Source organism: Rhodococcus sp. SMB37, assembly GCF_004345605.1.
In the GTDB taxonomy this organism is placed as follows: domain Bacteria; phylum Actinomycetota; class Actinomycetes; order Mycobacteriales; family Mycobacteriaceae; genus Rhodococcus.
Window position 1 is genome coordinate 1 of sequence record NZ_SLVY01000009.1, and the last position, 115343, is coordinate 115343.

Annotated in this window: 107 protein-coding genes, 2 pseudogenes and 2 riboswitches (1 of these 111 running past the window's edge); of the genes and pseudogenes, 39 read left to right on the forward strand and 70 right to left on the reverse strand. The window is 65.9% G+C overall.

What is annotated here, in order from left to right; translation table 11 throughout:
- Nucleotides 1-382 precede the first annotated feature (382 nt).
- Nucleotides 383-1144: a DUF3658 domain-containing protein gene (locus EV641_RS15450; RefSeq protein ID WP_158289176.1), complete on the reverse strand. Its 762-nt coding sequence runs from the start codon at nt 1142-1144 to the stop codon at nt 383-385.
- Between the two features lie 444 nt (nt 1145-1588).
- Nucleotides 1589-1897, reverse strand: a pseudogene (locus EV641_RS15455) (helix-turn-helix domain-containing protein); the annotation flags it as partial.
- A gap of 97 nt (nt 1898-1994) precedes the next feature.
- On the opposite strand from EV641_RS15455, the gene EV641_RS15460 reads away from it, so the two are divergent.
- From EV641_RS15460 to EV641_RS15475, 4 genes are read left to right on the forward strand one after another with little or no spacing between them, the layout of a single operon-like run.
- The gene (locus EV641_RS15460) at nt 1995-2336 is read left to right on the forward strand and encodes a PadR family transcriptional regulator (RefSeq protein WP_132472847.1); all 342 of its coding nucleotides are present in this window, start codon (nt 1995-1997) and stop codon (nt 2334-2336) included.
- Nucleotides 2336-2992, forward strand: a complete 657-nt coding sequence (locus EV641_RS15465) for a hypothetical protein (RefSeq protein WP_132472849.1) — start codon at nt 2336-2338, stop codon at nt 2990-2992. The genes EV641_RS15460 and EV641_RS15465 overlap by 1 nt, the downstream gene beginning before the upstream one ends.
- A gap of 53 nt (nt 2993-3045) precedes the next feature.
- A complete protein-coding gene (locus EV641_RS15470; RefSeq protein ID WP_054720217.1) occupies nt 3046-3297 on the forward strand; it encodes a hypothetical protein in 252 nt (83 codons plus the stop codon).
- A 52-nt stretch (nt 3298-3349) separates the two neighbouring features.
- Entirely contained in the window at nt 3350-4138 is a 789-nt protein-coding gene (locus tag EV641_RS15475) for a hypothetical protein (RefSeq protein WP_132472851.1), read from the forward strand.
- Here EV641_RS15475 and EV641_RS15480 read toward each other — a convergent pair.
- From EV641_RS15480 to EV641_RS15495, 4 genes are all read right to left on the reverse strand, one after another.
- Entirely contained in the window at nt 4118-4387 is a 270-nt protein-coding gene (locus tag EV641_RS15480) for a hypothetical protein (RefSeq protein WP_054720210.1), read from the reverse strand. The genes EV641_RS15475 and EV641_RS15480 overlap by 21 nt on opposite strands.
- 52 nt (nt 4388-4439) lie before the next feature.
- Entirely contained in the window at nt 4440-4769 is a 330-nt protein-coding gene (locus tag EV641_RS15485; RefSeq protein ID WP_132472853.1) for a hypothetical protein, read from the reverse strand.
- A gap of 22 nt (nt 4770-4791) precedes the next feature.
- Complete coding sequence (locus EV641_RS15490) at nt 4792-5058, reverse strand: hypothetical protein (RefSeq protein WP_132472855.1); 267 nt, start codon at nt 5056-5058, stop codon at nt 4792-4794.
- 161 nt (nt 5059-5219) lie between these two features.
- Nucleotides 5220-5432 (reverse strand): hypothetical protein, encoded by a 213-nt coding sequence (locus tag EV641_RS15495; RefSeq protein WP_054717044.1) that lies wholly within the window; start codon nt 5430-5432, stop codon nt 5220-5222.
- Nucleotides 5433-5622: 190 nt separating this feature from the next.
- Here EV641_RS15495 and EV641_RS15500 point away from each other — a divergent pair, with 190 nt between their 5' ends.
- Complete coding sequence (locus tag EV641_RS15500) at nt 5623-6474, forward strand: PHP domain-containing protein (protein ID WP_054717047.1); 852 nt, start codon at nt 5623-5625, stop codon at nt 6472-6474.
- A 41-nt stretch (nt 6475-6515) separates the two neighbouring features.
- Here EV641_RS15500 and EV641_RS15505 read toward each other — a convergent pair whose 3' ends face one another.
- Nucleotides 6516-6974 carry a GNAT family N-acetyltransferase gene (locus EV641_RS15505; RefSeq protein WP_158289177.1) on the reverse strand — a complete coding sequence of 153 codons (459 nt, stop codon included), beginning with the start codon at nt 6972-6974 and terminating at the stop codon, nt 6516-6518.
- Nucleotides 6975-7093: 119 nt separating this feature from the next.
- A riboswitch (ZMP/ZTP riboswitch) is annotated at nt 7094-7173 on the forward strand.
- A 22-nt stretch (nt 7174-7195) separates the two neighbouring features.
- Between EV641_RS15505 and EV641_RS15510 the strand changes: the two genes are divergently transcribed.
- The 4 genes from EV641_RS15510 to EV641_RS15525 all read left to right on the forward strand — a co-directional run bounded on the left by EV641_RS15510 (nt 7196) and on the right by EV641_RS15525 (nt 9607).
- The gene (locus EV641_RS15510; RefSeq protein WP_132472859.1) at nt 7196-8041 is read left to right on the forward strand and encodes a bifunctional 5,10-methylenetetrahydrofolate dehydrogenase/5,10-methenyltetrahydrofolate cyclohydrolase; all 846 of its coding nucleotides are present in this window, start codon (nt 7196-7198) and stop codon (nt 8039-8041) included.
- 79 nt (nt 8042-8120) lie between these two features.
- Complete coding sequence (locus EV641_RS15515) at nt 8121-8441, forward strand: hypothetical protein (protein WP_054717050.1); 321 nt, start codon at nt 8121-8123, stop codon at nt 8439-8441.
- Between the two features lie 108 nt (nt 8442-8549).
- Nucleotides 8550-9107, forward strand: coding sequence for an NUDIX domain-containing protein (locus tag EV641_RS15520; RefSeq protein WP_199233272.1), 558 nt, complete (start codon nt 8550-8552; stop codon nt 9105-9107).
- A 134-nt stretch (nt 9108-9241) separates the two neighbouring features.
- The gene (locus EV641_RS15525; protein ID WP_241997261.1) at nt 9242-9607 is read left to right on the forward strand and encodes a pyridoxamine 5'-phosphate oxidase family protein; all 366 of its coding nucleotides are present in this window, start codon (nt 9242-9244) and stop codon (nt 9605-9607) included.
- 217 nt (nt 9608-9824) lie between these two features.
- Here the strand turns inward: EV641_RS15525 and EV641_RS15530 are convergent.
- Nucleotides 9825-11055, reverse strand: a pseudogene (locus EV641_RS15530) (IS256 family transposase).
- Between the two features lie 379 nt (nt 11056-11434).
- Here EV641_RS15530 and EV641_RS15535 point away from each other — a divergent pair.
- The 3 genes from EV641_RS15535 to EV641_RS29490 all read left to right on the forward strand — a co-directional run bounded on the left by EV641_RS15535 (nt 11435) and on the right by EV641_RS29490 (nt 12780).
- Nucleotides 11435-11719, forward strand: coding sequence for a hypothetical protein (locus EV641_RS15535; RefSeq protein WP_132472863.1), 285 nt, complete (start codon nt 11435-11437; stop codon nt 11717-11719).
- Nucleotides 11720-11992: 273 nt separating this feature from the next.
- A complete protein-coding gene (locus tag EV641_RS15540) occupies nt 11993-12184 on the forward strand; it encodes a hypothetical protein (protein WP_132472865.1) in 192 nt (63 codons plus the stop codon).
- Nucleotides 12185-12405: 221 nt separating this feature from the next.
- Nucleotides 12406-12780, forward strand: a complete 375-nt coding sequence (locus EV641_RS29490) for a hypothetical protein (protein ID WP_199233284.1) — start codon at nt 12406-12408, stop codon at nt 12778-12780.
- On the opposite strand, the gene EV641_RS15545 is transcribed toward EV641_RS29490, so the two are convergent.
- From EV641_RS15545 to lspA, 6 genes are all read right to left on the reverse strand, one after another.
- Complete coding sequence (locus EV641_RS15545) at nt 12747-13352, reverse strand: hypothetical protein (protein ID WP_054717335.1); 606 nt, start codon at nt 13350-13352, stop codon at nt 12747-12749. The genes EV641_RS29490 and EV641_RS15545 overlap by 34 nt on opposite strands.
- 602 nt (nt 13353-13954) lie before the next feature.
- Nucleotides 13955-17494 (reverse strand): DNA polymerase III subunit alpha, encoded by a 3540-nt coding sequence (gene dnaE / locus EV641_RS15550; protein ID WP_132472867.1) that lies wholly within the window; start codon nt 17492-17494, stop codon nt 13955-13957.
- A 104-nt stretch (nt 17495-17598) separates the two neighbouring features.
- Nucleotides 17599-18519 (reverse strand): EamA family transporter RarD, encoded by a 921-nt coding sequence (gene rarD, locus EV641_RS15555; protein WP_054717341.1) that lies wholly within the window; start codon nt 18517-18519, stop codon nt 17599-17601.
- A 10-nt stretch (nt 18520-18529) separates the two neighbouring features.
- The gene (locus EV641_RS15560; protein WP_132472869.1) at nt 18530-19168 is read right to left on the reverse strand and encodes a hypothetical protein; all 639 of its coding nucleotides are present in this window, start codon (nt 19166-19168) and stop codon (nt 18530-18532) included.
- Nucleotides 19169-19171: 3 nt separating this feature from the next.
- Nucleotides 19172-20080, reverse strand: coding sequence for an RluA family pseudouridine synthase (locus EV641_RS15565; RefSeq protein ID WP_199233280.1), 909 nt, complete (start codon nt 20078-20080; stop codon nt 19172-19174).
- Nucleotides 20081-20094: 14 nt separating this feature from the next.
- On the reverse strand, nt 20095-20676 hold the full coding sequence (gene lspA / locus EV641_RS15570) for a signal peptidase II (RefSeq protein ID WP_241997285.1): 582 nt from the start codon (nt 20674-20676) through the stop codon (nt 20095-20097).
- 141 nt (nt 20677-20817) lie between these two features.
- Between lspA and EV641_RS15575 the strand changes: the two genes are divergently transcribed.
- A complete protein-coding gene (locus EV641_RS15575) occupies nt 20818-21774 on the forward strand; it encodes a hypothetical protein (RefSeq protein WP_241997262.1) in 957 nt (318 codons plus the stop codon).
- Between the two features lie 99 nt (nt 21775-21873).
- On the opposite strand, the gene EV641_RS15580 is transcribed toward EV641_RS15575, so the two are convergent.
- Nucleotides 21874-22371: a hypothetical protein gene (locus tag EV641_RS15580; protein WP_132472873.1), complete on the reverse strand. Its 498-nt coding sequence runs from the start codon at nt 22369-22371 to the stop codon at nt 21874-21876.
- Nucleotides 22372-22513: 142 nt separating this feature from the next.
- The gene (locus EV641_RS15585; protein WP_132472875.1) at nt 22514-23851 is read right to left on the reverse strand and encodes a DNA polymerase IV; all 1338 of its coding nucleotides are present in this window, start codon (nt 23849-23851) and stop codon (nt 22514-22516) included.
- A 142-nt stretch (nt 23852-23993) separates the two neighbouring features.
- Between EV641_RS15585 and EV641_RS15590 the strand changes: the two genes are divergently transcribed.
- Nucleotides 23994-24980: an ATP-binding cassette domain-containing protein gene (locus tag EV641_RS15590; protein ID WP_054718603.1), complete on the forward strand. Its 987-nt coding sequence runs from the start codon at nt 23994-23996 to the stop codon at nt 24978-24980.
- Nucleotides 24977-25807, forward strand: a complete 831-nt coding sequence (locus EV641_RS15595; protein ID WP_054718606.1) for an ABC transporter permease — start codon at nt 24977-24979, stop codon at nt 25805-25807. Before EV641_RS15590 ends, EV641_RS15595 begins: the two co-directional genes overlap by 4 nt.
- A 47-nt stretch (nt 25808-25854) precedes the next feature.
- Here EV641_RS15595 and EV641_RS15600 read toward each other — a convergent pair whose 3' ends face one another.
- The 23 genes from EV641_RS15600 to EV641_RS15710 form a co-directional block, all read right to left on the reverse strand.
- Complete coding sequence (locus EV641_RS15600) at nt 25855-29166, reverse strand: BTAD domain-containing putative transcriptional regulator (protein ID WP_132472877.1); 3312 nt, start codon at nt 29164-29166, stop codon at nt 25855-25857.
- Between the two features lie 84 nt (nt 29167-29250).
- The gene (ileS, locus tag EV641_RS15605) at nt 29251-32397 is read right to left on the reverse strand and encodes an isoleucine--tRNA ligase (RefSeq protein ID WP_132472879.1); all 3147 of its coding nucleotides are present in this window, start codon (nt 32395-32397) and stop codon (nt 29251-29253) included.
- Between the two features lie 315 nt (nt 32398-32712).
- A complete protein-coding gene (locus EV641_RS29845) occupies nt 32713-32955 on the reverse strand; it encodes a hypothetical protein (RefSeq protein WP_054718663.1) in 243 nt (80 codons plus the stop codon).
- 44 nt (nt 32956-32999) lie between these two features.
- A complete protein-coding gene (locus tag EV641_RS15615) occupies nt 33000-33851 on the reverse strand; it encodes a DivIVA domain-containing protein (RefSeq protein WP_132472881.1) in 852 nt (283 codons plus the stop codon).
- Between the two features lie 153 nt (nt 33852-34004).
- Nucleotides 34005-34295 (reverse strand): YggT family protein, encoded by a 291-nt coding sequence (locus EV641_RS15620; RefSeq protein ID WP_132472883.1) that lies wholly within the window; start codon nt 34293-34295, stop codon nt 34005-34007.
- A 134-nt stretch (nt 34296-34429) separates the two neighbouring features.
- Entirely contained in the window at nt 34430-35086 is a 657-nt protein-coding gene (gene sepF / locus EV641_RS15625) for a cell division protein SepF (protein ID WP_132472885.1), read from the reverse strand.
- A 32-nt stretch (nt 35087-35118) separates the two neighbouring features.
- Nucleotides 35119-35856 (reverse strand): YggS family pyridoxal phosphate-dependent enzyme, encoded by a 738-nt coding sequence (locus EV641_RS15630; RefSeq protein ID WP_241997263.1) that lies wholly within the window; start codon nt 35854-35856, stop codon nt 35119-35121.
- The gene (pgeF, locus tag EV641_RS15635) at nt 35853-36587 is read right to left on the reverse strand and encodes a peptidoglycan editing factor PgeF (RefSeq protein ID WP_132472889.1); all 735 of its coding nucleotides are present in this window, start codon (nt 36585-36587) and stop codon (nt 35853-35855) included. Before pgeF ends, EV641_RS15630 begins: the two co-directional genes overlap by 4 nt.
- Nucleotides 36584-37807 (reverse strand): cell division protein FtsZ, encoded by a 1224-nt coding sequence (ftsZ, locus tag EV641_RS15640; protein WP_132472891.1) that lies wholly within the window; start codon nt 37805-37807, stop codon nt 36584-36586. Before ftsZ ends, pgeF begins: the two co-directional genes overlap by 4 nt.
- 187 nt (nt 37808-37994) lie before the next feature.
- Complete coding sequence (locus EV641_RS15645; RefSeq protein ID WP_054720506.1) at nt 37995-38657, reverse strand: FtsQ-type POTRA domain-containing protein; 663 nt, start codon at nt 38655-38657, stop codon at nt 37995-37997.
- Between the two features lie 152 nt (nt 38658-38809).
- A complete protein-coding gene (gene murC / locus EV641_RS15650; RefSeq protein ID WP_132472893.1) occupies nt 38810-40339 on the reverse strand; it encodes a UDP-N-acetylmuramate--L-alanine ligase in 1530 nt (509 codons plus the stop codon).
- A complete protein-coding gene (gene murG, locus EV641_RS15655; protein WP_132472895.1) occupies nt 40336-41490 on the reverse strand; it encodes an undecaprenyldiphospho-muramoylpentapeptide beta-N-acetylglucosaminyltransferase in 1155 nt (384 codons plus the stop codon). Before murG ends, murC begins: the two co-directional genes overlap by 4 nt.
- Nucleotides 41487-42947 carry a putative lipid II flippase FtsW gene (ftsW, locus tag EV641_RS15660; protein ID WP_132473150.1) on the reverse strand — a complete coding sequence of 487 codons (1461 nt, stop codon included), beginning with the start codon at nt 42945-42947 and terminating at the stop codon, nt 41487-41489. Before ftsW ends, murG begins: the two co-directional genes overlap by 4 nt.
- Before the next feature lie 56 nt (nt 42948-43003).
- Nucleotides 43004-44560, reverse strand: coding sequence for a UDP-N-acetylmuramoyl-L-alanine--D-glutamate ligase (gene murD, locus EV641_RS15665; RefSeq protein ID WP_132472897.1), 1557 nt, complete (start codon nt 44558-44560; stop codon nt 43004-43006).
- 4 nt (nt 44561-44564) lie between these two features.
- A complete protein-coding gene (gene mraY / locus EV641_RS15670) occupies nt 44565-45644 on the reverse strand; it encodes a phospho-N-acetylmuramoyl-pentapeptide-transferase (RefSeq protein WP_054720282.1) in 1080 nt (359 codons plus the stop codon).
- Nucleotides 45641-47167 (reverse strand): UDP-N-acetylmuramoyl-tripeptide--D-alanyl-D-alanine ligase, encoded by a 1527-nt coding sequence (gene murF / locus EV641_RS15675; protein WP_132472899.1) that lies wholly within the window; start codon nt 47165-47167, stop codon nt 45641-45643. Before murF ends, mraY begins: the two co-directional genes overlap by 4 nt.
- Nucleotides 47164-48741 carry a UDP-N-acetylmuramoyl-L-alanyl-D-glutamate--2,6-diaminopimelate ligase gene (locus tag EV641_RS15680; protein WP_132472901.1) on the reverse strand — a complete coding sequence of 526 codons (1578 nt, stop codon included), beginning with the start codon at nt 48739-48741 and terminating at the stop codon, nt 47164-47166. Before EV641_RS15680 ends, murF begins: the two co-directional genes overlap by 4 nt.
- A gap of 225 nt (nt 48742-48966) precedes the next feature.
- Nucleotides 48967-50877: a penicillin-binding protein 2 gene (locus EV641_RS15685; protein WP_132472903.1), complete on the reverse strand. Its 1911-nt coding sequence runs from the start codon at nt 50875-50877 to the stop codon at nt 48967-48969.
- Nucleotides 50874-51749 carry a hypothetical protein gene (locus EV641_RS29850; protein WP_241997264.1) on the reverse strand — a complete coding sequence of 292 codons (876 nt, stop codon included), beginning with the start codon at nt 51747-51749 and terminating at the stop codon, nt 50874-50876. The genes EV641_RS15685 and EV641_RS29850 overlap by 4 nt, the downstream gene beginning before the upstream one ends.
- A 3-nt stretch (nt 51750-51752) precedes the next feature.
- Nucleotides 51753-52763, reverse strand: coding sequence for a 16S rRNA (cytosine(1402)-N(4))-methyltransferase RsmH (gene rsmH, locus EV641_RS15695; RefSeq protein WP_054718195.1), 1011 nt, complete (start codon nt 52761-52763; stop codon nt 51753-51755).
- 240 nt (nt 52764-53003) lie between these two features.
- Nucleotides 53004-53435, reverse strand: coding sequence for a division/cell wall cluster transcriptional repressor MraZ (mraZ, locus tag EV641_RS15700; protein ID WP_132472905.1), 432 nt, complete (start codon nt 53433-53435; stop codon nt 53004-53006).
- A 477-nt stretch (nt 53436-53912) separates the two neighbouring features.
- Nucleotides 53913-54332, reverse strand: coding sequence for a DUF3040 domain-containing protein (locus tag EV641_RS15705; RefSeq protein ID WP_054718191.1), 420 nt, complete (start codon nt 54330-54332; stop codon nt 53913-53915).
- Nucleotides 54333-54508: 176 nt separating this feature from the next.
- Nucleotides 54509-54922, reverse strand: coding sequence for an SAV_6107 family HEPN domain-containing protein (locus tag EV641_RS15710; RefSeq protein WP_132472907.1), 414 nt, complete (start codon nt 54920-54922; stop codon nt 54509-54511).
- Nucleotides 54923-55161: 239 nt separating this feature from the next.
- On the opposite strand from EV641_RS15710, the gene EV641_RS15715 reads away from it, so the two are divergent.
- The 3 genes from EV641_RS15715 (at nt 55162) to EV641_RS15725 (ending at nt 58174) form a co-directional block, all read left to right on the forward strand.
- The gene (locus EV641_RS15715) at nt 55162-55779 is read left to right on the forward strand and encodes a GNAT family N-acetyltransferase (RefSeq protein WP_132472909.1); all 618 of its coding nucleotides are present in this window, start codon (nt 55162-55164) and stop codon (nt 55777-55779) included.
- The gene (locus tag EV641_RS15720) at nt 55776-57383 is read left to right on the forward strand and encodes an NAD(P)/FAD-dependent oxidoreductase (RefSeq protein ID WP_132472911.1); all 1608 of its coding nucleotides are present in this window, start codon (nt 55776-55778) and stop codon (nt 57381-57383) included. The genes EV641_RS15715 and EV641_RS15720 overlap by 4 nt, the downstream gene beginning before the upstream one ends.
- A gap of 77 nt (nt 57384-57460) precedes the next feature.
- Nucleotides 57461-58174 (forward strand): DUF3153 domain-containing protein, encoded by a 714-nt coding sequence (locus EV641_RS15725; RefSeq protein ID WP_132472913.1) that lies wholly within the window; start codon nt 57461-57463, stop codon nt 58172-58174.
- Nucleotides 58175-58201: 27 nt separating this feature from the next.
- Here the strand turns inward: EV641_RS15725 and EV641_RS15730 are convergent, their stop codons facing one another.
- The gene (locus tag EV641_RS15730) at nt 58202-59122 is read right to left on the reverse strand and encodes a methylenetetrahydrofolate reductase (RefSeq protein ID WP_132473152.1); all 921 of its coding nucleotides are present in this window, start codon (nt 59120-59122) and stop codon (nt 58202-58204) included.
- A gap of 242 nt (nt 59123-59364) precedes the next feature.
- Between EV641_RS15730 and EV641_RS15735 the strand changes: the two genes are divergently transcribed.
- The 4 genes from EV641_RS15735 to EV641_RS15750 all read left to right on the forward strand — a co-directional run bounded on the left by EV641_RS15735 (nt 59365) and on the right by EV641_RS15750 (nt 64680).
- Nucleotides 59365-60438 carry a polyprenyl synthetase family protein gene (locus EV641_RS15735; RefSeq protein ID WP_132472915.1) on the forward strand — a complete coding sequence of 358 codons (1074 nt, stop codon included), beginning with the start codon at nt 59365-59367 and terminating at the stop codon, nt 60436-60438.
- Nucleotides 60438-61982, forward strand: a complete 1545-nt coding sequence (gene crtI, locus EV641_RS15740; protein ID WP_199233273.1) for a phytoene desaturase family protein — start codon at nt 60438-60440, stop codon at nt 61980-61982. Before EV641_RS15735 ends, crtI begins: the two co-directional genes overlap by 1 nt.
- 116 nt (nt 61983-62098) lie before the next feature.
- Nucleotides 62099-63664 carry an alpha-(1->6)-mannopyranosyltransferase A gene (locus EV641_RS15745; RefSeq protein ID WP_054720204.1) on the forward strand — a complete coding sequence of 522 codons (1566 nt, stop codon included), beginning with the start codon at nt 62099-62101 and terminating at the stop codon, nt 63662-63664.
- Between the two features lie 23 nt (nt 63665-63687).
- Entirely contained in the window at nt 63688-64680 is a 993-nt protein-coding gene (locus EV641_RS15750; protein ID WP_132473155.1) for a phytoene/squalene synthase family protein, read from the forward strand.
- Here EV641_RS15750 and EV641_RS15755 read toward each other — a convergent pair.
- A complete protein-coding gene (locus EV641_RS15755; RefSeq protein ID WP_054720451.1) occupies nt 64677-65048 on the reverse strand; it encodes an Rv2175c family DNA-binding protein in 372 nt (123 codons plus the stop codon). The two genes, EV641_RS15750 and EV641_RS15755, sit on opposite strands and share 4 nt — an antisense overlap.
- A gap of 111 nt (nt 65049-65159) precedes the next feature.
- Here EV641_RS15755 and pknB point away from each other — a divergent pair, with 111 nt between their 5' ends.
- Nucleotides 65160-67196, forward strand: a complete 2037-nt coding sequence (gene pknB / locus EV641_RS15760; RefSeq protein ID WP_132472917.1) for a Stk1 family PASTA domain-containing Ser/Thr kinase — start codon at nt 65160-65162, stop codon at nt 67194-67196.
- A 62-nt stretch (nt 67197-67258) separates the two neighbouring features.
- Here the strand turns inward: pknB and EV641_RS15765 are convergent, their stop codons facing one another.
- The 12 genes from EV641_RS15765 to EV641_RS15820 all read right to left on the reverse strand — a co-directional run bounded on the left by EV641_RS15765 (nt 67259) and on the right by EV641_RS15820 (nt 78166).
- Nucleotides 67259-68644, reverse strand: coding sequence for a 3-deoxy-7-phosphoheptulonate synthase class II (locus EV641_RS15765; RefSeq protein ID WP_132472919.1), 1386 nt, complete (start codon nt 68642-68644; stop codon nt 67259-67261).
- Between the two features lie 45 nt (nt 68645-68689).
- Nucleotides 68690-69181 carry a polyadenylate-specific 3'-exoribonuclease AS gene (locus EV641_RS15770; RefSeq protein WP_054719467.1) on the reverse strand — a complete coding sequence of 164 codons (492 nt, stop codon included), beginning with the start codon at nt 69179-69181 and terminating at the stop codon, nt 68690-68692.
- Between the two features lie 30 nt (nt 69182-69211).
- Nucleotides 69212-69961, reverse strand: a complete 750-nt coding sequence (locus EV641_RS15775) for a lysophospholipid acyltransferase family protein (RefSeq protein WP_132472921.1) — start codon at nt 69959-69961, stop codon at nt 69212-69214.
- A gap of 130 nt (nt 69962-70091) precedes the next feature.
- The gene (locus EV641_RS15780) at nt 70092-71072 is read right to left on the reverse strand and encodes an ROK family protein (RefSeq protein ID WP_132472923.1); all 981 of its coding nucleotides are present in this window, start codon (nt 71070-71072) and stop codon (nt 70092-70094) included.
- Nucleotides 71073-71089: 17 nt separating this feature from the next.
- The gene (locus tag EV641_RS15785) at nt 71090-71500 is read right to left on the reverse strand and encodes a hypothetical protein (protein WP_347238236.1); all 411 of its coding nucleotides are present in this window, start codon (nt 71498-71500) and stop codon (nt 71090-71092) included.
- A complete protein-coding gene (locus EV641_RS15790; RefSeq protein WP_054719158.1) occupies nt 71497-72738 on the reverse strand; it encodes an ArsA family ATPase in 1242 nt (413 codons plus the stop codon). The genes EV641_RS15785 and EV641_RS15790 overlap by 4 nt, the downstream gene beginning before the upstream one ends.
- Nucleotides 72735-73172 carry an SRPBCC family protein gene (locus EV641_RS15795; protein WP_054719161.1) on the reverse strand — a complete coding sequence of 146 codons (438 nt, stop codon included), beginning with the start codon at nt 73170-73172 and terminating at the stop codon, nt 72735-72737. The genes EV641_RS15790 and EV641_RS15795 overlap by 4 nt, the downstream gene beginning before the upstream one ends.
- A 124-nt stretch (nt 73173-73296) precedes the next feature.
- The gene (locus tag EV641_RS15800; RefSeq protein WP_132472927.1) at nt 73297-73692 is read right to left on the reverse strand and encodes a polyketide cyclase / dehydrase and lipid transport; all 396 of its coding nucleotides are present in this window, start codon (nt 73690-73692) and stop codon (nt 73297-73299) included.
- Nucleotides 73693-73729: 37 nt separating this feature from the next.
- Complete coding sequence (locus EV641_RS15805) at nt 73730-74899, reverse strand: glycosyltransferase family 4 protein (protein ID WP_132472929.1); 1170 nt, start codon at nt 74897-74899, stop codon at nt 73730-73732.
- Between the two features lie 63 nt (nt 74900-74962).
- Entirely contained in the window at nt 74963-76294 is a 1332-nt protein-coding gene (locus EV641_RS15810) for a DUF1570 domain-containing protein (RefSeq protein WP_132472931.1), read from the reverse strand.
- 66 nt (nt 76295-76360) lie between these two features.
- Nucleotides 76361-77407 carry a C40 family peptidase gene (locus tag EV641_RS15815; protein ID WP_132472933.1) on the reverse strand — a complete coding sequence of 349 codons (1047 nt, stop codon included), beginning with the start codon at nt 77405-77407 and terminating at the stop codon, nt 76361-76363.
- Between the two features lie 186 nt (nt 77408-77593).
- On the reverse strand, nt 77594-78166 hold the full coding sequence (locus tag EV641_RS15820; RefSeq protein ID WP_132472935.1) for a C40 family peptidase: 573 nt from the start codon (nt 78164-78166) through the stop codon (nt 77594-77596).
- A 15-nt stretch (nt 78167-78181) separates the two neighbouring features.
- Nucleotides 78182-78345, reverse strand: a riboswitch (cyclic di-AMP (ydaO/yuaA leader).
- A gap of 450 nt (nt 78346-78795) precedes the next feature.
- On the opposite strand from EV641_RS15820, the gene EV641_RS15825 reads away from it, so the two are divergent.
- Together EV641_RS15825 and EV641_RS15830 are read left to right on the forward strand one after the other, a co-directional pair.
- The gene (locus EV641_RS15825; RefSeq protein ID WP_132472937.1) at nt 78796-80553 is read left to right on the forward strand and encodes a DEDD exonuclease domain-containing protein; all 1758 of its coding nucleotides are present in this window, start codon (nt 78796-78798) and stop codon (nt 80551-80553) included.
- A gap of 50 nt (nt 80554-80603) precedes the next feature.
- On the forward strand, nt 80604-80879 hold the full coding sequence (locus EV641_RS15830) for an Lrp/AsnC ligand binding domain-containing protein (RefSeq protein ID WP_054720882.1): 276 nt from the start codon (nt 80604-80606) through the stop codon (nt 80877-80879).
- Nucleotides 80880-80954: 75 nt separating this feature from the next.
- Here EV641_RS15830 and trpD read toward each other — a convergent pair whose 3' ends face one another.
- Together trpD and EV641_RS15840 are read right to left on the reverse strand one after the other, a co-directional pair.
- On the reverse strand, nt 80955-82031 hold the full coding sequence (gene trpD / locus EV641_RS15835) for an anthranilate phosphoribosyltransferase (RefSeq protein WP_132472939.1): 1077 nt from the start codon (nt 82029-82031) through the stop codon (nt 80955-80957).
- 98 nt (nt 82032-82129) lie between these two features.
- On the reverse strand, nt 82130-82588 hold the full coding sequence (locus EV641_RS15840) for a hypothetical protein (protein ID WP_132472941.1): 459 nt from the start codon (nt 82586-82588) through the stop codon (nt 82130-82132).
- 139 nt (nt 82589-82727) lie between these two features.
- Here EV641_RS15840 and EV641_RS15845 point away from each other — a divergent pair, with 139 nt between their 5' ends.
- The 4 genes from EV641_RS15845 to EV641_RS15860 all read left to right on the forward strand — a co-directional run bounded on the left by EV641_RS15845 (nt 82728) and on the right by EV641_RS15860 (nt 87082).
- The gene (locus EV641_RS15845) at nt 82728-83342 is read left to right on the forward strand and encodes a heme-copper oxidase subunit III (RefSeq protein WP_132472943.1); all 615 of its coding nucleotides are present in this window, start codon (nt 82728-82730) and stop codon (nt 83340-83342) included.
- Between the two features lie 103 nt (nt 83343-83445).
- Nucleotides 83446-84282, forward strand: a complete 837-nt coding sequence (locus EV641_RS15850) for a cytochrome c (RefSeq protein ID WP_132473157.1) — start codon at nt 83446-83448, stop codon at nt 84280-84282.
- Nucleotides 84279-85406, forward strand: a complete 1128-nt coding sequence (locus EV641_RS15855) for a ubiquinol-cytochrome c reductase iron-sulfur subunit (RefSeq protein ID WP_054717508.1) — start codon at nt 84279-84281, stop codon at nt 85404-85406. The genes EV641_RS15850 and EV641_RS15855 overlap by 4 nt, the downstream gene beginning before the upstream one ends.
- Nucleotides 85403-87082 (forward strand): cytochrome bc complex cytochrome b subunit, encoded by a 1680-nt coding sequence (locus tag EV641_RS15860; protein ID WP_132472945.1) that lies wholly within the window; start codon nt 85403-85405, stop codon nt 87080-87082. The genes EV641_RS15855 and EV641_RS15860 overlap by 4 nt, the downstream gene beginning before the upstream one ends.
- Before the next feature lie 240 nt (nt 87083-87322).
- Here the strand turns inward: EV641_RS15860 and EV641_RS15865 are convergent, their stop codons facing one another.
- The 4 genes from EV641_RS15865 to EV641_RS15875 all read right to left on the reverse strand — a co-directional run bounded on the left by EV641_RS15865 (nt 87323) and on the right by EV641_RS15875 (nt 89908).
- Nucleotides 87323-87928 carry a hypothetical protein gene (locus EV641_RS15865; protein ID WP_132472947.1) on the reverse strand — a complete coding sequence of 202 codons (606 nt, stop codon included), beginning with the start codon at nt 87926-87928 and terminating at the stop codon, nt 87323-87325.
- Between the two features lie 102 nt (nt 87929-88030).
- Nucleotides 88031-88153, reverse strand: coding sequence for a hypothetical protein (locus tag EV641_RS30175; protein WP_277874507.1), 123 nt, complete (start codon nt 88151-88153; stop codon nt 88031-88033).
- Between the two features lie 252 nt (nt 88154-88405).
- Nucleotides 88406-88822, reverse strand: coding sequence for a cytochrome c oxidase subunit 4 (locus EV641_RS15870; protein ID WP_054716393.1), 417 nt, complete (start codon nt 88820-88822; stop codon nt 88406-88408).
- 30 nt (nt 88823-88852) lie between these two features.
- Nucleotides 88853-89908 (reverse strand): cytochrome c oxidase subunit II, encoded by a 1056-nt coding sequence (locus tag EV641_RS15875; RefSeq protein WP_132472949.1) that lies wholly within the window; start codon nt 89906-89908, stop codon nt 88853-88855.
- 309 nt (nt 89909-90217) lie between these two features.
- Here EV641_RS15875 and asnB point away from each other — a divergent pair, with 309 nt between their 5' ends.
- Entirely contained in the window at nt 90218-92143 is a 1926-nt protein-coding gene (gene asnB, locus EV641_RS15880; RefSeq protein WP_132472951.1) for an asparagine synthase (glutamine-hydrolyzing), read from the forward strand.
- 79 nt (nt 92144-92222) lie between these two features.
- Here asnB and EV641_RS15885 read toward each other — a convergent pair whose 3' ends face one another.
- Together EV641_RS15885 and EV641_RS15890 are read right to left on the reverse strand one after the other, a co-directional pair.
- Nucleotides 92223-93191, reverse strand: coding sequence for a carbohydrate kinase family protein (locus EV641_RS15885; protein ID WP_054716399.1), 969 nt, complete (start codon nt 93189-93191; stop codon nt 92223-92225).
- A gap of 146 nt (nt 93192-93337) precedes the next feature.
- Nucleotides 93338-93688 carry an iron-sulfur cluster assembly accessory protein gene (locus EV641_RS15890; RefSeq protein WP_054716384.1) on the reverse strand — a complete coding sequence of 117 codons (351 nt, stop codon included), beginning with the start codon at nt 93686-93688 and terminating at the stop codon, nt 93338-93340.
- 154 nt (nt 93689-93842) lie between these two features.
- On the opposite strand from EV641_RS15890, the gene EV641_RS15895 reads away from it, so the two are divergent.
- Nucleotides 93843-94520: a DUF3043 domain-containing protein gene (locus EV641_RS15895; protein WP_132472953.1), complete on the forward strand. Its 678-nt coding sequence runs from the start codon at nt 93843-93845 to the stop codon at nt 94518-94520.
- Nucleotides 94521-94539: 19 nt separating this feature from the next.
- Here EV641_RS15895 and EV641_RS15900 read toward each other — a convergent pair whose 3' ends face one another.
- A complete protein-coding gene (locus EV641_RS15900) occupies nt 94540-94773 on the reverse strand; it encodes a hypothetical protein (protein ID WP_132472955.1) in 234 nt (77 codons plus the stop codon).
- A gap of 226 nt (nt 94774-94999) precedes the next feature.
- Between EV641_RS15900 and cobT the strand changes: the two genes are divergently transcribed.
- Together cobT and EV641_RS15910 are read left to right on the forward strand one after the other, a co-directional pair.
- On the forward strand, nt 95000-96055 hold the full coding sequence (gene cobT, locus EV641_RS15905; protein WP_054716396.1) for a nicotinate-nucleotide--dimethylbenzimidazole phosphoribosyltransferase: 1056 nt from the start codon (nt 95000-95002) through the stop codon (nt 96053-96055).
- Complete coding sequence (locus EV641_RS15910; RefSeq protein WP_132472957.1) at nt 96055-96816, forward strand: adenosylcobinamide-GDP ribazoletransferase; 762 nt, start codon at nt 96055-96057, stop codon at nt 96814-96816. Before cobT ends, EV641_RS15910 begins: the two co-directional genes overlap by 1 nt.
- Before the next feature lie 60 nt (nt 96817-96876).
- Here EV641_RS15910 and EV641_RS15915 read toward each other — a convergent pair whose 3' ends face one another.
- The gene (locus EV641_RS15915) at nt 96877-97983 is read right to left on the reverse strand and encodes a branched-chain amino acid aminotransferase (RefSeq protein ID WP_054720577.1); all 1107 of its coding nucleotides are present in this window, start codon (nt 97981-97983) and stop codon (nt 96877-96879) included.
- A gap of 32 nt (nt 97984-98015) precedes the next feature.
- Entirely contained in the window at nt 98016-99116 is a 1101-nt protein-coding gene (gene gcvT, locus EV641_RS15920; protein WP_132472959.1) for a glycine cleavage system aminomethyltransferase GcvT, read from the reverse strand.
- A gap of 131 nt (nt 99117-99247) precedes the next feature.
- Here gcvT and EV641_RS15925 point away from each other — a divergent pair, with 131 nt between their 5' ends.
- The 5 genes from EV641_RS15925 (at nt 99248) to EV641_RS15945 (ending at nt 105885) form a co-directional block, all read left to right on the forward strand.
- The gene (locus tag EV641_RS15925; protein ID WP_132472961.1) at nt 99248-100759 is read left to right on the forward strand and encodes a leucyl aminopeptidase; all 1512 of its coding nucleotides are present in this window, start codon (nt 99248-99250) and stop codon (nt 100757-100759) included.
- A 309-nt stretch (nt 100760-101068) separates the two neighbouring features.
- Nucleotides 101069-103129, forward strand: coding sequence for a 2-oxoglutarate dehydrogenase, E2 component, dihydrolipoamide succinyltransferase (sucB, locus tag EV641_RS15930; RefSeq protein ID WP_132472963.1), 2061 nt, complete (start codon nt 101069-101071; stop codon nt 103127-103129).
- A gap of 111 nt (nt 103130-103240) precedes the next feature.
- Complete coding sequence (gene lipB / locus EV641_RS15935) at nt 103241-104020, forward strand: lipoyl(octanoyl) transferase LipB (protein WP_054715801.1); 780 nt, start codon at nt 103241-103243, stop codon at nt 104018-104020.
- 54 nt (nt 104021-104074) lie between these two features.
- On the forward strand, nt 104075-105085 hold the full coding sequence (lipA, locus tag EV641_RS15940) for a lipoyl synthase (protein WP_054715798.1): 1011 nt from the start codon (nt 104075-104077) through the stop codon (nt 105083-105085).
- Between the two features lie 59 nt (nt 105086-105144).
- Nucleotides 105145-105885, forward strand: a complete 741-nt coding sequence (locus tag EV641_RS15945; RefSeq protein ID WP_054715795.1) for a DUF4191 domain-containing protein — start codon at nt 105145-105147, stop codon at nt 105883-105885.
- Between the two features lie 71 nt (nt 105886-105956).
- On the opposite strand, the gene EV641_RS15950 is transcribed toward EV641_RS15945, so the two are convergent.
- On the reverse strand, nt 105957-106433 hold the full coding sequence (locus tag EV641_RS15950; protein ID WP_054715792.1) for an RDD family protein: 477 nt from the start codon (nt 106431-106433) through the stop codon (nt 105957-105959).
- A 213-nt stretch (nt 106434-106646) separates the two neighbouring features.
- Between EV641_RS15950 and glnA the strand changes: the two genes are divergently transcribed.
- Nucleotides 106647-108083, forward strand: a complete 1437-nt coding sequence (gene glnA, locus EV641_RS15955; protein ID WP_054715788.1) for a type I glutamate--ammonia ligase — start codon at nt 106647-106649, stop codon at nt 108081-108083.
- Nucleotides 108084-108227: 144 nt separating this feature from the next.
- On the opposite strand, the gene EV641_RS15960 is transcribed toward glnA, so the two are convergent.
- The 5 genes from EV641_RS15960 to EV641_RS15980 all read right to left on the reverse strand — a co-directional run.
- The gene (locus EV641_RS15960) at nt 108228-110555 is read right to left on the reverse strand and encodes an FdhF/YdeP family oxidoreductase (protein WP_054715784.1); all 2328 of its coding nucleotides are present in this window, start codon (nt 110553-110555) and stop codon (nt 108228-108230) included.
- Nucleotides 110556-110654: 99 nt separating this feature from the next.
- Nucleotides 110655-112346 (reverse strand): thiol reductant ABC exporter subunit CydC, encoded by a 1692-nt coding sequence (gene cydC, locus EV641_RS15965; RefSeq protein ID WP_132472965.1) that lies wholly within the window; start codon nt 112344-112346, stop codon nt 110655-110657.
- The gene (cydD, locus tag EV641_RS15970) at nt 112343-114082 is read right to left on the reverse strand and encodes a thiol reductant ABC exporter subunit CydD (RefSeq protein ID WP_132472967.1); all 1740 of its coding nucleotides are present in this window, start codon (nt 114080-114082) and stop codon (nt 112343-112345) included. Before cydD ends, cydC begins: the two co-directional genes overlap by 4 nt.
- A gap of 19 nt (nt 114083-114101) precedes the next feature.
- Nucleotides 114102-115127, reverse strand: a complete 1026-nt coding sequence (cydB, locus tag EV641_RS15975; RefSeq protein ID WP_132472969.1) for a cytochrome d ubiquinol oxidase subunit II — start codon at nt 115125-115127, stop codon at nt 114102-114104.
- A 10-nt stretch (nt 115128-115137) separates the two neighbouring features.
- Nucleotides 115138-115343, reverse strand: the end of a protein-coding gene (locus EV641_RS15980; protein ID WP_132472971.1) for a cytochrome ubiquinol oxidase subunit I. 1291 nt of this gene lie beyond the right edge of the window; the window shows 206 of its 1497 coding nt (coding positions 1292-1497); its start codon lies off the right edge, out of view; its stop codon occupies nt 115138-115140.

The following is a 115343-nucleotide window of genomic DNA, read 5'->3' on the forward strand; positions in this document are numbered from 1 at the left end:
AATATCGCTGCGGCCTGCCGACGGTATCAACTCTGCATTCAGGATGCGATAGAACTGGTTCTCACCAGCGGAAAGACGACTTTGACGTGACCCTGGGCCGTGGCCACTCAGCGAATCCACGGTTTCCACAGCAATCCGAAACCGCTCAGGTCGGCACGCGGGCCGCACGAAAGATCCAGGTTAGCGGTTCCCGGGGCTCAGATTTTCGAGATTCGCGACGATGGGAGCATCGTCGACACTTCCTACAGTGATGCGTCACCCGTTCGCCTGACCAGGGACTTTCTCTCCGATCCTGAGCGGTACCTACGTCACCTGATCTAGCATGTAGACCACTCAGGGAGCAGCGGATTCCGGAAAACGGCGCACACGTCGCGGGGTTGGGTCATGCACCTACGCGGTGTATGAGGCACGATTCCATGGTGCTGGGGTTGCCCTCTGCTGCGATGGTCCCCTCGGATATCAACGCGATCAATCGTCCCCTCAATACATAATCAGATACTGGTCCTGACTGTGCCCCGCCCATAGTTTCAGCAATCACTCGACTCATCGGTGTCGGTAGAGTCGGCGTATTTTCAAGCAACAACCTATCGAAGTAATCTTCCGGCACCGATGTCAGAGTGGAACCGGTCAGCACCCGAAACGGCGCGTTTTCGTGTTGAAGAATTCGCCAACGTTCGGCCAGCTCGCGGGACTGCGTGTCGTCCATTGGTACTTGGGTATCGACGAGCAACTCTAGCTCTGATGGGCTCGTGGAGGAGACGCTCTTATATTCGTTACTTTCGGTGACGTCGATGAAGGACCACGGTCGGCCCGTGGCAGCGCTCGCGAAATACAGCATGCTGCACATTTCTTCAGCAGATCTCCTACCGAACCAGAGCACCGTAGGGGTATCCACGTCGATGAATTGTGGATCCCACCGCCCGTAAGCAGGTAGCCACGCGATATGACGAGAGTGTTCTTCGCGCGCGGTGACATGGCTGAACAGCCAGCCAGATGCGTGACGGCGCATCGACCGCGCATCGATCGGCCCCTGGCTGAGATCGTCGATGTTGGCCAGAATCGTGCACTCGGCACCTGCAGCGGACAGCGCCTTGTGCAGTGCAACCCCTGCGGTGAAGCTGGGCGCAATATGGTTCGTCGTCACAACCTCCGTCATATCCGACTGCATCGAAGATGTCGACCCGATGTCGGGTCAAGGCGAAATCGACAATCCCCCCATTGGCAGAGACTGCGACCGTACCCGGCCAGTTCCGACATCTGTTCGACACGGCCGCAGCCGAAATGCGGCAGCGGTGTCGGTATCGATCCGGGGCCCCGGAGCTTGGAGCGCCGCCGCTGATACTGCATTCCGTCGACCGACTCGAGGACGAACCGGCCCTCGTCGTCGACGTCGACAATCGTAAACACCGACGCGCCCGCCGGACGAATACGGACGCGATCACCCACCTTCAAAAGCGAGCGGGTTCGCCGATTCTTGACGGTCTTGTCACCGGAACCGGAACCCGTTCGACGATCGACACCTCGACATGAGCCGGTTCCCGCTGGCGAGTGAAAGTTCGAGTCGCCTCACCGTGCGAAAGGTGCCGCAGTTCTGTGTGAGATCGAGAATCCTCTCGATCGTCTCCTGCGGGATCGAAGCCTTGCGGCCGCGTCCTTTGCGGACTTCACCCAACCGCGCCACTCCGTCCTCGGTGAACCGTGCCCGCCAGTTCGATACCGACCCTGGCGAGACGGACAAGGCTCGCGCGATCGAGGTGTTGGCCAGGCCGTCGGCCGCCATCAACAAGGCTTTCGCGCGCACCACTTCTCGGTGCGCGCCGGACTGCGACCGCGCCAACGATTCGAGCACCTCACGTTGCCCCGGGGTCATTTCCAGGGCAGGTACCGGCTTTCTCATGCGGGAATCCTACCGGACTAACAATCATTTATTTGAGAGACACACCACTAGCGGCTTGGTCCACAGTGGCAGAGTAAGCAGTGCTACCATGTTATGCATGGTAGCTGAACGGCGCAGCCTGATCCTTCGTGGAGTGCTCGACATCTGCCTGCTCGCACTCCTCGACGACGAGCAGTCGGTCTACGGGTATGAACTCACCGAACGGCTCGGCGCCCGTGACCTTCTCGTCGCCGGAGGATCGTCCTATCCGCTGCTGGCGCGTCTGGAGAAGTCGGGCCTGGTGCGCTCCGAACAACGCCCGTCGCCCTCCGGTCCGCCTCGTAAGTACTACTCGCTCACTGAGCAAGGACGCGAGGCTCTCGACAGCGGCAGGGCTGAATGGAACGCCGTCGCAGCGTCGGTCACCGCACTACTGAACACTCCTGGGGAGAGCACCTGATGAACACCTCGAAGACCGCATCGGGCTTCACTATCGACCCGTCGATCCTGCGCCAAGCGAAGATCACCTGGCGGCGAGCGGCGGTACGGCGCACCGATCGCCGCGAAATGGGGGATGAGTTGTCCAACGAACTCACCGCAGCCGCCGAAGCAGGCTTGCCTCCCTCAGCTGTGACCGGCGACGACGTCGCCGCCACGATGCGTGCATGGGCCGACGAGCGGGGCATGACCGGGTGCGCCGGACGGTACGCGGCGATTGTGCCGGCCACCTTGGTCGGCGTTGCCGTAGGCATGGGTCTTCTGTTCGCGGTTCTCTACGTCGGTTTCGACAGCGGCATCGTGATCGAGCCGTACCTACTGGTCTTCGGTATCTATCTTGTCAGTGGCGCCCTGGCGTATCTGATGGCTCTCGCCGGGGCGTGGAGTGCGTTGACGGTTCTCGGGGATCCCCGACGATCGGAAACGGTGACGTCGTTGGCGTTCCTGCTTCCGGTCGCGGCGCTGGCTGCGATTGCCATCGGCGTGGCGATCGCATGGTCGATGGGATTCACCACCTCGATACCCACCTATGTCGCAGTGATCGCGGGTGTGTGCGCGGTGCTGGCCGCCGCAATTGCGTTCGCCCGGTTCCGGATTCTCGCCTGTCGCGGTGAGTGAACACACCCGCAATGCTCGCCTACCGCATCCCTCTTCCCCGAAGGAAAATACCCATGGCAATCAAGAACGCGACGGTCACTGTAACGAAGTGCGGCGAAGTCGTACTTCAGCGGCAGATGCCCACCAGCTACGGCGACGAGCCTTTGTTCACCGCGTACCAGGCGGTCGGCGACCAGGAGGTCATCGATGAATTGCAGCGTCAGATTCATCTCGCCTACGAAAATCCGGTGGGATATTTGACCTTGCGCACCGGCGATCGCTGGGAAGCCGCGGCGGGCGACTACAGGATCGTCATCGTCAAGTGATCCACGGGTGCACCACGAGACCTCGGGGATAGCGATGCGAAAGAAAGGCACTATGAAGGTTTCTCTGGTCCCGTGGGCTCTGCGACCACGGTCGAGCCGCTATGCGATTCGTGTCCACGTCGCAGCGACGGTCGCCCAGCTCCGCAGCGAACTTCTCACAGTGCACGCCGTCGGCAAGAACTTCGAGGACCCCGCGTGGGAATCCGCACGTGACACCGCTCGGGCCACCACCGCGCAGCTGTTCACCGCCATCCGCAGGCCGCCGCTCATCGAACGCCGCCTGGTCGACCGGTGGTACTTCGCGACCGGACACACGTTCTGGTACATGAGCGGGGATCGCGGATACGCACCGCTGGAAGCGCGGGCGGCAGAGCTGATCGCCACCTTGCCCGACGGACTCGATACCTCCGCGGCGGTGGAAGTCGCCGATGAGATCGACCACCGCGTCGAGATCTCGGTCCGGAAGCCCTCCAAGGCGCCGAAACGCTGGGCGAACCGGTCGCCGGTCGCCGGTCAAGCGGAGGTGGCGTGGCGGATGAAGTGTGATCGCACCACGATCCTCGCGTCGCAGCTCGTCGGTTCGCGGGCGACGAGTGTGGCGATTCGCAACTACATTCCGTGGCTCGATGAGGCGCTCGAGACCATGTCCACTCCGATGAGTACTCCGGATGTGGCTCGTCTCGCGGAGCAGTGGCGGGAACGCCGCCGCCCTTATACGAGTGATCCGAAGTGGGCCGATCTGATCATCACGGACCCGATCCCTCGTCGGCCGGCGTCCCTGTGGTGGCGCTTGACCCGCGGCGACCAGCCCACCCCGCAGTCAGAACCCGCCGAAGAGTGAACGCGGTGCAGGTCCGGCGGCGTCGAGGATCGTCCCCGGAAATCGCGTCCACTGCGTACCTGTGAGATCGCCGGTCCAGCCGGTCGGCATGAGGACGATTTCGCCGTGGGGGCCGGTCCCGACGGGCATGCCGTTGAACGTGGTCATGGGTTTTCCGTGAGCATCGGTCGAGGCCAGGATCGTTCCGTCGGGAAGCATGTAGACGGGTATCTCCTGGTCGGCGGGCGGATCGGCGTCGGTCGGTGGCATGGGGCTCCTCTCGTTGGTGTTCGAGTGTCGACATGTGCCCGGTGCGGGCAGCTCATCGCTGTGCGGTCTGATGCTCCTGCACATACAGCGTGATGGCCTCGCGCATGACCTCGGCGGCGCGGCGGCCCTGGGCGGCGGCGATGGTGTCGACCTGCTCGCTGACCGCCTGCGGTAGGCGGACCTGCCGCTTCGGTGACTCGGTGCCGGGCTCGGCCTGCGGATCGAGACTCGGTCGGCCGGCGTGTGCGCGGGCGAGCAAAGCCCGGCCTGCCGCAGCGGCGTCCTCCCCGCGACGGGCGGTGGTCGAGTTGCGGGGAAGAACCATGTCTTCCTCGGCCCATCGGGCGGCGTCGTCGTAATCCTTGTTCTTCTTGCTGCTCATGGCTTCTTTCCTCCTGCTGTGCTCAGTCGTTCATCCGGTCGAGGTGTTTTTTCCGGGCCTCCATGACGTGGAAGATCGTCACGTCACGTCGGCCGATCTCGACCATGACTTCGAGCAGTGGTGCTCCGAGTCGACGTTGCGGACCGAGGAACAGGGTGGGCCGGATGGTCGACGGAGGGCGGGGTTCGTCGAAGTCCTGTTCCATGTAGTGCGCGTGCGCGATGGCATGTTTCGCGTCCTCGATGTCGATGCCGTGCTTGAGTGCACTGTCGGTCCATGTGATCGCCATAGTAATACTGTAGTCCAAAATTGGCTATTTGTGTAGTACAAAATAGCGGTTTTCGGAACACCTGCACGGTCGGTCAGAGCTACGGCAGGCACGGGCTGCCCAGCACTCCCGCCAGCCCCAGCGTCTTTGAATACCCGCGGAGTGCGCCCGACGTCTGCGTACTACTCCGGGATCAGGTCTTCTTCCCGCATCGGGAACCGGTAACCTTCGGGGATTCCGTCGACCGATTCGAGGACGAACCGGCCCTCGTCATCTACGTCGACAATCGTGAACACCGACGTACCGGCCGGCCGTATCCGGACGCGTTGACCCAACTTCAAAAGCGAGCGGGTTCGCCGATTCTTGACGGTCTTGTCACCGGAACCGGAGCCCATTCGACGATTAGCACCTCGACATGAGCCGGTTCCCCGCTGGCGATTGAAAGTTCATGTCGCCTCACCGGGCACGAAAGGTGCCGCGGTAAGAGTGCACCGCGCATGGCGACATCCAGATCGACCATCGCCAAACAGCACACCCGAACCCGGAGGATCGGAGAACGAGTTCAGACCATGCGAACATCAAGCAGTGCCCCTGCCTGCCGACAGTCACGTCCACAGCGAATGGTCCTGGGATACCGGCGGCCCGAATTCATTCGCTGCCGGCCGTATGGAACTGATGTGTGAACGCGCCGTTGCGATCGGTCTCCCGGCAGTGGTCTTCACGGAACACTTCGACTTCGACGATGCATGGCGCACCACGCCCGCGGACCTGATGTCCCACCAACAAGGCATGCTCGACCCCGACGGCTATCTGCGGCCACCGCCGCTGGAGGTGGCCGGCTACCGCGAGAGCATCGATCGATGCCGTCATCGGTTTCCTGACCTGACGATCCTCGCCGGAGTCGAGTTCGGCCAACCCCACCTGTTCGGGCGTCAGGCATCGATGCTGGTCGACTTGTCCACCCTCGATCGGGTCAACGGGTCTCTTCACACCCTGAAGGTCGGTGACGATCGCTACGAACCCAACACCCTGTTCCGCATGTGGCCTGCCGACGAGGTGATCTGGGCATACCTCGAGGAGATTCCCCGGATGGTCTCCGGATCCGATGAATTCGAGGTGTTCTGTCACATCGACTACGCGGTCCGTGCGTGGCCGAGTGTCACAGAAGGTCCGTTCGATCCCCGACGCTTCGAGGAGGGATTTCGAGCGGCGATGCTGTCACTTGCCGGCAGTGGGCGTGCCTTGGAGATGAATACTCGCAGGTTGTGGCCGTGGATTCCGCAATGGTGGACCGAGGAAGGCGGTCGGGCCATCACGTTCGGTAGCGATGCACACGTGCCCGAGGCTCTTGCCGACAACTTCCCCGAAGCTGTGGCGATGGCGGAGTTCTTCGGGTTTCGGCCCGGCCGGCGCCCGGAAGATTTCTGGACCCGTTAGAGAGCTGTCCAGATTCTCCACGATTCACAAGCAAGAGGTCCTCAACGGACCGGATGGTCCTCCGAAGCGGAGCGGGACGTCGAGACCGCACGGAACCGTTCGACACCGGGATACAACTCACCGAGCGATTCGATACCGAATCCGATCGACCGATAGAAGCCCACGGCATCGCAATCTGTCTGGGCTTCGATCACCTCGCCGGGATACTGGGCTTCAACCCAGCGGACCATGGCAGCACCGATACCTTGGCGCTGCCAGTGGCGATCGGTGGCGATATGAAGCAGCTCGACTGTGCGAGGCGTACCCGCGTGACAGAGGTAACCGACGACGCCGATAGGAGAATCCTCTGTGAACACTGCCGCCAAGCTGGCTGTTCCAACACGGTAGCGCGCACAGGCGCGGTCGAGTCGCTCCGGATCGGTCCCTCCAACGGCAAGATCCAGAAGATCGACGACTCCTTCGAATTCGACGGTCGTTGGTACAACTACGAATGCCGGCATGGCAGCGACGCTAACAGCGAAAGGGTCTTTCTCTGTGATCGTCGAACAGGACCACCCCAAGGCTCCAATCGGGATAGTTGCCTCCTGGTCGTAGTCATCGGTGAGCCACGCCGCTACGCTGAGTACCGCACGACTGGCGCAGGTGGGCAACCACCGGGGAGTGCGAGCAGAGCAGACATCGACCGCCTGGGTGTCCCTCGATTTCATCGAGAGGACCGACCGTGACTGCACAGATCATCGATGGCCACGCTGTAGCGGCAAAGCTTCTGGAAGACATTGCCCATGATATTGAGCAATTCACCCTCACACACGGGCGTCGGCCCTGCCTGGCTACCGTGCTGGTCGGCGACGACCCCTCCTCCCACACCTATGTTCGTATGAAGCGCAACCGGTGCGCCGAGGTGGGTATGGAGTCGCGATACGTCGAACTCCCGACTGACACCACCACAGCCGACCTCGTCGCAGAGGTCCAATCCTTGTCAGCGGACGCGGCTGTTGACGGGATTCTGCTGCAACATCCGGTCCCTGCCCATATCGACGAACGCGCCGCATTCGAGGCAATCACTCCTGGCAAGGATGTCGATGGCGTCACGATGCACAGCTTCGCCGCAATGGCCTTCAGCGAAAAAGGATTCCACTCCTGCACCCCCGGCGGGATCCTTCGCCTCCTCGACGCCTACGACGTACCACTCGCCGGGCAACGCGCGGTCGTCGTCGGCCGCAGCCCGATCCTCGGAAAGCCTGTCGGCATGCTGCTGCTCGCGCGAGATGCGACCGTCACCTACTGCCACTCTCACACCTGGGAACTGGCTGATCAGGTCCGAGGCGCCGACATCGTCATCGCTGCCGTCGGTCGCCCCGAACTGATCCACGGCGAGTGGATCAAGGATGGTGCAGTCGTCATCGACGCTGGCTACAACCCGGGCAACGTCGGCGACGTCGACTACACCGGCGCGGCCGAGCGAGCAAGGCTCATCACACCTGTGCCCGGTGGGGTCGGCCCGATGACGATCGCAGTTCTTCTCGAACAGACTCTCGCAGCGGCTAATTCAGTCCACTTCGGCTGACAACACGTTCAGAGGGAAATCTCGCCTTGCTCGAGCATCGTCACACACGAATTCTCCAAGAACTGATTGACTGGAGCGCGTGACTGACAGCGAAGGCACGACGTCCGCGCTCCGAACCATTGTAATTCTCGGTGTGGTGGGCCTGGTGTGCGGGTTGGCTGCCGCTGGAATCCACCTGTGGTGGTCCTCCCGACCCAAGGCCGACATCATCTACGACGGTGTGTACGAGCCTTTGCGGGATGTGCCGATGTCCTCCGGGTACACCTCTTTGCCCCTTGAGACACCCGAGGCCGGACCGTGGCTGTATGTCGCCCTCGTCGTAGTTCCCGCATTGCTCGGGGTGCTGGCCGGTCTTATTGCTCGGTGGTCCGGGTGGGGATTGGCTCGCCGTAAGCGTTGAAACACAAGCAAGATTGTTCGATCGTCCTCACCAGGTCACAACCGATGACGATCGGTACATGTCGGTGTCGTCTGGAACGATCGCCCGATGCGTCCTGACGTTCGTTCCGTGCACGACCTCGTGTCCAACATCGATCCGCTCGATGACCTTGAGCGGGAACATATCTCAGATTCCCTGGCCTGGATCGAAGGCACCAACGACATCTTCCGCCGTGTCAAGCCGGCGATACCTTCACGTCACCTTGTGTCCTACGTGGTCGTGGTGGACCCATCCGACCACAGCGTGTTCCTCGTCGATCACATCAAATCTGGGCTGCATCTCCCCACTGGTGGGCATGTCGAACCCGGCGAGCATCCTCTGGTTGCGGCGAGACGGGAGACGAGGGAAGAGCTCGGGGTAGAAGCCGACTTCACCATCACTGGAACTGAGCCGGTATTCGTCACTGTCACCGAAACCGTGGGGGCCGACAACAGTCATGTCGATGTCAGCCTTTGGTACGTGATCGCGGCCCGCCGCGACACGCGGTTCATCCTCGATCCCTCTGAATTTCGTGGCGGCCGGTGGTGGACAGCGAGCGAAGTACGAACGAGCGACCCCCGCCAGTTCGATCCGCACTTCCGCCGATTCCTTGAGAAGTTGTGTTCCTCTGCCACAGACTCGGTCTGATGTCTGGGCCTGGACGCCGAGATCTACACGCGACGGATCATCCGGCGAGTGCGCTCGGATCGGTGCCCCGATTGAGGGCCGAGCCCGCTAGACCGGCATCCATGACTGCGCGGCGCGGACCTACCATCAACGGTGTGACGATCGCGGATGTCCCGTGCGTGTGGCTGACAACATTGCGGCGAGACGGCTCACCTCACACGGCGCCGACATGGTTCTTGTTGATCGACGAGACATTCTGGATCGCAAGCTCAACCGTGAACGTGAAGGTGAAGAACCTACAGCGCGATCCTCGAGTCTCCCTTGCCATCGACGGATCGGGAGCCATGCCTCACGTCGCTCAAGGGCGGGCGGTCGTGCATCAGGCGATTCCGCACTTCCCCCATCTTGTCGCCGCGTTCGCCGAGAAATACAACGGCTGGGACGCCGCCGACGAGACGCAAGATGGTCCGCGAGTGCTGATCGAGATACCCATCGATCGATGGCTCCTTGAAACCCATTGACGAATCCACGGGTTTTACCCTGCGCCCGATCGAACCCACGAGACGAGGGATCCGTCCAGGTAGGCGGGATGCGACCGGCAGCTACCGCGACCGCGGCCTGTCCTGTCTGAACGTCCAGTGAGTGGACGGCTCCCGAGGAAGGGAACGAGCCTTCCCGCAGGGCGATGTCATCGGCCGGGGGAGTGTCCGATAAACGGTGGATCCGGCCTGGCATCGGTTAGTTGATGCGTCCTTCGAAAGTGATCGCGAAGGCATTCAAGGCAGGCTTCCACCTCATCGCCCATCGTGCCCTACCCCGACCAGTTGGGTCCAGGGCCCGGGTCGCGAGATAGAGACATTTCAGAGCGGACTGCTCGGTCGGGAAATGCCCACGGGCGCGGATCGCGCGCCGGTAGCGGGCATTGACCGACTCGATCGCGTTCGTCGAGCAGATCACGCGCCGGATCTCTACGTCGTAGTCGAGGAACGGTACGAACTCCGACCATGCGTTCTCCCACAGGCGGACGATCGCCGGGTACTTCGGTCCCCACTTCGTGGAGAACTCCACGAACCGTTCCTTTGCCGCGGCCTCCGTCGGGGCGGTGTACACGGGTTTGAGATCGCGGGACATTTCGTCCCAATGTTGGCGCGGGGCGAACCGAAAAGTGTTGCGGATCAAGTGGATAATGCAGGTCTGCACCACCGCCAGCTCCCACACGGTGTTGATCGCCTCCGGCAGACCCTTCAACCCGTCACAGACGACGATGCACGCATCAGCCACCCCGCGGTTCTTGACCTCTGTGAGCACCGCCAACCAGAACTTCGCGCCCTCACCGCCGTCGCCGGCCCACAACCCCAAGATGTCGCGCTCGCCGTTGACCGTCACCCCGATCGCGACGTAGATGGGTCGGTTGGTGACCTGCCCGTCACGGATCTTGACGTGGATGGCGTCGATGAACACCACCGGATACACCCGGTCGAGCGGCCGGTTCTGCCACTCGGTCATCTCCTCGAGCACCTTGTCGGTGATCCGAGAGATGGTGTCCTTCTTTCGCCGTCGCTCCGTAAATGTCCTGGAAGTGCGCCGAGATCTCGCCGGTGGTCAGCCCTTTCGCGCTGAGGGAGAGCACGATCTCGTCGATGCCGGTCAACCGGCGTTGGCGCTTGCGCACGATTTTCGGTTCGAAGCTCGAGTCGGTGTCCCTCGGGACGTCGATCTCGACCGGGCCGATCTCGGTCAGCACGGTCTTCGATCTGGTGCCGTTTCGGGAGTTGCCGCTGCCGCGGCCGGCCGGATCGTTCTTCTCATAGCCGAGGTGCTCGGTGATCTCCGCGTCCAGCGCGGTTTCGAGCACGTTCTTCGTCAATTGTCCCAGCAGTCCGTTCGGGCCCATCAGCTCGATGCCCTGCTCTTTGGCCTGGGCCAGCAGCTGCTGAGCCAGTTCCAACTGGTTCACCTCGTCCGCCATGGGCTCCAGTGTTTCTGTCACGGTCGATCCTTCCCGCCAAGCTCGCTGCTCGGCGTGTCAGGCCAACCCGGATCCACCGTTTTTCAGACAGTCCCCGACGTGTCGCTCGAGGACCCGGTGGTAGGAGAAGGCGAGCCGGCGAACACGGAAGAACTGTGGCGAGACTCTATGGAAGGCCAATATCTGGATGGTCCTGCCCCGGCTCCTGAGCCTGGCCCACCAGGCATCAGCGGCACGGTTCTCCGCGGAACATTCGAAGACAGCTAGGGGTAGTCAGCCATGAGGCAGCACCGAGTGACGAGGGCTGGCTTGACCCAGGTCTCGGTTACGTTGTCACGGTGTTCGATAAACGGTTCGAGTTCCGGTTAGCGCTGGTGTGGTGGGTGCGCTCGCCGGCATACTCGTGTGCGCCGTGGGCTATTGGCGGCTGGTCTTCGCGTTGCGCAACGCATGGGACGTGCCTGCGTTCCCGCCGGGTAATGGACTGTACTGGCTGGCGTGGGGCTTACCTCTCGGTGCCGTTGCGACTATCGGGACGACGGTGTTCGTGACCTGGCAAGGTGCGCGACCTGCAGCGGGAGGGTTCACCGCTGGTTGCCTCTTCATGGGACTGGCGATGTGTGCTTTCGGCTACTCGGTCGACAGCATGCCGTACTACAGGTGATTGCAACGACTCGACCTGGGCACAACCGGCAATAGCGCACGTCGGAATATGTCCCTACCGCCAGTCGTCTGCGATGCGGAGATCGCCATCCGCCGCATACGGGACCACGGTTCTCCGGGGCGCAGTGGCCGCCGAGACGGACGCAGGGGCAGCCGCGGCCCGGTTCGTGAGGTGAGCGAGCTGGCCCGAGCGCAGACGGGGCGGCCCACCCTGATCCAGAAAATAGCTTGCTAAATTGTGGGTGAACTGGGAAAACGACACGTCCCTTCTGTCGTGTCGATCGGAGACAGTCCCACCATCAAGCCCGGCGATCGGGTGAAGGTCAGCGCACGCGGCACGTTCATGTTCACCGTCAAAGACATCGATGAGGACACCGGCATGGCGATGATCGAGGTCAACGCCGACAGCCCGCTCACGTATCCGCGGCCGGCACGTCTGACCGATCTCGTGCCCGTCGAGGACTGACTCCGAGAGCTCATCCTCGGGCCGGTCGCACTCGCTTCACCTGTTTGGTGGCCGATACGTCCTTCCGCTACGTTGACCGCTGCAATCACCCGAGTTCCCCGACAGGTGAGTGATTCCCTGACGGGTCGAAGGAGGGTCCCCGGCGCCCCCGCCGGGGACCATCGCCTTTTCTGCTGGTGGGCTGTGCGTACACCGGACGACACCGTGGCTACTCTCGGCGCGTGGAGGACAGGACGCGAGCCATCGGCGATGCCGCCGATGCGATGACCGACGATGAGCTCGAGACCGCGATTGCGGCACTGCACGCCCGTGAGCGGGAACTTCTCGTCGCCGGGGACAGCGAGGCGGCGTTCGATCTGATGGGTACGAAGTTCGTTTGCTCTCCACCCTGGAAGGTCGGCGGCGGTAGCCGACTGTTGTACGGATTCGGTTTTTTCTTCATTTCCGTCTGCTGCGGTATTCGCATAGCGGTCTGTGGAGCAGATTCGTACAGGTCCACTGCGCAGCTGACGTATCCCTCTCGGTGGCCGTTCAGGGTTCAGCGCGGCGCAGCCGCTTTCGATCATGAGCTCACGCGGGCAACCCGGGCGCGGTAATCGTGACCGGTGGCGCGCAGTGCGGCGGCAAGTTCCGTTCGCCTGACTCCCTGTTCCATCAGCTCTGTGGCGTTGCTGTCGGTGATCGGGTGGGGCGTGCGGACGACGGCGGCATAGCGGATGCGTTCTTCGAGTTCGTCCGGTTCGTGGGCCGGCTGGCTATCGAGGTATGAGCTGGTGATGACCTCGGTGGAGGCTGTGATGCCGTGTTCCTGGGCGATCCGGCGGGCGCTGGCGGTGAATGCGGAGATGTAGGCTGCGCGGTCACTTGCTTCGAGTTCGTCGACGGCGAGATGTTCGTCGGCCAGGGCACCCGATTCGGGACTCTCGTCATCCACCTCGAGCATGCGCCCGTTGATCTCGTCGAATGCCTCTTGCGCAAGATCGGCCAACCCGAAGCGGTCCCATTCTTCGTCGATGTCGAGCGGGACGCGAACCGGCTCGGTACGTCGCGCAGGCAGGTCCTCTTCCGCTGCGGCACCGGTGATGAGCTGGTGGATCAGGTCGGCCTCCCACGAGGTCGGCCTGCCGCGGAGCAATCCTTCGACCGATCCCATGTTGGCGGCGACCACGACCAGGATGTCAGCGAGGGTATCGGCAAAGTCGACCTGAGAGCCGTCGCTGCGGGTGCTTCGAGCGAGGGCGGTCAGAGCTTCTATGGCGGCAGCCTTGGTCTGCGGGTCGATTCCGGTGGTCGAGGGCTGCCGCTTCCCTGCACGGGCCGACGGTGCGGTGGGGGTGCCGGTGGCGCTGTCGGTGACGGCCCGAAGGGCGTCGGGAAAACATCGGAAACTCCATCGGAACCACCCTCTTCACCTGCGCGAACCGAGTGGCAGGTTTCGTACCGTCAGGCGAAGCGCCAGTATCTCCGAGATTCCGCCGACCCAGCGTCATCCACGTGAATGACACCACCGTCACCGCAGTTGTGCGCGTTTTCGCCCGATGGTCTCGTCCACGAATGCGAACTCGCGACTCGTACCGATGGGTGCTCACTCGATTCGTCGGAGCGAGCCGCCGACATGCTGATGAAGATCCACACGCTCGCCGAGCGTAATCCGAGGTGCCCGGTGCCGGCGATGTTCGCCGGCACCCGTTCCGCTACATGCTCGCAGCACCTACAGCGTGACTACGGCGCATTGCAGGTCGACGGTCACTGCGTACTCGACGGACGCGCTCAGGTTGCCAGACAGCTCGGGCCGAGCAACGCCTTGAGATCGCCCATCAATGCCGACGAGGGTTCCACGCGCAGGCTCTCGTCGAGCTTGAGCAGAGTCACCTTGCTGCCCGTGATCAGCCGCACGTGGACGTCGGCGGTACCGGGATGCCTGGTGAGCACATTCTTGAGTGCACCAACCTTGTCGGGGGTGCACAACCGGGTCGGCATCGCCACCGACACCGGTTTGGCCACCCCCACCTGGGACAGATCCGGCACTGCGAGATCGTTGGCGATCAGCGAGATCCGGTCGTCACGGATCGACACGCGTGCCTTGACGAGCACCACCGAGTCCTCGACGACGTCCATGCCGTACACCGCGTACGACTGTGGGAAGAAGAGCACCTCGATACCACCGGTGAGGTCCTCGAGCTGCGCGGACGCCCACGCGAGGCCGTTCTTGTTGATGCGGCGGTTCACGGAGGCGAGAATGCCGCCCACCGTCACCTGAGTACCGTCCTTGAGGCCGCCTTCGAGGATCGCCGGGATCTGAGTGTCGGCCTGCGACGCGAGGACGTGCTCGACACCGTTGAGCGGATGGCCGGAAACGTACAGGCCGAGCATCTCTCGTTCGAGCGCGAGGAGGTGCTTGCTGTCCCACTCCTCGTCGGGGATCCGGACGTTGAACACGGACGCCACCGATTCGTCGGCGTCGGCACCACCGAACAGGTCGAACTGTCCGATGGCCTCGGCCTTCTTGGTGCTCATCACGGCATCGATGGCGTCGGCATGCACGAGCATGAGCCCCTTGCGGGGATGCTTCAGCGAGTCGAATCCGCCCGCCTTGATGAGTGATTCGGTGACCTTCTTGGTGCACGCGACCGTATCGATCTTGCCGAGGTAGTCGGAGAAGTCGGTGTACCGCCCCTTCTCCTCACGTGCCTTGGCGATCGACGCCACAACGTTGGTGCCGACGTTGCGGACGGCGCCGAGCCCGAACCGGATGTCCTCACCGACCGAGGTGAAGTTGGTGTGCGATTCGTTGACGTCCGGCGGCAGCACGGTGATGCCCATCTTGCGGCAGTCGGACAGATAGACGGCCGCCTTGTCCTTGTCGTCGCCGACGGAGGTGAGCAGGCCGGCCATGTATTCGCCGGGATAGTTCGCTTTGAGATAGGCCGTCCAGAACGACACGAGGCCGTAGCCTGCGGCGTGCGACTTGTTGAATGCGTATCCGGCGAACGGGAGGATCGTGTCCCACAGCGCCTTGATCGCGTCCTTGCCGTAGCCGTTGGCGAGCATGCCGGCTTCGAAACCCTCGAACTCGGCGGCGAGCACCTCTGCCTTCTTCTTACCCATTGCGCGACGCAGGATATCTGCACGTCCGAGGGAGTAACCGGCCACCTTCTGAGCGATCTGCATGATCTGCTCCTGATACACGATCAAGCCGTAGGTGTCCTTGAGAATCTCCGCGAGCGGCTCCTCCAGTTCCGGATGGATCGGCTTGACCTCTTGCCGCCCGTTCTTACGGTCGGCGTAGTCGTTGTGCGCGTTCATGCCCATCGGGCCCGGCCGGTAGAGGGCCAGCACCGCGACGATGTCCTCGAATCCCGTCGGCTGCATACGACGCAGCAGATCGCGCATCGCGCTGCCGTCGAGCTGGAACACGCCGAGTGTGTCGCCTCGGGCGAGTAGTTCGTAGGTCGCCGGATCCTCGAGCGGCAACGTGTCGAGATCGAGTTCGATCCCCCGGTTGTCCCGGATGTTGTCGATCGCGTCGCCGATCACCGTGAGGTTGCGCAGACCCAGGAAGTCCATCTTCAGCAGGCCGATGGCCTCGCACGACGGGTAGTCCCAGCCGGTGATGATCGCGCCGTCCTGCGCGCGTTTCCACAGCGGGATCGCGTCCATGAGCGGCTCGGATGACATGATCACCGCACACGCGTGCACACCCGCATTGCGGATCAGGCCTTCGAGGCCCTTCGCGGTCTGGTAGATCTTCGCGATGTCCGGGTTCGAGTCGATGAGCGATCGGACCTCGACGGCTTCCTTGTACCGCTCGTGCGACGGGTCGGTGATGCCGGAGACCGAGATGTCCTTGGCCATGATCGGCGGAGGAAGTGCCTTGGTGATCTGGTCGGCTATGGCGAAGCCCGGCTGACCGAACTGGACGCGCGCCGCGTCCTTGATCGCGGCCTTGGTCTTGATGGTGCCGAAGGTGATGACCTGCGCGACCTTGTCACTGCCCCACTTCTCGGTGGCGTAGCGGACCATCTCTCCTCGACGGCGATCGTCGAAGTCGATATCGATATCGGGCATCGACACGCGTTCGGGGTTGAGGAATCGCTCGAACAGCAGGCCGTGCGGTATGGGGTCGATGTTGGTGATACCCATCGCGTATGCCACGAGCGAGCCGGCAGCAGAACCACGACCCGGACCGACGCGGATCCCGACCTCACGTGCATGGTTGATCAGGTCGCCGACGACGAGGAAGTACGCCGGGAACCCCATCTCGTTGATGACGCTGATCTCGTACTCGGCGCGCCGCAGGTACTCCTCGGGAACCGGCCCGTGCGGGAATCGGCGGTCGAGGCCGCGCATGACTTCCTTGTGCAGCCAGCTGGCCTGCGTCTCCCCTTCCGGAACCGGGAAGATCGGCATCCGATCGTGGTGCTCCCACACCTCCTTGTACGACTGCACGCGCTCGCCGATCAGCACGGTGTTGTCGCACGCGCCGGGCACCTGGCTGTCCCACAGCTCACGCATCTCCTGCGCGGATTTGAGGTAGTAGCCGTCACCGTCGAACTTGAACCGGGTGGGATCCGACAGGGTCTTACCGGTCTGGATGCACAGCAGCGCTTCGTGGTTCTCTGCGGCGTCCTTGGTGACGTAGTGGCAGTCGTTGGTGGCCAGTGGCGGGATCCCGAGTTTGTTGCTGATCTCGAGAAGCCCTTCGCGGACGCGTCGCTCGATCGAGAGCCCGTGATCCATCAGTTCCAGGAAAAAGTTGTCCTTGCCCCAGATCTCCTGCCATTTCGCGGCGGCCTCGAGGGCCTCGCGGTCGTGGCCGAGCCGCAACCTCGTCTGGATCTCCCCCGAGGGGCACCCCGTGGTCGCGATGATCCCCTCGTGGTGCGTGGCGATGAGCTCTTCGTCCATGCGGGCCCACTTACCGAGCTGGCCTTCGATGGACGCGAGCGAAGACAGCTTGAACAGGTTCCGCAACCCGGTGGCGTTCTCGGCGACCATCGTCATGTGCGTGTAGGCACCGGAACCCGACACGTCGTCGGACTTCTGGCTGGGATCGCCCCACTTCACACGCTTGGTGTTGAACCGCGATTCCGGTGCGACATACGCCTCGATCCCGATGATCGGCTTGATCCCGGCCTTCGTCGCGAGGTTGTAGAACTCGCTGGCACCGTACATGTTTCCGTGGTCGGTCATGCCGACCGCCGTCATCCCGAGCCGTTGCGCCTCGTCGAACAGCGGACCGAGCTTTGCGGCGCCGTCAAGCATCGAGTACTCGGTGTGATTGTGCAGATGAACGAACGAGTCAGCCACGCGTGCCTCTCCCGGAAAGTCTGTGGGCACCGACGAGTCTAGGCGCTCGATGCGACGTGATCCGACAGGCACACCGGTGGCCGCCGCCGCACCGGTGATGCGCGTTACTCGTCGCTCGTCGCCGCGGCCCGAACGCCGCGCACACGCCGCACGCGGATCAGCGCATCGGTGCTGAACACCACCAGTGCCGCCCAGATGAGTGCGAATCCGACCCACCGCGAAGCGGGCATGTCTTCGTGCAGGACCAGGACTCCCCACGCCATCTGCAGACTCGGGGTGAGGTACTGCAGCATGCCCATCGTCGCAAGCGGCACCCGATGTGCAGCGGCCCCGAACAGCAACAAGGGCGCCGCAGTCACCAGACCCGCCGACATCAGCAACAGCGAATGCCCGGCGCCGTGCCCGAAGAAGGTGCCTGTACCGGTGACACCGAGAAAGGCGAGATAGGCCGCCGCGAGAGGCATCGCCACAACGCCCTCCCCCGCCAGGGACGTCCGAGGGTCCAGGGGCACGACCTTCTTGATCACGCCGTAGGACGCGAACGAGAATGCGAGAATCAGCGCGAGGAACGGTGGACGCCCATAGTCGAAGGTGATCACCATCACCGCGACGGTCGCCGCGAGCAACGCAACGATCTGTGCGGGCCGGAGCCGCTCGTGGAAGAACAACACACCGAACACAACGCTCACGAGCGGGTTGATGAAGTATCCGAGTGCCGCTTCGATGACCTGCCCGGAGACCACCGCATAGATGTAGACACCCCAGTTGACGGCGATCGCCGTCGAGGCCGCCGCGACGAGCGCCCAGGTCCGCGCTCCGAGATGACGCAGGCCGGACAGCCGACCGAGAACCGCGAGCAGAATCAGCATCAGGACGAGCGTCCACACCACGCGATGGGCAAGGATCTCCACCGCTCCCGCCGGCGCGAGCAGTCCGAAGAAGGCCGGAAACAACCCCCATGAGGCATACGCGCCGATACCGCAGAGCACACCGGTGGCGTTCGGGTCATGTCGTTCGGTGGGCAACCGTCGGCTCCTACGGCTCGCCGTCGTCGGCGCCGGGCGCCACCGTGCCGGTGTGTTCGGGCAACAGTGGCCTCACCGAGAACCTCCCGGCCACGGCGTCCGGCGGCAATGCTTCCACCACCCGGACTCCGGGGACGGTGGCCACCTCTCGCAATTGGTCGCCGGCACCCCGTACGACGGCCCCCACCGCGCAGGCACAGCCGGCCGCGAGTCGATCAGCGGAGACCGTGGCGATCCGAGACGCGCGATCGCTTCCCGCCACGGCCCCGCGCAGTCGCCCTGCCGCCACGAGCGGAGCGCGCCGCAGCGCCTCCGGATGCGCCGACACGGCGACGGTGACGAGCGGGGTCTGCACCCGGTCGATCGGCACCCGAAACAGAACCTGGGCCACGCGCACGTCACCGGGCAGCGCGGCTACCGCTTCGACATCCGTCGGTTCGGCGAAGGACACAAGCGCCCAACTTGCCTCGGGCCCGAGCTCGACCAGACTCGACTCGGCCCGGCCCAGATAGTCGGAGACCTGTTCGCCGTTGTCGGGGCCGAGCGCGTCGGTGCTCACCGACGCCGGGCGGACCGGATTGAGGACACCGGCGAGGAGCACCGCGAGCACCAACGCGGCCGTCGCCAACCACGGGAGGATCCGAGCCATGACTCAGGCGTTGCGCAACACGTCGAGGGCGTTCTCGAGATCGGCCGGGTACTTGCTGGTGATCTCGACCCAATTTCCACGGGTCGGATGTGCGAACCCGAGCGCGCGCGCGTGCAGCCACTGACGTTCCAGCCCGAGGCGAGCCGCCAGGCGCGGGTCGGCGCCGTAGGTCAGGTCGCCGCAGCACGGGTGCCGCAGAGCGGAGAAGTGCACGCGGATCTGATGGGTTCGGCCGGTCTCGAGGTGGATGTCGAGCAGACTCGCCGCCTGGAACGCCTCGACGGTGTCGTAGTGCGTGATGCTGGGCTTGCCGTCCGCCGTGACCGTGAACTTCCAGTCGCTGCCGCGATGCCTGCCGATCGGAGCATCGATGGTGCCGCTGCTCGGATCCGGATGGCCCTGCACGAGTGCGTGGTAGCGCTTGTCGATAGTGCGCTGTTTGAACGCCCGTTTGAGCACGGTGTACGCCCGCTCGGAGGTCGCGACGACCATGACACCCGACGTGCCGACGTCGAGCCGGTGCACGATGCCCTGCCGTTCGTGGGCACCGGAGGTCGAGATGCGGAAGCCCGCGGCGGCCAGACCACCGATGACCGTCGGCCCGGTCCAGCCGACACTCGCGTGCGCGGCCACACCGACCGGCTTGTCGACGGCGACGATGTCGTCGTCGGAGTAGAGGATCTCCATGCCTTCGACGGGCTTCGCCTCTATGGTCAGCGGCCGTGGAGGCTCGGGCAGGACCACTTCGAGCCATGATCCCGCCGAGAGGCGATCCGATTTGCCCATGGGGGCGCCATCCATGATGACGGAGCCTTCCTCGGTGAGCGCGGCAGCCACCGTCCGGGACAAGCCGAGCAGACGAGCCAGTCCGGCGTCGACACGCATCGCATCGAGCCCGTCCGGTACGGGCATCGCCCGGGTTTCTCTCACTGACGTTTTTCCTTTCTGTCGGTTCCCGATTCGGTGTCCTGTGTGTTCTCCGGGTCAGCAGCGTCTGCAGATTTCGCTGCGTCCCCCGAGTTCGCACGGCTTCCGTCCGGTTCGATGCCGAACACGGTCAACGCCACGAGCAGGATCGCGCCGCAGACGATCGCCGAATCGGCGACGTTGAACACGGGCCACCATCCGACCGAGACGAAGTCCACGACGTGTCCCTGCAAGGGCCCGGGCGAGCGGAACAGTCGATCGGTAAGATTTCCGAGAGCACCGCCGAGCACCAATCCCAGTCCCAGTGCCCACCAGACCGAGCGCAGCTTCCGCCCGACCTTGATCACACCGATGACGACACCGATCGCCACCAGTGTGAGCACCCACGTCATGCCCGTCGCCATCGAGAACGCGGCGCCGGGGTTGCGGATCAGGGTCAGCGTCACAGTGTCGCCGACGATCGAGATCGGGTCGAACGGGTCGATGTAGTGGACCGCCGCGATCTTCGTGAGCAGATCGGCAATGTAGATCACGAATGCCACGACGAGCAGATTGCGCAGCCGCCTCGGTCCCGCCGGCACGGTTACCGGGGGATCCTGTGCAGGCGGTTCCGGCGCACCGAACGCAGGATCGGGTCGGGAAGCTTCGTCACTCACCCCGCCATCATCCCCTACACGGCCGACGAAGCGGCCACCGCGCCCGTCGTGGCTACCCTGGGTGACGTGCCTGTGCTGTCGAGATTCACCTATACGAGGCCGTGCGCCTTCGCCGCCGTCCTGTCGCTTACCGCGCTCGTCACGGGATGCGGTGACACCCCTGACGGCACGCCCGCCGTCACCGCCGCATCCTCGACCGAGGTGACTGTGCCCGTGTCCTCTGTGACCGCAACAGTTCTCGCTGCGGGAGCCGAACCCCGCGAGGTGGTGCGGTTGACGCCCGCGACCGGAACCGAACAGAGCGTGATCCTGACCACACGCTCCGAGGTTCATCAGCAGATCGGCGATCAAGCGGCACAGGACTTCTCCACGCCCGAACTGACGACACCACTGTCCGCCACGGTCACGGAATCGGTGTCCGATGGAGCACCCGGCACCGTGGTCGATCTCGTCCTCGGCGATGTCAGTACCCCCGACCCACACCTCGAGACATCCCTCACTGAGGTCCGAGGTTCCGGGGCCGGACTGACGATGGGCCCCAACGGCGCGGTCAGTGCACTGCGACTCGAGCCCGGGACCGCGGTACCCAATGTCGCGCGCTCGGCGCTCGAACAGGCCTTCTACCAAGCGGTCTATCGGATGGTGGCGTTCCCCGACGAAGCAATCGGTGTGGGCGCCGTGTGGGAGAGCCACCAGCAGGTGATGAGCGCCGGGATCACGATCGATCAGGTCGGCACGGCCACTCTCGTCTCGCGCGACGACGACCGGGTGCGAGTGGACATTCGTGTCGAACAGATTCCGCAGGAGTCGACGTGGATGCTGCCCAACGGGCAGGGGCAGCTGTCCGTCGAGCAGTACACGATGGCCGGCGACGGAACTCTGACGATCGACCCGAGCAAGCCACTGCCCATTCAGGGCGACTTCACCGTGAGCGGCGATCAGACCTATCTCGACCCGAACGGAGCGACCCGGCTGTCGCAGTCCCAGGTGGACCGGGTCGGCTGGCATACTCCCGACGCCTGAGCCGGCACGAGCACGCAGCCGGCGAGACGACGGTGGCCGACGCGGATCTCCGCGTCGGCCACCGTCGTCATCTCACGAAGTGAGGTCGTGCTCAGGAAATTACGGGCACGCAGGCGTCTGCAGAGCCGCCAGCGACACGATCGCGCACGCGTTGTCCTGCGACAGCTTCCAGTAGCCGTCCTCGGCAACGAACATGACCGTGCCCGTGGAGACCTGATCGCCGATGGTGGTCTCGATCCCGGCGGTCGCGGTGCCGTCCTCGTTGTCGTTGATATCGATGATGGTGACCTGGGCTCCGGCCTGCTGTGCAGCTGCCGCGACCTGATCGATCAGGGTCGGGTCGAGCTCTGCACCCTGCACGAGGTTCTGCTTCTCCTCGGCCGGGATGCTGCCGTCGAAGGCCTGGTCGAGCATGGTCTGCAGTTCTTCGACGGTGGGCACCGGCGGGTAATCCGACGCGGGGGCCTCCGTCGTGGTCTCTGCCGTCGAGGTTGCCGCGGTCGTCTCGGTCGAGCCTCCGTCGTCCGAGCTGCAGGCAGTCATCGTGAGGGCGGCGGCGAGCGCCACCGTAGCGACGGTGATCTTGCGAAGCTTCAAAATTCTCGTCCTTCTCGTTCTCGAACGAACACGACGTTCGTGCTCGGTCATCCAGCAACGGATGGGTCCACCGCGACAGGCGGGTCGTCCGCAAGAGTACCCGGCGGTATCGAGAGAACCATGAGGGCGGCTGTAACACGTGTCAGTGCAGGCTCGAGAGCGGATCGGCGTGGTCCAGCAACGGATCTGCCTCGTCCAATGTCCGTGCAGGTCCCGGGCCGGTGGACCTCGTCTCGAACCGAATCGTGACGACGCCGTGACCCGACCCCTGAACCCAGCCGTGTCCGAAATCCGGATGTCGAACGTCGGTTCCGGGCCTCCACCGCCGATCCGGCTCCTGCACCGGTTCGGATGCACCGTCGTCGACCGGGTCCTCCTGCGACGACTCCGGTTCGAGGGCATCGAGTTCCGGGAACAGCGAATCCTGCGCAATGGCCGACAACCCCGCGAAACCGACGCCGACGAGTCTGATGGGCCCGACCTCGAGCGGGTCGAGAGCGAGACGTTGAGCTGCGGCCGTGAGAACCTGCACGTCCTCGGTGGAGTACGGCAACGTCGTGGATCTGGTGAGAATCGACATGTCGGACTTGCGCAGTTTCAGGACGACCGTCCGCGCGGCACGTCCATCCTTGCGTAGCCGCTCGTGCGCAGCAGTCGCACTGGTAGCCACCGCGCGCCGCAGGTGCTGCAGCGTCACGATGTCTGTCGGATAGGTGGTTTCGGCGCTGACCTGTTTAGCCTCGGCGCGTTCGACCACGGGACGGTCGTCGAGTCCGTTCGAGAGCCGGTGCAGGCCGGGGCCGATGGTGGTGCCGAGAATGGAGGCGGCTTCGGTGACGGGCAGTGCCGCAAGGTGTCCGATGGTGTCTATCCCCAGCTTGCGTAGCCGCTCCTCGGCTACCGGCCCGATCCCCCACAGACTGCGCACGGGCAGGCTGTGCAACAACGTGAGTTCTTCCTCGGGCCGCACGACCAGCAGGCCGTCGGGCTTGGCCAGGCCCGACCCGATCTTCGCGATCTGTTTTCCCGAGCCTGCACCCACAGAGGCCACGAGACCCGTCTTCTCGAGGACCTCGGCCCGCAACTCCGCACAGAAGCGGTCGGCTTCCTCGGCGGAGGCACCGGCCAGTTCTGCTGGTTCGGCGAACGCCTCGTCGAGCGAGAGTGTCTCGAGCACGGGCACTCGGGAACGGAGCGTGTCGAACACCGCGATGCTCAGCTCCCGATACACGACACCGCGGGGAGGGAGCACCACGCCACCCGCCCCGACGAGCCTGCGTGCACGGCTCATCGGCATCGCCGAACGCGCACCGAATTCGCGCGCCTCGTAACTTGCGCCTGCCACGACCCCGCGCGCCCCAAGACCGCCGACCAGGACCGGCCGGCCCCGAAGGGTCGGCCGGGTGAGCTGCTCGGCGGACGCGAAGAAGGCGTCGAGGTCCACGTGGAGGACCCAGCGCCGGTTCGCGGCGGTGGTCATCTCCCCAGGTTAGAGGGACACGCCCAACACACCGGTTCCCGGGCGTTCGAACACGCAAGCACGACGCAAGAGACATGCAAGGGGCGTGCAATCGGGTGCGCGGACAGTGGCATCAGCAACCACGATCCGAAGGGCACCACGCATGAACCATTCGTCTCCCCCTGCCATCGAGGCCGACGGGCTGGTCAAACGTTTCGGCGCATTCACTGCCGTCGACGGCGTCAGCCTCACTGTCCCGACCGGTTCCGTCTACGGCGTGCTCGGTCCCAACGGCGCGGGCAAGACCACGACGATCCGTATGCTCGCCACCTTGCTGCGACCGGACGCCGGCAACGCGCGGGTCTTCGGGCACGACGTCGTCGCGGAACCGACGGCTGTGCGCTCACTGATCGGCGTCACCGGGCAGTACGCGTCGGTCGACGAGGATCTGACCGCGACCGAGAACCTGATGATCTTCGCACGCCTGCTGGGTCTGAGCCGCGCTGACTCCCGGCGAAAGACCCACGAGCTGCTCGAGGAATTCGCACTCGAGGACGCCGCGAGCAAATCACTGAAGTACTTCTCCGGCGGTATGCGTCGTCGTCTCGACCTGGCCGCCAGCCTCATCTCACAGCCGCCACTGTTGTTCCTCGACGAGCCGACCACCGGCCTCGACCCGCGAACCCGCGCCCAGATGTGGGACACGATCCGCCGGCTCGTCGCCGAAGGGTCCACCGTGCTCCTGACCACCCAGTACCTCGACGAGGCCGATCAGCTCGCCGACCGGATCGCTGTGATCGATCACGGCCGTGTGATCGCGGACGGCACCGCCGACGAACTCAAGGCGTCGGTCGGGATGTCGTCGCTGCAACTGTCCCTGGTCGACAGCGCAGACATCGAAGCGACCCGCGCGCTTCTCACCGAAGCCCTGGGCGCCGACGTCGCCGTCAGCCCCGAGGCGGCCCGGCTCACCGCGCCACTGACCGACACGTCGATCACCCCGGAGTTGCTGATCCGGTTGCGCGACAACGGCATCGTCGTCGACGAGATCACAGTCAGCAAACCCAGCCTGGACGAAGTGTTCCTGACCATCACCGGGCACGGCGCTGATCCGGCAGCCACCTCCGACAACGAATCGAGCGTCGCATGACCACCGCCCTTGCCACGGAACGACCCCGCACCGGCTCCCGTCCGCTCCCCACTGCGCGCCACGTCGGACTGCGCGACACCGTAGCGCAGTCCTTGACGATGGGATATCGCGGACTCGTCAAGGTCAAGCACAATCCCGAGCAGCTGTTCGACGTCGTGATCCAGCCGGTCATCTTCACGCTGATGTTCACCTACATTTTCGGTGGAGCCATTGCCGGCGACGTCCCGTCATACCTCCCGATCATCATTCCGGGCATCCTGGTCCAGACCGTGATCACCGCGTCGGTCGTGACCGGCACCCAACTGCGGGAAGACATGGACAAGGGAGTCTTCGACCGCTTCAAATCCCTTCCCATCGCCCGGATCTCACCACTGGCAGGCGCTCTCGTCTCGGACATCGTCCGGTACGCGATTGCAACGACCATCACCTTCGTCATGGGGTATGCAATGGGATTCCGACCGGAAGGCGGCATCATCGGTGTCGTGGCCGCCGGCCTTCTGGTCGTCGTCTGCGCCTTTTCGATCAGTTGGATCTTCGCGCTGATGGGTGTGCTGATGAACAAGGCGTCGGCTGTGCAGGGCATCTCGATGCTCGTGCTGTTCCCGCTGACATTCATGTCCAACGCATTCGTACCCGCCGACACGATGCCGGGCTGGATGCAGACATTCGTGAGCATCAACCCGGTCTCACACCTGGTGACAGCCGTCCGAGATCTGGTGAACAACGGTCAGGTCGGGATGCCCCTGGTGTGGTCGCTGGTCGGTGCCGCGATCATCGTGGCGGTGTTCGCACCACTGGCAGTGCGCGCGTACATGCGCAAGGCGTGATGCCGGACCACCGCCCGTCAGTAGTGCAGGACCCCAGTGGTCCTGCACTACTGACGGTCACCGAGCGCCTCGAGGATCGAGGGTCGTGCGCGATGACGGGGCAGTCCCGCAACCGCGGCGAGTGCCTCTTCGACGCGCACGGCGCCGAGGGCGACACGTGCCAGGTCCAGATGCCGCGACACCTTCATCGACGGAAAGTCCTGCCGCGGAATCGCTCTCGTGGACAACGCCAACAATCGCAAGCCACTCTCGGATCCGGTCGCGACATCGAAACTGCCGACCGCGCACGCCACTGCCCCGATCTGGGGCAGGTCGCGGTAACCCTCCTGGCCGAGGTCTTCCCTCATCCTCGTTCCGAGCCAGTCGACGACGTCGCGTGCTTCGGCTGCGCGACCGGCGAGCACATGAGCGCCGATGGTCGCCGACACGACCAACGTCCCGAATGGGTCGGGAATGTCGTCGATGCCTATGTCCGGCCATCCCATCAGCGCGAGCGCGGACCGGTAGCCACGCAGTCCTACGTCGATGTCACCGGATGCCAGGTCCACCTCGGCGCGACTCGCGGAGAGTGCTGCCGTTCCCTGATTCCGATCATGCACGGTTGTGTCGTCGGGGTCGCCGACCTGATCCAGCTCGCGGCGCGCCTCGTCGACGCGACCCAGACCGACCAGCGCAGCAGCAATATAGCTGTGCAGAGCCGCAGACTCGTCGTACGCGTGCAGTTCCCGCAACTGTTCGGCACCCCCACGGTAGTAGGCCACCGCCTCCTCGTAACGGCCCGACTGCGCGGCGATGCTGCCGAGGTGCTGGTTCACCATCGACACCGTCCACTCCTCCCCCGCCGCCAGAGCGAGCTCGAGCGCCGCCCGCCCGTCGATTCCGGAGCCGTACAGGTCTCCGTTGTTCTCCCGCAGGTTGGCCCGCACTATCAGTGCAGCGCCACGTGATGCCCGATCGGGATGTCGCACCGCGACGGCCAGCGCACGCGCGACCCCCCGGCCGGACACCGGAAGCACCAGCAGCGCGGTGGCCGTGCCGATCATGGGATCGAGATCGTCTCGGGCCCGGATGATTTCGCGGAGCCGGATTCGGGTGAGGGCAAGCTCGCGGCTGACGCCGCTGAACGACAGGACAGTGGCGACGAGCAGGTAGCTCAATGCGAGGAGGTTTCCCGGTACTGCACGGGCTCTTGCGCCCCGGGGATCGAGGTCGAGGATTCGGGGAGACCAGGCGAGCACCTCTGAATGCGTGCCGCGCAACGTCCAGAGCATGCCGAGGACCGGGAACACCGTCAGCGCCACCCGGTCCTGCCCGCCACTGAGCGCCTGTCGCAATACGGCGAGCAGATTGTCGTGCTCGGTATCGACCTCGCGTGAGACGGCAGTCTGGTCGCCGTCGAGGAACCTGCGCACGGCACCGCGGCAGAACTGTTCCGCCCAGTCGAACGTTCGGTCGAGGACGACGACCTCTTCGTCGCCGCGGGCCAGCTGTTCCTCTCCGAACTCGCGGACGGTTTCGAGCATGAGATAGCGCAGACCTGCTCGTTCCTCGACGACGGTGAGCATCGACTGGGCCACCAGCCCCTCGATCGCGAATCCCGCATCGGCGACCTCACCCCACTGCGCGACGGTGACGGCGGCATCGAGTGTGAAGCCGGCCGGGAACCTGCACAACCGGCGCAGCGCCGCCTGCTGATCGGGTTCGAGGAGATTCCAGCTCCACTCGATCACCGCATACAAGGTGCGGTGTCGATGGGGTGAGGTGCGATCCCCCGAGCGCAGCAGCGTGAACCGGTCGGTGAGCCGGGCATTGATGTCCTCGATCGTCATGGTGCGCACCCTCGCGGCGGCCAGTTCGATCGCGAGCGGAAGACCATCGAGAGTGCGGCAGAGCCGTGCCACTTCCGCGGGATCCAACCGCACCGATGGGCGCACGGCCTTCGCGCGGATACTGAACAGTTCAGTTGCGGGTGATCCACTCTCCGCGATGTCCAGCGGAGACAGCGGGTACACCGCCTCAGCGGTGATCGCCATCGGAGCGCGACTCGTGGCGAGCACTGTCAGCTGCCCGCTGGCGGCGACCAGGTCCGCGACGACCTCGGCAACGTCGTCGATCAGGTGTTCGCAGTTGTCGACGATCAGCAGCGACGGACGCGACGAGAGCGCCTCCCGCAACCTGTCACGCGCGTCGTGTACCCGCGCTCTGGTCAACACCGTCCCGGGTGTCAGCTCGACCTCACCGATCCCAAGGACGGAGCTGATCGCGGCGACCACGTCCGCTCCGTTGCGCAACGGAGCAAGCTCGACCAGCGCGACCGGGAGATCTCGTGCTGCCCGAAGGCCGATCTCGTGCACGAGACGCGTTTTTCCTGTGCCACCCGGACCGAGCACGGTGACCACGCGCGCATCTGCCATCAGGCGCTCGACTTCGGCCAGATCTGCCTCGCGCCCGAGTAGAGCATTGGGCGCTGCGCGCAGTCCGGTGGAACGGGGAATCGTCGGTGCCGCGCTATGTTCCTGATCGAGCGCCCGGTGCGTCCGTGCGCGTGTTTCCGCGTCGACCGCCGGTGCCGAGACGAACCTCGGTGACTCTCCCTTCAGGATCGCCGTATTGAGGTCGACCAACCGGGGTGAGGGATCGGCGCCGAGCCGGTCGGCGAGTCTGGTGCGGAGTCCGGCAAACACCTCGAGGGCTTCGCTATCGAGCCCGAGGCCAGAGAGCACCAGCATCAACTGGCCGTGGACTTGTTCGTCGACGGGCGCCCGCACCGCGGCCGCACGAGCCAGCGGCAACGCCTGCTCCAGCTCGCCCATCGCAACTGTCGCGGCGAGTTCCACAGCATCGAGAGCTGCGGCACGGGCGGTGGCCTCATCGGCGATCTCACGTGCGAGGTCACCTGTCGCCAGATCCGCACCCGGCTCGCCGCGCCACAGGGCCCGCGCCTTCCGCACGGTCGCCACGGCACCGGAGAGGTCTCCGTCCGCACGCTGTTGCTGCGCGCGTTGCTCGCACACTCGCACCAATGTCAGATCGACCTGCATCCGGTCGAGGACGAGTCGATACCCGGCGGGGCCCCTCTCGAGCACACCGTCGGGTAGCGCATCGCGGAGCCGGGAGATCTGGGTGTGCAACGCGTTCGTCGGCGAGCGCGGCAGCTCATCGCCCCACACTTCTTCGATCAACGACTGGGAACTGCACGCGCGTCCGGGCCGACGTGCCAGCGCCGCGAGGAGACTGCGGGCACGCAGACCCGGCAGTGGGATCAGTTCGTCGCCGCGGCGCGTCGCCACCTCACCCAACAGGGCCACTTCTACGCCGGCGAAGGCTGCCGCACTGGGGTCGTTCGAATCGTGGTGCACCTCCACCGATACTAGTCTCCCGACAGCAGGATTCCCGGGAGGCCCTAAGCCTCCCGGGAATCCCGGTGTGCGCGCGGAGTGCGGCTACGCCTTGGTGATGGACACGCGCACACCTTCGCCGAGTTCGATCGGATCGGTCTCGGCCGCGGCGATCTCGAACGTCGTCGCAAGGACCTCACCGGCGATCAGATCGCGGTGGCGGGCCGCCCAGTCGGCGCGGTCGGCAGGGACCTCGAACTGCACCGAGATGCGATCCGAGACATCCAGTCCGAGGTTGCGTCGCGCATCCTGCAGTTCGCGGATGCGGTCCTTCGCCCAGCCCTCGGCCTCGAGCTCCTCGGTGACCGTGGAGTCGAGCACCACAAGGCCGGCACCGCCGGGCAGTGCCGCGGTCGACTCCGGTTCGGCGGCAACGAGACGCGTGGTGAACTCCTCCGGCAACAGCGTGATACCCGCAGCGGTGACAGTGCCGTCCGCGTTCTCGCTCCAGTCCCCCGACTTGACGGCCTTGATCACCTTCTGGACGTCTTTGCCGAGCCGAGGACCTGCCGCCCGAGCATTGACGACAACCTCGAACCGGCCGTGTGTCCCGACGTCGTCGGTGAGGACGACGTCCTTGACGTTGACCTCGTCCTTCACCAGATCGACGAACGGATCCAACGCTGCAGCACCGGCACTGGCGACGGTGACCTGCGGCAGCGGCAGCCGCACCCGAAGCTGCTGGGCCTTGCGCAGCGACAGCACCGTCGAGCACACCGACCGCACGTCGTCCATGGCCGAAACCAGCTCGGGGGCGGCAGGGAGCTCATCTGCGGCGGGCCAGTCGGCCAGATGCACGGAGCGACCACCGGTCAGGCCACGCCAGATCACCTCGGTCGACAACGGCAGCAGTGGGGCCGCAAGCCTGGTGACCACCTCGAGCACCGTGTGCAGGGTGTCGATCGCATCGGCGTCCTCATCCCAGAACCGCGACCGCGACCGACGCACGTACCAGTTGGTCAGCGCGTCGCAGAAGGTCCGCACCTCGTCGCAGGCACCCGCTATGTCGATCACCTCGAGTGCCTCGGTGACGGCATCGCGGGTTTCGGCGAGTTTCGCCAGGATGTACCGATCGAGCACATGGGTCGAGTCGGTGCGCCACGTGCCGGACTTCGGTGCGTACAGCTGCAGGAAGCTCCACGCGTTCCACAGCGGCAGCAGGGCCTGCCGCACCCCCTCGCGGATCCCCTGTTCCGTCACGACGAGGTTGCCGCCACGCAGGATCGGCGACGACATGAGGAACCAGCGCATGGCGTCGGAGCCGTCGCGTGCGAACACCTCGTTGACGTCCGGGTAGTTGCCCTTCGACTTGCTCATCTTGAGCCCGTCCTCGCCGAGGACGATGCCGTGCGCCGCGACGCACTTGAAGGCGGGCCGGTCGAACAGTGCGGTCGCGAGGACGTGCAGCGTGTAGAACCAACCGCGGGTCTGCCCGTTGTACTCGACGATGAAGTCGCCAGGGTAGTGCGAATCGAACCACTCGGTGTTCTCGAACGGGTAATGCACCTGTGCGAACGGCATCGAACCCGATTCGAACCAGCAGTCCAGAACCTCCGGCACACGACGCATCGTCGACTTGCCTGTCGGATCGTCCGGGTTGGGGCGGGTGAGCTGATCGATCATCGGCCGGTGCAGATCGTCCGGGCGCACCCCGAAATCGCGCTCCAGTTCGTCGAGCGAACCGTAGACATCGAGCCGGGGATAGTCGGGGTTGTCGGACACCCACGCGGGGATCGGGCTGCCCCAGTAGCGGTTCCGACTGATGTTCCAGTCGCGCGCACCCTCGAGCCATTTGCCGAACTGGCCGTCGCGGATGTGCTCGGGGACCCAGGTGATCTCCTGGTTCAGTTCGACCATGCGGTCGCGGAACCGGGTGACGGCCACGAACCACGACGGCACGGCCATGTAGATCAACGGCTGACCGGAGCGCCACGAATGCGGGTAGGAGTGCTCGATCGTTTCGTGCCGCAACAGCTTTCCAGCAGCCTTGAGGTCCTTGATGATGACCGGGTTCGCGTCGAACACCTGCAACCCCGCGTAGGGCGGCACCATCGAGGTGAATCTGCCGCCCGGATCGAGCGGCTGCACCAATTCGATACCGTTGCGCTGGCAGTACTCCATATCCTCTTCACCGAAAGCCGGTGCGAGATGGACGATTCCGGTACCCGACTCGGTGGTCACATAATCCGCGGCGATCACCTGGTGGGCATTATCACGGCCCACGAAGAAATCGAACGGTGGCTCGTACACGAGCCCCACCAGATCGGTACCGGTGTATTCGGCCAGCACTTCGGGCTCGTCGCCCAGCTCGCGGACGTAGTGGCCGAGGCGGTCCTTCGCCAGCAAGTAGGTCTTCGCCTGGTCGTCCGTACCCGCCCGGACCGCGACGTAGGTGATCTCGGGGTGCACCGCGATCGCGAGGTTCGACGGCAACGTCCACGGCGTCGTGGTCCAGATCAGGGCATTGGCCCCGTCGAGTTCGGTGCCTGGCGCGCGCAGCACCATGTCGACGGTGACCGCCGGGTCCTGCCTCATCTTGTACGCGTCGTCGAGCCGGGTCTCCTGGTTCGACAGCGGCGTCTGCTCGTACCAGCTGTACGGCAGCACACGGAAGCCCTGGTAGATCAGGCCCTTGTCGTACAAGGACTTGAACGCCCACATGACCGACTCCATGAAGTCCAGGTCGAGCGTCTTGTAGTCGTTGTCGAAGTCCACCCAGCGAGCCTGCCTGGTGACGTAGTCGCGCCACTCACCCGTGTAACGCAGTACGGACTGCTTGCAGTATGCGTTGAACTCGGCCAGGCCCATCGTGTCGATCTCGGACTTGTCCTTGATGCCTAGTTGCTTCTCGGCTTCGAGCTCGGCCGGGAGCCCGTGGGTGTCCCACCCGAATCGCCGGTCGACCTTCTTTCCGAGCATCGTCTGGAAGCGGGGGACGACGTCCTTGACGTAACCGGTGAGCAGGTGGCCGTAGTGCGGAAGCCCGTTTGCGAAGGGCGGGCCGTCGTAGAAGACGAACTCCTCGGCGCCCTCGCGATTGGCGATGGACGCTGTGAAGGTCTCGTCCTCGGCCCAGCCGGAGAGCACGCGTTCCTCGAGATCGGGGAAGTCGACACCGGCATCCTTGGCGACGCCGTAGTCGACCTTCGGATACCCGCCGGTCGCTGCAGTGGAATTGACGTTCTCGGTCACCGCGTGACTCCTCCGTGCCTCACATCCTCGGCACGGGGACGATCACCGCGCATTCTGCGCGGCCACCGCGGTACCACCCCGCTTGCACTCCCCGGAAATATCCGGCGGGCGCCTCTTCGTTCGGGCTGTCACGGGCCCCACCCGTTCGGTTCTACTGGGTACCTCGCAAGTGCATCCACACTCGCTCGGCACTGTTCTTCCGAAGGCTCCCCGGTGATGGCCGGATCGACACCATCCCGCACACGCGGGAAACAGCAGTACGTGTACTGACCTCTACCGAACAGCACTCGCGATGCCCATCGTACGCAGTACTGGTCATTCTCGTGAATCGTGCTGTTCATCACCTCGCGTAGGCCGCGCACTCGGCGATGCGCGCCGACGAGAGGGCTTCCCCGGAGTCGCCGGATCCCGGGACGTGAGGGAGCTGGCAAGCAGGATCACTCCGCCTGCCACACACACCGCGATACAACCCCAGGCCCACGCGATGGATCCGGTCATCAAGGCAATGACGAGAAGACCGAATCCGATCGCAGCGAGCACCAACGTCACGACAAGCACGTCGACTCCTCAACCGAGGCGCGGAACCAGGCCCGGGACCTCGCTCAGCTGTTGCCCTTGGCGAAGGACGACGAGCCGAACGACGACGAGTTGGACTGGTTGAACGCATCCGCACCGCTGTCGACCGGCACCGCGGAACCGCGCTGCTCGAGCTCTTCGAGCTGTGATTCGAGGTACGACTTCAGGCGCACGCGGTATTCGCGCTCGAACGTCTTCAGTCGTTCGATCCGGTCTTCGAGAACGGAGCGCTGCTGATTGATCGTCGCCATGATCTCGGTGTGCTTCTTCTCGGCGTCCGCCTGAAGGCCATCGGCCTTCTCCTTGGCCTGACGGAGCTGCGTCTCGGACCGCGTACGTGCGTCGGAGAGCATCGCGTCGGACTTCTGGCGAGCATCGGCGATCATGGCCTCGCTGCGCGTACGCGCATCCGAGACGAGCTGCTCGGAGTTCGTGCGGGCGTTGCGCACCAACTCCTCGGCCTCCGTCTTGGCGTCGCCGGTGAGACGATCGGCCATCTCCTGCGCAAGGCCGAGAACCTTCGCCGCCTGCATGCTCGCATCACCTGCCGGCGCGGCTGCCGCCACCGGGGCGGGAGTGGGTGCCGGGGCAGGTGCCGGAGTGGGCTCCGGCTTGGGGGCCTCGACGACCCGCGCCGGTTCCGCCTTCGCCGACGACACTGCCGGAGCGGCAGAGCGCGGCGCCTTCTTCGCCTCGGCAAGCTCCTGGTCGAGCTCCGCGACGCGCTGGCGCAGGTCGGCGTTCTCCTCGATCAGGGACGTCAACTCCTGCTCGACAAGATCGAGAAATGCATCGACCTCGTCCTCGTTGTATCCGCGCTTCCCGATCGGAGGCTTGCTGAACGCGACATTGTGCACATCAGCTGGTGTCAGCGGCATGGAAGGATCCCTTCACGCGTCAAATAAGCGGTCAAGCAGGCGTTCCGTAGTTCAGACAGTGCGTTACGCGTATTGAAACCCACTGTATATGGCATTCCATTCTGGCACAGCGGAGCGTGCGAAGGCCCCGCGACAGCGCCGCGGCGGCGCATGTCAGATCCCCCCGCTACGCGGGATGAACGCCATCAGGAAGTACACGATGAACAGCAAGACCATGATGGATAGATCGAGCCGGATCCCACCCAGATTGAGCGGGGGTATCAGACGCCTGAGCAGCTTCACCGGCGGGTCGGTGACCGTGAAGATCGCTTCCAGGATCACCACGACAAATCCCGTCGGCTTCCAATCCCGCGCGAAGGTTCTGATGAACTCGACAATGATTCGTCCGATCAGCAGAAGCCAGAAGATGAACAGCAGGAAGTACAGCACATCGAATACGGCCACCCGACCACTCTGCCCGACAAACCCGAACCCTTCCAAACCGAAACGCCCGGCCTGCAGTTATCTGCATCACGCCGGGCGTTCGGTATGCGTTCGGGGGAGGGACGAGCAGGTGCCTGGGCGCGGCACCGTGTGCACTATTGCTGACTGTAGAAGCCGGTCTCGGCGATGCGTCGGCGTTCCTCCGCAGAGACATCGATGTCGGCGGGTGAGAGCAGGAAGACCTTCGTCGCGACCTTGTCGAACGAGCCACGCAAAGCGAATGCCAGTCCGGCCGCGAAGTCGACCAACCGCTTCGCATCGGCATTGCTCATCTCGACGAGATCCATGATCACCGGGGTCCCGTCGCGGAACCGCTCACCGATCGTGCGTGCCTCGCCGTAATCGCGTGGACGCAGCGTCGTGATCTTCGACAACGGACCTCCTTCATCGAACAGCGCGCCGCGTCGCGCCTCGGTCCGCTCGAGCCGCGACTCCGCAGCCATCGTGGACCGCGCAGGGGAACGCGCCGGGGCCGCCGCCGGACGGGGGGCTCGGGCAGTGATCGGCTCGACACGGGCGCTGCGCGCCGGCGGGTCGTACCGATCGAAGTCGTCTTCCGCGAAATCACGCTCGGGCTCATCACGACGCGGAGCGGGATATTCTTCTCGCCGCGGCGCGGCGTACCCGCCGTACGGCTGCTCACCGTAGTCGCGCTCACGACGTGGGCTCGCCGGATCGTCGAGGTAGTCGTCCTCGTAGTCCTCGAGCGGGACCATTCCGAAGTAGGCCTTGAACTTGTGGAGCGTGCTCATCGATCGCCCTTCCCTCGCGCGGCGGTTGGGATTCAGGCTAACGGTCTCGAACCCAACACTCCCGTTCCGACACGCACGCATGTCGAACCGTGGCGCACGGCATGTTCGAGATCACCCGACATCCCGGCAGACAGTTCGCGCGCCTCGGGATGCTGTTGCCGCAGCCGCTCCCCCAGTTGTGCGAGCACCTCGAACGAGGCGTCGACGTCCGCGCCGAGCGGGGGCACTCCCATCAGACCTGCCAGTTCCAGACCATCGGCCGCGGCCACCTCATTCGCGAGGGCATCGAGCCCGGCGGCGGGGACACCACCACGCTGCGGGTCGCCATCCAGACTGACCTGCAGCAACACCCGCAACGACGCGGTCCGGTCACCCGCGTCGAGCGCCGCCGTCACCCCGTTGGAGAGAGCTCCTGCGAGCCGCGCGCTGTCGACCGAATGCACCGTGTGCGCCCAGCGCGCGACAGCACGGGCCTTGTTCCGTTGCAGCCTCCCGATCATGTGCCACTGCACGGTCGGGTCGGGTACCTCTGCCCGGAACTCCTCGATCTTGGCGTGCGCCTCCTGCTCACGCGATTCCCCGAAAGCACGGCAGCCCAGCTCGTACAGCAGGACAGCGTCCGACGCCGGGAAGTACTTGGTGACGGTCAGCAGCCCGACATCGGACGGGTCGCGTCCGCAGGCGCGTGCCGCATCGTCCAACCGACGCCGCACCGAGTCGAGTCCGCGAGCCAGCTCCTCGCGCCGGGTCTGCTGCGCCTCGTCGCTCACTGCGGATCTTCCTCGAGCCAGATGACGGAGGCCAACCTTCCGGTCGGCGCATCCCGGCGGTGGCTGAACAAAGTCGGGTCCTCGATGGTGCATCGTGGGTCCTCGGCCACGGCCGCGACACCGTGATCGAGCAATTGCCTACGCAGGCCGGCGCGAAGATCCAGCCCGGCCGTGCCTTTGACGGTGCGTGTTGCACTACCGGGAAGATGTGCTTCCACGTCGTCGCGCATCGTCGCCGGTACCTCGTATCGGCGGCCACTCGCTGCGGGGCCGAGGAATGCCCCGATCCGGTCCGCGCGCGCACCGAGTTCGATCATCGCGTCGAGCACCCGCGGAATGATGCCGATGCGCGCGCCGATGCGTCCCGCATGCGCCGCGGCCACGACACCGGCTTCCTCGTCGGAGAGCAGCACCGACACGCAGTCGGCGCTGAGGGTGGCAAGCGCGAGCCCGGCCACAGTGGTGACGAGTGCGTCGGTCGCGGGAACCGGCTCCGTGACCGGCCCCTCCACCACCGTGACGTTGCGGCTGTGGATCTGTTCCATCCACACGAACCGTTCGGGTGGCAATCCGACGACCGCAGCCAGACGCTGCCGATTGGCTGCGACGGCTGCGGGATCGTCTCCTACGTGGTCACCGAGGTTGAAGGAGTCGTAGGGAGGGGCCGAGACCCCGCCGGTTCGTGTGGTCACGACCCGGCGGGCACGCACCCCGGGGCGAGGCGCCGTCAACGCCGCATGAAGATCGGCACGTCCACGTCGTCGTCGCCCTCGTCGTCGACGTCGACCGAGCGCGCAGAGCCTCCGCCCGCCGGGGGGAGTCCACCCGAGACCGGAGCCGGCTCACGGGCCGGCGCTTCGTCGGCACCGTCCCGATCGGGTCGGCCCAGCTCACCTGCGCGACCCGCGCCGATGGCACCGGGCCGGGCACCCTGCTGCGGGTTCTGTTGCGATTGCTGACCCTGCTGCTGGCCGGGGCCTGCTTCGACAGGACGCCGCGTCGGTGTGCCTCCGTCGAAGCCGGCAGCGATCACCGTGACCCGTACCTCGTCGCCGAGCGAGTCGTCGATGACAGTGCCGAAGATGATGTTGGCGTCGATGTGCGCAGCTTCCTGCACCAGCGACGCTGCTTCGTTGATCTCGAACAACCCGAGGTCGGAGCCACCGGCGATCGACAGCAGCACGCCGCGCGCACCCTCCATCGACGCTTCGAGGAGCGGTGAGTTGATCGCGGCTTCCGCCGCCTTGATCGCGCGCCCCTCACCCCGCGACGAACCGATGCCCATGAGCGCACTGCCCGCTCCGGACATGACGCCCTTGACGTCGGCGAAGTCGACGTTGATCAGGCCGGGGGTGGTGATGAGATCGGTGATGCCCTGAACACCGTTGAGGAGGACCTCGTCGGCGGACCGGAATGCGTCCATGAGGCTCACTGCAGCGTCGCCGAGCTGGAGCAGCCGGTCGTTGGGGATCACGATGAGGGTGTCGCACGATTCGCGCAGCGTCTGGATGCCGGTGTCGGCCTGGCCGCCACGCCGCTTGCCTTCGAACGAGAAGGGTCGTGTGACGACTCCGACCGTGAGTGCACCGAGCTTGCGCGCGATGCTGGCCACGACGGGCGCGCCGCCGGTGCCGGTGCCACCGCCCTCACCAGCAGTGACGAAGACCATATCGGCGCCCTTGAGCACCTCTTCGATCTCGTCCTTGTGGTCTTCGGCAGCCTTGCGGCCCACTTCGGGGTCTGCACCGGCGCCGAGGCCGCGGGTCAATTCGCGTCCGACGTCCAGCTTGACGTCGGCGTCGGACATCAGGAGTGCCTGTGCATCGGTGTTGACCGCGATGAACTCGACTCCCTTGAGTCCCTGCTCGATCATGCGGTTGACCGCGTTCACGCCGCCACCGCCGATACCGACGACCTTTATTACGGCGAGGTAGTTGTGCGGGGGCGTCATGGGCTCTCGCCTTCCTGGGATTTCGGGTTCATACTTCGATCGATCTTTGCGAGGCACCCAACCAAACCCTCAACCATAGCTTGAAGGTTATGTCAAGTACCCGACTGCTGCGAAACGCTATGGCACGGCAGCCCGAATCCGCCAGCAGACTCGCCGACGACACGCCACCAATTTCACACCGATCACCTCACCGCACCGTCGGAAGGTCCGGACTGGCGACATCGAACTGCTGACCGGGCTGTGTCAAGAGCGGCAGAATCACCGCTGCCTTGCGATCCGAACCGTCCACGCCACCCCACATGACCACTCGACCGTCGACCAGGGTGAGGGAAATATCCGAGTCCGAGCCTGCCGCGACCTCCTGCACCTGCACCGCCAGTTCCGGTGGCAGCAGTCCGACGACCTCTACCGCCGCCGCCGTCGCGGGGTCGCCGGTGCCCGGAGATCCGGTGACGAGTCGGGGGGTCAGTAGCGGTGGCGGCTCCACCGCGAAGTCCACACCTTCCGCGTCGACGGAGTGCGTGCCGTCCGGCCCATCGAAGTACACCACGGCGACACGTTCGACGATGGTCACCCGCACGGTCGACGGGTAGACCCGCTGCACACGGACCGTCGCGGCGCGAGGTAGCGCGGACGCGACGCGTTGCGCTGCTTCGGCCGTGTCCACCCGAAGCAGCGGTGTCCCGTCGGCGATCTCGAGGCTCGAGAGCACTTCTTCCCGGGTGATGATGTCGTTGCCGGTCACCTCCACCGAGCGCACCGACAGTAACGGCGAGGTCCATGCCACCACGATCGCTACGAGCAGCGCGATCACCACGATTCCACCGATGAGCACCGTGCGCAGCCGCACCGAACGGCCCGAGGGGCGCCGTGCTGCGTTGCTCACTCCGGTGGCCTCGTCGCGCGCGGATTTCCTGGCACGGCGAACTGTTGCGCGCTCGCCGCGCCGCGGGCGCCCGCGGCGCGATGCTCGACGCTCGGTGGTCTTCGTGGAATCGGGTGTCACGAACCGATCGGCCCCGTTCCAGCGCCCATGGACCGGAAGCGGCCGGGCTTGCTGTGCAGAGCGTCGAGGATCTGGCGCCCGAGCATCGTGACGTCACCCGCGCCCATCGTGATGACGATGTCGCCGGGGCGGCTCAGGCGGGCCACCTGACGCGGTACGAGCGACAGGTCGGGTTGGTAGTGCACCGGCTTCGACACAGCCTGCGCGACCAACGCCCCGCTTACGCCGGGAATCGGTTCCTCGCGGGCCCCGTAGACGTCGAGGACCACCACTTCGTCGGCAAGGTCGAGCGCGGCACCGAACTCCGTCGCGAATGTTTCGGTGCGTGTGTACAGGTGTGGCTGGAAGACGACTATCACTCGGGGTCGCTCGGTTCCGGACTCCGTGTAGCGCAATGGCTCGCCCGCCACGAGTTCCGCGGCCGCAGCGAGGACGGCGCGCACCTCGGTGGGATGATGCGCATAGTCGTCGAACACTCGCACACCTTGTTCGCGCCCACTGAACTGAAACCGTCGGTGGACACCGCCGAACCCAGCGAGCCCTTCGATCGCCTCGTCCACGGACGCCCCGGACTCGAGCGCTGCGAGCAAGGCCGCGAGCGCGTTGAGAGCCATGTGCCGGCCAGGTACCGACAGACGCACGGTGCGCGGAGCGTCCTCGCCGGCGAGATGGAATTCGGCGACGCCGCCGATGTCCTTCGCCTCCCACGCGAGCAGGCGCACTCCGACCGGGACACCGCTGACTGTCTCGCCCGTGCCGATGACATCGGCCGTGCCGTACCCGGAAATCCGGAGATCTGTACGACCGAGTGCGACGATGCGCTCAGCGAGTGCGGCCGACCCGGCGTCGTCGAGGCAGACGATGAGCAGGCCACCCGGGACTATCTTGGCGATGAAGTCGTCGAACACCTTGGTGTATGCCTCGGCGGTACCGAAGAAGTCCAGGTGATCGGGTTCGACGTTCGTCACGATCACGACGTTCGGGTCGTACTGCAATAGCGAGCCGTCGCTCTCGTCCGCTTCCGCGACGAAGACGTCGCCGCTGCCGTGGTGGGCGTTGGTGCCGGATTCGTTGAGTTCGCCCCCGACCGCGAACGACGGGTCGAACCCGCAGTGCTGGAGGGTCACCACCAGCATCGACGTCGTCGATGTCTTGCCGTGTGTGCCGGACACCAGGTACGTGCGGTACTCGTGCATGAGTGCGGCCAGCACTGCGGGTCGTAGCAGAACGGGGATGCCACGCTCACGGGCAGCCACGAGTTCGGGATTGTTCTTCGGGATCGCGGCGTGCGTCGTGACGACCGCGGTCGGTCCGCCGTCGATCAGGTCGAGTGCGTCGGCGTGATGACCGATCAGTACCTGTGCTCCCCGAGCGCGGAGGGCGAGAACCCCTCGGCTCTCCTTCGCATCCGATCCGGACACCTCACCACCACGAGCAAGCAGGATCCGGGCGATGCCCGACATTCCCGCACCGCCGATCCCCACCATGTGCACCCGCTGAAGTTCCGCGGGCAGCTGCGCGCTCATTCTCGACTCCTGTTCGGTTCCACGCCGGCGACCTCGAGCACGATTCGAGCCACTTCGGCTGCGGCACTGCGATGTCCGGCGGCCGCCGCGTTTCGTCCCATCTCGGCGAGCCGACCGGGGTCACCCAGCAACGGCGTGACCGTGTCGGCCACGAACGCCGGCGTCAGCTCTGCGTCTGTCACGATCATTCCACCACCTGCCGCCACAATCGGCCTGGCGTTGAGTTCCTGCTCGCCGTTCCCGTGCGGTAAGGGCACGTACACCGCCGGTAGTCCCACGGCGGAGACCTCGGCCACCGTCATCGCGCCAGAGCGGCAGACCACCGCGTCCGCCGCCGAATAAGCGAGGTCCATGCGTTCGAGATACGGCACAGCCACATAGGGGGCCTCGGCGTGACCCGGATGGGCGGGAATGTCGATGGTGTTCTTCGGACCGTGGGCGTGCAGGACAGCGACACCGGCCTCTGCGAGGCCTGCCGCGGCACCGACCACTGCGTCATTGAGCGACCGTGCGCCCTGCGAGCCTCCGAACACCAGCAGCACCGGCACGTCGTCGGGGAGTCCGAAGTGGCGACGTGCTTCGGCGCGCAGCGACGCGCGGTCGAGTTCGGTGATCGAGGACCGTACCGGGATCCCCACGATCTCGGCCTCGCCCTTCCTCCTGATGCCGGACCCGGGGACGGCGGCAAGCACGCGGGCGGCGCGCAGAGCACCGATCTTGTTGGCGATTCCTGCGCTGGCATTCGCCTCGTGGACGACGACGGGGATGCGACGTCGTCGACGCAAGACTCCCCGGCCTGCCGCGAGGTAGGCGGGGAGCGCGACGTATCCGCCGAAGCCGACGACGACGTCCGCGTCGACGCGGTCGAGTACGTCGCGGGTGCGCCGGACGGACGCCACCACTCGCGCGGGGAGCTCGAGGAGGTCGAGCGTGGGTTTGCGTGGCAGCGGTACCGGAGGGATCAGTTCGAGCGGGTACCCGCGGCGCGGCACCAGTGTCGTCTCGAGGCCACGTGAGGTTCCGAGGGCGGTCACGGCAGCGCCCGGTATCAGTTCACGAATCGCGTCGGCCACCGCGAGGGCCGGCTCGATGTGCCCGGCCGTACCGCCTCCTGCCACCACCACGGACAGTCCTGGCTTGTCCCCACTCACCTACGATTTCCTCGCTCTCCGGTCCTGCCATTACCGTCGCGCCTTCGTGTGTTCTGCGAAGCCGCGCGGCCGTTCTTCGTGCGTTCTGGTTGGGAGCCACGGGCGCGAGCGCCCCCTGTATCACGGGCGCGAGCGCTGTCCGCTGCGCGTCGGCGAGTGGCTGTAGCGGCAGGTGCTCGTCGTGTCCGCGTTGCCACTGCGGTTCCGCCCGCGCGGGGATTCCCGCGGCCGCGCGGCGAATTCGCTCCGTGGAGCGACCCGCCTGGGGCGTCACTACGCGCGGGGCGGTAGGCCTCGGGCTTACGGATCTTCATGATCCGGGCGAGCCGCCCGTCCTGGCCGGCATGCAGTGCTGCGATCGCCTCCGGTTCGTGTCTTGCGGCGTTCGCAATCAGGCCGAACATGAGCAGCGTGGTGGCGGTGGAGGTGCCGCCTGCCGATACCAGTGGAAGCTGCAGGCCGGTCACGGGCAGCAGTCCGACGACGTAGCCGACGTTGATGAATGCCTGGCCGATGATCCACACCGTGGCAGTGGCGGTGAACAATCGGAGGAACGGATCGACCGAGCGCATGGCGATGCGCAGGCCCACATAGGCGAAGAGGGCAAACAGGCCGATTACGGCGACACCGCCGATGAAGCCGAGTTCTTCGCCGATGATCGCGAAGATGAAGTCGTTGTGGGCGTTCGGCAGGTAGCTCCATTTGGCACGGCTCTGACCGAGGCCTCGACCCCAGATACCGCCGTCGGCGAGCGAAAAGCGTGCCTGTCGTGCTTGGTACCCGGCGCCTTGTGGGTCCTCGCCCGGGTTGAAGAAGGCACGGACGCGCGCCGAGCGATATCCGGCGGTCAATGCGAGGACTGTGGCGCTCGCCACTGCGGTACCGACGATTCCGAGGAAGATCTTCAGAGGCAGGCCGGCGAACCACAGCAGGGCCAGCACGACGATGATGAGCGAGACGGTCGTCCCGAGGTCGGGCTGCAGGACGATGAGGATGGTCACCAGCAGTGCCGCGGGAACGAGCGGCACGATCATTTCTTTGAGGGTGGAGTTCTCCCCGCGCCTCGACGCCAGTACGTGTGCACCCCACATCGCGATCGTGATCTTCGCGATCTCCGATGGCTGCAGGGATATACCTGCGACGACGAACCATCCGCGGGTGCCCTGAGATTCGGTTCCGATTCCGGGGATCAGCACGAGCGCGAGCAGCACCACCGACACTGCGAACGCCGGGAATGCGAACCGGCGCATCGTGCGCACCGGGATCTGCAGGGCAATGTAGAAGGCGACGAAGCCGACGCAGGCGAACACGATCTGCGACCTGAACATCCGGTACGGCGAGTCCTCGGCCGCTACCGCTTCCACGCTCGACGACGAGAGCACCATCACGAGGCCCAGCACCGTGAGCAGTACAGCGATGGTGACGACGAGGTGGAACGACGCGAGGGGTCGCGCCATCCACAATCCGATCCGGCCGCGCGCGGTCGGTGACGGTGAGCTGCCCTGCGGCGAGGTCACCGGGGTGTCCCACTCCCGCGCAGTTCGTCGACCGCGGCCGCAAAACTGCGTCCACGCTGGGCGTAGTCGGCGAACATGTCGAGCGACGCCGCGGCCGGCGCCAGCAGAACAGCGTGTCCCGGGGAGGCGAGTGCGGCTGCCTCACGAACCGCAATGCGCATCGCGTCGGGTCCGTCGGCGCCGGGTGCGCTCACCCGACGTAGCTCCGGCGTGGGTCCGCTACCCTGCTTCACTGCACTGCCCTGCCCCGGTTCACCGCCCTGACCGACTTCACTGCCGTGACTGCTCATTGCCCCATCGTCGCGCGTGTCGACCAGGACCACGGGGACGCCGGGGGCGTGTCGTGCCAGAGCGTCCGCGATCTGTCCGGCGTCACGCCCGAGCAGAACGGCCCCGGTCAGTCGCGGCGCGACATCGGCGACCAGGTCGTCGACGCGCGCGCCCTTGAGCAATCCGCCTGCGATCCACACGACGGCATCGCGGGCCAGCAGGGAGCTTCGGGCCGCGTGCGGGTTGGTGGCCTTCGAGTCGTCGATGTAGTCGACGCCGTCGACGGTGCCCACCGGTGCGGCACGGTGGGGGCCGACCTGGTGTCGGCGCAGTCCGTCGTGCACCGCCGCTTCCGGTACGTCGATCGCGCGGGCCAATGCGGCGGCGGCCAGCGCGTCGGACAGACCGGCCGGGCCGGCCGGAGTCACGTCGGCGACCGACGCGAGGACGGCTGAGTCGGCGAAGGCCCGGTCTACGAGCACGTCTCCGCTGATGCCGAGCTGCCCTGCGTCCGGATATCCGAGGGTGAACCCGACGGTGAGGACGGCTTGGGAGCGTTCGCGGAGTCCACCGGCGATCTGGTCGTCCAGTCCGAGGACTCCGACCGCGCCGGTCAGTGCGCCGAGCTTGGCGTCGATGTAGTTCTCGATGCCACCGTGCCAGTCGAGGTGGTCTTCGGCAATGTTGAGGATGACGCCGGCCGCGGGCCGCACGGAGGGCGCCCAGTGGAGTTGGAACGACGACAGTTCGACGGCGAGGACGTCGGCTCGACGGTCGTCACGCCGCAACGCGTCCAGTACGGGCAGGCCGATGTTGCCGCATGCCACGGAGGAGATACCGGCCGATTCGAGGATCGCGTGCAGCATCATCGTCGTGGTCGTCTTGCCGTTCGTGCCGGTCACGACGAGCCACCGTCTGGCCGGGCCGTAGATCTCGGCCTGGTCGATGCGCCACGACAGTTCTATGTCGCCCCAGATGGGGACCGCAGCGCCTGCAGCACGCGAGAGCAGCGGCGCGTCGGGTGGGAAGCCGGGGCTGGTGACGACGAGGGCGAATTCGCGCATGGTTACGGCGTTGTCGTCTGCGATGTCCTCGAGCAAGGCGTCGAGTTCGATGGTGTCGGCGCCGAGCTCGACGGAGTGTGCCAGCGCGTCGGGATTGCGGTCGGTGACGGTCACACGAGCCCCGAGATCGAGCAGTGGCCTGATGGTGGCGCGACCCGAGATCCCGGCGCCGGCGACGAGAACGCGCGCTCCGTGCAGTCGCTGCAGTTCATCCGTCACGATGTCAGTCTCCGATCGCCGCAAGGTACTCGCTGTAGAACAGCGCGAGGCCCATGGCCGAGGCGATTCCGGCAAGCAACCAGAATCTGATGATCACCGTGGTTTCCGCCCACCCACCGAGCTCGAAATGATGGTGGAACGGTGCCATCCGGAAGACACGGCGTCTGCTGGAGCGGAAGACCGCCACCTGGATGACCACCGAGGCGGCCTCTGCGACGAACAGTGCACCGATGACGACCATGAGGAGCTCGGTCCGGGTGGTGACAGACAGGCCGGCGAGCATGCCGCCGAGGGCCAGCGAGCCGGTGTCGCCCATGAAGATCTTTGCAGGTGCCGCGTTCCACCACAGGAAGCCGAGGCAGGCCGCACCCCCTGCAGCGCACAGAAGTGCCAGATCGAGCGGGTCGCGCACGTCGTAGCATCCGGCGGTGGGCTCCACTGCGCACGCGTTCCGGTACTGCCAGAAGGTGATGATCACGTATGCGCCGAGCACGAGCGCCATCGCACCCGCGGCAAGGCCGTCGAGGCCGTCCGTGAGGTTCACGGCGTTCGACCAGGCGCTCACGAGCAGGTAGACGAAAAGGATGAAGACGATCGATCCCATCGACACGGTCGCGATGTCGCGCACGTACGACAGATCGGTACTCGCCGGCGACAGGCCGTCGGAATTGCGGAACTGAAGTGCCAGGATGCCGAACACCACCGCGACGATCAGCTGACCGACCAGCTTCGCGGTCTTGTTCAGACCGAGATTCCGCTGTTTGCGGATCTTGATGAAGTCGTCGAGGAACCCGACGCCGCCCAGCGCGGTGGTCAATCCCAGCACCAGCAGACCCGAGGCCGACGGTCCTTCCGCGTCGTAGGCCAGACCGATCAGGTGTGAACCCCAGTACCCGGCCCACAGACCCGCGAGGATCGCGACTCCACCCATCGTGGGGGTACCGCGCTTCGCCTGATGGCTCTGCGGTCCCTCGACCCGGATCTCCTGTCCGAAGCCCTGCCGGGAGAACGCCTTGATCAACACGGGCGTGAGCAGAATCGACACCGCGAGTGCGATACCCGCGGCGAATAGGATCTGTCTCACCGTGCAGCCTCCGTCTCCAGAACAGCGTTGTCATTTCCGAGCAGAGCCTCAGCGACCGACCACAGGCCGACCGACTGCGACGCTTTTACCAACACGATGTCTCCGGGGCCGACCTCGTCACGCAGAAGCGCGATCGCTGCGTCGGCATCGGGCACGTGGCTTGCTTCCTCGCCCCAGGATCCTTCCATCACCGCACCCTGGAAAAGACCCCGGACCGGTCGCGTAGCACCGACCGCGACGATGCGGGTGATGTCGAGGCGCACAGCGAATCGGCCGACTGCGTCGTGTTCGACGACGGAATCGTCGCCCAGCTCCCCCATTTCACCGAGAACCGCGAAAGTCCGACGCCGGGTCGGTCCGCTGCGAGCCACTGTTGCGAGCGCCTTGAGTGCTGCTCGCATCGAATCCGGGTTCGCGTTGTATGCGTCGTCGATGACCGTGACTCCGTCGGCACGGGTGGTCACGGCCATCCGGTGCGCCGAGACCGCAGCTGCGCCGGACAGGGCGGTGGCGGCCTGGTGGGGCGTGGCGCCGCATTCGAGTGCGATCGCGATCGCAGTGAGCGCGTTTCCGACCTGGTGCTCCCCGTGCACGGCGAGCGTGACGGGTACGCGCTGCTCGTTTCCGGTCGCGTGGTCGGTGATCACGAGGGTGAACGTCGGTCGGGCGGCGCCGTCGAGAGTGATGTCGGTGGCTACGACCGCAGCCGTGCCGGAGCTTCCGACGGTGACCACCCGTGCGCGGGTCCGCCCCGCCATGCGTGCCACGAGCGTGTCGTCGGCGTTGAGGATCGCGACGCCACCGTCGGCGTCGGACGGGAGGGCTTCGACGAGTTCCCCTTTGGTCTGCGCGATCACTTCCTGCGAGCCGAACTCACCGAGGTGGGCTGTGCCGACGTTGAGGACTGCACCGATCCGGGGCGGTGCGATCTGTGCGAGGGCTGCGATGTGGCCGGGTCCGCGCGCGGACATCTCGAGTACGAGGAAACGGGTGTCGCCGGTGGCGCGCAACGCTGTCCAGGGGTGACCGAGTTCGTTGTTGAAGGAACCCGGTGGTGCCACCACGGGCCCGAGTGGTGCGAGTACCGCCGCGATGAGGTCTTTCGTTGAGGTTTTCCCGGACGACCCGGTCACTCCGATCACGGTCAGTCCCCCGTCGACGAGTTCGTCGACAACCGCCCGGGCGAGTTTCGCGAGGCCGGTCAGCACTGCCGCGCCGGATCCGTCCGCGTCGTGCTCGAGCGCCAGCGCATTGGTCTCGGCCGCAGCCGTGGACGGGACGACGATGGCGGGCACCCCGACCGGGCGCGCCGCGAGGACGGCGACTGCGCCCGCTGCGACCGCGGCCCTCGCGTGATCGTGGCCGTCGGCATTCGCACCGGGCAACGCGAGGAACAGGCCGCCCGGGGCGATCCGACGGGAATCGAATTCGACTGTGCCGGTGACTTCGACGGTCGGGTCGTCGACGTCGTGCAAGGCGCCCCCGACCACCTCAGCGATCCGAGCCAGTGTCATCGGGATCATTCCGTGCCTCCGCTGCGCTGATGCCGCCCGATCGCCGCCGCGAGTACCTCGCGATCGTCGAACGGATGCTTGACTCCGCCGATCTCCTGGCCACGCTCGTGACCTTTGCCTGCGATGAGCACGACGTCGCCTGGGCGCGCCCATGCGACAGCAGCGTCGATCGCAGCAGCCCGGTCACCGATCTCCCGGATCTCACCACGCCGGTCCTGTGGGAGCGCGTGGGCGCCCTCGAGCACTGCGGCGCGAATCGAGGCAGGGTCCTCGGTCCGAGGATTGTCGTCGGTGACGACGAGGAGTTCTGCCGATGCCGCAACCGAACCCATGAGCGGACGCTTCCCGCGGTCGCGATCACCGCCCGCGCCGACGACGACGGCGATGCGTCCCGTCGTGCCGCGTCGCAGGGTGGAGATGACGGCCTCGAGCGCTGCGGGTTTGTGCGCGTAATCGACGACCGCGAGGAACTTCTGTCCGCGGTCGATGCGCTCGACGCGACCCGGGACGTCGACGCTCCCGATTCCACGAGCGGCCACGTCGACATCGACTCCGACTGCGGAGCAGAGCGCAATGGCGAGGGACGCGTTGGCGACGTTGTACCGTCCCGGCAGCCGCACACTGACCCGATGGGCTATGCCGGCGGGGTCGGTCAGACTGAATTCCTGGGTGCCGGCGGGGTCGGATGCGACGTCGGTCACCGTCCAGTCCGCGACCGTGCTCCCGGTCTCGTCGCTCGACACCGTCCGCACAACGGCGGGATCGCCGTCATTCACAGCACGAGCGATCTCCGCCATGCGGGTGCCCCACTCGTCGTCGACGCACACGACGGCCCGTCGTGCGTGAACTGGCGAGTCGGGCGCGAACAAGCGTGCCTTGGCAGCAAAGTAGTCGTCGAGATCCTTGTGGAAGTCGAGGTGATCCTGTGACAGGTTCGTGAACCCACCGACCGCGAACTCGGTTGCAGCGACCCGTCCGAGGGCAAGCGCGTGGCTCGATACCTCCATCACCACCGTGTCGACACCGTGTTCGAGCATGGTCGCGAACAGCGCGTGAAGCTGCGGCGCCTCGGGGGTGGTCAGGGCGCTGGGGACTCGCTGGCCTGCGATGCGCGTCTCGACCGTGCCCACGAGACCGGTGACCCGGCCGGCGGCATTCAGGCCCGCTTCGACGAGGTAGGACGTCGTGGTCTTGCCCGACGTTCCGGTGATACCGATGACCTGCATCCGCTCCGACGGGTGCCCGTACACGGTGGCCGACGCGACACCCAGCGCCGAACGGGGGTCCGGGTGTACCAGCACCGGCACCGGACCGAATCCTGCGGCCGCAATTGCCTCGACGCCTGCCGTGTCGGTGAGGACGGCCACAGCACCGCGCTCGAGTGCTGTGCCGGTGAAGGCTGCCCCGTGCGCGCGAGCACCCGGCAGCGCAGCGAACAGGTCGCCCGGCCGGATCCGCTGGGCACTCAGGTCGATTCCCGTCACGACCCCGCCTGCCTCAGCGGCGCCTCCCGATGTCACAGCAGGCCCCACCGCAACGAGATCGGCGCTGATGACGTCGGCCAGATCCCAGAGGGAGGTCATCGGCGGATGCTCGGGTCGGCGTCCCTCCTCGGGGGGAGTCGGATCCGGACTCGATGGCACAGGTACAAGTTCCTCTCTTGCGGCATCCCGCTGCTGTTCTCGATCGGTGCCGGACTGCACCGTGGTGTCACGTTACCGACGTGTCAGGTTACCCAGACTGCGAGGCTGCACCGACACGCGTCAGCGCTCTCGAGTATGAGGGGCGGCCGCGCGCGGACATCAGGATCAATCGACCTGGAGAATCAGCTTGCCACCCGGGTCCGGCGACAGCGGCACTGCGGCGCGCTGCAACAGCCACGACGCGATATCGCGGAACAGCGGCGCCGCGGACTGACCGCCGGTGCCGTCGGAGCTACGTGTGGGTGCGTCGAGCATGATCCCGATCACGTACTTGGGGTCGTCCGACGGTGCGATACCCGCGAAGGTGATCCAGTAGTCCGAGTTCGAGTAGCACCCGCAATTGGGATCGATCTGCTGGGCGGTACCGGTCTTGCCTGCGATCTGGTATCCCTCGATCGCAGCCTGCGCCCCTGTCCCTTGTTGATTGCCCGTGTCGGATTGCACAACCGACCGGAACATGTCGCGAACGGTGGCCGCTGTCTGCGGACTGACGACACGGATCGGTTCGGGTGATTCCGTTTCGGTTCGGGTGCCGTCGGGACCGATGGTCGCGTTGACGATGCGGGGCGGAATGCGCTCACCGTCGTTGGCGATCGCCTGATAGATCCCGGTCATCTGCAGCAATGTCATCGACAGCCCCTGCCCGATCGGCAGGTTCGCGAACGTACCGCCCGACCACTGCTCGCGACTGGGCACCAATCCTCCGGACTCACCCGGGAGCCCTACCTCGGTACGTTGGCCCAGGCCGAACAGGTCGAGCATGTCGGCGAACCGGTCCTCGCCGACGCGTTGTGCAAGCATCAGCGTGCCCACGTTGGACGACTTCCCGAAGACTCCGGTCGTGGTGAACGGCACGACGCCGTGGTCCCACGCGTCTTTGACAGTGACCCCCGACATGTCGATGCTGCCGGGGACCTGCAGGACCTCGTCCGGCGTCGTGAGGCCGTCCTCGATGGCGGCAGCGGCTGTGATGATCTTGTTCACCGAGCCGGGTTCGAATGGCGAAGCAACCGCCGGATTGCCTTGCTGTGCGGAAGCAGGATTGTTGGCGACGCCGATGGACGGGTCGAACGTGCTGTCGTTGGACATCGCCAGCACCTGACCGGTCTGCGCATCGAGCACGACCGCCGAGGCGTTGTCGGCGCCGGACAGGTCTTTCGCTCGCTGCACCTGCTGCTGCACGTGGTATTGGATGTCGTTGTCGATGGTGAGCTCGATGGACGAACCGTCCACGGCGGGGTGCTGGTCGCGCCAGCTCCCCGGAATCACCACTCCATCCGACCCGCGGTCGTAGGTCGACGAACCATCGGTACCGGCGAGGGCCGAGTCCATGGAGGCCTCGAGGCCGATCAGCCCGTACCCGTCCCACCCGGTCGCGCCCACGATGTTCGCCGCAAGCGACCCCCCGGGATACAGCCGGATGTCCTGCCGCTCGAGTCCCACCATGCTGTACTCGTCGACGATGCCTGCCGCCACACCCGGATCGACCCCGCGGGCGAGATAGACGAACGTATCGTCGCTCTCGAGCTTGTCGAGCACGTCCTTCTTGGGTGCGGCAGCGCCGAGTGCCTCGTGCAGTGCATCCGCCACTCCCTCGAGGTACTCGGACACCTCGGGCTGCGACGGGTCCTTCGCCCGGGCCTCGCTCAGCTCCTTCCGGACGCGAACAGGCTGGAACGTGATCGCCTTCGCTTCCATCGTGTAGGCGAGGGGATTGCCGTTCCGGTCGCTGATCGTTCCGCGCGTCGCGGGTTCCACCAGCCGGGTCGTGCGCTGGCTCGCAGCCTCCGCCGACAACTTCGGTGCCTGAAACAGCTGGATCGACAGCAATTGCGCGGCTGCGAGCGCGAGAATTGCGAAGACTGCCCAGAGACCGAGTCTGTTCCGGAACTGGAACGCAGTGGTGTCGGTCCGCCGGCGGCTCGGGCGCCATCCCGACCCCCTCGGTACGGGACGACGCCTGGGTGCACTACTGCGCGGGCGAGCCGCACGGCGAGGGGTGGGGCCGGTCCTCACCGCGGTCCGGCCTCCGATCCCACCGGCTGACCCAACTGGGACGCCTCGGGCTGTGGCAGTTCACTCACAGGCATCGATTGTTCCGCGTCCGCGGGAGGAACTGCGGCATTCCCGGGCTCCGGCGCGGCGCCGCTCTCCCGCCGTTCCGCGTCGACATCGGGTTCCGGCCCGGTAGTACTGCCCAATACGGGCTCGCCGACAGGTACCTGCCCTGCCTCGTCGGATGCACGCGGCGCCTCTGCTGCTGCCGCCGCCCGCCGTTCGGGATCCACCGCGTCGGGTGATTCCACACCGTCGCGGGGTTCCGGCTGCTCGCCCGCCGGCGACAGCGGGCGGGGATTCTCGCGTCCGGCGCTGCCCGCCAACGGAGGCTGCACATCGCTCCGCGGCTCCGGCGCATTCAGCGGCGCCGGCGGTGCGCCCTGCGCAGCCACCGGTTCACCGACGACCTGCACCGAGCCGTCCTCGCCCACCACAAGCCGAGCGGCCTGCCCCGTCGGGATCATGCCGAGTTCGGCAGCGTGTTGCGCGAGTACCGGAGCGGTCAGACCCGCTTCGACGTCGCGCTGCAACACCGCTCGCTGCTGAAGGAGGCTCTCGTTGTACGCGCGCGCCGCACTGAGCTCGTAGGAGTCTTCCGCGGCCCGTGTCGTCAGGAGCAGCGTCACCATCATCCCGACCGCGAGCAGCGCGATGATGCTCGCCACGAACGGGATGCGTGTCGCGACGCGGCGCGCACCGGTGGTGCGCCCGCGGGTCTCGGTGGGCGAGACCAACTGTGCGGCCCGTTGATTGCGACGCTGATAGGCACGCTGCGCTGCCGTCGATCGAGCCTGCCGAGGTCGTGGCGGTGATGGCACCTGCAGGGTCATCGGTTACCTCCTGGCGATTCTTTCTGCGGCACGCAGTCGGACGGGCGCCGAGCGTGGGTTCTTGTCGATCTCGTCGTCGGACGCGCGCTCTGCACCCCGCGTCAGGATCCGAAGTTCCGGACCCATTCCAGGCAGCTCCACCGGAAGACCCTCCGGGCTACGCGATTTCGAGCGCGGTGTCAGCTCCTGCTTGACGACACGGTCTTCGAGTGACTGGTAGGACATGAACACGACCCGGCCCCCGATCGCGAGGGAATCGAGCGCCGCGGGAATCGCCGCACGCAACGAGTCGAGCTCGCCGTTGACCTCGACGCGCAGAGCCTGGAACGTGCGCTTGGCGGGGTGTCCGCCGGTCCGTCGCGACGCAGCGGGAATCGTCCGGTACAGAAGTTCGACGAGCTCGCCGCTGTTCCGGAACGGCGACTTCTCGCGCGCCCGCAGAATCTCGGACGCGATCTTCCCGGCGAATCGCTCCTCGCCGTAGGTACTGAGGATCCGGGCGAGATCACCGTGCCCGTAGGTGTTGAGCACGTCGGCGGCCGTGATTCCGGTGGTGGGGTCCATGCGCATGTCCAGCGGCGCATCCTTCGAGTACGCGAATCCGCGGTCGGCCTCGTCGAGCTGCATCGACGACACGCCGAGGTCGAACAGGATCGCGTGAACCGACCCGACCCGATCGAGCCCTACCCGATCGAGCGCGTCCTCGATCCCGTCGTAGCGGGTGTGGACGAAGTCCGCGCGGTCGGAGAACTCGGCCAAACGGCTACGCGCGATGTCCAGAGCATCGGGATCGCGATCGAGCCCTACCAACCTGAGCCCGGGGAAGGTCCGCAGAAAATGCTCGGAGTGACCACCCAGACCGAGGGTGGCATCGACGTACACCGCACCTGTCCCGCCAGGGCCGGCTGCTTCGATTGCCGGACCGAGAAGTTCGACGGCTCGATCGAGCAGTACCGGGACGTGACCGAATCCGTCGCCGTTCGTGTCCGCGGCGTCATCCTCGCCGTCCACCATGTGGTCCTCCGGAATCCTGCTCGTTCGATGCGGGCCACTCGGGCCATTCGATCTTGGTGATCGGTCGGATGGTCTGGATATGGCGGCGGCGAATGCCAGGAGGTCTCTGTCCGATTCCGGAGACCTGACACTGGGGAAGTGTGTCAGGGCTACCGTTCCGTACCTGGCGCCGGGGAAGTGCGTCAGGGCCGGTCCCGGGCAGAGGCCTCACGGCACTCGCCGCGCGGAGCCGAAGATCCGTCACAATATGTCGCGAAGTACCTCGTCCCTTGCTTCGGAGAAACCCTCCTCGTGTTCGGCCAGGTACGCCGCCCACGACTCGGCGTTCCATATCTCGAGATAGTTGACGGAACCGATCACCACGCAGTCCTTGGTAAGCCCCGCGTATGCCCGATGCGATGTGGACAGCGTGATGCGCCCTTGCGAATCGGGACGTTGCTCATCGGTGCTCGCCGCGAGGTTTCGCAGGTACGCGCGCATGTTGGGGTTACTACGGGACGCGGCCGCTGCACGCTCTGCGAGCGCAGCGAACTCATCGCGCGGGTACACGGTCAGGCTGTGATCCTGCCCTTTGGTGATCATCAGCCCTCCCGCCAATTCGTCTCGATACTTCGCCGGCAGGGTGAGCCGGCCTTTGTCGTCCAACTTCGGCGTGTAGGTACCGAGGAACACCCGGAACCTCCCGCCTTTACCGGACGGACTCTTTAGTCGTGCGGCGGAAACACTCTCGCTCCCCGCCGCGCCCCACAGTACCCCACTTCGCCCCACGAACATCCGAATAACGGGCGCCCGATGGGCGTGTTGTTCATGAAATTCCTGTTCAACCGATGTGGGTGGAGGTGGGCCATTGCGCGTGCCTGTGACGGGAACCCCGCTCGCGCCCGCGTGTGATGCACACCCGCCCACACCAGGACACCAGGAACCTCAGGTCCACACGATCGATGGCGAACACCGGGACAGTGCCGGCGCCGCCTTGTGGGGCAAGGTGGGGAGAAAGTGGGAAGCGGAAAGCCCGGTGGGCCCCCACCCACACAAACCGGGGCGCCTCCACGCACAGTAAGGGCGCGACCCTCATGGGTCGCGCCCTTGCTGTGCACTTGCGCACGCTGCGCGCGCGTCGTACGTAGTGCGCGCTACGCGCGCATCAGATCACTCTTGTTCGAAGCGACGTCGGAACCGTTCCTCCATCCGGTGCGTGAAGCCGTCCGAAGACTTCTTCCGACCCCGAGTGGAGGACTTACCACCCTTTCCGGAATCCGCTCCGCCGGATGCGGTACCCGAAGTGGACCGGCGCCGCCCGTCGACCAGCACGAGAACTCCCGCACCGAACATCACGAGAAACCCGAGCAGGCTGATGATCGGGAACCCGCCCGGCTTGACCGGTAGGGCAACTCCCGCAATTAGCAATGTCAAACCCAATACGAACAGCGCGCCGGCCTGCAGCCGTCGTCTGTTCGACGCCATTCCCATTCGCTTTCCGCGAACGGTCGAGGCGAACTTGGGATCCTCAGCATAGAGCGCGCTCTCGATCTGATCGAGCATGCGCTGCTCGTGCTCGGAGAGTGGCACGGTACCTCCCCCGGCACTAAACGGTGGCCGCCGGACCCGGTGGGACGAATCCGGCGGGGCGCCGACATCACGGCCGCCTGAGTCAATGATACGAGCACATTTCGTCCTGGACCACCAACTACGAAAGTTGGTTCGCTCTCCCACAGCGAAAAATGCCGTTCGGCCAGGGACCAACGTCACATGCGGGGCCCGGTTCCGCTCTCAGCGGACAGGTAGTTCTCGACATCGTGCAGGAAACGCCCGACCTCGTCGTAGAACCTCGATGCATCCTCGGCATCGACCACCCGCTGCACCCCGGCCTCGACCGCGGCGCGCGCAGCGGATCGATCGGCGAAGTAGTCGGCCCAGCCGGCGAACGTGTCATCGGCGCGCATCATCATCACCCAGGCGTTTCGGGTCGCGGGCCGCCGCTTGGGCTGGTGAAACCCTCTCAACTCCGCTGCTGCCACCACCGCACCCGCACCGCGCAATGCCGCGAGATAGGACAACCGGAATCGCTCGCCGGGAACGTCGGCACCCGCAGCACCGGACAGCAGTTCGTCCGCCTTACGCAACAGAGATGCGGCACGCGCCGACGTGGACGGCCCCACACAACTCCCGGGAACCCGCCCTCCGGCAACCCTATGTGATCTTGACCTCGCGGTGTTCGGCGCTGCCATGGCTCGTACACCCTCCTACCCTGCCGCGCTACGGCTCCGGCCCGGAGCATCCGGGGATGTTCGCTTCCCTCGAACATCCCCGGATCACCGGTATCGAACATAAGTTCGACGTATTCAATATAGCTGGACCCACCGACACGTCGTCAAGGGAAGGCGGTCTCCGTCCCCACATGAGCACTGACCCGAATCGGCACGCCCCCACGCCGATACTCGTCGACCTCACTCCCGCGGAGTTCCGCACCCACCTGCCCGAACTCCTGTCCGTCTACGTCAGCGCAATGCGATATCCGCGCGGCACCGAACACCACCGGGCACCGATGTGGTCGGAGCACGCGGACCGCGGCGGCTGGCGGGCCGTTGCGGCGATGATGCCCGGCGAACCCAGCACCATCGTCGGGATCGCCTACGGCTATCACGGACACCCCCACCAGTGGTGGAATCAGCAGGTGCGTACCGGGATGCGGCACGCGGGAATGTCCCCGGATTCGATCGACGCGCTGCTCCGCGACTACTTCGAGCTGACCGAACTGCACGTGCGGCCGGACGCGCAGGGCCACCGCATCGGCGAGGCACTACTCCACAGATTGCTGCGAGAGCGCACCGAGGAAGCGGTCCTGCTGTCGACACCCGAGGTCGCCGAGGAGGACAACCGCGCGTGGCGTCTCTACCGGCGTTTCGGTTTCCGCGATGTGGTCCGCCGGTTCGTATTCACCGGGGACGCCCGCCCCTTCGCGGTTCTCGGTCGCGCGCTGCCGGTGGACGCGGACCCGTCCGAAGCACCGACATGACGGCCACTGGTGGTTCCGTGCACGACGCCGTCGTCGTCGGTTCCGGTCACAACGCACTCGTCTCGGCTTGCTATCTGGCACGGGAAGGCTGGTCCGTCGAGGTGCTCGAACGCGACACCGTGCTCGGCGGAGCAGTCTCTACCGTTGAGCGATTTCCCGGCTACGCGGTCGACCGCGGTTCGTCGGCGCACATCATGATCCGGCACTCGGGCATCCTCGAGGAACTCGATCTGGCCTCACACGGCCTGCACTACATCGACTGCGATCCGTGGGCATTCGCTCCACCGCCGGTCCCGAGCAGCCGACCCGGCATCGTCTTCCATCGCGACCTCGATCGCACCTGTGCGTCGATCGAGGCGGCGTGCGGGGGTCGCGACGCCGAGGCATACCGCCGGTTCGTGTGCGACTGGGGTCCGCGCAGCGCCGCAGTCATGAAAACGTTCGCTGCACCACCCACCGCCCGTCATCTCGTCCCGTCGTTCCGGGGACTCGACCTGGGCGGTGGCGCACTCGACATATCGCGCCGATTCCTCACCTCCGGCGACGCCCTGCTCGACGAGTACTTCGACGACGAACCGCTCAAGGCCGCGCTCGCCTGGTTCGGTGCACAGTCCGGGCCACCGATGTCCGAACCCGGCACCGCGCCCATGGTCGGATTCGCCGCACTGATGCATACGCTGCCTCCAGGCCGAGCCGTCGGCGGCAGTGGCGCACTCACCCGTGCCCTTGCGTCCAGGCTCGCCTCCGACGGAGGAGCCGTGACATGCGGTGACGCCGTAGTGGAGATCCGTCGCACGGGCGAGACCTGGAGGATCCACACCGAGTCAGGGCGGATCGTCAGCGCCCGTACCGTCATCGCGGGATGCCACATCCTCACGACCCTGGATCTGCTCGAACGGGGCGGATTCGACGCCTCTCGGATCGAAGGGTGGCGACGACGCATCCGCGTCGGTCCCGGCATCGGTATGGTGCTCCGGCTCGGAACCGACTTGCTCCCCCGCTATCGCGGCGCGCCCGGCGACGGCGGCGACACCACCGGTCTGCAACTGCTCGTCGACGACCGCGCCCAGCTCCGTCTCGCGCACGGCGCGGCACTCGCCGGTGAGTTGCCGCCGACGCCCGCGGTCCTGGCGATGAGTTTCTCCGCGCTCGACCCGTCGATCGCACCGCCCGGCGAGCACCAGATCACCCTGTGGTCTCAGTGGCATCCCTACCGGCTCAGCGATGGACGTCGCTGGGTATCGGAAGCGGCCGCGGAAGCCGACCGGATCATCGCCGAGATGGAGAGCCGGGCGCCCGGCTTCGCTGCGGGTATCCGCCATGTGCACACGCAGACGCCCGAAGACATCGAACGAGAAATGGGCTTGATCGGCGGCAACGTCATGCATGTGGAGATGACACTCGACCAGATGTTCTTCTGGCGTCCCGTCCCCGAACTGTCCGGCTACCGGGTGCCGGGTGCGTCCGGCCTGTACCTCACGGGCGCGTCGATGCATCCCGGAGGCGGCGTGTCCGGGTCGAGCGGTCGTAGCGCCGCACGTGTCGCGCTCGGCGACACCGGTGGTGGCCTGCTACGCCGCGCCCTCGGCAGGCTCTCACGGTGACCCCTGCAGGTCCGGCGACGCGCCGGATCGGACCCGGTGGTCCGACCGCAGGACACCGGCCTGGCACCATATCCTTTGTGCCACCGTCCTCCACATCTGTTCGTCCCACAGTCATCCGTCGCCGGGTCATCGCCGCGCTCGGGCTGCTGGTCCTGCTGGTTCCCGCTCTCACCGGATGCCTTCGCGTGCAGACATCGATGGGAATCTCGTCCGACGATCGGGTCTCCGGCCAGATCGTCGCGGCGACGATCCCCATCGACGAGAACGACAAGGGTCCCGAACTCACCGTTCCCTCGGCTCTGGCCGGGAAAGTGCGCGTTCAGGAATACGCACAGGACGGGTACGTCGGAAGCCAGGTCTTCTTCAGCAACCTGACCTTCGGTGACGTGCAACAACTTGCGACCATGTCCGATCAGAGCGCCGGATCCTTCCAGCTCTCGCTACAACGTGCGGGTGACCTCGTTTCGCTCACCGGACGGGTCGATCTCGAAGCGGCGCCCGAACGCGGCACCGACGTCCAGTTCACCATCGCCTTCCCCGCGCGTGTGGCCACCACGAACGGCGACCGCGAGTCCGATTCGATCGTCTCCTGGAAATTGCCGGCGGGCGAGGTGAGCACGCTCCGCGCAGAAGTGCGTTACTCCGACCCCAACACCCGCGGATTCGCGGGCTGGGCGGGAATCGTGGCGGGTGGCGCCATGGCCGTAACGCTGTTGATCGGCGCATTGGCCTGGTTCACGCGCAACCCCACTCCCGCACGAACACCATCGAACGGTCGTCCCGGATCCTGACCTGCGTGGCGCCCGCTGCCACGGCCGTCAGGCCGGTTGCGCAGCAGGTGCCGGCATCTCGATCCCGAGGCGCGTGAGGACCTCGCTGGTCGCCCTCGCGAAGTTCAGTGTGATGAAGTGCAGGCAAGGAGCACCTTCCGAGATGAGGCGTTCGCACATCTCGGTGGCCACATCGATGCCAACCTCGCGCACAGCTGCCCGGTTCTCCTCCGGGCCGCCGCCGGCTGCCCGAACCAGTCGCTCCTCGAGCGCCGCGGGGAGCTTCGATCCGGACAGCTCCAAACTCCGGCGCGCCGATCGCAGCGACGTGATCGGCATGATCTCGGGGATGATCGGCTTCGCGGCCTGCTCTGCGTCGAACGCGGCAACGCGGTCGCGCAACCTCAGATAGTGCTCCACGTCGAAGAACATCTGGGTAATGGAATACTCGGCACCCGCGCGGAGCTTGTTCACCATGAATCGGGTGTCGTGGTCGAGGTCCGGTGAACGGTGGTGCCCTTCCGGGAACGAAGCCACCCCGACGTGGAAGTCACCCAGATCTCGCACGAGCCGCACCAATTCGTCGGCGTGCGCGAGCCCTCCGGGATGCTGTTCCCACTCACCGAGCGGATTGCCGGGCGGGTCGCCGCGCAGCGCCAGGATATTCGTGATGCCGCGATCAGCGTAGGCACCGACCATCGCACGGAGTTCGTCGATGCTGTGGCCGACCGCGGTGAGATGCGCCACCGGCAACAGGGTCGTCGCTTCTGCAAGCTCGCCGGTCACGCGGACCGTACGGTCCCGTGTGGAGCCGCCCGCTCCGTACGTCATCGAGACGAACGCGGGACCGAGCCGCTCGAACACCCGGACGGCTCGCCACAGGCGCGCCTCGGCGTCCGCGTCGCGGGGCGGAGAGAACTCGACGGAGAACGGAATCCGCCTGCCGCGCGGATCGCCGAGGCGATCCACGATCGACGGCGTACGCGAGTCACCATCCTGCTGGACTCGCTCGGCGCCGCCGGTCACCGCGCTTTCACTGGTCCCCCTGAAATCGACTACCACGCGTCCAGCATAGGGTGCGCCGACCAGCAACCGGCCACCGGCGACGACGAAGGGCGCCGGATAGGCTTGGTGTCGGTGCCGCGCGACCCGTCGCGCGACACTCGACGCATTCGACCAGGAGGAATCCCCTGTCCACCGGACCCGCACCCGTGCCCACCGCCCCGCTCCCTGAACTCGTCGAAGGCGCGCTGCGGGAGTTCTTCGACTCCAAGGCCCCCATCGTGGAGACCGTCGGTGGAGGTTACCCAGAGGCGGTCGCCGCGCTCGAGTCGTTCGTTCTCCGCGGAGGTAAGCGAATTCGCCCGTCGTTCGCGTGGTCCGGATGGCTCGGTGCCGGCGGGGATCCGACGCGGCCGCACGCAGACGCGGTGTTACGGGCGTGCGCGGCACTCGAGCTGGTACAGGCGGGTGCGCTGATCCACGACGACATCATCGATGCGTCCACCACGCGTCGCGGCTTCCCCACCGTGCACGTCGACTTCGCCGGGTTGCACCGCGACAACGGGTGGCGCGGCGCGGCGGCGGAGTTCGGGCAGGCCGTCGCGATCCTGCTCGGCGATCTCGCGTTGGTGTGGGCTGACGACATGGTCCGCGAAGCCGGACTCGACAGCGCAGCGGCGATGCGGCTCGGTCCCGTCTGGTCGGCCATGCGCACCGAGGTCCTCGGTGGCCAGTATCTCGACATTGCGGGTGAGGTCGCCGCGGACGAGTCGGTCGAGGCGGCGGCCCGCGTCAACCGGTTCAAGACTGCCGCCTACACGATCGAGCGTCCCCTGCATCTCGGTGCAGTTCTGGCCGGCGCAGACGAGCAGTTGATCGACGCGTACCGCCGGTTCGGCACCGACATCGGCCTTGCGTTCCAGCTGCGTGACGACCTCCTCGGCGTCTTCGGCGATCCGGACGTGACCGGAAAACCGTCCGGCGACGACCTGCGCGCAGGCAAACGCACCGTGCTGTACGCGCTGGCGCTGGAAGCCGCGGATTCCGACAACCCGGTCGCCGCGACCACCCTGCGGAAGGCAATCGGCACGGACCTCGACGATGAGCAGGTCGAGCAGATCCGCGATCTGCTCGTCGAGGTCGGCGCAGTCGACAAGGTCGAGCAGCAGATCACCGGCCTCACCGAGCGGGCGTTCGCCACCCTCGAGTCCTCGGGCACGACCGACGAGGGCGCAGCGCTCCTGCGTGAGGCGGCGTTGGCCGCGACGCGGCGCGCGGCCTGATGACGATCCGTACCGTTCCCGACGCGCAGCGAGTGGTCGTGGTGGGAGCGGGCCTGGCCGGATTGTCCGCCGCCCTGCATCTACGTGGTGCGGGGCGGGAGGTGACCGTGCTCGAACGCTGCGATGAGGTCGGTGGTCGCGTCGGTGTCCACACCGGCTCCGGCTACGAGATCGACAACGGCGCGACCGTCCTGACGATGCCCGAACTCATCGACGACGCGCTCGCCGCGGTCGGTGCCGACACCACCACGGTGCACCCACCCCTGCGGACCACCCGGCTCTCCCCTGCCTATCACGCCCGGTTCGCCGATGGCAGCACGCTCGATGTGCACTCCGACCCGGACTCGATGGTCGCCGAGATCACCCGGGTGTGCGGCGCAGATGAGGCTCGTCGTTACCTGACGTTGCGGCGATGGCTGGCGGATATATTCGACACCGAATTCGATCGATTCATGAACGCGAACTTCGATTCGCCTCTCGATCTCGTCTCGTCACCGGCGGCGGTGCGCGATCTCGCCAGGCTCGTCCGGCTCGGCGGATTCGGCAAGCTCGGCACACAGGTGAACCGTCGGATCCGCGACCCACGGCTGCAGAAGGTGTTCACGTTCCAGGCGCTGTATGCGGGAGTGACACCGGCACGTGCGCTCGCCGTGTACGGCGCGATCCCGCACATGGACACCTCTCTCGGCGTCTACGCCGTGGAGGGAGGGATGCGCACCGTGGCCCGTGCGATGGCGGATGCCTTCGTGCGCGCGGGCGGCCGACTGCACCTCGGTGCCGACGTGACGGAACTGCAGTTCGACGGTGACCACGTCCGCAGCGTGCAGACGGCCGACGGCGCTCGTTATCCGTGCGACGCTGCGGTACTGACCCCCGACCTGCCCGTGGTCGATGCGCTTCTGCCCTCCCCCCGGCGTCGGCGGACGCTCGCGTCCCCGTCCGCCGTCGTCCTGCATGGCACCGTGCCCACCTCCGTCAGCCGGGCGTGGTCGGCAGGACACCATCACGTCATCGAGTTCGGTGTGCGGTGGGAAGGCACCTTCCGCGACATCACCGCGCGCCGGGGCCGTGGACGGCTGATGACCGATCCGTCGCTGCTCGTCACCCGGCCCGCACTGTCCGATCCTGGCTTGTTGCTCCGTCGCAACGGAGCCGAGCACGAACCCCTGTCCGTACTCGCGCCCTGCCCCAACCTCGAGAGCGCACCCTTCACGTGGGAGGCACTGGCCGGTCCGTACTCCAGAGAACTGCTGTCCGTACTGAACGCACGCGGATACACGGGAATCACCTCGGGGTTCGACGTCGATCACATCGACACGCCCGCGACGTGGGCAGCGCAGGGAATGTCCGCGGGAAGCCCGTTCGGCAGCGCCCACGTGTTCCGGCAGACAGGTCCGTTCCGCCGCCGCAACCTCGACCCACGCCATCCCAACATCGTTCTCGCAGGGTCCGGAACCGTGCCGGGTGTGGGAGTCCCTACCGTGTTGCTGTCCGGTCGTCTCGCCGCCGAGCGACTCGGAGTCATCCGGCAGCGGATGAAGTGAACGCCGTACCGACACCGAGGCGGGTGCACCGTATTTTCCGACTCCATTAAACTGTGTCATCGTTCTTGTCAGCTGTGCCCAGCACCAACGCGACTTCCGGGGGAGGAATCGTACCCATGTCGTCCCCTGCCGCTTCCGAAGCCGATCCGGATGATCGGTCGGCCACCGAACCGGCAACGGCAATCACGTCGCCCCAACCGACAGGTCCGCGGCGGAGCCCGGCCGATTTCCTTCGTAGTCCCGCCGGTAACGCGGCTCTCCTCGGAGCCTGCGGAGCAGCCCTTCTGACCTTCGGCAGCTTCGGTGCGGGCAGTGTGCGCCGCGTCGACCCGTTGCTCGAGGGCGTGTACCTGTCGTGGCTGCGGTTCGGGCACGGTCATCTGCTTTCCACGATCATCATCTGGATCGGTGTCCTGCTGATGATCGGTGCATGGGTCCGGCTGGGGCGCGCCGTGCTCGCCGACCACGCATTGGTGCACGACCTCTGGAAGGTCCTGCCCGCGTGGACCGTGCCACTGCTGGTCGCGACCCCGATGTTCAGCCGGGACGCCTACTCGTACCTCGCCCAGGGCGCCATGTTGCGTGAGGGATTCGATCCGTATTCGGAAGGTCCCGTCGTCAATCCGGGTCTGTTGCTCGACAACGTCAGCAACGTCTGGACCACGACGACCACCCCGTACGGGCCGGTCCATCTGTTGCTCGGCGCCGGCATCACCTCGATCACCGGGGACAACGTCGTCTCCGGCACGTGGTTGTGGCGGCTGCTGATGCTGCCCGGTCTGGTGCTCATGGCATGGGGTGTGCCCCGACTCGCACGCCGGATGGGCGGCAATCCCACCGTGGCGTTGTGGCTGGCGGTCCTCAACCCACTCGTCCTCGTCCACCTCGTCGGGGGTGTCCACAACGAGCTGCTCATGGTCGGGCTGATGCTCGCCGGGATCGTGCTCGTGCTCGAAGGACGACATCTCAGCGGCTTCGCTCTGGTGTCGCTGGCCGCCGCGATCAAGGCCACCGCCGGACTCGCCCTTCCCTTCATGGTGTGGGTGTGGATGATCCACGAACGCGACCGCGCACTCGCCGAGGGCCGCGAACCCGCCTCCCCCATCAAACTCTTCACCAAAGCCGCGGGCACCGGGATCGCGGTGTTCGTGTTCGTGTTCGGCGGCACCTCGTTGATCGCCGGCGTCGGAATCGGATGGCTCACAGCACTGTCCGGGTCGTCGAAGATCATCAACTGGTTGTCGCTTCCGACGATGTTGGGCCATGCGGTCACCTGGTTCACACCGTGGCGTCTGGGTTCCGTGCTCGAAGTGACACGGATGCTCTGCATGATCGCTCTCGGCGCCATCCTGGTCTACGCATGGTGGCGCTTCCGCCGTACCGAACGCGATGCCGTCCTGGGCATCGTGATCGCACTCACCGCCGTGACACTGTTGTCACCGGCCGCGTTGCCCTGGTACTACTCGTGGCCACTGGTCGTGGCGGCGGCGTTCGCGATGTCGACGCGCACCCTGATGGTCCTCGTCGCGTTGTCGACGTGGCTGATGCTGATCTTCAACCCGGACGGCTCGATCGGGATGTACAACATCGCGCATGTTGCACTCGCCGTGTTCGCGGCGGTCGTTGCCGCGCTGTCGCTGCGCAGCCCCGATCCACTGCATCTGCGCGCGGCTTCGCGGTGAGGCCGGGTGTGCCGACACCACACATTTCGGCTGAGTCGGGGGCGGTCGCACCCGACCACCTCGACGAAGCGTTCCGACTCTGCGCGTCACTGACCGCCGAGCACGGACGCACCTACGATCTCGCAGCGAGACTCCTGCCCGGGCAACGCCGTCACGCCGTGCACGCCCTGTACGGATTCGCGCGCATTGTCGACGACATCGTCGACGTGGCCGACATCGACGATCCGGCTGCGGCTGCGCGCGGCGTCGACGACGCGTACACACGCCTGCATGCGGCCCTCGAGGGCAATCCGGGAGCGCTCGACCCGACCGGGCTGGTCGTGCGGGCCCTCGCCGCGACCATCAACCGCTACGGCATCCCGGTGGAATACTTCGATGCATTCCTCCGGTCGATGCGGATGGACATTCCCGGCACCGCCGAACACCGCGTCCGGTATCGCGACATGGACGAGCTGCGCGAGTACATGTACGGGTCGGCCGCCGTGATCGGCCTGCAGTTGCTCCCGGTGTTCGGCGTCGATGACGTCGACGCGGCCGCACCGTACGCGAGCACCCTGGGCGAAGCGTTCCAGCTCACCAATTTCATCCGTGATGTCGGTGAAGACCTCGATCGCGGCCGTGTGTACCTGCCCACCGACCTGTGGATGGCATTCGGCGTCGACGACGATCTACTCCGCGCGGGCCGCGGCCATCATTGCCCCGACCCCCGGGTACGACGCGCCCTCGCCCACGCCGTCGCGTTGACGAGAGACCGATATCGCAAGGCCGAACCCGGATTGGACCTGCTTCCTCCCCGAATTCGACCAGGAATCCGCACCGCGTTCGTGCTGTACGGAAAGATCCTCGACGAAGTCGAGCACAGCGGCTACCGGGTACTGGACCGACGGGTGGCGGTACCGCGCCACGCGCGGCTGTCCGTCGCGCTGAGGCAGGCGGCCTCGGGCGCGCGCGTCAGAAGACCGAGCCGGTCATGGACAACTGACGCTGCGCCCTGGAAGGCCGACGCTGTGCCTTAGAAGGCCGCCGCCTGAGCCCGCCTGATCACTTCCCTCATCGAATCGGTGTGCAACGCGCTGATGGCGTTTCCACCAGGGAGGGTGGCGTCCTCACGGAACATCCATTCCAGGATCTCTTCGTCGGTGAATCCCCCATCGTGGAGCACCGCTATGAGTCCCGGAAGGCCCTTGGCGATCGCCCCGGTGTCGTCGAAGAACACCTCGGGTACGACGGGAACACGGTCTCGTTTGATCGCGAGTAGCCGGCGATCGCGCAGCAGCTGATGAACGCGGGTGATGACGAGATCGAGTTGCTTGGCCACGTCCACGAGTTGCAACACCGGAACGGTGCGGTCGAGGACGTCGTCGCAGTACGGAATAGTGCTCACGGTTCCACCGTATCGCCGCGGTACGGAGGGCGCGTACGCGACCACCTGGCGGCACCATGGCTACGATCGACAGAGACAAAATCGGGACACAGAGACACGGGGGTACACCGGGTGACCGCTGGAGGCGACCACATGGTCGGCAAGCTCCTCGACCGGCGCTATCTGATCGAAGCACGGATTGCCCGCGGTGGCATGTCGACCGTGTACCGCGCCACCGATCAACGCCTCGATCGCCCGGTCGCGGTGAAGGTCATGGATCACCAGTTCGCTGCCGACCCCCAGTTCCTCGCACGATTCGAGTTCGAGGCCCGATCGGTGGCACGGCTCAACCATCCGGGTCTCGTGGCGGTGTACGACCAGGGACAGGACGGCGACGACGTGTTCCTCGTCATGGAACTCGTCGAAGGTGGCACCCTGCGCGAACTACTGCGCGAACGCGGGCCCATGCCCCCGCACGCTGCGGCCGCAGTGGCAGCACCTGTGCTGGGAGCCCTCGCGGTGGCCCATCGGGCCGGACTCGTGCACCGCGACGTCAAGCCCGAGAACATCCTGATCTCCCGGAACGGCGAAGTGAAGATCGCCGATTTCGGCCTCGTCCGTGCGGTCGCTGCCGCGAATACGACGTCGCGCAGTGTGATCTTGGGTACGGCTGCGTACCTCTCGCCGGAGCAGGTCACGACGGGCAATGCCGACGCGCGCAGCGACGTGTACTCGACCGGTGTGCTGATGTTCGAGATGCTCACCGGACGCACCCCCTTCACGGGCGACACGTCACTGTCCGTCGCCTACCAGCGTGTCGAGAAGGATGTGCCCGATCCGGGTACGTGGATCGACGGTGTGCCGGAGGAGTTCGACACGCTGGTGCGTCACGCGACAGAACGTGAGCCCGGTGAGCGGTACGCCGATGCCGGCGCGATGGCCGATGCCCTCACCGATCTCAGCGACGCACTCGATCTTCCCCGCTACCGCGTGCCGGCGCCCCGCAAATCCGCTACCACGGCGAAGGTCCCCGTCGCGGCACCGTCGCCGGTCACCGGGGGCGCTGTCCCGGAGACCACCGTGGTCAGGCCGCCCGCCGCGGCCATCGCGGATGCGGCGCCGACCACGGTCCATCAGGCCGCGACTCCGCCGGCCTCGCAGGTCCACGCGCAACCTCAGCACACCAGGGTCGTCACGCGGGAACACACCCGAAACGAGGCCCAACAGGGGCATGACGGTGGTCCCGCGGCAGGCGTCGGCACGCAGGTCGACCATCGCACGAACCGACGCACCTCGCGGCGGACCACCGCAGGCTGGATCGCCGCGATCGTCGTACTCGCACTGCTCATGGGCCTGGCCGGATGGTGGCTCGGGTCGGGGCGGATGATCGACATTCCTGCGGTGCAAGGCCTGGATCGCGCTGCCGCCGCCGCGGCCGTCGAGACTGCAGGCGCGACCGTCGAGACCCGCGGTGAGTACTCGGACGCGATTCCGATCGACACGGTGCTCGGCACCGATCCGGCGGTGGGCTCGCAGGTTCCGCGCGGCGACACCGTTGCGCTGCTGGTGTCGTTGGGGCGGCCGACGGTGCCGGGGGTTCCCGGTGGCGGCGACCGGAACACGGTCGAAGACGAATTGCGGCGCCGCACGTTCGAACCCGTCGACGGCGGGACGGCGTTCAGCGCATCGGCACCGGAGGGGACTGTCGCAGCCCTCGACCCCGCGCCGGGCACCGTCCTGCCGGTCGGCGCGAAGGTCGAGGTGATCATCAGCAAGGGCGCCGCACCAGTGGAGCTTCCGGATCTCGAAGGCCTGACCGTCGACGCCGCGCGAGCAGCGCTCGAGAGAGTCGGCCTGACCGTCCAGGACGAGCGGGACGTGTTCGATCCCGATATCGATGCCGGCCTGGTGTCGGGAACCGATCCGTCGGAGGGCGACAGGGTCGGAGCAGGCGGCACGGTGACTCTGCTCGTGTCGAACGCGGTGAAGGTGCCGTCGATGATGGGCCGCTCGGTCGGATCGTCCCGTGGGGAACTGGAGAGGCTGGGACTGGAGGTGGAAGTGCGGCAGCTCGCCGACTCCGACCGGTCAGTGGTGATCGGGCAGAGTCCCGGCGCCGGTGGCCGAACCGAACCGGGCAGCACGGTCGTGCTGACCGCGGTGCCCTGATCCGTTCGGCTCTCCCGACCCTGGCGGCTCGGCCGCGTGTACGACCGGGCCGTTCTATCGATTCAGCCGCGCAGCATCTCGGCGACGAGGAACGCCAGCTCGATCGACTGCTGCGTGTTCAGTCGCGGGTCGCAGGCCGTTTCGTAGCGGCCGTGCAGGTCCACGTCGGAGATGTCCTGCGCTCCGCCGAGGCATTCGGTGACGTCTTCACCGGTGAGTTCGATATGGATGCCACCCGGGTGGGTGCCCAGCGCACGATGCACCTCGAAGAAGCCCTGGACCTCGTCGACGATCCGGTCGAAGTGCCGGGTCTTGTACCCGGTCGACGACTCGTGGGTGTTTCCGTGCATCGGGTCGCACTGCCAGATGACCTTGTGCCCGGTGGCTTCGACGGCCTCGATGATGCCGGGCAGCAGATCACGGACCTTCGAATGCCCCATCCGCGAGATCAGGGTGAGACGGCCGGGCTTGTTGTGGGGGTCGAGGCGTTCGACGTACTCCGCGGCCATCTCAGGGGTGGTGCTGGGGCCGACCTTCAGGCCGATCGGGTTGGAGAGCAGCTCCGCGAAGGCGATGTGTGCGCCGTCGAGTTGCCGGGTGCGGTCGCCGATCCACAGGAAGTGCGCCGACAAGTCGTACAGGCGGGGCTCGTCCCCTGTGGTGTCGAGACGCAGCATCGCACGCTCGTAGTCGAGCACGAGGGCTTCATGACTTGCGTAGATTGTCGCGGCACGCAGGTTCGGATCGATGACCCCGCAGGCGTCCATGAACCGCAGGCCGCGGTCGATCTCGGAGGCGAGTGCCTCGTAGCGAGCACCGGCCGGCGACGATGCGACGAACTCGCGATTCCAGTCGTGGACCCGGTGCAGGTCGGCTTCACCACCGGAGGTGACGGCACGCACCAGGTTCATCGCGGCGCTGGCGTTGGCGTATGCCCGGACCAAGCGGGACGGATCGTGGACGCGGACAGCGGCGTCGGCGACGATGGAGTTCACCATGTCGCCGCGGTACGACGGCAATCCCAGCGCGTCGGTGTCGGACGAGCGCGGCTTGGCGTACTGCCCGGCGATGCGCGCAACCTTGACGACCGGGGTCGATGCACCATAGGTCAGGACGACGGCCATCTGGAGCAACGTGCGGATGTTGCCCTTGATGTGCGGTTCGGTGTTGTCCATGAACGTCTCGGCGCAATCACCGCCCTGCAGCAGGAAAGCTTCGCCCCTCGCAACGGCCGCGAGTTGATTCTGCAGTTCCTCGACCTCGCGGGGCACCGTGATCGGTGGGACGCTCTCGAGGACGGTCCGCATCGCCTCGGCCTGGTCTTCGGGCCAACTCGGCTGCTGCAATGCGGGCTTGGACAACGCGATGTCGAGCTTTTCGCGCAGTTCCGAGGGCAGAGGCGGAAGTTCGGGCAAGCGGTCGATCGGTACGTCGACAGTCCAGTTCACTCCACCAGGATATGGCCCCCGCTGCCGAGCGTCACACAGGCCCGGTCATAGGGCCCGGCGGGCAACCTCGATTGCGTCGAACTTCGCGAGATTGTGACGGGCATCGGTGAGCGCGTCGTGGTTGTCGTCGGGGACCGACGGGAGCGGTGGAGATCCGTGTTGTTCCCAGTGCTGCCGCAGTTCACGGGTGAATCGGGGCAACACATCGGGCAACTCCGGCATGGATCCCCACAGCTGGACCAGTGCTACGTGGTCGTATGCACCTATCCACGCCCACAGCTCGGGCCGAATACCCACCCGGGGGACGAGGAACTTCAGTAGGTCGTCGCGGATGCGGCTTCGCGACTTCCAGGCAGGGTGGCCCGGGTTCGGCAACTTGGGAAGGACATTGCGGCGAACCCACGGGCCCGCCCGCTCGGGGTCGAATTCTGTGGACACCGCGTAGAATTCGCGGCCGTCCTCGCACACGACACCGATCGACACGAGTTCGATGGTGCGTCCATCCTCGATGAACTCGCAGTCGTAGAAGTAGCGCACGTAATCACATTATGCCCGGAACACCACGCGTCACCCCGCTTGGGTGTCGGGCATGCGATCTGCATCGGATGTGATTGCCGGTTCGGCTGCGATGGTCGCACCCTTCGGCGACGTGTTCTTCAGTGAGGCCGCATAGACGTCGACATACTCCTGACCCGCTAGCTGCATGAGCGAGTACATCACTTCGTCGGTGACGGTGCGCTCGACGAAACGGTTCCCGCCCATACCCTCGAAACGAGAGAAATCGATCGGTTCGCCGACTCGAACGGTGATCTTGGCCGGCTTCCACATCTTGGAGCCGATCGGGTTCATCTTGTCGGTACCGATCATCGCGACGGGAATGACCGGCACTCCGGTCTCGAGTGCGAGACGTGCCAGACCGGTCTTGCCCTTGTACAGACGTCCGTCGGGCGAACGGGTGCCTTCCGGATAGATGCCGAGCAGTTTGCCCTGCGAGAGAACTCGGACACCGGCGTTGAGTGCGTCCTGCGCGGCGTCCGCGCCCGTCCTGTCGATCGGGACCTGGCCGACGGCGGAGAAGAACCAGCGCTGGAATCCTCCTTTGAGGCCGGTGCCGGTGAAGTACTCGCTCTTGGCAAGGAAAGTGATCCGCCGCTTCGCCAGCAGCGGCAGGTAGAACGAGTCGAGCACGGCGCGATGGTTACTGGCGAGAATGGCGGGCCCACCGGTCGGGATGTTCTCTCCGCCTTCGAGCTTGGGCCTTCCCATGAGCCAGAGCAGTGGGCCCAGCAGGACGTACTTGAACAGCCAGTACCACATGGCAAACCTTCCCGGGATCGTCAACGCGGGCTCACCAAGCCCGCCGGTCGACTCTACGTCGCTCCGAGGGTCACACGCACGCCGCAGAGGTGCCCGGCTCCACGCGAGTACGCAGGAAGTGACGAGAATCTCACGAGAATGTCGTTTCGCGATTCGCCGTCATCGCCCTGCGGGCGAGGTCGGCCGCGCCGATCAATCCGGCGGCATCCCCCAGCTGCGCGGCACGTACCCGGGCAAGGGGTCGGTGTCCGGCGCCGGTCGAGGCAGCGGCGTAGTGCTCTCGTGCGTCGTCCAGGAACAGGGACGCCGACCCTGACACTCCCCCTCCGACCACGATGAGTTCCGGGTCGTACACATCGGCGACGAGCGACAGCCCCAACCCCAGCCACCGGGCGAACTCGGCCATGGCGGCCAGAGCGAGCGGGTCGCCGTCCTGCGCGGCGCCGGCGATCCGCCGGCCGGTCAGCGATCCCGGATCCGCAGCAGTGCCGGCGACCAGTTGTGAACGGCCGGGGTCGGCGGCGAGCATCTCGACGGCGATGTCGACCAAGGCGGTGCCGCTGCAGTATCGCTCCCAGCACCCTCGTTTACCGCAGGGACAGGGCCGACCGCCGGGAACGACCTGAAGGTGACCGAGTTCGGGTGCGACTCCGTGTGCGCCTCGGAAGATCCGACCGTCCAGCATCAGCGCGGCACCGATTCCGGTCCCGAGCGCCACCAGCACCGCGATCCGGCTTCCCGCGGCGGCGCCGAACCGGTATTCGGCCCAGCCCGCTGCATTCCCGTCGTGTTCGAGGATCACCCGCAGCCCGAACCGGTCCGTGAGTCGTTCTGCGATCGGCGCGTCGACCCACGGGAGGTGCGGGGCGAATCGGACGGTGCGACAGTCGGCGGTGAGAAAACCCGCGACCGCGAGTCCCACCGCCGAGACATCGTTCCGGTCGGCGAGTTGCCGGACGACCCGGTGCAGAGCGTCTTCGAGCACCGGCGCCGATCCGGGGGTCGGCGCACGAGCAGAGTCGATCACTGCTCCGGACGCATCGACCACGGCGGCGCGGATGCTCGTGCCGCCCACATCGATACCGATCGTGGGCCGTTCGTGTTCAGCCATATCGCCAGTGTCCGCTGTCAAGGACGGATGGTGACGGAGATGGGCACGAACCCGCCTCGATCGGGGGGTTCCGGAGGCAGAGGTCCGTCGGGACCGGTGTCGGGCTCGGTGCGAGGAGGCGGCAGAAACCGGGCCACCAGTTCGCGGATGATCGCGATCAGCGCGGCGAGTTGCGACGCCAGCTTGGTGATCAGCTCGTGGTTCTCACCGCGGACGAGAGCGGCGACCGCGCAGAGGGGGCACCAGGTACAACCACCTGCGGTCTGCGCGGGCGCACCCGCCTCGGCGGCGCCGTCGTTCGAGGGCGCATCCGTATGCGACGCACCGTCCTGCGCTGCCACCTGCTCGACCAGCGCCTCGACGCGATCGAGGACGGTGTCGGCGAGGATCCTCAGATCGGCCAGGAGGGCGTCGTGATCCGAACTCACTGCGGCCACACCGCCGGGTCCGGGGCGAAGCGCAGCAGCAGATCGGTTCCGTCGAATTCTGCCTCCGACACGATGCAGCGACGCAGCCCGGAAGCCAGACGTAGTCGGCGACGAATGCCGTCGGCCCCCACGACGAGGTCGTCGTCGACCCGGCCGAGCGTGAGCGACGACGGATCGGCGAGCGGGAGATGCATCCGCATCGTGTACACCGCGTCCACCCCTGTTCCCGTGTCGTGACTGATCCGGACCGGTTCGACATCGCTCCCCTGCTGCGATGGATCCCGGTCGCCTCGGTGGTGCTGTGTCATCTCACCGAACGACGTCATCTCACCGAGTGAGCGCAAGCCTATCGGTTCGCTGCTCCGGCGCTCGCACACGGCGACCGGTGTCTCGGTGACCTGCTCACGGATCTCGTCGACGACGGCACACTGCGCAGCGCGCGCGGACGCGATCCACTCGGCGGCGGGCCCGTCCTCACCGAGGTCGGGCAGGATTCCGTTGACGATGACGGCGTCGAGTCGGAGTGTCGCCATCGCGGTCCAGGAGCGGAGCCTGCGTAATTCTGCGAATCCCGCGCGGTCCGGGGTCGTGACGAGTGTCACGCTTGTCCGGGTACGGTCGTCGAGAAGGTCGCGGACCGCGCCGAGTCCACCGAGGATCCGGTCGTAGAGGGCCACGACCAACATCAAGCGCGGATCGGTTCCGGTCGCGGCGGCGATCCGACTGTGCTGCGGCCAGATTCGGTCCATGTAGTCGGAGAAGGTGCGAGGCGATGCGATCATCCGGAATGCGTCTGCCGACGCGGGTGCATCGACGATCACCATGCGCCAACGTCCTTCGTCGGCGAGGCGAGCAACCTCGGTGAGCGCGAGAAGCTCCTGCACTGCGGGTAGCCCGATGAGTTCTTCGGGGGCCGGCAGATCGAACTGTCCGGCGTGCTCATGTCCCCCCGTAACCGTCGCGAGTCGATGCAGGGTCGCGTAGCGCTGCTCGAGCAGCCCGAGCGAATCGATCTCGAGCACGTCGAGACCGTCGGCCACGGACGTGACGCCGGTTCCCGCGTCGACGGCGAGGATATCGGCGAGCGAGTGCGCCTGATCGATCGAGACGAGCAACACCGAACCGTCGACGCGCACGGTGTCGAGGGCCGTTGCCGCGGCAAGGGTGGTCTTGCCCGCCCCTCCCTTACCGAGAAACAGTCGTACGCGGGCGGGCCTCGTCCCGGATTCGGTGCTCAGCCTTCCACCTGCTTCTTCAGTTCCTTGAGCGCGGTGTCGGTGATCACCTTCTCGGCCTTTCTCTTGAACAGGCCGATCATCGGGATGGTGAGATCGACGGTGAGTTCGTAGTCGACCACGGTGCCTCCGCCGGGAGCATCACCGAGAACGTAGCTTCCGGACTGTGCCTTCTGGATCTCGCCGCTCTCGAGGTTCCAGCTGACCGCCCGGCCGTCCGCCGCCCAGCGGTATCGGAGGACATAGGTATCCTTGACGATCCCCGCGTCGAGCACGAACCGGACGGTTTCCGCGCGGCCGTCGGGCCGCCGTTCGAGCACCTCGACGGTCTTGGCCGCCTCCACCCAGGTGGGATAGGCGTCGAAGTCCGCGATCACGGCCATCACCTGATCTGCCGGTGCATCGATGGTGATCGACCTCTTGGTCTTCTCGGCCATTTCGACGAAGACTCCTTTTCAGTCCGTCCCGTGTGCTGAAGGTGCGCAGCCGTCTCCGCCACCGGAGGTGCCGAGACCGACGTCGTTGTCTACCACACACCGTATCGACACGGTATCGGGCCGCTCAGGACTGGTCACGCGGAGACTCCCCGGCCGGTCGTCCCGCTTCGAGGCGAGCCTTGACCTCGAAGGTCATCTTCTTCCCGGCGACCCTGCGCTCTCGGTTCATCGCTGCCAGGTCGAGTTCCGCAACACGGTCGGGGGCCACTCCGGTCGGCTCGCAGTGCAGGAAGTAGTGGATGATCGCGCCGTCGAGCGAGGGTTCGAGCCACACTTCCATCGTCCCGGTCAGCGGACCGGACACCGCCCACCGGATTCCCTGTTCCGCGCGGTCCTCACGGACGGTCAACGCGAGATCCGGCCACCACGCCCGCCACCGGTCCGGCGCCGCGATTTCCGCCGCGATGCGGAGGGGGTCTGCCGCAATGAAGGTCTGATCCGACACCTGAATACTGCTCACGCGGACAGCTTCACATACCGCTCACCCAGCCGATTCGTCACCCCGCGGTTCGGTACACAGCTCCTGGCCGTTGCGGCGAGCCACCCAGAAGCTCCCGCAGCTTGGCACCGAGAACGTCCCAACGCCACTGCGTCGACACCCACTGCCGACCGGCAGCTCCCATCGCTGCGGCCCGGTCCGGATCGGCAAGGACACCGGTGATCGCAGTCGCGACGGCGGACACCGAGGTGCCGTCGACGACGAACCCGGTCTTCCCGTCCCGGACTGTCTCGGGGGCACCGCCGGATCTCCCTGCGACCACCGGGACACCTGTGGCCGAAGCCTCGAGATAGACGATCCCGAGACCTTCCACATCGAGCCCCGCGCCCCGGGTGCGACACGGCATCGCGAACACATCCGCGATCGTGTGATGCGCTGCGAGCTCCGCCGCGGGCACACCGCCGGTGATGACGACGTGGTCCTCGACACCGACCTTGTGCGCCAGCTCACGAAGCGTGTCCTCGTACGGACCGCCACCGACGACGACGAGCACTGCGCCGTCGATTCGACGTCGGATCTCCGGCAGCGCCCGGATCAGGATGTCCTGTCCCTTACGCGGTACCAGCCTCGACAAGCACAGCACCGTCGGCCGATCACCGAGTCGGTATCGTGCGCGGAGTTCGGCGCGCGCCGCCGGGTCCGGCCGGAACACCTCGGTGTCGACACCGGACGGCAGGTGCTCGAGACCGGCCTCGGGACCGAACGCCGCCGCGAACCGGCCTCGGGTGTACCGGCTGACATAGGTGACCGTGTCGGTCTCGTTGCCGATGCGACGCAGCGCCTGCCGGCCACCCGGCACCATCGACCAGCCCACTTCGTGACCGTGGGTGCTCGCCACGATCCGCTCGGCGCCGGCGCGGCGCAGCACCGGCGCCAGCAACGCCAGCGGCGCGGCGGCACCGAACCACACCGTGTCGCACCCCGTGTCGGCGAGCAGACGAGACGCGCGACGCGCGACCGCCGGGGTCGGCAGCATCAGCGTCGTCGGATGACGCACGACCTCGAACGGCTGGTCCGCGTCGTAGCGGATGTGGCTGTCGCCGCGCCAGCGCGGTGCGTACACGACGATCTCGTCGGCAGGGAGTTGCGCCGCGAACAAACGCAGGTACGACTGGATTCCTCCCGGTCGGGGCGGAAAGTCGTTGGTCACCAGCAGCGTTCGCGACATGGCTACACCGTAGGGTGTGGGATGCCGTGACCGCTCGACGGGGGCGGGTCGGTGGGGGGAATCTCAGACTCGGTCGGTGAGCCAGTCGCCCCATCGGTCGACGACGTCCGTCGCGCTCACTCCCACGGTCGCGGTGAATGCGTCGCGCTGGTCTGCTTCCGACGCCGGGCCGTCCGCGAGTCTGTGGTACAGGGAGGTCAGATCGTCTTCGCCGTACTCCTCGGCGAGGAACGTCGTGAGACTCCACGCGGTCTCGTAGGCGGTGCGGGAGCGACTCGGGTCGGCAAAGTCGTCGTCGGTGGGAATCTGTGACGGCGCGCCGGTGCGGGTGACCTCCCCGACGAGGTTCGGGGCGATTCGGCGGAGGTCGGCACCGGTCACGGGTGATCCGGTATCGGAACGGTAGCCGATGTAGTCGGCGTATCCCTCGAGGATCCACATCGGCGACCCGTCCACGGTCTGCGGCCGGGCCGCGATGTGCGCCAACTCGTGCCGGAGCACCGCACGCAGGCTCTCCTGCGAGAGACGACTGCCCGCTGCCGGGCTGAAGACGATGCGCTGGCCGGTCGCTCTGTCGTGCTCGGGATCGACGGCATCGGAGATCGCCACCGCCGCGATCTCGTCACCGTTGTGTGCGGTGCCCACCTGATCGGTGAACTCGTCGTGGCTCGAGGTGACCAACACGAGCGAGCGTTCCGGCCAGTCCGTCCCCCACACCTCCGACACCACGTCCACCGCGGACGGAAGCTCGGCTGCGATGTCCGCGGCGAGGTCGGTCGCGTCCGGGTGAGCCAGAATCATCGACGTGCCACCGGCCGTCACGGTCGTCGTCACATCGAGCGGTCCGTGGTCCCACGGGCCCCTCCATGTCGCGGACACCGACCCCGGAAGCGGCCGGTCGGAGGCAATCTTCCATCCGTCGCTACGTGCGACGACCAGCACTGCGACGGGTTTGCGGGTCGGCGCCTCGTCGACGCCCTCGATTCCGTAGCGCAGCGACACCGTGAGCGCGCGTACGGGGTCGTCTCCGAACAGGCCGGCGATCTCACTCGGGATGTCGGCTGCGGGCTCGGTGCCGAGCTCGTATCCGAATTCGACCAAGGGCACGCCGGTGAGCGCCTGGGCGCGGCGGGTCTCGGCCTCGAGCAGCTCCGACCCGACGGCGGTGTCGATGATCTCGGAGAGCGCTGCGCTGTCGGCGGTGCGTACGGCATCCGCCCACGAATCGAGAAGTGCCTGCAACTCCACACGAACGTCCGACTCGGACGGTCCGGTGGTGTCAGGGGCAACGAGGAGCACTCCTACGACCGCCACCGCGAGCGCCAGCCCGGCGAGCCCGATCCGTTCCCACGGCGCGCGACGACGGGGTCGGGGCAGGCTCTCCGGCGATGGCACGGCGGCAAGTGTATGTGGCGCGCGGTGCCACTCTCCGTGCCGTGTATCGGTTGTCTCCGGAAGCGGTCAGTAGCGTCGCGCGCTGTGGAACGGGAAGCTGTCCATCGCCTGCACCTTCACCGGCACACCGAACGTGGAGGCATGCACGATGTTTCCGTCGCCCGCGTAGATACCGACGTGTGAAGCATCGTTGTAGAAGATGATGACGTCACCGGGTTGGAGATTGTCACGCGAGACCGGCGTCCCACCCTGGGCCTGCGCCTGGCTCGAGCGTGGCACGGTCTTGCCGACCTGTTGATATGCCCAGACCACGAGGCCGGAGCAATCGAACTGGTCGGGGCCGGTGGCGCCCCACACGTACGGATCGCCGATCCGGGTGAGGGCGGCGCGGACCGCTCCTGCCCCGTTGCCGGGAATGAGGTGCTCCATGATGCGATCGGCATCGAGACCTGGTGGAAACGGAGTGCCGGCGAGGATCGACTTCTCCGCGTCGCTCAGGTTGTCGAAAGCGTCGAGGACCGCGGCGATCTGCGACTCGAGTTCGGTTTCCTGACGCTGCAGGTCGTCGCGCAGCGTCTGCGCCTGCTCGGCCGCGACGCGAGCGGCTTCGGCCGACTTCTGAGATGCCGACGCGGCGGCCTCTGCGGCGTCGGTGGCCCTACGGAATCCTTCGATCTCGCGATCGGTCTGCGCGCCCAGTACGTCGAGCATCACCATCTGGTCGAGCAACTGCTGGGGTGAGTCGCTGACCATCACCGCGAAGAGGCGGTTGGTACGCGAACCCCGGTAGTTGGCCTGGGCCAGCTTGTCGACGGTGGGCTTGAATCGCGCGACCTCGGCCTGGGCTGCAGCGAGCGCGTCGTGGTCCGCGGCGGCGCGAGCATCGAGTTCGTGCTGCTCTGCGATCCGGGCGTCCAGGTCGATCCCGGCCTGGTGCAATGCTTCGGTGGCCTGCTCGGACCGGCGGGACAGGTCGGCGAGATGTTCGAGTTTGGCGGTGGGACTGTCGCCGATGGGATCGGCCACTGCAGGCGCGGAGGTGAGACCCAGGATGAGAAGTACACATGCGGCGAGAGCAGTGCGAACAGCCCGTCTGGCGGGAGCGGAGAACACGAGGCTTGTCTTCCTTTCGCAAAGATCTCGATTAGGTTACGGAATCGCATAGCTTCGTGTCTACCCACGGGTAGCGCGCTGCAATTCGTTACCTACAGCATTCACCATCGCCGGTTCGGACCCGCCAATGGAGTGAGGGTGGACCGGTGATGTCACCGATCCACCCTCACAGGCACTGCTCGTCGATCAGAAGCGGCGGGCGCCGTCCACGGGCATCGAGTCGAGTGGAGCAACCTTCACCGGCTGGCTCGAGGTCGAGGCATGCACGATGTTGCCGTTGCCGATGTAGATACCGGTATGGCTGCCGCCGTAGAAGGAGACGACATCACCGGGCTGCAGCGCACCGACCGACACAGCCTGGCCTGCCGAGGCCTGCTGGTAGCTGGTACGGGGGACGCTCAGGCCCACCTGCTGATACGCCCACTGCACGAGACCCGAGCAGTCGAATGCGTTCGGGCCGGTTGCGCCGTACACGTACGGAGATCCGACCTTGCTGAGCGCGGCGTCGGCTGCACGCTGGCCGACCGAGCTGAACGGCGCGGTGAAGGGCGCAGCGGGAGCGGCTTCAGGAGCCGGCGGGATGAGGTTGGTGACCTCCGGCGGCAGGGTCACGCCGGCGGGGAGTTCGAAGGTGCCGACACCGGGAATGGTGACGGGCTCCGCCATCGCCGGACCGGCGGTGACGGTGACTGCACCGAGCGCGAGTGCGCCGGCAACGAGGGCGCGACGCACTGCGCGCTTGCTGTTCTGCGAGACCACGAGGGGATGTTCTCCAATTCTTCCGTTCACCCGCCGACCGAGTTAGCTGACGGATTCGGGCCGGAAGATCAGCCCTACCCCTCTCCGCGGGGGCGGAGGAGGGGATTCACCCCAGTAACGCGTGTGGGTCCCCGGCTCGGACACTCGAGGTCGAGCGGCCGATTAGGCGGTTACCTTGCGGCTCCGACCCTCGGGAGTGGGCCGGACGAACTATTCCGCTTGGTCTCAGGAAGGTTACGAAACTGCATCGCCGAGGCCAACCCGAAATCGCGGAGAATGCGTACTAAGTCCGTTTCAGGCGTTTTGGGACCAGCGCCGTCACCTTTTCATAACGAGCCGATAACGGCACGGGGGGCAGTAATCCCGACCCTGCCGACAGGATCCGGACGGTGCCACCGCAGATCTACACACCGCCGTGACTCATCCCTGCTCAGGGCACCGCTCGGCCTTGCTCACATACCTCCGGGACAACAACTCCGGCGCACCGCAGGGACTCCCCACAACAGGGAGCGACACCCCGGACAATCGCTGCCCGATCCGCCGTTCCGACTCGGGTGTGATCCTCGTCTCATCGAGGGTGGAAAGTCCGGTTCCGTGGCGTGTCGGGGGTGGTTTCTACGCTCAGGCGCATGACGTCGTCCCCTACCGGTTCCGATACCACCCGCGGTATCCAGCTCAGCTTCGACGAACTCGACACTCCCCTACGCGACACCACCTTCGTCGTGGTCGATCTCGAGACCACCGGGGGACGCTCCGGTGACGACGCCATCACCGAGATCGGCGCGGTCAAGGTCCGCAGCGGTGAAGTACTGGGCGAATTCGCGACCCTCGTCGACCCTGGCCGGTCGATCCCACCCGAGATCGTTCGCCTCACGGGTATCACCACCGCGATGGTCTATCAGGCTCCTCGTATCGAGGAAGTACTCCCCGCGTTCCTCGAATTCGCTGCGGGCTCGGTCCTCGTAGCGCACAACGCGGGGTTCGACACCGGCTTCCTCCGTGCCGCGGCCGTCCAGTGCGACGTGGCATGGCCACGGTTTCCCGTCATCTGCACCGTCAAATTGGCGAGGCGTGTCCTCGGGCGCGACGAGGCACCCTCGGTGAAACTCTCCGCACTCGCCGAACTGTTCAGCGTGTCGACGCAACCCACACACCGCGCGCTCGACGACGCACGCGCGACCGTCGACGTCCTGCACGCACTCATCGAGCGGGTCGGCAACCAGGGGGTCCACAGTCTCACCGAACTGCGCGACTACCTCCCGACCGTGACGGCCGAACAACGCGCCAAACGCACCCTTGCCGCTCACCTGCCGCATCGCCCCGGCGTGTACCTGTTCCGGGGCCCGTCGGACGAAGCGCTCTACATCGGCACGGCCGTGGATCTACGTCGTCGCGTCCGCAACTACTTCACGGGTTCGGAAACCCGAGCGCGCCTCCGCGAGATGGTCACGCTGACGACCCGCATCGACCACGTCGAATGCGCGCACGGCCTCGAAGCCGGGGTACGCGAACTCCGGCTGATCGCCGCGCACACTCCCCCGTACAACCGTCGTTCGAAGTACCCCACTCGCGGGTGGTGGATCACTCTCACCGACGAGCCGTTCCCGCGCCTGGCGATCTCGCGCACGCCCTCGACCGACGCGCTCGGCCCCTTCTCCGTCCGGAACGCAGCCGCCGAGGTGGCCACCACCCTCTCCGAATTCAGTGGGCTGCGCACGTGCACCCGCAGGATCGGCCGGTCCGCGCGCCACGGCGACCGCTGCCTGCCTGACGCGGTCGGTGCCTGCTCGGCCGCCTCGTTCGGCCCGCAGAGTCCCGACGAGTACTCCGGCCAGGCCCGACGGGCACGCGCTCTCCTCCACGGCCACGACGCCTCCCTGATCGTGCGGGCACAGGAGCGCATCGACGCGTTGGCGAGCAGAGAATTGTTCGAGAACGCAGCACGACTACGCGACCGCACCGCCGAGGCGGTCCGTGCACTACGACGCACGCAGCGCCTCGCCGCGCTCGCAGCCATCGACGAACTGATCGCGGCGCGCCCCCGCGCCGAAGGAGGGTGGGATTTCGCCGTGGTACGCGCTGGCCGACTCGCGTCGGCCGGCGTCGCGGAACGCGGTGTGCGTCCCATGCCGGTCGTCGAGGCGATCACGGCGAGCGCCGAAACGATAGTGCCCGGGCCAGGTCCGCTACGCGGTGCGCCCCCAGAAGAGATAGGACTACTCGCTCGGTGGCTGGACTCCGACGGGGTGCGCATCGTGCGGACCTCCCACGGATGGTCCGAGCCGGTCGATGGCGCGGGCCGGTGGAGTGAATGGGCCGAGCTGGCACGACAGGCACGCGATGCGTCCGGGGCGGTCCCGGAACCGGACGCCCACCGCATAGGCTGATCGACACCGGAGGAAGATCTGCGTCACCGGAGTACAGACAAGGAGTCCCCATGATCAATGCCATCGTTCTGATCGACGCCGACGCCCACCGCATCCCGGAGACCGCCCGAGCGGTAGCCGACCTCGCCGGGGTCGACACGGTGTACTCGTGCGCCGGAGACGTCGATCTCGTGGCGATTGTGCGTGTCCGCGACCACGAGCAGATCGCCGAGGTCGTCACGCGGGGCATCAACAAGGTCGAGGGCGTGAGCAAGACCGTCACGCACATCGCATTCCAGTCGTATTCGAGCGCCGACATCGAGGCCGGCTTCTCCATCGGGAACTGACCACCCTCGTATACATACGAATCAGGGGTGCCCGCCTCACGGGGCGGGCACCCCTTTCGGGTCACTGCGACTGCGTCAACGCTGGGCTTCGGCCCCGAGCCGGGTCGTCACGGCAGCCCACTTCTCGAGTACTTTCGCAGCCGCACCACTGTCTATTGCGGTCGCGGCCTTGTCGAGACCGGCCACGACCGCGTCCTCGAGGCCACCCTCGATACCCCGGAACGCGGCGATCGCGGCTGCGGCATTGAGAAGCACTGCATCACGGACAGGGCCGGCCTCGCCTGCGAGGCAGGCCCGCGCGATGACCGCGTTCTCGGCGGCGTCGCCGCCCCGGAGCGCCTCCAGCGGCACCCGTTCGATCCCCAGCCTCGCCGGATCGAGTGTCCGGACCTCGACCGCGCCGTCCCGGACGACGTGCACGGTCGAGGTCGTCGACGTCGTCAGCTCGTCGAGACCGTCGTCGCCACGCACGACCAGCGCCGAGTTGCCGCGCTGCGCGAGCACCCCCGCAATGGTCGGGACCAACGACTCGAAGGCGCAGCCGATCAACCCGGCGCGGGGACGCGCAGGGTTGGTGAGCGGCCCTAGAACGTTGAACACGGTCGGGATGCCGATCTGCTTGCGTGGTGCAGCCGCGAACCGCAGCGCCGGGTGATACACCGGCGCGAAGCAGAATCCGATGCCCGCTTCCTCGAGCGAGCGCGCAACCTGCTCCGGCCCGAGATCGATGTGCACCCCGAGTGCCTCGAGCACGTCGGCGCCCCCGCTTTTCGACGAAGCGGCGCGGTTGCCGTGCTTCACCACCCGGATACCTGCTGCCGCCACCACGAGCGCCGCCATCGTCGAGATGTTCACGGTGTTGGCGCGATCACCGCCGGTTCCGACGATGTCGACCGTGTCGTCGTCGACCGGCACCAGGTTGGCGTAGCCGAGCATCGTGTCGGCGAGGGCACGCAATTCGTCGGGTGTCTCACCCTTCATCTTCAGTGCGACGCCGAACGCCGCGATCTGCGCGGGGGTCGCGTTGTCGGAGAAGATCTCTTCCATTGCCCAAACGGCCTCGGGTCGCGTCAGATCACGACCTGCGGTCAGCGATCCGAGTACTGCGGGCCAACTGGCAACCACCTCGTGCGCCGTCTGCCTCGCGTTCATGCAACCCACCCTTCGCCACATCCGACTCGCTGCCGGGCACCGTTGTGCCCTCCGCCCGGAAAGCTTAGTCAGGCGTTGTCCGGCGACTGCAGGCCGCGTCACTCGGGCTGGAGCGCGTCCCATCCGAGGGCACTGCCGCCGAGACGTTGCGCGAGCGAGGCCATCCGCGACTTCTCCTGGGCGCAGTGCATCGCGTCGAGTCTCTGGACTCGCTGCAATATCAGAGAGAGCGGAACCTCCCCGGCTGCGGCAGAGTGCCGCGAGGTCACCGGACCTGGAAGTACAGCGGCGGTGTAGCCGTCCTGCCCGGCCAGCGCGAGTGCCTCCTCGACCGCCGCCGCCGGCAACTCCAGATGATGTCGCAGGACCGCGTCGTCGGCTTCGATCCAATGCGGTGCCCCCTGCGCTCCGCGATCGAGTGCGGTGGAGCAGGCCTCCGAGTCGTCGAACGATTCGACGACGACAACGAGATCCGGCCGGGTGACATCGAGAGGCTCGGGTGTCCGCTTGGTAAGGAGCCGGCGAATTCGCCCCAGCACACCCACGTGTTCACTCATCCCCGCCACCTTCACATCCGTCACATCGGGACGGCTCCGGGGCCCGGAACTCGGTATTTCACGTCTCGGACGCAGCAAAGACGCGCCGATTTCGGCCCCGATTGCCCATCACTTACTACGACGGGTCATACTAGCCAGCGTGACGAGCGCAGTAGGGACTTCAGGATCTGCAATCACACAGCGCGTGCACTCGTTGAACCGGCCCAACCTGGTCAGCGTCGGCACCATCGTGTGGTTGTCCAGTGAGCTCATGTTTTTCGCAGGGCTCTTCGCCATGTACTTCGTGGCACGGGCACAGGCGCCGGAGGGTATGTGGCCCCCGCCGCCCACCCATTTGAACCTGTGGCTGGCAGTACCGATCACGGCGGTGCTGATCGCATCCTCCTTCACCTGCCAGCTGGGTGTGTTCGCAGCAGAACGTGGCGACGTATTCGGCCTGCGACGTTGGTACATCATCACTCTCGGCATGGGCACGTTCTTCGTGCTCGGTCAGGGCTACGAATACATCACGCTGGTCCAGCACGGCACCACCATCCCGGGCAGCGTGTACGGCTCGGTGTTCTACATGACCACCGGCTTCCACGGCCTGCACGTGATCGGTGGACTCATCGCGTTCGTGTTCCTGCTGTTCCGTACCAAGGTCAGTAAGTTCACCCCCGCGCAGGCCACCGCAGCCATCGTCGTGTCGTACTACTGGCACTTCGTCGACATCGTGTGGATCGCGCTGTTTGCCACGATCTATTTCATCCGTTAGCCAGCTGAACGCTTAGGCAGCCCCCTGACGTCCAGTCAGTCCCGACTTACATAAAGGGATACAGATGAGTTCATCCCCACCTCTCGCACCCGAGGGTGACGACATGCCCGGTCGATCCTCGGCAGCCCCGGCTGCCACGTCCCGCCGTCAGCGCAAGCTCAGGCGCCGCGTCACCGGCACCTTGGTGCTCGCCCTCGGTCTCCTCAGCGCAGGCTTCCTCGCCTCTGCGCTGACGCCCGACCCGCAGGTGGCCACTGCCCAGGACGACCAGAGCGCATTGATCCGCGAGGGCCAGCAGCTCTACGAGACCTCCTGCGTGACCTGCCACGGTGTCAACCTGCAGGGCATCGAGGATCGTGGCCCCACGCTGATCGGTGTGGGCGAAGCTGCGGTCTACTTCCAGGTGTCCTCCGGTCGTATGCCGGCCGCTCGCAACGAGGCTCAGGCCGTGCGTAAGGACCCGAAGTTCGACGCCCAGCAGACCGACGCCCTCGGCGCCTTCATCCAGGCCAACGGTGGTGGTCCGACTGTGATCCGCGACGAGAACGGGGAGATCTCCCAGTCCTCGCTGCGCGGCAACGACATCGGACGCGGTAGCGAACTGTTCCGCCAGAACTGCGCTTCGTGCCACAACTTCACCGGTCGCGGTGGAGCCCTCTCGTCCGGCAAGTTCGCGCCCAACCTCGATCCGGCCAACGAGCAGCAGATCTACACTGCAATGCTCACCGGGCCGCAGAACATGCCGAAGTTCTCCGACCGTCAGCTGACGCTCGAGGAGAAGCAAGACATCATCGCGTACATCAAGTCTGCCAGCGAGACTCAGGATCCGGGCGGATACGGCCTCGGAGGCTTCGGGCCGGGCGCTGAAGGTCCCACGATGTTCGCCGTTGGCATCGTCGCGGTTGTCGGTGCTGCACTGTGGATCGGAGCAAGGTCATGAGTAGCGGCGACACGCCGAACAAGCATTCGATCGAGAATCTCGATCAGATGAGCCGCGACGATCTCGTCGAGCTCGGCACGAACCTCGACGGCGTCGATGTCGTGTTCCGTAAGGATCGGTGGCCCGTCGAGGGCACCCGCGCCGAGAAGCGTGCGGAACGCAACGTAGCCGCCTGGTTCACACTGGCAGGTCTCGCAGGTCTCGCGTTCATCGGGATCTACCTGTTCTGGCCGTGGGAATACCAGAACATCAACGACCCGCAGTACGGCTGGTACAACCTCTACACCCCGCTGCTCGGTCTGACCCTCGGTCTGTCGATCCTCGGAATCGGTGTCGGTGCAGTCCAGTTCACGAAGAAGTTCATTCCCGAAGAGGTGTCGATCCAGGATCGTCACGACGGACCGTCGGCCGAGGTCGATCGCAAGACGATCGTCGCCGAGCTGACCGACTCGCTCGAGACCTCGACGCTGACCCGCCGCAAGCTCGTCAAGCGGACCGCGATCTTCGGTGGTGGCGCGCTGGGCGTCGGGTTGATCATGCCGCTCGGCGGATTGATCAAGAATCCGTGGGCCGAGGGCGACAACTCGCCGCTCTGGGTCTCCGGCTGGACTCCCCGCTACCCGGGCGAGACCATCTACCTGCGCCGCGACACCGGTCGCCCTCAGGACATCGTTCTGGTACGACCGGAGGACCTCGACGCAGGAGGCATGGAGACGGTCTTCCCGTTCCGTGAAGCCGACCGTGGCGACGACCACGCGCTGCTCGACAGTCTCCGCGGTATCCGCAACGCGGTCATGCTCATCCGTCTGCGGACAGACGACGCCGAGCGTGCCATCAAGCGGAAGGGCCAGGAGAGCTTCAACTACGGCGACTACTTCGCCTTCTCGAAGATCTGCACCCACCTCGGTTGCCCGACCTCGCTCTACGAGCAGCAGACCAACCGGATTCTCTGCCCGTGCCACCAGTCGCAGTTCGATGCACTCGAGTACGGCAAGCCGATCTTCGGTCCCGCTGCTCGCGCTCTTCCGCAGCTGCCCATTACAGTGAATGAAGAGGGCTTCCTCGTCGCCGGTGGCGACTTCATCGAAGCTCTCGGCCCGGCATTTTGGGAGCGTCGCCCGTGAGTACTGCAACTCAATCACACGCTGCAAAGGCAGGCGAGAACCTCGACTCGCGGTATCACCTTTCTGCCGGCATCCGCCGTCAGATCAACAAGGTGTTTCCCACCCACTGGTCGTTCCTGCTCGGCGAAGTCGCCCTGTACAGCTTCATCATCCTGTTGATCTCAGGTGTCTTCCTGACGCTGTTCTTCGACCCGTCGCTGGCCCACGTCACGTACGACGGTGTCTACACGCCGCTCCGCGGTGTCGGCATGTCTCGCGCGTACGAGACGACCTTGAACATCTCGTTCGAGGTGCGCGGCGGTCTGTTCGTCCGACAGATCCACCACTGGGCAGCCCTGATGTTCGCCGCGTCGATCATCGTTCACCTGCTTCGCATCTTCTTCACCGGCGCGTTCCGTCGCCCGCGTGAGGCGAACTGGGTCATCGGCTCCCTCTTGCTGATCCTCGCGATGTTCGAGGGCTTCTTCGGATACTCGCTGCCCGACGACCTGCTGTCCGGCACCGGCCTTCGCGCCGCGTTCTCCGGCATCACGCTGTCGGTTCCGGTCGTCGGCACTTGGTTGCACTGGATGATCTTCGGCGGCGACTTCCCCGGCGAGCTGATCATCCCGCGCTTCTACGTCCTGCACGTGCTGCTCATCCCGGGCATCATCCTGGCGCTGATCGCCGCTCATCTCGCACTCGTCTGGTACCAGAAGCACACGCAGTTCCCCGGACCCGGCCGTACCGAGCAGAACGTGGTGGGTGTGCGCATCCTCCCCGTGTTCGCGGTCAAGTCCGGTGCGTTCTTCGCGATGACGTTCGCAGTGCTGGCCCTGATGTCCGGCCTGTTGCAGATCAACCCGGTCTGGAACATCGGCCCGTACAACCCGTCCCAGGTCTCCGCAGGCTCCCAGCCCGACTTCTACATGATGTGGACGGACGGTCTGGCTCGTATCTGGCCGGCGTGGGAGTTGTACCTGTTCGGCCGGTACACGATCCCCCAGCCGTTCTGGATCGCGCTGCTCATGGGTCTCGTCTTCACGGTCCTCATCGTCTACCCCTGGATCGAGAAGAAGTTCTCCAAGGACGACGCACACCACAACCTGCTGCAGCGTCCGCGCGACGTGCCGGTGCGTACGGGTCTCGGTGCGATGGCCCTCGGCTTCTACACGGTCGCCACCCTCATGTGCATCAACGACCTCATCGCGTACAAGTTCGATATCTCCATCAACGCGACGACGTGGATGGGCCGTATCGGCCTGGTGATCGTGCCTCCGCTCGCGTACTACATCGCCTACCGGTTCTGCCTCGGTCTGCAGCGCAGCGACCGTCAGGTGCTCGAGCACGGCATCGAGACGGGCATCGTCCGTCGACTGCCGCACGGCGAATACATCGAAATCCACCAGCCGCTCGGCCCGGTGGACGACCATGGACACCCGATTCCGCTCGACTACCAGGGCGCTACGGTGCCCAAGCGGATGAACCGACTCGGCAGCGCGGGTAAGCCCGGTCTCGGTAGCTGGTGGAGCGCGGATCCTGCCGACGAGGCGGCTGCACTCGAGGCGGCTCATCACGAGAGTGAAGCCGAGCTGCGTACGATCCTGAAGGAGTACCAGGACCGTATCTACAGCGAGGCCGAGGGAGACGACTCCAAGGCACTGTCCGACAAGGACGGCAACGGCGAAGCGCACTGACGCTTCACCTGCTCGACCTTCTACAGAGGGCCCCGAACCGATCCGGTTCGGGGCCCTCTGCCCGTCTTGGAAGCCGCGTGAGGCACCACCTGCTCATGCCCTACCGTTGTCTTCTGGCGCAGCAGACATAAGCAAGCCCTGTCTGCTTCGCCATCAGGCAGCCTCACCTTCCTACGAGACAGTCCCGGTCTCACCCAGCGACTTCCGGTGCCGAGTTGACGCTTCCCTCGCCTGCTACGTTCACCACTCGCGTGGTCTCGGACTCCTGCGTGGCTCCACGTCCGTCTCCACCCGAAACGGTGGCGGCCGGGCTACTCCCGGTACCGGTCCCCCGTCCCACCGGGTCTTGTAGCCGAGCATCCGCCGGATCTGCGCCAACGCCGCGTCCGCCGGCGCCAGGTTCAGGCTCTTCTTCCGCGCCCCACCCGCCGACCGCATCCCACTCGCATTCAGCGTCTCCACGACGATCACCTGATGGCACTGCGCGAGGACGGTGGTGTGCTTGTGCAGCACATCGCGGCGCACCGCCGCAGCGTGGACGCGAGTGCGACCGATCCGGCGCTGCCGCCCCACCGCGTCGACGGCTGACGTTTCGTCCTGGTCGACGGATCGTACGGGCCGTGCTGCCGCGCAGCCCTGCGCTGCAACGCCCGCAGCCGCTCCTGCGCGGCGGTCAGCGACTTCGGTGCCGCGGAACCCGGTCGAGTTCGCGTCCGTCCGGTGCCGCGACGACCCCGAGGGCGTCGGCCCGACACCGACGTCGACACCGACCACCGGCTCACCGGCCCCGATGTGGCCGGGCGTGGTGACGTTCGGTGCACGAGGGTCTGGAAGGCCACATTCCACCGACCGGTCGAGTCCTCGGAGACGGTGAGGACAGAACGCGGGCAGTGCCGTTCTCGATCCCGCGGGCCAGTTTGCTGGTGGACTCGTGGGTTTTGATCCGTCTCAGCTCGGGAGAGTGACGTGGTATCGGTCGGTGTCGACCCGGATGGTGTTCGGCGTGGCCGGCGAGCAGGCACCGGCATCCGGGTCCTGACGGAACCATCGGTACGCAGTCTGCGACTTCACACACCTTGTGTACGCGCCCATTCAGCCGCTTCACACACCTTGTGAAACACATTCGATCATGTGTGTTCGCATTTCAGAATGTCGGGCAGTTCGCGGCCCCTGCCAGGGTCAACAATCGAGAACTCGTCCTTCATCTGCAGCGTCGGTGCTACCGTCGCCGCCTCCCAGTCGAGTACCCACCCCGACATGAACGACGGCGGGCGCAGCACCCGTTGTGAGTGCTGCGCCCGCCGTCGAGAGTTCAGGAATCGATCAGTGCTTCTCGGGGCCGAGGTGGTACTCGAACACCAGGCCTGCGGACGCACCGATGACGAGCACGACCGCGACCACGATCAGCCAGCCCTGGAAGAACGCGAGGGAGATGGCAGCGAACGCAGCTGCGCCGGCCAGCAGGATCGGCCAGTAGCTACCGGCGCTGAAGAACCCCAGGTCGCCCGCGCCGTCACTGATCTCCGCATCCTCGAAGTCCTCGGGACGCGTATCGAGACGACGAGCGACGAAGCGGAAATAGGTTCCGATGATGAGCGTCAGCCCTGCAGACAGCACGAGCGCGGTGAGACCTGCCCACTCGATGCCCTTGTCCGACAGCCCCGTGAATGTGCCGTACACGATGGCGACGAGCACGAAGAACACCGTGACGAGTTCGAAGATCTTGGCTTCGAGATTCATTTCAGCACTTGTCCTTGTCGATGAGAGGTGTCACTCGCCCGCAGCGACGCTCGCCGAGCGATCCGTGCGGTCGGTCTTGAACGGGTGGGTCGTGATCGCGACAGGCGACTCGCCGATCGCTTCGAGCGCCTGGGCGTTGGTCAGACCCTCGCCACCGTCCTCGACGGGCTTACGCAACTCGATGTACTCCGTGAACTTCTCCGGGGACACAGCGCGCACCTCGAAGTTCATCATCGCGTGGTAGGTACCGCACATCTCGGCGCAACGGCCGACGAACGCACCTTCTCGCTCGATCTCGGAGATCTGGAACACCGGGTCGGAGTTGTTGTTCAGCGGGTTCGGGTTCACGTCACGCTTGAACAGGAACTCGGGGACCCAGAACGCGTGGATGACGTCCGACGATGCGAGGTTGAACTCGATCCGGTTGCCGGTCGGGAGCACCAGGACGGGAATCTCCTCGGTGGTGCCGACGGTCTCGATCTTGTCGTAGTTCAGGTACGACAGATCCGAGACACCCGCGCCGTGGATGGGGCCCGGCTCTGCATCGTGGCCGGCCGACTCCGGATCGAACGGCTCGGAGGCCGTGGCTTCCTCTGCTTCCTGATCTGCTCCGTCGTAGACCGATCCACCCATGTCGACAGTGCGGTAGCCGAACTTCCAGTTCCACTGGAACCCGGTGACGTCGACGACGACGTTGGGGTTCTCTTCCTTCTCGAGCACGTAGTTCTGCACCACGACTGTGAAGTAGAAGAGGACACAGACCGCCACGAAGGGCGCTGCGGTGTACAGCAGTTCGAGCGGGACGTTGTATGCCGTCTGCCTCGGGAACTCCGGCGAATTCTTCTTCTTACGATGGAAGAAGATCGTCCAGAATATCAGGGCCCACACGAGGACGCCCATCACGAGGGCGGCCAGGACCGACCACGTCCACAACTCGCGCATACGCTCGGCCTGGGGAGTAACACCCTCCGGCCAGCCGAAACGAAGAACTTCTTCGCTCGAGCACCCCGTCAACACCAAGGCTGCAATGCCGAGTGATGCTGCGAGCCCGAACCGCCGAAGGATCCGACCTTGCGCCACGTTCACGCCTTCCTGATCGCCGCAATTCCATTAGGGCACACCCGAAGGGCAGACCCAATTACTACGCAGCGTAGACCAAAGCCGACCACTATCCATCCTCGGGGCACGAAGATCGTGTCGCGTCGAATGGATCGGCCGGGTGCAGTCGCGGGTGACGACGTGTTTTGTGCGATCCCGATGACGAACTCGATCGGCGATCTGCGGCATACTCCACAGTGACCAACGTCGGATCCCGGCTCAGAGTTCCCGCATCCATGCGCGCTGTGAACGTCGTGGGATCGACTCATCCCGATTGGAATCGAGGTACCGAACTCCGTGTGCGGACTGCTCGGGTTTCTGACCAACGAAGGCACCAGCGATGACGCCGTCTCGCGCGTCGGCGACGCATTGCACTGCCTGCGCCACCGCGGACCGGACGAACACGGCACCTGGCACGACGCCGATCTCGTCTTCGGCTTCAACCGTCTGTCGATCATCGACATCGCCCATTCACACCAGCCGCTGCGCTGGGGACCGCCGGGGCAGCCCGACCGGTACGCGCTGACGTTCAACGGGGAGATCTACAACTACCTCGAACTGCGCAAGGAACTGTCCGACGAGCACGGCGCGAAGTTCGCAACCGAAGGCGACAGCGAAACGATCCTCGCGGCATACCACTACTGGGGTGCCGGCGCGGTGCGCCGGTTGCGGGGCATGTTCGGGTTCGCGATCTGGGACACCGAGACGCGCGAACTCTTCCTCGCACGCGACCCGTTCGGTATCAAACCGTTGTTCCTCGCAACAGGCACGGCAGGTACCGCGTTCGGCAGCGAGAAGAAGAGCCTGCTCGAGCTCGCCGACGTCATCGGTATCGACACCGAACTCGACGAACGCGCGATCGAGCATTACACGGTGTTGCAGTACGTGCCGGAACCCGAAACCCTGCACCGTCGGATCACGCGCCTCGAGTCCGGCTCCTACGCGCGCGTACGACCGGGTTCCGAACCGGAGACGACCCGCTATTTCATCCCGACCTTTCCTGTGCGTCCGTTCGCTGCGGGACGCGAGCAGGATCGCTATCGCGAGATCGCCGAGGTTCTCGAGGACTCGGTCGCCAAGCACATGCGCGCCGACGTGACGGTCGGCTCGTTCCTTTCCGGCGGCATCGACTCGACCGCCATCGCAGCACTGGCCAAACGGCACAACCCGAACCTGATCACCTTCACCGCCGGCTTCGAGCGCGAGGGTTATTCGGAGGTGGACGTCGCGGCGGAATCCGCGGAGGCCATCGGGGCTCGGCACATCGTGCGGGTCGTCTCCCCCGCCGAGTTCGCCGCGGCGATCCCGGAGATCGTCTGGTATCTCGACGACCCTGTCGCCGATCCTGCGCTGGTGCCGTTGTGGTTCATCGCGCGGGAAGCCCGCAAGCACGTGAAGGTGGTGTTGTCTGGTGAGGGCGCCGACGAACTGTTCGGCGGCTACACCATCTACCGCGAGCCGCTGTCACTGAAGCCGTTCGAGTACCTGCCGTCGCCGTTGCGTCGTGCCGCCGGAAAGCTGTCGGACCGCATCTCTGAGGGCACCCGGGGAAAGAGTCTGCTCCACCGTGGATCGATGTCCCTCGAGGAGCGGTACTACGGCAACGCGCGCAGCTTCAACGACGCTCAGCTGCGCTCGGTGCTGCGTGAGTTCCGGCCGGAGTGGACGCATCAGGACGTGACCGCACCGATCTACGCCCAGTCCGTCGGGTGGGACCCTGTTGCACGGATGCAGCACCTCGACCTGTTCACATGGCTGCGCGGCGACATCCTCGTCAAGGCCGACAAGATGACGATGGCGAACTCACTGGAACTGCGTGTTCCGTTCCTCGATTCCGAGGTGTTCCGGGTGGCATCTCAAGTGCCGCTGGATCAGAAGATCACGAAACAGACGACGAAGTACGCACTTCGACAGGCCCTCGAAGGCATCGTCCCTCCGCACGTGCTGCATCGCGCGAAGCTCGGCTTCCCGGTTCCGATGCGCCACTGGCTCGCCGGAACCGAGCTCTTCGACTGGGCGCACCAGGTGATCATCGACTCCCAGACCGATCACATCCTGGACAAGGCGGCGATCACGAAGATGCTGCATGCACATCGTGACGGCCCGATCGATCACAGCCGCAGACTGTGGACGTTGCTGGTGTTCATGATCTGGCACGGCATCTTCGTGGAGAAGCGCATCGTGCCGCAGATCCAGGAACCTGCCTACCCCGTCGAGCTCTGAATCGGCAGCACACACATCACGCACACCGTGACGGTGGCGCCCCACCTTCGGGGAGGGCGCCAACGTCATGGTCGGTCCGTCAGAGAATCGCAGCGATCTCGTCCGAGGCAACGGTGCCGTACGCATCGGCGAGACGTTTGAGTGCGTCGGCCCGGTCGAAGACCCACTCCTGCGTACCGGTGGTTTCCAGGACGTGGACGGCAACGAGCGACCCGAGCTGTGCCGCACGTTCGACGCCGAGTCCGGCACGGTGGCCGAGGAGGAAGCCGGCGCGGAACGCGTCGCCGACACCGGTGGGATCGACCTTGGCGCGCTCGGGCACCACACCGACCTGGACCCAGTTGCCGTCGGAGTCGACGATACGGGCGCCGTCGCCACCGAGGGTGGTGATGCGCATCCCCACCTTGGCGCGGATCTCGTCGTCGGTCAGACCGGTCTTCTGCTTGAGCAGACCCCACTCGTATTCGTTCGTGAACAGGTATTCGGCGCCGTCGATGAGCGCCTCCGCCTGACGGCCGTCGAGCCGGGCAAGCTGCTGCGACGGGTCGGCAACGAACGGAACGCCGAGTCGACGGCATTCCTCGGTGTGGCGGATCATCGCGTCGGGATCGTTCGCGCCGATCAGCACGAGGGCGATTCCGTGCTTCTCGACGACGTCGGCGAGGGAGATCTCGCGGGCTTCGGACATCGCGCCCGGGTAGAAGGAGGCGATCTGAGCCATGTCCTCGTCGGTGGTGCACACGAACCGGGCGGTGTGTGCGCTTGTCGACGTATGGACCGCGTCGCAATCGACACCGTGCTGTTCGAGCCAGCCGCGGTACTCGGCGAAGTCGGCGCCCACGGCCCCCACCAGGACCGGTGCACCACCGAGGACACCCATGGCGAAGGCGATGTTGCCTCCCACGCCGCCCCGGCGGACGACGAGGTCGTCGACGAGGAAGCTCAGGGAGATGTGCGCGAGCTGATCGGCGAGCAACTGCTCCGCGAATCGGCCGGGAAAGCGCATGAGGTGGTCGGTGGCGATGGAGCCGGTCACGGCGATGGTCACGTGGACGAGCCTTTCCGCGTTGTCGAAATCTGGAGTCGAGATTCGGGCGGTACGGCGCATCGAACGACGGCCGCAGCGGTCTCACGGTACCCGCCGGACACGTCAGGACCCCGGCACGGTTGCGTGCCGGGGTCCTGACGGTCGAATCAGTTGAACGAGTCGCCGCAGGCGCAGGAACCGGTGGCTTGCGGGTTGTCGATCGTGAAACCCTGCTTCTCGATCGTGTCGACGAAGTCGATGGACGCACCCTCGACGTAGGGAGCGCTCATCCGATCGACAGCGAGGCTGACGCCGCCGAAGTCGACGGTGAGGTCGCCGTCGAGGGACCGATCGTCGAAGAACAACTGGTAACGGAGGCCGGCGCAACCACCGGGCTGCACTGCGATGCGCAGCGCGAGATCGTCGCGCCCCTCCTGGTCGAGAAGAGCCTTCGCCTTTGCGGAGGCAGCCTCGGTCATGATGACGCCGTGGGTGGCGGTCTCTTGCTGGACAGTCATGGGCGCTCCCTGTCGTTCGAATTCAACCCGGATGTGTCAACGGTACCGCGCGCGAATCTATTCCTCATGCATGAGTTGCTCACATTCATCACATCTCGGGTGGCTCCGCTGGGCAGTTTTCCGGTTCTCCCCAGTATCCATATAGCCTGGAAGAGTGAAGTTGCTACGCCGCGGTGGTTCCGACGACTCCGACAAGCCGGAAGTGTCCGTGCCCGAGGCTCCCTCCGGGGAGGATACGACGCACGCTGCGTCCTCCTCGAAGGTTACCGAGGGCAAAGGACGCCCGACACCCAAACGACGCGATGCCGAGGGCAAGCGTCGCGGCCCGGTGGCACCGGCTCCCCTCACGGCCAAGGAGGCACGCGCACGTCGCAAAGCAGCGCGTAAGTCCAAGTCGAAGGACGAGCGCAAGGCGGAGTCCGCACAGCGGCGCGCCGATGCGTCCGAGCGCCGCAACCGCATGCTCGCCGGCGAGGAGAAGTTCCTCCTCCCCCGCGACCGCGGTCCGGTGCGCGCCTATGTCCGCGACATCGTCGACAGTCGCCGCAACCTCGTCGGACTGTTCATGCCCCTCGCACTGGTGCTCATCATGACGATGTTCCTGGGGCCGGTCATCCAGCAGTACGTCACCCTCGCGATGTTCGTGATGATGCTGCTGATGGTCATCGAAGGTATCTATCTCGGCCGGATGGTCAACAAGAAGGTCCGAGCGCGCTTCCCGGATTCCACCGACGGTGGCTTCGGACTCGGCTGGTACGCGTTCGTGCGCGCATCGCAGATCCGGAAGTTGCGGGCACCGCTCCCCCGGGTCAAGCCCGGCGACGCGATCTGACCGGGTTCACCGGGATACATCAGTTGTGCGGTGCACCGCGCGACTGCAACACGGCAGGCAATGATTCGGCCGCGGAATCGGTGTCACTCGACGCGCGAGACCGCGGCCGTGTCGCATCGGCAGGGTGGAAGTAGTTGTAGCGCAGCGACGCTCGGGTCACCCAGCGGGGAATCCGGACGCGCACGCGACGGACGATTTCGAGGCCGCCGGCGAATACCGCCAGTACGAGCGCAACCAGGACAAGTTCCAACATGGTGTCGATTCTTCGCACCGGCACCGCTCGTCAACAGTGGCAGAAACGACATATAGCGTCGTTTTTCTGCCAGAGCCACTGTTGATAGCGTCTAGCCGGTGAAGACCCATGTGAGAGGTGACCTGTGAGCAGTGATCCCACGCCAGTTCCGGACAAGACTCCAGTGCCGGGCAAAACGGATGGGCCGGACAAGACGGCAGACCCCGCCGACCTCGACTTTCCGGTCATTGTCGCTCCGGATCGAGAGATCTATCTGCAGGCGGAGACGCGGCAGCGGGATCTCACCAAACCGGCCGGATCACTGGGGCGGCTCGAGGAGTTCGGCTGCTGGGTGTCGTCGTGCCAGGGCGAGGTCCCGCCCCACCAATTCCGACATCCACGGGTCGTGGTCTTCGCGGGTGACCACGGTGTCGCACGCACCGGAGTTTCGGCGTATCCGCCGGAGGTGACAGCGCAGATGGTCGCGAATCTCGTCGCCGGTGGCGCCGCGGTGAACGTGCTGGCCGCCAATGCCGGCGCACACGTCCGAGTCGTGGACATTGCGGTGGACAGCGACACGGCCCCCGAAGTGTCGGCCTACAAGATCCGTCGGTCGAGCGGCCGCATCGACCGCGAGGATGCGCTGACCCACGAGGAGACGATGCGCGCAATCGCCGCGGGCCGCGCAATCGCCGATCGTGAGGTGGACGAGGGCGCCGATCTGCTGATCGCCGGCGACATGGGAATCGGCAACACGACACCGGCAACCGTTCTGATCGCCACCCTGACCTCGACCGAACCGGTCGCCGCGGTGGGACGTGGCACCGGTATCGACGATGCCGGATGGATGCGCAAGGTTTCCGCCATCCGCGATGCGATGCGGCGGGCACGCCCGTTCGTGAAGAACCCGGTCGCGCTGCTGCGGACCGCCGGTGGTGCCGACCTCGCTGCAATGGCGGGATATCTCGCGCAGGCGGCGGTACGTCGTACACCTGTGGTCCTCGACGGGGTGGTCGTCACCGCGGCAGCGATGCTCGCAGAGGAACTCGCGCCCGGTGCGCGCCGCTGGTGGGTTGCGGGACACCGGTCGTCGGAACCCTCTCACAGCGTCGCCCTCCGTCACCTCCGGCTCGAACCGGTCGTAGAGTTCGATATGCGACTCGGTGAAGGATCGGGCGCCGTCACCGCGCTGCCCATTCTTCGGGGTGCTGTCTCCATCCTTGCGAACATGGCGACCTTCGCCGAAGCCGGCGTGACGACCCGTGACTCGGCCGACTCTCCCACCGAACCCGCAGACAGCTGATGCGTCGTGTGCTCGGCGGTGTCGCGTTGGCACTGTCGTGGCTGACGGTCGCCCCCGTGCGCGGTCCACGCGAAGTGGATCGAGCAGTTGCGGGTCGCGCGATCCGTGCCGCGCCCGTCGCGGGGCTGGTCCTCGGCGGTGCAGCGACGGCAGTGGCGTGGGTGGTCTCGACCGGAGGGGGCAACGCAGGGATCATCGGATTCGTCTGTGTCGGATTCCTTGCCCTCGCGACCCGTGGTATGCACATCGACGGGCTTGCGGACACTGCAGACGGTCTGGGTTGTTACGGTCCTCCCGAGCGTGCCCGTGAAGTGATGAAGTCCGGGGGCGCCGGCCCGTTCGGAGTGGCCGCGCTCATCGTCGTGCTCGCTCTGCAGGCCATGGCATTCGGTACGCTCGCCGACGCGGATTCGTGGGCGGCGATCGGGTTCGCCGTCGCGTTCGGGCGGGTGACGGTCGTGCCGGCATGCAGGCGAGGACTCCACGCCGCCGAGGGCAGCCGATTCGGTGCGCTCGTCGCCGATTCTCAGGGGCCCGTGGCGATCGGAGCGTGGAGCCTCATCGCGATGGCCGCCGCGGCTGTGTGCATGCCGGGGCCCCTGTTGCTCGGCCCGGTCGCGGTGGGCGCGGCGCTGGCGCTGTCGTGGTGGTTCGTGAGGCACTGCGCCACCCGATTCGGTGGCGTGGGCGGGGACATTCTCGGTGCGACCACCGAAGGGTGCGTGGCCCTGCTCGCCGTCGTCGCCGCGTGCGCTGTCTGACCTTCCATGGGAAGTGGGCGTGCCCGTCATCGACGGACACCCCCACTTCCCATACCTGACTCATGCTCGCAGGGTCGTCATCCAACCGTGCGTGTCGGCGAACGTTCCGCGCTGAATTCCGGTCAGCGTGTCGCGCAGCGCCATCGTGATCGGTCCGGGCTCCCCACCGGCGATGCTGAACTCACCGTCGCGGTCCTTGACGCTCCCGACCGGCGTGATCACCGCAGCCGTGCCGCACGCGAACACCTCGGTGATCTCGCCGGAGGCTGCCTTCTCGCGCCATTCGTCGGTGCTGATGCGCTGTTCCTCGACCGACAGACCCGAATCTGTCGCGAGCGTAAGCAGCGAATCGCGGGTGATACCCGGCAACAGCGAACCCGACAACGCGGGCGTCACGAGGCGTGCGTCGGGGCCCGACCCGTACACGAAGTACAGATTCATACCGCCCATCTCTTCGACGTACTTCCGCTCGAGGGCGTCGAGCCACACGACCTGGTCGCATCCCTGCTCCGCGGCATGCGCCTGCGCGACCAGCGAAGCCGCGTAGTTGCCCGCGAACTTGGCGGCACCCGTACCACCCGGTGCGGCGCGCACGTACTCACGCGAGAGCCACACGCTCACCGGCTTGACCCCGCGCGGGAAGTACGCACCGGCGGGAGAGGCGATGAGCAGGTACTTGTACTCGGCCGAGGGGCGAACCCCGAGCGCCGGCTCGGTCGCGAACATGTACGGGCGAAGGTAGAGCGATGATTCACCGCCGGCCTCGGGGACCCATTCGTGATCGACGTCGAGTAGTTCGGTGATGGACCGGGCGAACAGTTCCTCGGGCAGGTGCGGCATCGCAATGCGATCCGCCGACCGGTTGAACCGCGCAGCGTTGGCCTCGACACGGAAAGACGCGATGCTGCCGTCGCTCTGCCGGTACGCCTTGAGCCCTTCGAAAATCGACTGGCCGTAGTGCAGCACCATCGCGGCGGGGTCCAGCGAGATGGGCGCGTAGGGCTCCACCTTCGCGTCGTGCCAACCGGTGCCCTCGGTGTAGGTGATCGTCACCATGTGGTCGGTGAAGTACCGGCCGAAGCCAGGATCGGCCAGGATCTCCTGGCGCCGCTCCGCGGAAGTCGGTGAGGGATGCGGGGCGCGAGCGAATTCGAGGACACCTGTCATGAATGACAATGGTAACCAATCGTCTCCGACGCCTATTTGGTGTGGTCCGCGACGAACGGCGGAGCGACCACCTCGGCACGAAGCGAGCGGCCACGCACATCGACGCTCACCTGGTCGCCGGCCGCGAGCTCGGCGTCCGTGTCGAGCAGGGCGAGTGCGATTCCGATCTTGAGGGTCGGAGAGAAGGTACCCGAGGTGGTTTCACCCACTGCCGCACCGTCCTTCAGGACCGTCTGGCCCTGCCGCAGCACTCCGCGGTCGAGCGCCTTGATACCCCACAGGCGACGCTTCGGGCCGGCCTCCTTCTCTTCGAGCAACGCTTCCCGGCCCCAGAATTCCGGCTTCTTCCAACCGACTGCCCAGCCGGTGCGGGCCTGCAGCGGCGAGATCGCGAGTGACAGCTCGTGCCCGTGCAGCGGGTACCCCATCTCGGTACGCAGGGTGTCGCGGGCGCCGAGACCGGCGACCTGGCCCCCCGCAGCACGCACCGCGGTCACCAGCGCACGGAACAACGCCTCGGCGCCGTCCCAGGCCGGCAGGACCTCGAATCCGCGTTCGCCGGTGTAACCGCTACGGCACACGCGCACGGGTGTGCCGTTCCACTCCGCGTCCACGAACGCCATGTACGAGATGCCCGTCGGCAATCCCAGTTCCGTCAGGATGTCAGCGGACTTCGGGCCCTGCACCGCCAGAACTGCGTAGTCGCGGTGCTGATCGGTGACGGTGACACCATCCGGCGCCTTCGCGACGAGTTCCGCGACGACCGCTGCTGTGTTCGCAGCGTTCGGCACGAGGAAGAGTTCCTCGTCCGACACGTAGTAGACGATGAGGTCGTCGATGACCCCGCCGGATTCGGTGCAGCACAGGGTGTACTGCGCCTTGCCGGGACCGATCTTCGCCAGGTCGTTGGTCAGGGCCGAGTTCACGAACTCCGGGGCGCCCGGTCCCGCCACCAGCGCCTTGCCGAGATGACTGACGTCGAACAGGCCCACGTTCTCGCGGACCGCGGTGTGCTCGGCGACCGTGCCCGCGTAGGACACGGGCATCTCCCATCCGCCGAACGGCGCGAACGTCGCGCCGAGTTCGACGTGAACGGCATGGATCGGTCCCCGCTGCAATTCCTGGTCACTCATGTGACATGAGGCTAGTCGAACCGCTGCGCGACGCGGTTCTGTCCGGCCACACCCACGACATCTCCGCGCGATCACTAGCATCGTTCGGGACCACCTTCTTGTGTCACCCTCGTCTGCCTAGGAGTTGCCCAGTGAGCGCACCGACCCCGGAGTTGCCCGAACTCGTTCTCGCCGGCTCGGTATCGAAGCGAGCCGACGTACTCGTCGTCGGCCTGACATCGTCCGACGGAAGCCCCGAGGTCCTGCTCGGCGACGGCGTGATCGACGAAGACATGCTCGGGAGCATTCTCGACGCGGTGCAGGCAGTCGGAGCCACGGGTCGCGCGGAGGAGATCACCCGCGTGCCCGCGCCCGCCGGACTGCCCGTCGCGAGTGTCGTGGCGGTCGGTCTCGGCGCCGCCGACAGCATCGACGCCGAGCAGGTGCGTCGCGCAGCGGGGGCCGCCTCCCGCGCACTGGCCGGTGTCGCCACCGTGGCGACCACCCTGTCGGCCGTCGACCTCGGTGCCGCCGCGGAAGGTTTCGCCCTCGGCGCGTACACCTACACCGAGTTCCGGTCGGAGAAGTCGGCGCCGGGTGCCGACAAGAAGCCGCCGTCGCGAATCGAACTGCTCGTTGCCTCGACCCGCGATCGCGCAGCCAAGGCCGCACTCGTGCGGTCGAGCGCGATTGCGGAAGCGGTCGCAACCGCCCGCGAGTTCGTCAACACCCCGCCCAGCCACCTGTACCCGGCGTCCTTCGCCGAGCGTGCGAAGGCTCTGGGTGAGGCGGCGGGACTGAAGGTCGAGGTGCTCGACGAGAAGGCACTGGAGAAGCGGGGTTTCGGCGGCATCGTGGGGGTCGGCAAGGGGTCGTCGCGGCCGCCGCGGCTCATGCGCCTGTCGTACGCCTCGAAGAAGCGCAAGGCCCCGAAAGTCGCGCTCGTGGGCAAGGGTGTCACCTTCGACACAGGCGGCATCTCGATCAAGCCGGCCGCCGGTATGGAGGCGATGACCTCCGACATGGCGGGTGCCGCAGCCGTCGTCGCGACCGTGGTGCTCGCCGCGAAGCTGGGGGTCGCCGCCGACGTCACTGCCACGGTGCCGATGGCCGAGAACATGCCGTCGTCGACAGCGCAGCGTCCCGGCGATGTCCTGACCCAGTACGGCGGCACCACCGTCGAGGTGATCAACACCGACGCCGAAGGCAGGCTGATCCTCGCCGACGCCATCGTGCGCGCGTGCGAGGACGAGCCCGATTACCTGATCGACACCGCGACGCTGACCGGTGCGCAGATGGTGGCGCTCGGCACTCGCACGCCCGGCGTGATGGGTACCGAGGAGTTCCGCGACCGGGTCGCGGCGCTGTCGCAGGAGGTCGGTGAGAACGGCTGGGCGATGCCGCTGCCGAAGTACATGAGCTCGGATCTCGAGTCGCGGGTCGCCGACCTCGCGAATGTCAGCCCGAACCGCTGGGGCGGCATGCTGACCGCGGGGCTGTTCCTGAAGGAGTTCGTCTCCGATGGCGTCCAGTGGGTCCACATCGACGTCGCCGGCCCGGCTTTCAACACCGGTGGCCCGTTCGGCTACGTCGGTAAGGGCGGCACCGGTGTGCCGGTGCGCACGATGCTCGCGGCCATCGAGGACATCGCAGATCACGGATGACGACAGTCGCCCGCTGCTGCCGTGAGTCCGGCGCGGCCGTCCCCCTGAGGCGGGTGGGACGGCCGCGTGGGGCCGGACACACCACGAAAGCGGTGTGAGCAGATCCGCCCCTCGTCGAACATCCGATGGCGACGAGTGCAAGGATGGTTCCGGGCATGCCTCCTCCGGTATCGGCCCGCGAGAACACCTGAACCAACCGCACGAGTCCCCGGCCTCGAGCACAATGGGAGCGCGACCACACAATGGTCGACACCCACGAGTCGGTACAACTCAACACACCCGAACACAACCGTCGAGGAGTCAACAGACATGGCCTTCTCCGTCCAGATGCCAGCGCTTGGTGAGAGCGTCACCGAGGGAACTGTCACGCGATGGCTCAAGCAGGAAGGAGACACGGTCGAAGTCGATGAGCCGCTGCTCGAAGTCTCCACGGACAAGGTCGACACCGAGATCCCGTCTCCCGCCGCCGGCGTGCTGATCAAGATCGTCGCTCAGGAAGACGACACCGTCGAGATCGGCGGCGAGCTCGCACAGATCGGCGACGAAGGCGAATCCGCAGGTAGCGCACCCGCCCCTGCCGCCGAAGCATCTGCTCCTGCAGCCGAGGCACCTGCGCCCGCAGCCGAGACCGCACCGGCTCCCGCCGCACCCGCGCAGTCGAGCGGCAACGGTGCGGGCACCCCCGTCACCATGCCTGCGCTCGGCGAATCCGTCACCGAAGGCACCGTCACCCGCTGGCTCAAGGCCATCGGCGACGAGGTCGCCGTCGACGAACCCCTCCTCGAGGTTTCCACCGACAAGGTCGACACCGAGATCCCGTCCCCCGTCGCCGGGATCCTCACCGAGATCTCCGCGCAGGAAGACGACACCGTCGAGGTCGGCGGCCAACTCGCCGTCATCGGCTCCGACGCCCCCGCACAGCAGCCCTCGGCAGCACCCGAACCGACCCCGGCCCCCGCCGCCCCGGCAGAGGAATCCGCGCAGGCACCCGTGGCCACCGCGCAGGCACCGGCCCCCGCCGCCCCCGCGCAGTCGAGCGGCAACGGTGCGGGCACCCCCGTCACCATGCCTGCGCTCGGCGAATCCGTCACCGAAGGCACCGTCACCCGCTGGCTCAAGGCCATCGGCGACGAGGTCGCCGTCGACGAACCCCTCCTCGAGGTTTCCACCGACAAGGTCGACACCGAGATCCCGTCCCCCGTCGCCGGGATCCTCACCGAGATCTCCGCGCAGGAAGACGACACCGTCGAGGTCGGCGGCCAACTCGCCGTCATCGGCTCCGAGGCTCCTGCCGAGGCCCCCGCCGCCGCTCCTGCACCGGCCGCACCCGCACCGGCAGCAGCACCCGCACCGGCTGCTCCTGCTGCACCCGCGGCAGCGCCGGCACCTGCTGCACCGGCTCCCGCCGCAGCAGCACCGTCGGGCGATGCGACACCGTACGTCACGCCGCTCGTGCGCAAGCTCGCTTCGCAGCACAATGTCGACCTGTCCACTGTCAAGGGCACCGGCGTCGGCGGGCGTATCCGCAAACAGGACGTACTCGCAGCCGCGGAGGCGAAGACGGCTCCTTCTGCCACAACACCCGCCGCAGCAGCACCTGCGACGGCGTCCGGAGTTGCTCCGGGTGTGCGCCCTGAGCTGGCGAATCTGCGGGGAACCACGCAGAAGGCCAACCGCATCCGCCAGATCACCGCGACGAAGACCCGTGAGTCGCTGCAGAACACTGCGCAGCTCACGCAGACCTTCGAGGTGGACGTCACCAAGATCGCACAGTTGCGCGCCCAGGCGAAGAAGTCCTTCGCCGAGCGTGAGGGCGTCAACCTGACGTACCTGCCGTTCTTCGCGAAGGCCGTTGTCGAGGCACTCAAGGTGCACCCGAACATCAACGCGTCGTACGACGAGGCCAACAAGCAGATCACGTACCACGCGGCCGAGCACCTCGGTATCGCCGTGGACACCGAGCAGGGCCTGCTCTCCCCGGTGATCCACAACGCCGGCGACCTGTCGCTGGGCGGTCTCGCACGTGCAATCGCAGATATCGCCGAGCGCTCGCGCAACGGTGGCCTCAAGCCCGACGAACTCTCCGGTGGCACCTTCACCATCACGAATATCGGGAGCCAGGGTGCCCTGTTCGACACCCCGATCCTGGTTCCACCGCAGGCCGGCATGCTCGGGACGGGTGCGATCGTCAAGCGCCCGGTCGTCGTCCAGGACGAGACCGGCAACGAATCGATCGGTGTGCGGTCGATGTGCTACCTGCCGCTCACCTACGATCACCGACTCGTCGACGGTGCCGACGCCGGACGGTTCCTCAAGACGATCAAGCATCGTCTCGAGGAGGGCGCGTTCGAGGCCGATCTCGGTCTGTGAAGCGTGTAGCAGAGCTGTAGCTACAAAACCGGGGTGACCGGAGGCGGGGGTGTCGTCGATTCGACATCACCCCCGCCTCCCTCACGGCGCTGGAGCGTAATGTCGACACCTATGAGTAATGCCACGTCCTCCGCACGGCTCGACTCCGCACCGGTCGTTGTAGCTCAGTTGGGCCTGATCGGTTACCTCGAAGCCTGGGAACGTCAGCGCGAGCTCGCTGCCGAGCGTGCCGACGGCATCGGCGCGGACACTCTGCTCCTTCTCGAGCACCCACCCGTGTACACCGCAGGTCGGCGAACCGAAGATTCCGACCGCCCGTCCGACGGCACTCCGGTCATCGATGTCGATCGCGGCGGAAAAATCACGTGGCACGGTCCCGGTCAGCTCGTCGGCTATCCGATCGTCCGGCTCGCCGAGCCGATCGACGTCGTCGACTACGTCCGGCGGATCGAGCAGGCACTGATTACCGTGTGCACCGACATGGGACTGGTGTGCGGACGCGTCGAAGGCCGCTCCGGGGTGTGGCTGCCCGCGGAACTGCGCGACGGGTGGTGGCTCGCCGAGCGGAAGATCGCCGCGATCGGTATACGGGTGCAGCGCGGTGTCGCGATGCACGGGTTCGCCCTCAATTGCGACTCCGCACTCGACGCGTTCGACTCGATCGTCCCGTGCGGTATCCGCGACGCGGGAGTTGCCTCTCTCACGGGCGAACTCGGTCGCGATGTGACGGTGCACGAGGTCGTTCCGGCGGTGACCGACGCGGTCGTCGCCGCCCTCGACGGCCGACTTCCGGTCACCGAGTGCAACATCGATCGGGTCACGTTCGAGCAGGCTGTGTCAGCTGCTGCACCTGATCCGACCACACCGGAGTTCACTACTCACCGGTTCTGACATGTCCACACCCGGAAGAAGTTTCACCCGATGCTCGGGCGTACCATCGATGGCGTGACTGTCGCCCCAGAAGGACGCAAGCTGCTGCGGATCGAGACCCGGAACGCGCAGACGCCTATCGAACGTAAGCCCAATTGGATCAAGACCCGCGCCAAAATGGGTCCGGAGTACACCGACCTGAAAGGCCTCGTGCGGCGTGAAGGCCTGCACACGGTCTGCGAGGAGGCCGGGTGCCCCAACATCTACGAATGCTGGGAAGACCGCGAGGCCACCTTCCTGATCGGTGGTGAGCAGTGCACCCGCCGCTGCGACTTCTGCCAGATCGACACCGGCAAGCCCGCCGCGCTCGACCGCGACGAGCCCCGCCGCGTCGCCGAATCGGTGCAGTCGATGGGATTGCGCTACTCGACGATCACCGGTGTCGCCCGCGACGATCTCCCGGATGGCGGTGCCTGGCTGTACGCGGAGACGGTTCGCAAGATCCACGAGCTCAATCCCGGGACCGGCGTCGAGAACCTGATTCCGGATTTCAACGGCAAGCCGGAACTGCTGCAGGAAGTCTTCGAGTCGCGGCCGGAGGTTCTCGCGCACAACGTCGAGACCGTCCCGCGCATCTTCAAGAGGATCCGTCCCGCGTTCCGATACCAGCGGTCCCTCGACGTGATCACCGCTGCCCGCGAGTTCGGGCTCGTCACCAAGTCCAACCTGATTCTGGGTATGGGCGAGACTCCCGAAGAGGTCATCGAAGCGCTACACGACCTGCACGACGCCGGCTGCGACATCATCACGATCACGCAGTACCTGCGCCCGTCACCGCGGCATCATCCCGTCGAGCGGTGGGTCAAGCCCGAGGAGTTCGTCGCCCACTCCGAGATGGCCGAGAAGATCGGCTTCGCCGGTGTGATGGCGGGTCCGCTCGTGCGTTCGTCGTACCGCGCCGGACGCCTGTACGCGCAGGCGATGGCTCACCACGGTCGAGAGCTGCCCGCCGGTCAGGCGCATCTCGCGCAGGAGGGCTCCGCGAGCCAGGAAGCCAGCTCGGTTCTCGCCCGCTTCGGAAGCTAGAAACGGGAAGGGTACCGCGGTGGCAGGCAGCCCATCGCAGGGAAAGTATCCTGGTACTCATGGCGAAGGGCAGCAAGACCGACAAGGAAGCGAAGGCCGTGGCGAAAGCCGCGCGCAGGCAGGCATCGAAGGAGCGCCGCACACAGCTGTGGCAGGCCTTCCAGATTCAGCGCAAGGAAGACAAGGCGCTCCTGCCGTGGATGATCGGTGTGCTCGTCGCTTCGATCGTCGTGTTCTTCGTGATCGGGCTGATCTTCAGCATCCAGTGGTTCCTGCTGCCGATCGGCATCCTCGTCGGTGTCCTCGCAGCATTTATCATCTTCGGCCGTCGCGTTCAGAAGACCGTCTACAAGAAGGCCGACGGTCAGGCAGGCGCGGCAGCGTGGGCGCTCGACAACCTTCAGGGCGCCTGGCGTGTCTCACAGGCCGTCGCCGGTACCACCCAACTCGACGCACTGCATCGAGTGATCGGTCGGCCGGGGGTCATCCTCGTCGGCGAAGGCAACCCGGGTCGGATCAAGCCCTTGATGGCGCAGGAGAAGAAGCGCGTTGCACGCCTCATCGGCGACACACCCATCTACGAGTTCACCGTCGGCAACGAGGAAGGCCAGATTCCCCTGGCACAGCTGCAGAAGCAGCTGAACAAGCTTCCTCGCAACATCGACACCAAGCGGATGGATGCGATCGAAGGCCGGCTGTCCGCGCTGAGCACCAAGAAGAGCGGCCCCGCAATGCCGAAGGGTCCGCTGCCGGCGGGCGCGAAGATGCGGAGCGTGCAGCGCACCATGCGTCGCCGCTGAACCACAGTGCCGAATGGCCGAGAGCCGTCGTCCCGATCGGGACGACGGCTCTCGGCCATTACAGGAAGGTGTCAGCGCGAACGCACGAGTGCGGTGCCGGTCGCGCGGTCTTGCAGGCCCCTGCCGTCGATGTCGGTGACCAGAGCCGGAGCAATGAAGACGAGCAGGATCTGCCGTGCAAGGGCACGGATCAGTCCGACACGAGCGGGTGCATCCACGCGCACCACCTGGATCCCGGCGATGAACTGCCCTGGCGTGAACGAGAACAACGTCACTGTGACGATGCCTACACCGCACCAGATGAGCAGCGTGTATGCCGACAACAACGGGCTCTCGAGCGGGTTGTCACCCACCAGTACCATCGCAATCGCCATCGATGAGAACCAGTCGATGACCAGCGCGAGGACCCGCTTCGCCGACGAGACGAGCGCACCCGGGCCGTGTTCCGGGAGTCCGAGCCACTCCCCGGGGTACTTCTGTTCCCCGCCCTGCCCCTGAGGAAGAGCCGCCGAGGGGCCCGATAGCCAACTACCCGTCATCCGCGCCATGGGTCCAGGATAGTCTGGTACCTGCGGACCAGGGCAGACCCGTGCACCCGTCGGTGACCTCTACCACGTTCTTCGGGCCTCACACCAGGGCAACCTGAGGTGTAACACCGGCGAAACATAGGTTTGACGACCGGGCAACACCGGGTCAATACGGTCTGATCCGACGCAGGCGCCCAGCACCAAATGGCGCGCACCGACTGAAGGAGCACAAGCGTGGCGTTCACCACGGCCGAAGAGGTCATCAAGTTCATCGCGGACGAAAATGTCGAATACGTCGACGTCCGCTTCACGGACCTGCCCGGCATCGAACAGCACTTCTCCATCCCCGCGAAGGCATTCAACCAGGATGTCTTCGAAGACGGCTTGGCATTCGACGGATCATCCGTCCGCGGATTCCAGTCGATCCACGAGTCCGACATGCTGCTCCTTCCCGACGTGACCACCGCACGCCTGGACCCCTTCCGCGCAGCCAAGACGCTGAATGTCAGCTTCTTCGTCCACGACCCGTTCACTCGTGAGTCCTACAGCCGCGACCCGCGCAACGTCGCCCGCAAGGCGGAGGAATACCTCGCCAGCACCGGCATCGCCGATACCGCGTTCTTCGGCGCCGAGGCAGAGTTCTACATTTTCGACTCGGTCCGCTACGACTCCGCCATCAACGGTGCGTTCTACGAGGTCGACTCCATCTCGGGCTCGTGGAACACCGGTGCCGAGTACAACGCCGATGGCTCCGCCAATCGCGGCTACAAGGTCCGCCCGAAGGGTGGCTACTTCCCCGTCGCGCCGTACGACCACTACGTCGACCTCCGCGACGCGATCTCCACCAACCTGTCGAATGCGGGCTTCGAGCTCGAACGCGGCCACCACGAGGTCGGCACCGGCGGCCAGGCCGAGATCAACTACAAGTTCAACACGCTGCTCTCTGCGGCCGATGACCTGCAGCTGTTCAAGTACATCGTCAAGAACACGGCGTGGCAGCACGGCAAGACCGCAACCTTCATGCCGAAGCCGCTCTTCGGCGACAACGGCTCGGGCATGCACGTCCACCAGTCGCTGTGGAAGGACGGGAAGCCGCTGTTCCACGATGAGGCCGGCTACGCAGGCCTGTCGGATCTCGCTCGCTGGTACATCGGCGGCATCCTGCATCACGCGCCGTCGCTGCTCGCGTTCACCAACCCGACGATCAACTCGTACCACCGCCTTGTTCCGGGCTACGAGGCTCCGATCAACCTGGTGTACAGCCAGCGCAACCGTTCGGCTGCGGTCCGTATCCCGATCACGGGCAACAACCCGAAGGCCAAGCGCCTCGAGTTCCGCGCGCCGGACTCCTCGGGCAACCCTTACCTGAACTTCGCAGCTCAGATGATGGCCGGCCTCGACGGCATCAAGAACAAGATCGAGCCGCTCGCACCGGTCGACAAGGACCTCTACGAGCTTCCGCCGGAGGAAGCCAAGAACATCCCGCAGGCTCCTACGTCGCTCCCCGCGGTCATCGACCGTCTCGAAGCCGACCACGAGTACCTCACCGAGGGTGGCGTGTTCACCACCGACCTGATCGAGACCTGGATCTCGCTCAAGCGTGAGCAGGAGATCGCTCCGGTCAACCTGCGCCCGCACCCCTACGAATTCCAGCTCTACTTCGACTGCTGAGTCGTTCACAGTCGAACGCAGACCGGATGGATCTGCGCGCTGAAATGAGAGTCACCCACGGAACGCCGTGGGTGACTCTCATTTTCATGTGCGTGGAGGTCCCGGCTCTTCTCGGATTCGCCGCACCACCGCCACCACAACGTGTCAGGTTGCGACAGGGCGTCCAGTGCGGACAGGTTCGGCACCGGGCGCGAGCCGCACGATGATCCTCTTGGACGTCGGCGTATTGCACACATCTGCAACGGAATCCCGGTGCATCAGCTCGTTACCCTCAGGAAAGTACAGCGCCGCGCACCCACGCGCAGTGGGATACGACACGACCCGGTAGCCGCGGAGCACCCGATCCGGCAGGCCCGGCCATTCGCTGAAGATGTCGACGGTCTGGCCGTCGTGGAGATCCAACTCGGTGAGGTCATCCGGGCTGACGAAGATGACGAAACGACCGTTCTCGATGCCCCGATACCGGTCGTTCAGGCTGTAGATGGTCGTGTTGTGCTGGTCGTGCGCACGCATGGTCTGAAGGATCAGTCGCCCTTCCGGCACCTCCAGGTATTCCGCGTCGTGGAGCGTGAACTGTGCTCGTCCGGTGGGAGTGGGGAACGTGCGGCTGTCACGAGGTCCATGCGGCAGGACGAAGCTCCGTTCCTTGCGGATCCTGTGGTTGAAGTCTTCGAATCCCGGTATCACCCGGGCGATCGAATCCCGGATCCGGTCGTAGTCGGATTCGAAGCTCCGCCAGTCGATGGCAGGCTCGCGGTCTGCGAGTACTCGCTCGGCGAGCCTGCAGACGACCGAGACATCGGACAGTAATCCCTCCGCCACCGGTTCGAGTTCCCCGTGACTGGCATTGATTCGGCATACGGTGTCCTCGGCAGTGACGAACTGCAGTTCTCCGCCTCGGATGTCTTTCTCTGTTCGGCCGAGTACGGGCAGGATCAGTGACTCCCGCCCTGTGACGACGTGTGAGCGATTGAGTTTGGTGGCTACCTGAACAGTCAAGTCCGCCTTGGCAATACCATGTTCGGCGCGCTTCGAGTCGGAGATGGCGGCGACGATGTTCCCGGCCATCGACACCATCACCTTGATATCACCGCGTTCGACCGCGTTCATACTGTTGACTGTGTCGAGGCCATGCTCTCGTGGCGGTTCGAATCGGAACTCGGCTGCAAGTGCATCGAGGAACTCATCCGGCATCTGCTCCCAGATCCCCATGGTGCGGTCGCCTTGGACGTTGCTGTGGCCGCGGATCGGTGAGGCGCCTGCACCCGGTTTGCCGATATTGCCGCGCAACAACAGCAAGTTCATGATCTCGGCGATCGTGGCAACGCCGTTCTTGTGTTGTGTGATTCCGAGGCACCACGTGATGATCGTGGCGTTCGACTCGATATACCGCTTCGCCAACGACGAGATCTGTTCCGAGGTCAGGCCGGTGGCATCGAGTGCTTCCTGATCGTCGAGCGAGAGAATGTGGTCGCGATAGGACTCGAATCCTGTGCAGTGGGTGTCGAGGAATTCATGGTCGAGTACGGTTCCGGGGGTGTTCTGCTCTGCGCGCAGAACACGCTTCGCGACAGCCTGGATCAGGTGCATGTCGCCGCCGCTGCGGATCTGGAGGAATTCGTCGGCAAGGACGGTGCCGTGTCCGATCACTCCGCTGGGACGCTGCGGATTCTTGTATCGCATCAACGACGCTTCAGGGAGTGGATTGACCGCGACCATGGCTCCGCCGTTGACCTTGGTGTCTTCGAGGGCGTTGAGCATCCGGGGATGGTTGGTGCCCGGGTTCTGGCCCATGACGATCACCAGATCGGCCTTACCGAAGTCGTCGTAGCCGATCGTCGACTTGCCGATCCCGATGGCCGGTGTCATGCCGGCGCCGGTGGCCTCATGACACATGTTCGAACAGTCCGGCAGATTGTTCGTGCCGAACGCGCGCGCGAACAGCTGATAGAGATAGGCAGGCTCGTTCATGATCCGGCCGCTGGTGTAGAAAACCGCCTGGTCCGGCGACTCCAGCGACAGCAAATGGCGGGCGGCGATGTCGAATGCGTCGTCCCACGTGACGGGAACGTAGTGATCCGAATCGCCCGCCTTGTACATGGGCTCGACGATCCTGCCTTGAAGTCCGAGCCAGTACTCGGACTTGTCACGCAAGCTCGTCAGCGAGTGCTCGGCCCAGAATTCCCGGGGAATCGTCAGTGGGGTCGACTCCCACACGATGGACTTGATGCCGTTCTCGCAGAACTCGAGGGGCTTGCTGTGATCAGGATTCGCCCATGCACAGCTAGGACAGTCGAAACCTCGTTTGTGGTTGATCGTGAGTGCCACACGAGCGGTACGAGCTGTGCCCATTTCCTTCTCGGACGGGATCATGGCGTGCTCGATAGCGGGCAGCCCGACCGCCCAGGTGGCAGGTTCGCCGACCTTGATATTCGCGTCGGTGAAATCCTCACGGGGAGCTGAATTGTGCATCGATCTGCCTCGCTGACAACTCGAAGAAGTGAAATTTCGAATTCTGGAGATATCCTCGCAAACTTTGTGTGGGGGCGCCGGATAAGGGAGGTAATACGTCTATCGACACGGCGACGCTCCATTCACGGTGGCAACAACGGGATTTGCCGACACGCGTACCACTGCATCCGCAGAAGTGTCGTCCGGGAGACGGTGAGTCACGACTACGACGGTGCGTTCCGGTTCGACGAGGAGCGAATCCCGGTCGAGGAGTTGCCGCTGCAGATCGGCGGCGTCGACGTCGTCGAGGTGTTCGGTCGGCTCGTCCAGCAACAGGATCTGTGCCGGGGACAGGAGTGCTCGCGCCAGCAGCAACCGTCGGCGTTGCCCTGCCGAGACCGCGCGGGCACCCGCTTCGAGAACGGTGTGGACTCCGTCAGGGAGTGCATCCAACCACTCCCCCAGACCGACCTTCGTCAACGCCGCGCGAGCCTCCTCCGCGTGGATGGCACCACGAGCAACGCGCACATTCTCGAGGATCGACGTGTCGAACAGGTGCGCGTCCTCGGCGAAGAAGACGACCCTGCGACGAAGTGCGTCGGGATCGATGTCGACGAGATCGGTGTCGTCGAGCGTGATCACCCCGTCTCGTGGAGCGAGCAGGCCCGCGAGAGTCATCAACAAGGTGGTCTTGCCCCTGCCGCTGCCGCCGACGATCGCGATACGGCCGCCGGGCGGCAGATCCAGATCGATCGGGTCGATCACTGCCGTGCCCGGCCATCCGCTGCGCAGTCCCTCAGCACGGAGCCGACCCGGCCCACGAGGCTGTTCGGTGCCGTGCTGCACCGGCCGGTCTGCCCGGTCGAGCAGGTCCGTGATCCGGGCTGCCGCCAGCCTCGCGCGCGTGAGAGTGTGGGCGGCGCCGGCCAGCGGGATCGTGGCCTCGAACGCAGAGAGCGGAAGCAACACGAGGATGCCGAGCGTGGTCGGGCTCATTGTGTCGGGGGCGGAGCCGAAGACCGTCATACCGATCAGCAGAGCACCGAGCACACTTGCTCCGACCGCGAGCGGCACTGCCGCGTCGGCGAACGCTGCAGGGATCGCGGCACGGTCCGTGGCGCGCACATTCTCGGAGTTCGCACTTCGCGCGCGGCGGGTGAGAGCAGACAACCGTCCTGCAACGCGAAGTTCGGCGGCATGGTCCAGCACGGTGACGGCATCTTCGGCGAAGGCCGTACGGGCTGCGTCACCGTCCGATTCTGCCTCCGACGCAGCGCGCGCCGACAACCACGGTGCGACGACGCCTGCCACAAGTAGGGCGCAGGCGAGGATCATCCCGGCGACCGGTTCGATCACTCCGAGCGTGACGACTGCTGCGAGCGACAGTACGGCAGCGACCGAGATGGGAACGAGGGCTCGAACCACTACATCGCCGAGCGCATCCACGTCCGCGCCGGTGCGGTCGAGTAGGTCGCCCCGACTGAACCCGACGGATGCGGCCGGGTCGCCGAACGCCAGCCGCTCGTACAACTGCGAGCGCGCGGATGTGGTTCCCCGCAGCGCGGTTTCGTGGGTTGCCAGTCGTTCGATGTAGCGGAAGAGCCCTCGTGAGATTCCGAGTGCTCGGACGGCAACGACTGCGACAGTGAGATCGAGAACGGGTGGCATCTCCCATGCTCGCACGATCAGCCAGGCCGACAGGCCGGCCAGCAGAAGCGCACTGCCGAGGGTGGCAACACCCGCAGCGATCGCTGTCAGCACCCTCCGCGGCTCGAGTTCGAGCAGGGTCATGGCCCGTCGGAGTTCCTTCATGGCTGCCCGCTTGCTCGGACGGTGACGATCTCGTCCGCGATGGCCAGCAATGCCGGACGGTGTGCTACGAGGATCACTGTCCGTCCGGCGCGCGCGAGATCGCGCAGGGTATCGAGAACCCGGGCTTCGGACTCCTCGTCGAGGTGAGCGGTGGGTTCATCGAGTAGCAGCACGGACCGAGGCGACGCCAGGGTACGAGTGAGTGCCAACCGCTGACGTTGACCGAGCGACAGGCCCGTTCCGTCGGTTCCGACCCGAGTGTCCCAGCCACGTGGGAGGTCTTCGAGAACGACATCGAATGCTGTTGCGGCACAAACTGTATTCAGCTCCTCCTCATCGGGATCTGCACCGGTGAGGCGAAGATTGTCCGCGAGTGTCCCGGGCACCAGGATGGGCCGTTGTGGTAGCCAGGCAACCTGCTGCCACCAACTGTCGTTCGCCGACACCGGCGACCCGTCGGCGATCACCACGCCGTCACCGGGGTCGATGAGGCCGAGAAGCGCCAAGAGCGCCGTCGACTTCCCGGCACCGTTGGCGCCGGTGAACACGGTGATCGCGCCCGGCCTGCACACCGCGTCGAGCCGGTACGGAGCATATCCATGACGACCCGACACGCTGACACCGATGAACACGATCTCGCACCCGTGAGTGCTGGAACTCCGCACCGGAGAGGGATCACCGTCCGGCGCAGGCAAGGCCGGTTCCGTGGAGGTCGGTGTCGCGGGCACAGGTATCGAATCGAGGACCGAAAACGCTCGTCCGGCTGCTGCCATTCCGTCCTCGGCGGCATGGAACTTGTTGCCGACCGTCCGCAGCGGTCGATACGCCTCTGGAGCGAGAATCAGCGCGATAATGCCCGCCTCCAGCGGCATACCGCCGTAGACGAGACGCATACCGATACTGACGGCCACCAACGCAACCGACAGTGTCGCAAGGAATTCGAGCACCGTCCCGGAGAGGAATGCCACGCGCAGCGACGACATCGTGGTCGTGCGGTGGGCCTCGCCGAGTGCGCGCACACGCTCCTGCGGTCCCTTCTCGCGTCCGAGTGCGCGAAGGGTGGGCAGACCTGCCAGAAGATCGAGAACCTGCGACGACAGTGCAGTCATCGCGTCGAGGCTACGATCCGACTTCCCCTTCGTCAGCAAGCCGATGAGGATCATGAAGACCGGGATCAGCGGCAGGGTGACGATCACGATGAGTGCAGAGGTCAAGTCATGGAAGGCGATCACGATGATCGTGATCGGGGTGAGCGTCAAAGCCAGGAACAGGGCCGGGACATATCCGGTCAGATACGCGCGGAGACCGTCGAGACCACGGGTGAGTACGGTCACGATCTCGTTGCGCCGCGGGTCGAGCTCCCGAGGGGGAAGGGCCGCTGCAGCGTCGAGGACCTCGAGCTCGAGTTCCGCGACGATCCGTGATGCCGACCGGTGTGCATACCGGGCGTGCAGCCAGGTCGCCGCGACACGCACGACCATCGCAGCTGCGAGCACGGACAACTCCGTGATCCACGACCCTACGGAGCGCACATCGGTGGTGATGACCCCGGCGAGGACCCTGCCGATCATCGTTGCCGCCACCAGGACCATCATCACATCGACCAACGACATGACGACGGTCAACACGAGATACCCACGGGCCGTGGCAGAGTAGCGCCACAGGCGGGGGTCGATCGGACCTGGTCGACGCTCGATCTCGATGGTGTCGGGGGGAGCCGTCGCGGTATCCGCCATCACGGTTGCTCGGCTCCGGTCACTGTACCGGTACCGGCTCGGCGATGTCATCGATGGAGATGCGCTTCCTGAAAACCCAGTACGTCCAGCCCTGGTACACCATCACCACCGGAGTGAGGAACGCTGCGGCCCACGTCATGATGGTGAGCGTGTAGTGGCTCGACGATGCGTTCTCGATGGTCAACGACCAGGCCGGATCGAGCGTCGACGGCATCACGTCGGGGAACAGGGAGCCGAAGAGCAGCACGATGGTCGCGGCGATTGCCACGGTGGTGAACAGGAATGCCCAGCCTTCCTTCTGGGCGAACGTCATGCCCACCACGATCACCAGCGATGCTGCGGCGACCGCCAGTACGATCCACGTCCAGCCCGTGCCGTACGCGATCTGGGTCCACAACCCGAACGCACCGGCTACGACGACGGCCGGTATCGACAGTTTCCGGGCGAGCGCTATCGAATCGGTCCGGACCTCGCCCGCGGTCTTCAATGCCAGGAACACCGCGCCGTGGAGGGCGAAGACGATTGCCGTGGTCACGCCGCCGAGCAACGCATAGGGATTGAGCAGGTCGAGGAGCCCTCCGACGAACTGCTTGCTCTCGTCGATCGGGACCCCGCGAACGATGTTCGCGAACGCCACACCCCACAACACAGCGGGCACCCAGGAACCGAAGATGATCCCCCAGTCGCATCGACGCCGCCACGTCGGGTCGTCGACCTTCCCTCGCCACTCGATGGCGCATACCCGCACGATCAGAGCAAGCAGGATCAGCAACAGCGGCATGTAGAAGCCGGAGAACAGCGTTGCGTACCAGTCGGGGAAGGCAGCGAACAGCGCGCCGCCCGCGGTGATGAGCCACACCTCGTTACCGTCCCAGACCGGTCCGATCGAATCCATCATCGCCGAACGCCGTGCCTCCGGACGCTTTCCGCGTCCACGGCCCACGACCGGAAGGTGCATGCCTACGCCGAAATCGAAGCCTTCCAGCACGAAATAGCCGGTGAACAGCACCGCGATCAAGATGAACCAGACTTCTTGAAGTCCCATGTCCGATCTCCTAGTAGGCGAATGTCAGCTTGTCGGGCTCGTCGTCCTCGGTCCCGTCATCGCCCGGTGGCTGCGAGTCGCCAGGTTGTGGGCCTTCCATCGCGTGTTTGCGCATCAGCCAGAACCACACCATGCCCAGGGCCGCGTACAGCAGGGTGAAGCAGATCAGTGACGTCCAGACCGTCCCCGGTGGGTGGTTGGACACGCCCTGGTCGA

What these genes read in the sequence shown, in the direction of transcription:
- EV641_RS15460 (WP_132472847.1), top strand. Translation starts at nt 1,995, where the DNA reads ATGGTAGCTGAACGGCGCAGCCTGATCCTTCGTGGAGTGCTCGACATC.
- EV641_RS15465 (WP_132472849.1), top strand. Translation starts at nt 2,336, where the DNA reads ATGAACACCTCGAAGACCGCATCGGGCTTCACTATCGACCCGTCGATC.
- EV641_RS15470 (WP_054720217.1), top strand. Translation starts at nt 3,046, where the DNA reads ATGGCAATCAAGAACGCGACGGTCACTGTAACGAAGTGCGGCGAAGTC.
- EV641_RS15475 (WP_132472851.1), top strand. Translation starts at nt 3,350, where the DNA reads ATGAAGGTTTCTCTGGTCCCGTGGGCTCTGCGACCACGGTCGAGCCGC.
- EV641_RS15480 (WP_054720210.1), bottom strand. Translation starts at nt 4,387, where the DNA reads ATGCCACCGACCGACGCCGATCCGCCCGCCGACCAGGAGATACCCGTC.
- EV641_RS15485 (WP_132472853.1), bottom strand. Translation starts at nt 4,769, where the DNA reads ATGAGCAGCAAGAAGAACAAGGATTACGACGACGCCGCCCGATGGGCC.
- EV641_RS15490 (WP_132472855.1), bottom strand. Translation starts at nt 5,058, where the DNA reads ATGGCGATCACATGGACCGACAGTGCACTCAAGCACGGCATCGACATC.
- EV641_RS15495 (WP_054717044.1), bottom strand. Translation starts at nt 5,432, where the DNA reads ATGGGCTCCGGTTCCGGTGACAAGACCGTCAAGAATCGGCGAACCCGC.
- EV641_RS15505 (WP_158289177.1), bottom strand. Translation starts at nt 6,974, where the DNA reads ATGCCGGCATTCGTAGTTGTACCAACGACCGTCGAATTCGAAGGAGTC.
- EV641_RS15560 (WP_132472869.1), bottom strand. Translation starts at nt 19,168, where the DNA reads ATGGCTCGGATCCTCCCGTGGTTGGCGACGGCCGCGTTGGTGCTCGCG.
- EV641_RS15565 (WP_199233280.1), bottom strand. Translation starts at nt 20,080, where the DNA reads ATGCCCGTACCGGACGGGCTCGATGCGATGCGTGTCGACGCCGGACTG.
- EV641_RS15585 (WP_132472875.1), bottom strand. Translation starts at nt 23,851, where the DNA reads ATGACCACCGCCGCGAACCGGCGCTGGGTCCTCCACGTGGACCTCGAC.
- EV641_RS15590 (WP_054718603.1), top strand. Translation starts at nt 23,994, where the DNA reads ATGAACCATTCGTCTCCCCCTGCCATCGAGGCCGACGGGCTGGTCAAA.
- EV641_RS15595 (WP_054718606.1), top strand. Translation starts at nt 24,977, where the DNA reads ATGACCACCGCCCTTGCCACGGAACGACCCCGCACCGGCTCCCGTCCG.
- EV641_RS15615 (WP_132472881.1), bottom strand. Translation starts at nt 33,851, where the DNA reads ATGCCGCTGACACCAGCTGATGTGCACAATGTCGCGTTCAGCAAGCCT.
- sepF (WP_132472885.1), bottom strand. Translation starts at nt 35,086, where the DNA reads ATGAGCACGCTCCACAAGTTCAAGGCCTACTTCGGAATGGTCCCGCTC.
- ftsZ (WP_132472891.1), bottom strand. Translation starts at nt 37,807, where the DNA reads ATGACGCCCCCGCACAACTACCTCGCCGTAATAAAGGTCGTCGGTATC.
- murC (WP_132472893.1), bottom strand. Translation starts at nt 40,339, where the DNA reads ATGAGCGCGCAGCTGCCCGCGGAACTTCAGCGGGTGCACATGGTGGGG.
- ftsW (WP_132473150.1), bottom strand. Translation starts at nt 42,947, where the DNA reads ATGGCGCGACCCCTCGCGTCGTTCCACCTCGTCGTCACCATCGCTGTA.
- murF (WP_132472899.1), bottom strand. Translation starts at nt 47,167, where the DNA reads ATGATCCCGATGACACTGGCTCGGATCGCTGAGGTGGTCGGGGGCGCC.
- EV641_RS15680 (WP_132472901.1), bottom strand. Translation starts at nt 48,741, where the DNA reads ATGACCTCCCTCTGGGATCTGGCCGACGTCATCAGCGCCGATCTCGTT.
- EV641_RS29850 (WP_241997264.1), bottom strand. Translation starts at nt 51,749, where the DNA reads ATGACCCTGCAGGTGCCATCACCGCCACGACCTCGGCAGGCTCGATCG.
- rsmH (WP_054718195.1), bottom strand. Translation starts at nt 52,763, where the DNA reads ATGGTGGACGGCGAGGATGACGCCGCGGACACGAACGGCGACGGATTC.
- EV641_RS15715 (WP_132472909.1), top strand. Translation starts at nt 55,162, where the DNA reads ATGAGCACTGACCCGAATCGGCACGCCCCCACGCCGATACTCGTCGAC.
- EV641_RS15720 (WP_132472911.1), top strand. Translation starts at nt 55,776, where the DNA reads ATGACGGCCACTGGTGGTTCCGTGCACGACGCCGTCGTCGTCGGTTCC.
- crtI (WP_199233273.1), top strand. Translation starts at nt 60,438, where the DNA reads ATGACGATCCGTACCGTTCCCGACGCGCAGCGAGTGGTCGTGGTGGGA.
- EV641_RS15745 (WP_054720204.1), top strand. Translation starts at nt 62,099, where the DNA reads ATGTCGTCCCCTGCCGCTTCCGAAGCCGATCCGGATGATCGGTCGGCC.
- EV641_RS15775 (WP_132472921.1), bottom strand. Translation starts at nt 69,961, where the DNA reads ATGTGGTACTGGCTGTTCAAGTACGTCCTGCTGGGCCCACTGCTCTGG.
- EV641_RS15780 (WP_132472923.1), bottom strand. Translation starts at nt 71,072, where the DNA reads ATGGCTGAACACGAACGGCCCACGATCGGTATCGATGTGGGCGGCACG.
- EV641_RS15795 (WP_054719161.1), bottom strand. Translation starts at nt 73,172, where the DNA reads ATGGCCGAGAAGACCAAGAGGTCGATCACCATCGATGCACCGGCAGAT.
- EV641_RS15805 (WP_132472929.1), bottom strand. Translation starts at nt 74,899, where the DNA reads ATGTCGCGAACGCTGCTGGTGACCAACGACTTTCCGCCCCGACCGGGA.
- EV641_RS15825 (WP_132472937.1), top strand. Translation starts at nt 78,796, where the DNA reads ATGACGTCGTCCCCTACCGGTTCCGATACCACCCGCGGTATCCAGCTC.
- EV641_RS15830 (WP_054720882.1), top strand. Translation starts at nt 80,604, where the DNA reads ATGATCAATGCCATCGTTCTGATCGACGCCGACGCCCACCGCATCCCG.
- trpD (WP_132472939.1), bottom strand. Translation starts at nt 82,031, where the DNA reads ATGAACGCGAGGCAGACGGCGCACGAGGTGGTTGCCAGTTGGCCCGCA.
- EV641_RS15840 (WP_132472941.1), bottom strand. Translation starts at nt 82,588, where the DNA reads ATGAGTGAACACGTGGGTGTGCTGGGGCGAATTCGCCGGCTCCTTACC.
- EV641_RS15850 (WP_132473157.1), top strand. Translation starts at nt 83,446, where the DNA reads ATGCCCGGTCGATCCTCGGCAGCCCCGGCTGCCACGTCCCGCCGTCAG.
- EV641_RS15855 (WP_054717508.1), top strand. Translation starts at nt 84,279, where the DNA reads ATGAGTAGCGGCGACACGCCGAACAAGCATTCGATCGAGAATCTCGAT.
- EV641_RS15870 (WP_054716393.1), bottom strand. Translation starts at nt 88,822, where the DNA reads ATGAATCTCGAAGCCAAGATCTTCGAACTCGTCACGGTGTTCTTCGTG.
- EV641_RS15890 (WP_054716384.1), bottom strand. Translation starts at nt 93,688, where the DNA reads ATGACTGTCCAGCAAGAGACCGCCACCCACGGCGTCATCATGACCGAG.
- EV641_RS15900 (WP_132472955.1), bottom strand. Translation starts at nt 94,773, where the DNA reads ATGTTGGAACTTGTCCTGGTTGCGCTCGTACTGGCGGTATTCGCCGGC.
- EV641_RS15910 (WP_132472957.1), top strand. Translation starts at nt 96,055, where the DNA reads ATGCGTCGTGTGCTCGGCGGTGTCGCGTTGGCACTGTCGTGGCTGACG.
- EV641_RS15915 (WP_054720577.1), bottom strand. Translation starts at nt 97,983, where the DNA reads ATGACAGGTGTCCTCGAATTCGCTCGCGCCCCGCATCCCTCACCGACT.
- gcvT (WP_132472959.1), bottom strand. Translation starts at nt 99,116, where the DNA reads ATGAGTGACCAGGAATTGCAGCGGGGACCGATCCATGCCGTTCACGTC.
- sucB (WP_132472963.1), top strand. Translation starts at nt 101,069, where the DNA reads ATGGCCTTCTCCGTCCAGATGCCAGCGCTTGGTGAGAGCGTCACCGAG.
- lipB (WP_054715801.1), top strand. Translation starts at nt 103,241, where the DNA reads ATGAGTAATGCCACGTCCTCCGCACGGCTCGACTCCGCACCGGTCGTT.
- EV641_RS15945 (WP_054715795.1), top strand. Translation starts at nt 105,145, where the DNA reads ATGGCGAAGGGCAGCAAGACCGACAAGGAAGCGAAGGCCGTGGCGAAA.
- EV641_RS15950 (WP_054715792.1), bottom strand. Translation starts at nt 106,433, where the DNA reads ATGGCGCGGATGACGGGTAGTTGGCTATCGGGCCCCTCGGCGGCTCTT.
- EV641_RS15960 (WP_054715784.1), bottom strand. Translation starts at nt 110,555, where the DNA reads ATGCACAATTCAGCTCCCCGTGAGGATTTCACCGACGCGAATATCAAG.
- cydC (WP_132472965.1), bottom strand. Translation starts at nt 112,346, where the DNA reads ATGAAGGAACTCCGACGGGCCATGACCCTGCTCGAACTCGAGCCGCGG.
- cydD (WP_132472967.1), bottom strand. Translation starts at nt 114,082, where the DNA reads ATGGCGGATACCGCGACGGCTCCCCCCGACACCATCGAGATCGAGCGT.
- cydB (WP_132472969.1), bottom strand. Translation starts at nt 115,127, where the DNA reads ATGGGACTTCAAGAAGTCTGGTTCATCTTGATCGCGGTGCTGTTCACC.